The sequence below is a fragment of the Acinetobacter sp. 1125_18A genome (assembly GCF_052824985.1).
Genome location: NZ_VTDG01000001.1, coordinates 346,029 through 461,371 on the forward strand (window position 1 = coordinate 346,029; position 115,343 = coordinate 461,371).

89 protein-coding genes and 2 pseudogenes (2 of these 91 cut by a window edge) are annotated in these 115,343 nt (G+C 39.5%); 27 read left to right on the forward strand and 64 right to left on the reverse strand.

The window, feature by feature from the left end:
• Together FY049_RS01585 and FY049_RS01590 are read left to right on the forward strand one after the other, a co-directional pair.
• Positions 1 to 422, forward strand: partial view of a siderophore-interacting protein gene (locus FY049_RS01585; protein ID WP_446083021.1) — the final stretch only. The gene continues 496 nt to the left of window position 1, outside the view; only the last 422 of its 918 coding nucleotides appear in the window; the start codon falls outside the window, past its left edge; the stop codon is at positions 420 to 422.
• A 517-nt stretch (positions 423 to 939) separates the two neighbouring features.
• A complete protein-coding gene (locus tag FY049_RS01590) occupies positions 940 to 3,108 on the forward strand; it encodes a TonB-dependent siderophore receptor (RefSeq protein WP_228129008.1) in 2,169 nt (722 codons plus the stop codon).
• Positions 3,109 to 3,287: 179 nt separating this feature from the next.
• On the opposite strand, the gene FY049_RS01595 is transcribed toward FY049_RS01590, so the two are convergent.
• Complete coding sequence (locus FY049_RS01595; RefSeq protein ID WP_446083022.1) at positions 3,288 to 4,880, reverse strand: BCCT family transporter; 1,593 nt, start codon at positions 4,878 to 4,880, stop codon at positions 3,288 to 3,290.
• Between the two features lie 261 nt (positions 4,881 to 5,141).
• Between FY049_RS01595 and betI the strand changes: the two genes are divergently transcribed.
• The 6 genes from betI to FY049_RS01625 all read left to right on the forward strand — a co-directional run bounded on the left by betI (position 5,142) and on the right by FY049_RS01625 (position 12,467).
• Complete coding sequence (gene betI / locus FY049_RS01600) at positions 5,142 to 5,765, forward strand: transcriptional regulator BetI (RefSeq protein ID WP_004717575.1); 624 nt, start codon at positions 5,142 to 5,144, stop codon at positions 5,763 to 5,765.
• On the forward strand, positions 5,758 to 7,230 hold the full coding sequence (gene betB, locus FY049_RS01605; RefSeq protein ID WP_446083023.1) for a betaine-aldehyde dehydrogenase: 1,473 nt from the start codon (positions 5,758 to 5,760) through the stop codon (positions 7,228 to 7,230). Before betI ends, betB begins: the two co-directional genes overlap by 8 nt.
• Before the next feature lie 90 nt (positions 7,231 to 7,320).
• Entirely contained in the window at positions 7,321 to 9,015 is a 1,695-nt protein-coding gene (betA, locus tag FY049_RS01610) for a choline dehydrogenase (RefSeq protein WP_004717579.1), read from the forward strand.
• Between the two features lie 67 nt (positions 9,016 to 9,082).
• Entirely contained in the window at positions 9,083 to 9,877 is a 795-nt protein-coding gene (locus tag FY049_RS01615; protein WP_446083024.1) for a TorF family putative porin, read from the forward strand.
• Positions 9,878 to 10,477: 600 nt separating this feature from the next.
• Positions 10,478 to 11,065 carry a TetR/AcrR family transcriptional regulator gene (locus FY049_RS01620; protein WP_446083025.1) on the forward strand — a complete coding sequence of 196 codons (588 nt, stop codon included), beginning with the start codon at positions 10,478 to 10,480 and terminating at the stop codon, positions 11,063 to 11,065.
• Positions 11,066 to 11,258: 193 nt separating this feature from the next.
• Entirely contained in the window at positions 11,259 to 12,467 is a 1,209-nt protein-coding gene (locus FY049_RS01625) for an MFS transporter (RefSeq protein ID WP_419305534.1), read from the forward strand.
• A gap of 93 nt (positions 12,468 to 12,560) precedes the next feature.
• Here the strand turns inward: FY049_RS01625 and FY049_RS01630 are convergent, their stop codons facing one another.
• The 4 genes from FY049_RS01630 to FY049_RS01645 form a co-directional block, all read right to left on the reverse strand.
• Positions 12,561 to 13,472 carry an alpha/beta fold hydrolase gene (locus FY049_RS01630; protein ID WP_004717586.1) on the reverse strand — a complete coding sequence of 304 codons (912 nt, stop codon included), beginning with the start codon at positions 13,470 to 13,472 and terminating at the stop codon, positions 12,561 to 12,563.
• Positions 13,469 to 14,404, reverse strand: a complete 936-nt coding sequence (locus tag FY049_RS01635) for a metal-dependent hydrolase (protein WP_056513119.1) — start codon at positions 14,402 to 14,404, stop codon at positions 13,469 to 13,471. The genes FY049_RS01630 and FY049_RS01635 overlap by 4 nt, the downstream gene beginning before the upstream one ends.
• A gap of 16 nt (positions 14,405 to 14,420) precedes the next feature.
• A complete protein-coding gene (locus FY049_RS01640; protein ID WP_056513122.1) occupies positions 14,421 to 15,287 on the reverse strand; it encodes a metal-dependent hydrolase in 867 nt (288 codons plus the stop codon).
• Positions 15,288 to 15,648: 361 nt separating this feature from the next.
• Positions 15,649 to 16,797: a DUF1624 domain-containing protein gene (locus FY049_RS01645; protein WP_446083026.1), complete on the reverse strand. Its 1,149-nt coding sequence runs from the start codon at positions 16,795 to 16,797 to the stop codon at positions 15,649 to 15,651.
• A 191-nt stretch (positions 16,798 to 16,988) separates the two neighbouring features.
• Here FY049_RS01645 and FY049_RS01650 point away from each other — a divergent pair, with 191 nt between their 5' ends.
• A complete protein-coding gene (locus FY049_RS01650; RefSeq protein WP_004717594.1) occupies positions 16,989 to 17,372 on the forward strand; it encodes a hypothetical protein in 384 nt (127 codons plus the stop codon).
• Positions 17,373 to 17,612: 240 nt separating this feature from the next.
• Here the strand turns inward: FY049_RS01650 and FY049_RS01655 are convergent, their stop codons facing one another.
• Positions 17,613 to 19,940: a TonB-dependent receptor domain-containing protein gene (locus FY049_RS01655; RefSeq protein ID WP_446083027.1), complete on the reverse strand. Its 2,328-nt coding sequence runs from the start codon at positions 19,938 to 19,940 to the stop codon at positions 17,613 to 17,615.
• 146 nt (positions 19,941 to 20,086) lie between these two features.
• Complete coding sequence (pdxR, locus tag FY049_RS01660) at positions 20,087 to 21,565, reverse strand: MocR-like pyridoxine biosynthesis transcription factor PdxR (protein ID WP_446083028.1); 1,479 nt, start codon at positions 21,563 to 21,565, stop codon at positions 20,087 to 20,089.
• Positions 21,566 to 21,673: 108 nt separating this feature from the next.
• On the opposite strand from pdxR (FY049_RS01660), the gene FY049_RS01665 reads away from it, so the two are divergent.
• A complete protein-coding gene (locus tag FY049_RS01665; protein ID WP_056513136.1) occupies positions 21,674 to 22,129 on the forward strand; it encodes a GNAT family N-acetyltransferase in 456 nt (151 codons plus the stop codon).
• A 102-nt stretch (positions 22,130 to 22,231) separates the two neighbouring features.
• Here FY049_RS01665 and pdxR (FY049_RS01670) read toward each other — a convergent pair whose 3' ends face one another.
• On the reverse strand, positions 22,232 to 23,662 hold the full coding sequence (pdxR, locus tag FY049_RS01670; RefSeq protein ID WP_446083029.1) for a MocR-like pyridoxine biosynthesis transcription factor PdxR: 1,431 nt from the start codon (positions 23,660 to 23,662) through the stop codon (positions 22,232 to 22,234).
• 109 nt (positions 23,663 to 23,771) lie between these two features.
• Here pdxR (FY049_RS01670) and FY049_RS01675 point away from each other — a divergent pair, with 109 nt between their 5' ends.
• Both FY049_RS01675 and FY049_RS01680 read left to right on the forward strand, forming a co-directional pair.
• Positions 23,772 to 24,554, forward strand: a complete 783-nt coding sequence (locus tag FY049_RS01675) for an aldolase (RefSeq protein WP_004717605.1) — start codon at positions 23,772 to 23,774, stop codon at positions 24,552 to 24,554.
• Between the two features lie 5 nt (positions 24,555 to 24,559).
• Positions 24,560 to 25,444: a dihydrodipicolinate synthase family protein gene (locus tag FY049_RS01680; protein ID WP_446083030.1), complete on the forward strand. Its 885-nt coding sequence runs from the start codon at positions 24,560 to 24,562 to the stop codon at positions 25,442 to 25,444.
• 217 nt (positions 25,445 to 25,661) lie between these two features.
• Here the strand turns inward: FY049_RS01680 and FY049_RS01685 are convergent, their stop codons facing one another.
• The 14 genes from FY049_RS01685 to FY049_RS01750 form a co-directional block, all read right to left on the reverse strand.
• Positions 25,662 to 26,855, reverse strand: coding sequence for a hypothetical protein (locus tag FY049_RS01685; protein WP_446083031.1), 1,194 nt, complete (start codon positions 26,853 to 26,855; stop codon positions 25,662 to 25,664).
• A 144-nt stretch (positions 26,856 to 26,999) separates the two neighbouring features.
• Complete coding sequence (locus FY049_RS01690) at positions 27,000 to 28,640, reverse strand: thiamine pyrophosphate-binding protein (RefSeq protein WP_056513148.1); 1,641 nt, start codon at positions 28,638 to 28,640, stop codon at positions 27,000 to 27,002.
• A 38-nt stretch (positions 28,641 to 28,678) separates the two neighbouring features.
• Complete coding sequence (locus FY049_RS01695) at positions 28,679 to 30,145, reverse strand: aldehyde dehydrogenase (RefSeq protein WP_004717613.1); 1,467 nt, start codon at positions 30,143 to 30,145, stop codon at positions 28,679 to 28,681.
• A gap of 12 nt (positions 30,146 to 30,157) precedes the next feature.
• Positions 30,158 to 30,949 carry an aspartate dehydrogenase gene (locus FY049_RS01700; RefSeq protein WP_446083032.1) on the reverse strand — a complete coding sequence of 264 codons (792 nt, stop codon included), beginning with the start codon at positions 30,947 to 30,949 and terminating at the stop codon, positions 30,158 to 30,160.
• Between the two features lie 9 nt (positions 30,950 to 30,958).
• On the reverse strand, positions 30,959 to 31,753 hold the full coding sequence (locus tag FY049_RS01705) for an SDR family oxidoreductase (protein WP_327857564.1): 795 nt from the start codon (positions 31,751 to 31,753) through the stop codon (positions 30,959 to 30,961).
• A 20-nt stretch (positions 31,754 to 31,773) separates the two neighbouring features.
• Complete coding sequence (locus tag FY049_RS01710) at positions 31,774 to 32,586, reverse strand: alpha/beta fold hydrolase (protein WP_327857565.1); 813 nt, start codon at positions 32,584 to 32,586, stop codon at positions 31,774 to 31,776.
• Positions 32,587 to 32,628: 42 nt separating this feature from the next.
• Complete coding sequence (locus FY049_RS01715) at positions 32,629 to 33,150, reverse strand: cupin domain-containing protein (RefSeq protein WP_004717620.1); 522 nt, start codon at positions 33,148 to 33,150, stop codon at positions 32,629 to 32,631.
• A gap of 24 nt (positions 33,151 to 33,174) precedes the next feature.
• Positions 33,175 to 34,398: an MFS transporter gene (locus FY049_RS01720; protein WP_004717622.1), complete on the reverse strand. Its 1,224-nt coding sequence runs from the start codon at positions 34,396 to 34,398 to the stop codon at positions 33,175 to 33,177.
• Between the two features lie 40 nt (positions 34,399 to 34,438).
• Positions 34,439 to 35,650, reverse strand: a complete 1,212-nt coding sequence (locus tag FY049_RS01725; RefSeq protein ID WP_105713501.1) for an NAD(P)/FAD-dependent oxidoreductase — start codon at positions 35,648 to 35,650, stop codon at positions 34,439 to 34,441.
• A gap of 25 nt (positions 35,651 to 35,675) precedes the next feature.
• Positions 35,676 to 36,608, reverse strand: a complete 933-nt coding sequence (locus FY049_RS01730; RefSeq protein ID WP_004717628.1) for a VOC family protein — start codon at positions 36,606 to 36,608, stop codon at positions 35,676 to 35,678.
• A gap of 11 nt (positions 36,609 to 36,619) precedes the next feature.
• Positions 36,620 to 37,384: an SDR family oxidoreductase gene (locus FY049_RS01735; protein ID WP_056513162.1), complete on the reverse strand. Its 765-nt coding sequence runs from the start codon at positions 37,382 to 37,384 to the stop codon at positions 36,620 to 36,622.
• On the reverse strand, positions 37,377 to 38,444 hold the full coding sequence (locus FY049_RS01740; RefSeq protein WP_004717632.1) for an aromatic ring-hydroxylating oxygenase subunit alpha: 1,068 nt from the start codon (positions 38,442 to 38,444) through the stop codon (positions 37,377 to 37,379). Before FY049_RS01740 ends, FY049_RS01735 begins: the two co-directional genes overlap by 8 nt.
• A 17-nt stretch (positions 38,445 to 38,461) precedes the next feature.
• On the reverse strand, positions 38,462 to 38,761 hold the full coding sequence (locus FY049_RS01745; RefSeq protein WP_004823462.1) for a recombinase-like helix-turn-helix domain-containing protein: 300 nt from the start codon (positions 38,759 to 38,761) through the stop codon (positions 38,462 to 38,464).
• Positions 38,762 to 38,786: 25 nt separating this feature from the next.
• Positions 38,787 to 39,092: a non-heme iron oxygenase ferredoxin subunit gene (locus FY049_RS01750; protein ID WP_262780924.1), complete on the reverse strand. Its 306-nt coding sequence runs from the start codon at positions 39,090 to 39,092 to the stop codon at positions 38,787 to 38,789.
• 258 nt (positions 39,093 to 39,350) lie between these two features.
• On the opposite strand from FY049_RS01750, the gene FY049_RS01755 reads away from it, so the two are divergent.
• Positions 39,351 to 40,166 carry an IclR family transcriptional regulator gene (locus FY049_RS01755; protein ID WP_004717641.1) on the forward strand — a complete coding sequence of 272 codons (816 nt, stop codon included), beginning with the start codon at positions 39,351 to 39,353 and terminating at the stop codon, positions 40,164 to 40,166.
• Positions 40,167 to 40,406: 240 nt separating this feature from the next.
• On the opposite strand, the gene FY049_RS01760 is transcribed toward FY049_RS01755, so the two are convergent.
• From FY049_RS01760 to FY049_RS01775, 4 genes are all read right to left on the reverse strand, one after another.
• Positions 40,407 to 41,144 (reverse strand): PA1136 family autoinducer-binding transcriptional regulator, encoded by a 738-nt coding sequence (locus tag FY049_RS01760; protein WP_004823465.1) that lies wholly within the window; start codon positions 41,142 to 41,144, stop codon positions 40,407 to 40,409.
• A 128-nt stretch (positions 41,145 to 41,272) separates the two neighbouring features.
• A complete protein-coding gene (gene hchA, locus FY049_RS01765) occupies positions 41,273 to 42,142 on the reverse strand; it encodes a glyoxalase III HchA (RefSeq protein ID WP_446083033.1) in 870 nt (289 codons plus the stop codon).
• Between the two features lie 482 nt (positions 42,143 to 42,624).
• Complete coding sequence (locus FY049_RS01770) at positions 42,625 to 43,485, reverse strand: Vmh family MBL fold metallo-hydrolase (protein WP_446083034.1); 861 nt, start codon at positions 43,483 to 43,485, stop codon at positions 42,625 to 42,627.
• A 25-nt stretch (positions 43,486 to 43,510) separates the two neighbouring features.
• Positions 43,511 to 44,167: a DsbA family protein gene (locus FY049_RS01775; protein WP_224964089.1), complete on the reverse strand. Its 657-nt coding sequence runs from the start codon at positions 44,165 to 44,167 to the stop codon at positions 43,511 to 43,513.
• A 142-nt stretch (positions 44,168 to 44,309) separates the two neighbouring features.
• On the opposite strand from FY049_RS01775, the gene FY049_RS01780 reads away from it, so the two are divergent.
• The gene (locus FY049_RS01780; RefSeq protein ID WP_004717650.1) at positions 44,310 to 44,651 is read left to right on the forward strand and encodes a winged helix-turn-helix transcriptional regulator; all 342 of its coding nucleotides are present in this window, start codon (positions 44,310 to 44,312) and stop codon (positions 44,649 to 44,651) included.
• Positions 44,652 to 44,828: 177 nt separating this feature from the next.
• Here FY049_RS01780 and FY049_RS01785 read toward each other — a convergent pair whose 3' ends face one another.
• On the reverse strand, positions 44,829 to 45,368 hold the full coding sequence (locus FY049_RS01785) for an SUKH-3 domain-containing protein (RefSeq protein WP_151802862.1): 540 nt from the start codon (positions 45,366 to 45,368) through the stop codon (positions 44,829 to 44,831).
• A 435-nt stretch (positions 45,369 to 45,803) separates the two neighbouring features.
• Positions 45,804 to 46,199 (reverse strand): annotated as a pseudogene (locus FY049_RS01790) (RHS repeat domain-containing protein); the annotation flags it as partial.
• A gap of 135 nt (positions 46,200 to 46,334) precedes the next feature.
• On the opposite strand from FY049_RS01790, the pseudogene FY049_RS01795 reads away from it, so the two are divergent.
• Positions 46,335 to 46,499: pseudogene (locus FY049_RS01795) on the forward strand (tyrosine-type recombinase/integrase); the annotation flags it as partial.
• Positions 46,500 to 46,596: 97 nt separating this feature from the next.
• Here FY049_RS01795 and FY049_RS01800 read toward each other — a convergent pair.
• The 6 genes from FY049_RS01800 to soxR all read right to left on the reverse strand — a co-directional run bounded on the left by FY049_RS01800 (position 46,597) and on the right by soxR (position 57,459).
• The gene (locus FY049_RS01800) at positions 46,597 to 47,124 is read right to left on the reverse strand and encodes a hypothetical protein (protein WP_446083035.1); all 528 of its coding nucleotides are present in this window, start codon (positions 47,122 to 47,124) and stop codon (positions 46,597 to 46,599) included.
• 738 nt (positions 47,125 to 47,862) lie between these two features.
• Positions 47,863 to 48,057, reverse strand: a complete 195-nt coding sequence (locus FY049_RS01805) for a hypothetical protein (protein WP_446083036.1) — start codon at positions 48,055 to 48,057, stop codon at positions 47,863 to 47,865.
• 206 nt (positions 48,058 to 48,263) lie between these two features.
• On the reverse strand, positions 48,264 to 48,668 hold the full coding sequence (locus FY049_RS01810; protein ID WP_151803476.1) for a hypothetical protein: 405 nt from the start codon (positions 48,666 to 48,668) through the stop codon (positions 48,264 to 48,266).
• On the reverse strand, positions 48,665 to 53,539 hold the full coding sequence (locus FY049_RS01815) for an RHS repeat-associated core domain-containing protein (protein WP_446083037.1): 4,875 nt from the start codon (positions 53,537 to 53,539) through the stop codon (positions 48,665 to 48,667). The genes FY049_RS01810 and FY049_RS01815 overlap by 4 nt, the downstream gene beginning before the upstream one ends.
• A 15-nt stretch (positions 53,540 to 53,554) precedes the next feature.
• On the reverse strand, positions 53,555 to 56,725 hold the full coding sequence (locus tag FY049_RS01820; protein ID WP_224964094.1) for a type VI secretion system Vgr family protein: 3,171 nt from the start codon (positions 56,723 to 56,725) through the stop codon (positions 53,555 to 53,557).
• A 272-nt stretch (positions 56,726 to 56,997) separates the two neighbouring features.
• A complete protein-coding gene (gene soxR / locus FY049_RS01825) occupies positions 56,998 to 57,459 on the reverse strand; it encodes a redox-sensitive transcriptional activator SoxR (RefSeq protein ID WP_224964095.1) in 462 nt (153 codons plus the stop codon).
• 290 nt (positions 57,460 to 57,749) lie between these two features.
• Between soxR and FY049_RS01830 the strand changes: the two genes are divergently transcribed.
• Genes FY049_RS01830 through FY049_RS01840 form a run of 3 tightly spaced genes read left to right on the forward strand, consistent with a single transcriptional unit; the run spans position 57,750 to position 62,380 of the window.
• A complete protein-coding gene (locus FY049_RS01830; protein WP_224964096.1) occupies positions 57,750 to 58,178 on the forward strand; it encodes a DoxX family protein in 429 nt (142 codons plus the stop codon).
• On the forward strand, positions 58,175 to 59,278 hold the full coding sequence (locus FY049_RS01835) for an efflux RND transporter periplasmic adaptor subunit (RefSeq protein ID WP_446083038.1): 1,104 nt from the start codon (positions 58,175 to 58,177) through the stop codon (positions 59,276 to 59,278). The genes FY049_RS01830 and FY049_RS01835 overlap by 4 nt, the downstream gene beginning before the upstream one ends.
• 12 nt (positions 59,279 to 59,290) lie before the next feature.
• On the forward strand, positions 59,291 to 62,380 hold the full coding sequence (locus FY049_RS01840) for a MexW/MexI family multidrug efflux RND transporter permease subunit (RefSeq protein ID WP_446083039.1): 3,090 nt from the start codon (positions 59,291 to 59,293) through the stop codon (positions 62,378 to 62,380).
• Between the two features lie 220 nt (positions 62,381 to 62,600).
• Here the strand turns inward: FY049_RS01840 and FY049_RS01845 are convergent, their stop codons facing one another.
• The 8 genes from FY049_RS01845 to dsdC (FY049_RS01880) all read right to left on the reverse strand — a co-directional run bounded on the left by FY049_RS01845 (position 62,601) and on the right by dsdC (FY049_RS01880) (position 72,982).
• Positions 62,601 to 65,309 carry a TonB-dependent receptor domain-containing protein gene (locus tag FY049_RS01845; protein WP_446083040.1) on the reverse strand — a complete coding sequence of 903 codons (2,709 nt, stop codon included), beginning with the start codon at positions 65,307 to 65,309 and terminating at the stop codon, positions 62,601 to 62,603.
• Positions 65,310 to 65,387: 78 nt separating this feature from the next.
• The gene (locus tag FY049_RS01850) at positions 65,388 to 65,852 is read right to left on the reverse strand and encodes a YbaN family protein (RefSeq protein WP_166781962.1); all 465 of its coding nucleotides are present in this window, start codon (positions 65,850 to 65,852) and stop codon (positions 65,388 to 65,390) included.
• Positions 65,849 to 66,433: a biliverdin-producing heme oxygenase gene (locus FY049_RS01855; protein WP_262782865.1), complete on the reverse strand. Its 585-nt coding sequence runs from the start codon at positions 66,431 to 66,433 to the stop codon at positions 65,849 to 65,851. Before FY049_RS01855 ends, FY049_RS01850 begins: the two co-directional genes overlap by 4 nt.
• A gap of 67 nt (positions 66,434 to 66,500) precedes the next feature.
• Positions 66,501 to 67,481 carry a FecR domain-containing protein gene (locus FY049_RS01860; RefSeq protein WP_446083041.1) on the reverse strand — a complete coding sequence of 327 codons (981 nt, stop codon included), beginning with the start codon at positions 67,479 to 67,481 and terminating at the stop codon, positions 66,501 to 66,503.
• A 7-nt stretch (positions 67,482 to 67,488) separates the two neighbouring features.
• Positions 67,489 to 67,974, reverse strand: a complete 486-nt coding sequence (locus FY049_RS01865; RefSeq protein ID WP_004717675.1) for a sigma-70 family RNA polymerase sigma factor — start codon at positions 67,972 to 67,974, stop codon at positions 67,489 to 67,491.
• 269 nt (positions 67,975 to 68,243) lie between these two features.
• Positions 68,244 to 69,050 (reverse strand): hypothetical protein, encoded by an 807-nt coding sequence (locus tag FY049_RS01870; RefSeq protein ID WP_056513251.1) that lies wholly within the window; start codon positions 69,048 to 69,050, stop codon positions 68,244 to 68,246.
• 66 nt (positions 69,051 to 69,116) lie between these two features.
• Positions 69,117 to 71,417, reverse strand: coding sequence for a TonB-dependent receptor domain-containing protein (locus FY049_RS01875; RefSeq protein WP_446083042.1), 2,301 nt, complete (start codon positions 71,415 to 71,417; stop codon positions 69,117 to 69,119).
• Positions 71,418 to 72,049: 632 nt separating this feature from the next.
• A complete protein-coding gene (gene dsdC, locus FY049_RS01880; protein ID WP_004717679.1) occupies positions 72,050 to 72,982 on the reverse strand; it encodes a DNA-binding transcriptional regulator DsdC in 933 nt (310 codons plus the stop codon).
• A gap of 219 nt (positions 72,983 to 73,201) precedes the next feature.
• Between dsdC (FY049_RS01880) and dsdX the strand changes: the two genes are divergently transcribed.
• Positions 73,202 to 74,539 carry a D-serine transporter DsdX gene (gene dsdX, locus FY049_RS01885; RefSeq protein ID WP_446083043.1) on the forward strand — a complete coding sequence of 446 codons (1,338 nt, stop codon included), beginning with the start codon at positions 73,202 to 73,204 and terminating at the stop codon, positions 74,537 to 74,539.
• A 17-nt stretch (positions 74,540 to 74,556) separates the two neighbouring features.
• A complete protein-coding gene (locus tag FY049_RS01890) occupies positions 74,557 to 75,897 on the forward strand; it encodes a D-serine ammonia-lyase (RefSeq protein WP_056513262.1) in 1,341 nt (446 codons plus the stop codon).
• A gap of 124 nt (positions 75,898 to 76,021) precedes the next feature.
• On the opposite strand, the gene FY049_RS01895 is transcribed toward FY049_RS01890, so the two are convergent.
• Entirely contained in the window at positions 76,022 to 76,774 is a 753-nt protein-coding gene (locus FY049_RS01895; protein WP_056513265.1) for an SDR family oxidoreductase, read from the reverse strand.
• A gap of 123 nt (positions 76,775 to 76,897) precedes the next feature.
• Here FY049_RS01895 and FY049_RS01900 point away from each other — a divergent pair, with 123 nt between their 5' ends.
• The gene (locus tag FY049_RS01900) at positions 76,898 to 77,794 is read left to right on the forward strand and encodes a LysR substrate-binding domain-containing protein (RefSeq protein WP_446083044.1); all 897 of its coding nucleotides are present in this window, start codon (positions 76,898 to 76,900) and stop codon (positions 77,792 to 77,794) included.
• 68 nt (positions 77,795 to 77,862) lie between these two features.
• Here FY049_RS01900 and FY049_RS01905 read toward each other — a convergent pair whose 3' ends face one another.
• The 5 genes from FY049_RS01905 to FY049_RS01925 form a co-directional block, all read right to left on the reverse strand.
• The gene (locus FY049_RS01905) at positions 77,863 to 78,552 is read right to left on the reverse strand and encodes an oxidoreductase (RefSeq protein WP_335955192.1); all 690 of its coding nucleotides are present in this window, start codon (positions 78,550 to 78,552) and stop codon (positions 77,863 to 77,865) included.
• A gap of 1 nt (position 78,553) precedes the next feature.
• Positions 78,554 to 79,327: an SDR family NAD(P)-dependent oxidoreductase gene (locus tag FY049_RS01910; protein WP_004717691.1), complete on the reverse strand. Its 774-nt coding sequence runs from the start codon at positions 79,325 to 79,327 to the stop codon at positions 78,554 to 78,556.
• Positions 79,324 to 80,004: a glutathione S-transferase family protein gene (locus FY049_RS01915; protein WP_446083045.1), complete on the reverse strand. Its 681-nt coding sequence runs from the start codon at positions 80,002 to 80,004 to the stop codon at positions 79,324 to 79,326. The genes FY049_RS01910 and FY049_RS01915 overlap by 4 nt, the downstream gene beginning before the upstream one ends.
• 170 nt (positions 80,005 to 80,174) lie before the next feature.
• Positions 80,175 to 80,612, reverse strand: a complete 438-nt coding sequence (locus FY049_RS01920; protein WP_004717695.1) for a PaaI family thioesterase — start codon at positions 80,610 to 80,612, stop codon at positions 80,175 to 80,177.
• 30 nt (positions 80,613 to 80,642) lie between these two features.
• The gene (locus FY049_RS01925; RefSeq protein ID WP_327857581.1) at positions 80,643 to 81,509 is read right to left on the reverse strand and encodes a metal-dependent hydrolase; all 867 of its coding nucleotides are present in this window, start codon (positions 81,507 to 81,509) and stop codon (positions 80,643 to 80,645) included.
• Between the two features lie 370 nt (positions 81,510 to 81,879).
• Here FY049_RS01925 and FY049_RS01930 point away from each other — a divergent pair, with 370 nt between their 5' ends.
• The 3 genes from FY049_RS01930 to FY049_RS01940 all read left to right on the forward strand — a co-directional run bounded on the left by FY049_RS01930 (position 81,880) and on the right by FY049_RS01940 (position 85,525).
• Entirely contained in the window at positions 81,880 to 82,761 is an 882-nt protein-coding gene (locus tag FY049_RS01930; RefSeq protein WP_446083046.1) for a DUF4344 domain-containing metallopeptidase, read from the forward strand.
• Between the two features lie 362 nt (positions 82,762 to 83,123).
• Positions 83,124 to 83,270: a hypothetical protein gene (locus tag FY049_RS01935; RefSeq protein WP_166781954.1), complete on the forward strand. Its 147-nt coding sequence runs from the start codon at positions 83,124 to 83,126 to the stop codon at positions 83,268 to 83,270.
• Positions 83,271 to 83,296: 26 nt separating this feature from the next.
• A complete protein-coding gene (locus FY049_RS01940) occupies positions 83,297 to 85,525 on the forward strand; it encodes a phosphocholine-specific phospholipase C (protein WP_446083047.1) in 2,229 nt (742 codons plus the stop codon).
• Positions 85,526 to 85,640: 115 nt separating this feature from the next.
• Here FY049_RS01940 and FY049_RS01945 read toward each other — a convergent pair whose 3' ends face one another.
• The 6 genes from FY049_RS01945 to FY049_RS01970 form a co-directional block, all read right to left on the reverse strand.
• Positions 85,641 to 87,842, reverse strand: coding sequence for a TonB-dependent siderophore receptor (locus FY049_RS01945; protein ID WP_446083048.1), 2,202 nt, complete (start codon positions 87,840 to 87,842; stop codon positions 85,641 to 85,643).
• A 322-nt stretch (positions 87,843 to 88,164) separates the two neighbouring features.
• The gene (locus FY049_RS01950) at positions 88,165 to 88,896 is read right to left on the reverse strand and encodes a PqiC family protein (RefSeq protein ID WP_446083049.1); all 732 of its coding nucleotides are present in this window, start codon (positions 88,894 to 88,896) and stop codon (positions 88,165 to 88,167) included.
• Entirely contained in the window at positions 88,886 to 90,553 is a 1,668-nt protein-coding gene (locus FY049_RS01955) for a PqiB family protein (RefSeq protein WP_446083050.1), read from the reverse strand. The genes FY049_RS01950 and FY049_RS01955 overlap by 11 nt, the downstream gene beginning before the upstream one ends.
• An 11-nt stretch (positions 90,554 to 90,564) precedes the next feature.
• Entirely contained in the window at positions 90,565 to 91,371 is an 807-nt protein-coding gene (locus FY049_RS01960; RefSeq protein ID WP_446083051.1) for a paraquat-inducible protein A, read from the reverse strand.
• Complete coding sequence (locus FY049_RS01965) at positions 91,368 to 92,048, reverse strand: paraquat-inducible protein A (protein WP_446083052.1); 681 nt, start codon at positions 92,046 to 92,048, stop codon at positions 91,368 to 91,370. Before FY049_RS01965 ends, FY049_RS01960 begins: the two co-directional genes overlap by 4 nt.
• Positions 92,049 to 92,250: 202 nt before the next feature.
• On the reverse strand, positions 92,251 to 93,144 hold the full coding sequence (locus FY049_RS01970) for a LysR family transcriptional regulator (RefSeq protein WP_056513304.1): 894 nt from the start codon (positions 93,142 to 93,144) through the stop codon (positions 92,251 to 92,253).
• 100 nt (positions 93,145 to 93,244) lie between these two features.
• Between FY049_RS01970 and FY049_RS01975 the strand changes: the two genes are divergently transcribed.
• Together FY049_RS01975 and FY049_RS01980 are read left to right on the forward strand one after the other, a co-directional pair.
• Positions 93,245 to 94,585 (forward strand): MFS transporter, encoded by a 1,341-nt coding sequence (locus FY049_RS01975; RefSeq protein WP_446083053.1) that lies wholly within the window; start codon positions 93,245 to 93,247, stop codon positions 94,583 to 94,585.
• Positions 94,578 to 94,985, forward strand: coding sequence for a hypothetical protein (locus tag FY049_RS01980; RefSeq protein WP_056513311.1), 408 nt, complete (start codon positions 94,578 to 94,580; stop codon positions 94,983 to 94,985). Before FY049_RS01975 ends, FY049_RS01980 begins: the two co-directional genes overlap by 8 nt.
• A 234-nt stretch (positions 94,986 to 95,219) precedes the next feature.
• Here the strand turns inward: FY049_RS01980 and FY049_RS01985 are convergent, their stop codons facing one another.
• The 5 genes from FY049_RS01985 to FY049_RS02005 all read right to left on the reverse strand — a co-directional run bounded on the left by FY049_RS01985 (position 95,220) and on the right by FY049_RS02005 (position 107,810).
• The gene (locus FY049_RS01985) at positions 95,220 to 96,452 is read right to left on the reverse strand and encodes an HlyD family efflux transporter periplasmic adaptor subunit (protein ID WP_004817233.1); all 1,233 of its coding nucleotides are present in this window, start codon (positions 96,450 to 96,452) and stop codon (positions 95,220 to 95,222) included.
• Positions 96,453 to 96,531: 79 nt separating this feature from the next.
• Positions 96,532 to 98,715, reverse strand: a complete 2,184-nt coding sequence (locus FY049_RS01990; RefSeq protein ID WP_446083054.1) for a type I secretion system permease/ATPase — start codon at positions 98,713 to 98,715, stop codon at positions 96,532 to 96,534.
• 46 nt (positions 98,716 to 98,761) lie between these two features.
• Positions 98,762 to 99,970: a TolC family protein gene (locus tag FY049_RS01995; protein WP_335954611.1), complete on the reverse strand. Its 1,209-nt coding sequence runs from the start codon at positions 99,968 to 99,970 to the stop codon at positions 98,762 to 98,764.
• A 266-nt stretch (positions 99,971 to 100,236) separates the two neighbouring features.
• Positions 100,237 to 106,806 (reverse strand): Ig-like domain-containing protein, encoded by a 6,570-nt coding sequence (locus tag FY049_RS02000; RefSeq protein WP_446083055.1) that lies wholly within the window; start codon positions 106,804 to 106,806, stop codon positions 100,237 to 100,239.
• 74 nt (positions 106,807 to 106,880) lie between these two features.
• Positions 106,881 to 107,810, reverse strand: coding sequence for an OmpA family protein (locus tag FY049_RS02005; protein ID WP_446083056.1), 930 nt, complete (start codon positions 107,808 to 107,810; stop codon positions 106,881 to 106,883).
• 373 nt (positions 107,811 to 108,183) lie between these two features.
• Between FY049_RS02005 and dsdC (FY049_RS02010) the strand changes: the two genes are divergently transcribed.
• On the forward strand, positions 108,184 to 109,104 hold the full coding sequence (dsdC, locus tag FY049_RS02010) for a DNA-binding transcriptional regulator DsdC (protein ID WP_155860320.1): 921 nt from the start codon (positions 108,184 to 108,186) through the stop codon (positions 109,102 to 109,104).
• A 198-nt stretch (positions 109,105 to 109,302) separates the two neighbouring features.
• Here dsdC (FY049_RS02010) and FY049_RS02015 read toward each other — a convergent pair whose 3' ends face one another.
• The 5 genes from FY049_RS02015 to tgnC all read right to left on the reverse strand — a co-directional run.
• Positions 109,303 to 109,692 carry a carboxymuconolactone decarboxylase family protein gene (locus FY049_RS02015; RefSeq protein ID WP_096734946.1) on the reverse strand — a complete coding sequence of 130 codons (390 nt, stop codon included), beginning with the start codon at positions 109,690 to 109,692 and terminating at the stop codon, positions 109,303 to 109,305.
• Positions 109,689 to 111,146: an NAD-dependent succinate-semialdehyde dehydrogenase gene (locus FY049_RS02020; protein WP_446083057.1), complete on the reverse strand. Its 1,458-nt coding sequence runs from the start codon at positions 111,144 to 111,146 to the stop codon at positions 109,689 to 109,691. Before FY049_RS02020 ends, FY049_RS02015 begins: the two co-directional genes overlap by 4 nt.
• A gap of 146 nt (positions 111,147 to 111,292) precedes the next feature.
• Entirely contained in the window at positions 111,293 to 112,465 is a 1,173-nt protein-coding gene (locus tag FY049_RS02025; protein WP_446083058.1) for a hypothetical protein, read from the reverse strand.
• Positions 112,452 to 113,852: a purine-cytosine permease family protein gene (locus FY049_RS02030; protein WP_446083059.1), complete on the reverse strand. Its 1,401-nt coding sequence runs from the start codon at positions 113,850 to 113,852 to the stop codon at positions 112,452 to 112,454. Before FY049_RS02030 ends, FY049_RS02025 begins: the two co-directional genes overlap by 14 nt.
• A 308-nt stretch (positions 113,853 to 114,160) precedes the next feature.
• Positions 114,161 to 115,343, reverse strand: partial view of a (Z)-2-((N-methylformamido)methylene)-5-hydroxybutyrolactone dehydrogenase gene (tgnC, locus tag FY049_RS02035; RefSeq protein ID WP_446083060.1) — the 3' portion only. 287 nt of this gene lie beyond the right edge of the window; 1,183 of the gene's 1,470 nt are visible here — the last part of the coding sequence; its start codon lies off the right edge, out of view — the gene reads right to left on this strand; its stop codon occupies positions 114,161 to 114,163.

Genomic DNA, 115,343 nt, shown 5'->3' on the forward strand with positions numbered 1-115,343 from the left:
CCGTTTATTCAATTTTACAGCATTGGCAAACGGGGATTCAGGGAGAGATTTATATTGAAAGTTGTGAAGCCAATATTATTGATGATTTGCCAAAACATCATGGAGTAAATATGCATTTACTCCATCGGGAAAAACCACAGCAAGCGGGTAAATTGGGCATGCTACTTAAAGTTGCCGAGCAGTTTAAAGATCGTGAAGATATAAGCGTTTGGGCAGCCTGTGAACGTAATGAAGCAAGAGCGATACGTAAGCTGTTTACCCAACACAGTCATTTGAGTAAAGATGATATTCGTGTGGCGGGCTATTGGAATGTCGGCATGTCCAGCTCAACATTAGATTTGAGCCGAGTCGCATATTATCAAAAACATCTAGAACAAAGTAAAACGCTAGAAACATTTGATGATCTAGATATGCCTGTTTAAATCAAGCCATTACCCGATTTAAATAACCCCATCTCACTGTTCTTAAGACGGTTATTTCGGGGAAGTATTTGGAATGGAAATCAATCCTTGAGGTTGATGCTCTGGCTTTATTATGGCCTAACTCAATGATGATTGAACACAATTGACAGCAGCCGACTCGGATCTCGCGATCCGAGTCTTTTTTATTATTCATTGCTCAGGCTGTGTTGCATAGCTATACATCATGGTCTGCTTAAAGATCCAAAGCGAATCCACTACAACATTTTTTCATGATGACTAATTATAACTACCGCGAAAACATGGTGATATAATTGCTGAAAATAAGATTACCAAGGTTGTTTTTCTCTAGCCAAGTGCAAAACTTAAAACCAATCTACCCGCCTTAACAGATGAGCCAATGTTATCTCAAAATGACAGGGATAAATTTGTTTGATCCTTTTTTAAATCTCAAACGACATTATAAGCGTACTCCTCACATCTTATAAGGCCGCTTTCGATGTCATCAACAAGAATGCAAATGACAGACAAAAAATACCTGTCAAAAATGATTCAAATGATCATGTTAGGTCTCACTTCTGTAGCTGCTACTACCCTTTTGCATGCTGCTGAAGAGACGACTCAAAATAATGCAGAACCTCTCGCATTGCCAACACTCAAGTTTACAGCAAACCAATTGGGTGAAATTACAGAAAATAGTGGTGTCTATACTCCGGGTTCAATTGCCACAGCAACGCGTTTGGTTTTAAAACCCAAAGAAACCCCACAAACGATTAGTGTGATTACTCGCCAAGAAATGGATGATTTTAATCTCAACTCTATCGATGATGTTATGCGGCATACCCCGGGTGTTAGTGTGGTGACCTATGACAGTGAACGGACAGAATATTACTCCCGTGGTTTTGCAATACAAAACTTCCAGTACGATGGGATCCCGATGAATCGTGATTCGGCCTACTCAGCAGGAAATACCCTGAGTGATATGGCGATTTATGATCGTATCGAAGTTTTAAAAGGAGCAACGGGGCTTTTAACTGGGGTGGGTGATCCTGGTGCAACCATTAATCTCATTCGTAAAAAACCAACCAAAGATTTCCAAGGAAATGTTTCTCTTGGTCTAGGCACATGGAATAACTACCGCGGCCAAATTGATTTAAGTGGTCCACTTAACGAAACGGGCAGTATTCGTGCGCGTGGAGTTGCTGCATATCAAGACAAAGAATCTCAATTAGATCGCTATGAACGCAAAACCCCTGTGTTCTACGGCATATTAGAAGCAGATTTAACTGACAATACCCTACTGACTGTAGGCGCAGATTATCAAGACAATAAACCTAAGGGATCAACGTGGGGCGGTATCCCGATTTATAATTCGGCGGGCCAATTCAATAAAATGCCGCGTGGCTTTAACAATGGTGCAAATTGGAGTAATTGGGAGCAATATACCCGAACCATTTTCTCAACTTTAGAGCATAAGTTTGATAATGATTGGGTCGCAAAAATCCAGTTAAATCATCAAATCAATGGCTATGATGCACAATTAGGCGCAGCGGCTGGTGGTCATCCAAATCCATCGACTGGCACTGGTGTTTCAATGTGGGCTGGAAACTATAAAGGCGAAACCAAAAGTGATGCTGCAGACATCTATGCAACAGGTCCATTTCAACTTTTTGGCCGTGAACACGAGCTGGTTGTCGGTGCAAGCATTTCTGAAAGCACTTGGAAAAATAATGGTTATGGTACACCAACTGATTATAAAACCAGTGTAGATCAATATTATCAATGGAACGGGAATGTTGCAGAGCCTGATTGGCAAAGAGGTAATCATTGGTCAAACAATGAAACCACCAAGCAGAATGGATTTTATCTCACTTCCCGTTTGAATTTACATGATGATTTAAAAGTCATTTTGGGTGGACGTATTGCAAACTATAAGTCAGAAGAGACGAAAGAGTCAGGTATCTTTATACCTTATGTCGGTGCGGTTTATGATTTAAATGACCAATACTCAGTTTATGCAAGCTACAGCACCATATTTAAACCTCAATCTGCACAAAATCCAAACGGTAAAACACTTGATCCGCTTGAGGGAGAAAACTACGAAGCTGGAATCAAAGGTGAATTTTTTGATGGTCGCTTAAATGCTAGCTTGGCATATTATCAACTCAAACAAGACAATTTTGCGAAAGAGATTCCAAACGTCCTTACACCATCTGGTGGTGTCGCATCTGAAGCGCTACAAGGTGTCAAAACCAAAGGGGCTGAACTCGAAGTTACTGGTGAAATTCGCCCGGGTTGGAATTTACATGCTGGCTTTAATCATAAAATATCTAAACAAGATGGGATAAAGCAGAGCACTTTGACCCCTGAAAATGAATTTAGCCTTTATACCAGTTATAAGCTCAATCAATGGGTGGATGGTTTAACTATTGGTGGTGGTGCACGTTGGCAAGATAAGACTTGGGGCGATGTCACCAATCCACTGTATAAAGATCCTGTTAAACATGTGGTGTCTGATTATTGGCTATTTGATGCAATGGCAAACTATGAAGTCAATGATCAACTATCTGTTTCTTTTAATGTAAACAATCTTTTAGATGAAAAATATTATACGATTTTTAGCTGGTATAGCACGTATACATGGGGCGAAGGCCGTAACTATAATTTAGGACTTAAATATAAGTTTTAATCCGGTTTAACTGACTTCCTCTAGGCAATAAGCAAACTCCATACTGCCTAGAGGAATTTCTTCTATTTAACATGCGCAATCAACTTTTGCTATTGCGCCAAAATCACTGATCTCATTTCATCCTGCGCTAGCATCAACCTAATTGCGTATTAAATCCTCATGTTGATCTGTGGATCTTATTATTTGACGGGTTCAGAAGAATCAGTCGTTTTGTTGATGGCTTGTGGTGGTTGCGGGCTGGCTAAGTCCTGATTAATTGCTTTGGTTAAACCAAACATATACAGCAAAATAATCACCGAGAATGGTAAACCACATAGCACCACGGCACTTTGCATCGAATGAAAACTACCTGCTAACAGTAAACCAATACTGACAATCGTAATCACCACAGACCAGAAAATTCGCAACCAAATCGGTGAATCACTTTCATTGCTTCCGCCTTTTGTAGACAGATTTGCAATCATCAGCGTACCAGAACCCACTGGGGTCAAGAACAGTACAAAACAAATCACCACAACAATCCCAGCCACATAAGGATTAAAAGGTAAATATTCGAGCAACTTAAACAAAGACAAAGCTGGATCGGTAAGAACCATATCGCCCAAAACTTTTTGTTTTTGAGTCAAAATTAAATCAATTGCAGTATTTCCGAAAATGGAAATCCAAGCCAAAGTAAAGCCTAAAGGGATCAGACACACACCCAAGACCACTTCACGAATGGTGCGCCCTTTTGAAATACGTGCAATAAACATCCCAACGAAAGGTGCCCAAGCAATCCACCAAGCCCAATAAAACACCGTCCAAGAACCAAGCCAGCCTTTTGCTTGTGGATTGTATAAATACACATCAAAGCTTTTTGCAACAAAATGGTTGAGATAGTCACCCACATTCTGTACCAAACCATTCAGTAAATGATTGGTTGGCCCTGTTAAGAACACAAATAACAATAACGCATAGAGTAAACGTAAGTTAATCCGTGAAAGCCAAGCCAGTCCTTTTTCAATCCCCACCACCGTGGTGATTGTCGCAACAGACATCATCACCAATACCACTGCAATCAGGGTAACATTGTTGTCGGGAATGGCTGGGACTAAATAACTAATGCCCGAAACCAACACCAGTGCACCAATGCCTAGATTGGTGACCAAAGAAATCACCGTGGCTAAAATCCCAAAGCCATCCACAAAGTCGCCGATCAAACCATAGATCCGATCGCCAAAAATTGGATAAAGCGCAGAACGTAAAGCCAGAGGTAAATCTAAGCGAAAGGCAAAATAGCCCAAGGTGACACCCAATAAGGCATAGAGCACCCAGCCATGTATACCCCAATGTAAAAAGCTATACATCATGGCATCTCTGGCAGCTTGGATTGTGCCGCCCTCGCCTTCAGGTGGTCTTAAGAAATGATCGACAGGTTCAGCAACACCATAATACAGTAAGGCAATACCGATACCTGCTGAAAACAGCATAGACACCCAAGCCAAGTAACCAAACTCAGGTTTATCACCATCTTTTCCAAGTGGAAGTTGTCCAGCACGTGAAAAAGCCAACCATCCGACAAAACCCAGACATGCCACAATCACCAGCATGTAATACCAACCAAAGAGTTGATTGGCCTGCTCTTGCACATAGGTTAGCCAAAACTGACTTCTTTCTGGAAATAAAACAAACAATAGGCCAAGAATACCGATACTGATTGCAGAACTTCCAAACACAAATAAATTTAATCGAATCCGTTCGGATGAATATCCATTATGACTTTTTGACACCATGCTATTGCTCCTTGCAATCGGTGTATTTTCTTAAAAAATAATAGGATATGTACTATTTTTACTGAACATCCTGATGGATCAGAATGTTGATGTATACACTGACATTTCTTATTACTCATCAAAAAATTATTGATTTTTTTATAATACTTTTTATTGATTGAACGTTCAATCAATAAAAAGTATTATAAAAAAATGCTAAGATGTTCTACATTGAGTAATGTTAAATAAAAAGTGCCTTTTCAGCACTTTAAGTGGATATACATGACAAAACGTAGAGTCAAACCAGAGCATGTGCGACGTGAAGAAATTATTAACGCCGCATTTGATGTGATTTATGAAGTGGGCTTATCCAATATGACCATTGCACAAATCGCAAAGAAAGCCGAGCTATCCACAGGTATTGTGAGTCACTATTTTGGTGATAAACAGGGATTAATAAATACCTGCATGCAAGAAATGCTAAATGTTTTACGTCGCAAAACCGACCAAAATAAAACTGAAGCAGACGAGCACCCAGAAAGCCAACTTAAAGCGATTATTGACTCTAACTTTGATATTAGTCAGGTCAATAAACAAGCCATGCGCATCTGGTTAGACTTTTGGTCTGCAAGCATGCACCTACCCGAACTTGGGCGCTTGCAACAAATTAATGATCAACGCCTGTATTCAAACTTGAAGTTTCACTTTCTCAAGTTATTGGATAAAGAACAGGCAAGCATTGCCGCTCGTGGTTTAGCGGCATTGATTGACGGATTATGGTTACGTGGCAGTTTAAGCAGTCATGATGAATTTGACAGCCAGCTGGCACGTTCCATTGCTTACGATTATGTAAAAACGCAATTGCAATTTGCGAAAAAACCTTTGCAGGAGAGACAGAATGAGTGATTCACAAGTTCATCAATTGTACATCCATGGTCGCTATGTAGCAGCGACCAGTGGTAAGACCTTTACCAGTATTAACCCTGCCAACGGTGAAGTGATCGCAACCCTTCAACAAGCATCACAACAAGACATTGAAACGGCTGTTCAAAGCGCACAACAAGGTCAAAAAATTTGGGCCGCAATGACAGCGATGGAGCGTTCTCGTATTTTACGTCGCGCTGTCGACATCTTACGTGAGCGTAATGATGAACTCGCTCGCTTAGAAACCCTCGATACAGGTAAAGCCTATAGCGAAACATCGACCGTTGATATTGTCACCGGTGCTGATGTACTCGAATATTATGCAGGTCTCGCGACTGCAATTCAGGGAGAGCAAGTTCCGCTTCGTGAATCAAGCTTTTTCTATACCCGTCGTGAACCGCTTGGTGTTGTCGCGGGAATCGGTGCTTGGAACTATCCAATTCAAATCGCATTATGGAAATCTGCCCCTGCGCTAGCTGCTGGGAATGCCATGATCTTTAAACCAAGTGAAACCACACCGCTGAGCGTATTCAAACTTGCTGAAATCTATACTGAAGCTGGACTACCAGATGGCGTATTTAACGTGGTACAAGGTGCAGGCCGTGAGATTGGACAATGGTTAACTGAACATCCAATTATTGAAAAAATTTCTTTCACTGGTGGTGTTGAAACAGGCAAGAAAGTTATGGCAAGTGCCGCAGGTTCTACACTCAAAGAAGTGACCATGGAACTCGGCGGTAAATCCCCTTTAATTATTTGTGATGATGCTGACCTCAATCGTGCAGCAGACATTGCGGTGATGGCAAACTTCTTTAGTTCAGGTCAAGTATGTACCAATGGTACACGTGTCTTTGTTCCCAAAGCACTGTTAGCAGATTTTGAAGCCGCTATTGTAGAACGGGTAAAACGGATCCGTATCGGCGATCCAATGGCTGAGCAAACCAACTTTGGTCCACTCACCAGCTTCCCGCATATGGAAAAAGTCTTGTCTTTCATTGAGTCAGGCAAACAACAAGGTGCCAAACTGCTCATTGGCGGTGGCCGTGCGACAGAAGCTGAATTGGCGCAAGGTGCTTATGTGTTACCGACAGTTTTCAGTGACTGCCAAGATGATATGCGCATTGTAGAAGAAGAAATCTTTGGCCCTGTCATGAGCATTCTCAGTTATGAAACTGAAGAAGAAGTCATTCGTCGTGCCAATGACACCACTTTTGGTTTAGCAGCGGGTGTTGTGACACAAGACATCACCAAAGCACATCGTATTATTCATCAAATCGAAGCAGGTATTTGCTGGATCAACACATGGGGCGAATCCCCTGCTGAAATGCCAGTGGGTGGCTATAAGCAATCAGGCGTCGGTCGTGAAAATGGTTTAACCACACTTGGGCATTACACCCGTATCAAATCAGTTCAAGTTGAGTTAGGTGAGTATCAAAGCATTTTTTAATGCACTCACACTTTCTCCGTATATCAATCCTATGTGCCATGTCATCACCTGATTGCATTGGCACTTTTAAAAAATACAAAAAGGATAATTATGACTACTCAAGCATATGACTACATTATCATCGGCGCAGGATCTGCCGGAAATGTGCTCGCAACACGTTTAACTGAAGACAAAGACGTTACTGTTTTACTCTTGGAAGCAGGTGGCCCAGACTACCGTTTAGATTTCCGTACTCAAATGCCAGCAGCGTTGGCCTACCCACTACAAGGACGCCGTTACAACTGGGCATATCTCACTGATCCTGAACCACATATGAATAATCGCCGTATGGAATGCGGCCGTGGTAAAGGTTTAGGTGGTTCCTCATTGATTAACGGGATGTGTTATATCCGTGGTAATGCAATGGACTTAGATAACTGGTCGACGCTCAAAGGGCTAGAAGACTGGAGCTATGCAGACTGCTTACCATATTATAAAAAAGCTGAAACCCGTGATATTGGTGGCAATGACTACCACGGCGCCAATGGCCCTGTATCTGTGGCAACCCCTAAAAATGGCAATAATGTCTTGTTCCATGCCATGGTTGAAGCAGGTGTACAAGCAGGCTATCCACGTACAGATGACTTAAATGGTTATCAACAAGAAGGTTTCGGTCCAATGGATCGTACCGTGACACCAAAAGGCCGTCGCTCTAGTACCGCACGTGGTTATTTAGACATGGCAAAAGGTCGCCCTAATTTAACGATCGTGACCCATGCCACCACCAATAAAATTTTATTTAATCAAAAGCAAGCGATTGGTGTGGAATATATCATCGGTGCGGATAAAACCAATCTCACACAAGCACGTGCAAACCGTGAGGTCTTGCTTTGTGCGGGTGCTATCGCATCACCACAAATTTTGCAACGTTCGGGTGTTGGTGAAAGTAGCTTCCTTAAATCAATGGACATCGATGTTGTACATGATTTACCGGGTGTCGGTGAAAACTTACAAGACCATTTGGAAATGTACTTACAATACAAATGTAAGCAACCTGTTTCACTCTACCCCGCTTTAAAATGGTTTAACCAGCCTGCAATTGGTGCTGAATGGTTATTTAATGGGACTGGTATTGGCGCAAGCAACCAGTTTGAAGCAGGTGGTTTTATCCGCAGCTCAGATGAATTTGACTGGCCAAATATTCAATATCACTTCTTACCCGTTGCGATTAACTATAACGGCAGTAATGCAGTGAAAGAACACGGCTTCCAAGCGCATGTTGGTTCTATGCGCTCACCAGCACGTGGTCGAATTAAGCTGAAATCTAAAGATCCATTTGAACATCCAAGTATTCTGTTCAACTATATGTCGACTGAGCAAGACTGGCGTGAATTCCGTGATGCCATTCGTATCACCCGTGAAATCATGCAACAGCCTGCATTAGATGCATATCGTGGCGATGAAATCAGTCCTGGAAAACAGGTGCAAACTGATGCTGAACTGGATGATTTCGTGCGCAACCATGCTGAAACTGCTTACCATCCTTCATGTAGTTGTAAGATGGGTGAAGATGAAATGGCAGTGGTTGACGGTCAAGGTCGTGTACACGGTCTACAAGGCTTGCGCGTTGTTGATGCTTCGATTATGCCGCTGATCATTACTGGAAATTTAAATGCCACAACGATTATGATCGCTGAAAAAATCGCAGATCAAATTCGTGGCAAAAAATTGCCACGTTCTGAAGCGGGTTATTACAAAGCTGGCACAGCACCTGTGCGCAAAGCGCCTTTACGTCCGATCGTGTAAAAGTATTCATATTTTAGCGACACCTCAGTTTTGACTGAGTGTGTCGCATCTTTCAAGGACGAATAAAATGAGAAAAAAATTATTATTGACCATCCCTTTGAGTTTATTTTTTCAAACCCTACATGCCAATGAATCTGGTGTAGAAACGCCGTCTCCGTATAGTGCAAATTTGACAGTAGCCAGCCAATATATCTCACGTGGTTTTCAACAGACCTGGGGCAACCCTGCTGTACAAGGCGGATTTGATTATGCTCATCCCAATGGTTTTTATGTAGGAACTTGGGCTTCTACTGTGAGTGATGACTTCATCCGTGATGCCAATGTTGAATGGGATGTCTATACTGGTTATAGCCGTAGTTTCGGTCAGTTAAATCTGGGTACTAAAGTCGCTTATTACTACTATCCTGGGGCAAAAACCACTGCTGAAACAGGTCATACCCGTTTTGATTATGGTGAAATTATTCCAGAAATCAGCTATGGTCCGCTGAGTGTTAAATATGCAATTACCTATACTCAAGATTATTTTGGCAATAATTCTGACACTTTAGCAATTGGTTCCAATAAGCACTCTCGTGGTTCAGGCTATTTAGATGTGAATTGGTTACAACCCATCGCTCAAGGTTGGTCGCTGAATATGCATTATGGCAATCAACGTATAAAAAACTTTTCTGCCGCAAGCTTTCAAGATGCCAGTGTTGCCATTAACAAAGCGCTGCCTTATGGCTTATCTTCCAGTTTAAGTTATAGCAAAGCATGGGACAAAGACGGATATTATCAAAAATACAGCAATGGCAATCCCAATGCCAAAGTTTCAAATCCAATTGATTCCACCCTCACTTTGTCACTCACTAAAAAGTTTTAAGCTAAAGTTTAGATATTTAGTAACCTGTTATAGATCAACCAAAAACCATGCCCTCCAAGAGCGTGGTTTTTTAATGTCTATAGTCACCCCCCTAATTATTCATACAAGTGATTTCTATCAAGTCATTGATCAGAAATGAACTTATGTTTTTGTATGTGCTTTTAGAAACTGTTGGTTATCAATTCATTTTTTTTACTTTTGAATTATAGATGGTGATTCTACCGTGAGGCGACATGGATGTCGCCGTTGGGCGGGGGTACAGGACGTACCCCTCGCCGAATAGAAGATTTTTGTCACTTTTCATCTCTGAAAAGTGAGGCATCGCCTACGCAAAGCTATTTAAACTTTGAAGGTAAGGTGTGGCATTGCAAGCTTTTTATAATTAAATAATTTATTTTCTCATGCAATTGATTTAATTAAAAATATTCATTAAAAGAAATTATATTCTTGTGTCTGAGCTTTTTTGACAGGTTGACTTATATCTTGGCTTAATTCAATAAAGCAAACTCAAATCTCCCCATACTGTTGAATTATCATTAGACAGCCATTGATTGTTTGTATAAAGTATTAGGAACGATTGTTCCAATATAAATTAATATTATGCGTACTAAAGAGTTTGATCCTGAAGAAGTTGAAAATGCGGTTATGCAAGTTTTCTGGCGTAAAGGATTTGCAGCGACATCAATTCAAGATTTGGTTGAGGAAACTGGACTCTCACGCAGCAGTTTATATAGTTCCTTTAAAAATAAAGAGCAGCTATACCAACAAGCCTTATCTCGCTATCAACGCCTGATCAGTAAATCAAATATTGATTTGTTATCCAGTGATGGATCAGTCAAAAGTATCATCCAACAATTATTATCTCGTATCATTGAAGATGAATTAAATGATCCGCAACATCGGGGTTGCCTGATGGCCAATGCCTGTTTGGAGTTAGCAGGACACGATCAAAAGACTGCAGAATCTGTCACGTACAACTTTGAACGATTGCAGCACGCACTGGAACAGCTCATGATCAGAGGAAAGCAATCTGGTGAAATCACCCTACATAGTTCTCCGCAAGCCTTAGCACTTTTTTTCGTGAATACCATTCAAGGCATTCGCGTTTTAAGCAAAGGCTGTAGCGCAGAAAATCGTCAGCAATATCTAGAGAATGTTGCTGAAATCGCACTGAATACCTTGTATTAATTTTTAGTTTCCCCCCTTAGCAGACTGGCTAATTTGCAATGCTGAGGGTTTTATTTACCTCAAAATGGAACGATCATTCCAATATAAATAACAACATGGAGTCTACAATGAATATTGATGTTCAAAATTTTGTGATGCCTATATTCCTTAAACGAGATGAACTTTCTGTCAATCATACACAGAGGTATAGCGCATGAATCAGTTCAACAACAGATCAGAGCAGAACCGATCTGCGCCCAGCTTACCGATATGGAAATTATTGGCATTTACGGTTGCAGGTTTTATTACCATTATGACGGAAATCATACCTGCGGGCTTATTGGCATTGATCAGTCATGACTTAGAGGTGTCTGAAGCTTTAGCAGGGCAAATGATTTCAGTTTATGCCCTAGGATCGGTCATTGCGGCGATCCCTGTGGTTGCTGCAACACGGAGTTGGTCAAGAAAACCTTTATTGTTATTGGCAATCACAGGCTTGTTTGTCTTCAATAGTCTAACAGCGCTATCTTCCAGCTATATTGTCATCCTGATTTCACGATTTATTGCGGGAATGTCAGCTGGAATTATCTGGGGTATCTTGGCGGGTTATGCTCGAAGTCTAGTTCCTGCCCATCTACAAGGCAGAGCGATGGCAATCGTTGGGGTTGGCCAACCCATCGCATTATGTATGGGTGTGCCTTTAGCTATTGGATTGGGCAATCTGTTTGGCTGGCGTGGGGTTTTCTGGGTGATTTCAGGACTTGCTTTAATCCTGATCATCTGGATAAAAATAAGCCTCCCTCATTTGGCAGGACAACCCGCGAGCAAACAACAATCTATTCTCAAGGTCTTGATACACCCCGGTATAGGCGCAATTTTGGCGGTTATTTTTGTTTGGATTTTGGCACATAACATACTTTATACCTTTATTTCGCCTTATTTGTCTGCTGTACAGCTGAGTGAGCATATTGATCTTATTCTTCTTATTTTTGGTCTTTCTTCAATATTCGGCATTTGGATTACAGGGATTTGGATCGATAGATCATTACGCAAATTAACCCTGATCAGTTTAACAGGCTTTGCCATCGCTGCTCTTTTCATGGGCTTGAGCGGTCATCACATCTGGCTTGTGATGCTAGGTATCGTACTTTGGGGAATGACTTTTGGCGGTGCACCAACTCTACTACAAACTGCGCTGGCAGATGTCGCAGATGAAAATGTGGATATTGCCCAATCAATGCTGGTGACGGTGTTTAATCTTGCTGTTGCAGGGGGCGGTATTTTAGGTGGCATCCTACTACAAAATGTAGGAATAGACTCATTCTTTGTTTGTATCATCGCATTATCATTATTGGGGTTATCTATTGTATTTTTTGCGCATGAAAATGGTTTTAAATCAGGACATCGTTTAGGCAGCAAATAAATTTAAAGCTGTCATTTAACAACATGCTTCGATGACAACATCTATTGGATCAAACAGCACCATCATCGTTGATTGGGCTATTTGATCCGTCTCTTAAACGATAGCTATGGCTTTATTGACTAAAAACAGTTGCACAAATTGCTGAATCTTATCCGCCACTGCCTGTGGTTGACTTAAAATCCCCCAATGCCCTGCCGAAACTTCGCTATAGCGAATATCATCCCCCCACTCTTCCATCCCACGGCTTAAAGCAAGCGGTACAAATGGATCTTGATTCATCAATAACATTTGCACAGGAATGGTTGTGGTTCGACCTGTCGGCTTGAATAATGCTTTGGTTAAATTTTGACGATATAGACCTAAACCACTGATGGCATTGCGAAGTTGGGTCGGGCTCTTATCAACTGAGGTTTTTTCTAAATACCCCACCAGTTTTGGCCATACTTTGCCAAGACCTAAACGCCAAGTCAGTTCAGGAAGTACAGGGATTTGTAACATTGCCATATAACTTGATGCTGACACTCGCTTAATCACGTTGAAATAGCCTTGTAAGTTACCTTGGGCCAACTGGCGATGAAACCACCACCCTACATGATCTGTACTTGGCGCCAATGCAGTATAAGACGCAATTTGAGACTTTAATCGGTCAGCCAATACCGCTTCCCAACCTTGTAAAGCGCCCCAATCATGTCCAACCAAATGGACCGATTGATGTGGGCTCACTGCTTTAATCACTTGGGATAAATCTTCGATCAAATGTTCAAAAGCATAATCTGCTGTTGTTTTTGGAATATCAGATAATCCTGTACCACGTACATCATAAGCAACCACATTAAAATGAGGGGCTAAATATTGTGCCACCGCGTGCCAGACTTCAGCAGAATCTGGATAACCATGTATCAATACAATAGTATCTTGATCAACATCTAAGCTGCCCCAATGGTAAGCAGCCAAACAGATATTTCCTGAATGAACATATAGCTTGGTCTTATCAAAATGCTTCATGAAACCACCCGCGGAACAGTTTCAGTTTTTTGCTGATATGCAAGTACCCCTGCTGACTGTGCCAAGTAGGCTTGAGCAAGTTCAGTTGAAGCTTCGTAATAGGGATGATAGTTGGGCTTAAAAAACCGTAAACTGGTCTTAAAAAACCACACTGGTCCTGGTATATAGCCATTTAAATCAGAACGATGCCAAGCTTTCCAAAAAGCGGGTTGCCATAAGCTTTTTTGGTTTTGTGGAATAGCAGGATCATCTTGAGCCAGTTGTACAGTACCAGCCGCCATGAGATAGGTAAAAATAGGAGCGGTCACAGCCATCACCGCAACACGTAATAAATAACTCCCTGAAATATGCTGATAAACATCATAAGCAACCGTACGATGCTCAACTTCCTCAGCACTATGCCAAGTAAACAAGTCACTTACCACAGGATCTCCACCACGTGCCTGCCAATCTGAACGGGTTAATACATATTGACCAATTGCTGCAGTAAAATGTTCAGCCGCGGCCACTAACCCAACTCGCGCATTTAACCAAGGTCGCTGCCAGACTTTAGGTAAGTTAAAACCCAAAGGTTTGTCCGCGAGTAACCGATCAAATAAGCCAACAACTCGTTTATATTGGTTCTCCACATCCACCCCATAACGTAGCAAATATTCTTCGATTGAATCCTTGTGCGCTTGTGAATGAATGGCTTCTTGTCGAATGAAAATTTTGGCATCTTGCTTAAGTTTTTCATCATGAATAAAAGGTAAAGCTTTATTGAACATTCGACAGAAAAAATACTCTCCTCGAACCAAGGTAAAACTAAAATGATTGACACCATGACTTGCCAATGGGTCTTGTGGTATCCAGTGTAAAGGCGAGTGCTCCCATTCAAATTTAACCTGTCGAGGAATCATTGCCCAACTTGCTTTTGATGCTTCAGATCGCATAATTCTTTCCTCAGAGTTATGATGGTAAATGATGAGGCGTTTCAGATAGGCCTATTTTTACTTTGGTTTTTGCCACGATTTCAGACTCATCCGTATCATTGGGATGGAAATTAAAACGGTAGTAATCTATAAATTTAGGAATAAAAACTTTATATTTTTCCACACCATGCTGAGCAAATTTGCGCCATGATTTTAGATTTAATAATTGGCGATCGCGTTTTAACAGCACAACTTGATAAACACTCGACAATGCAGTAATCAAAACCAGACTAAACGTGAAAATCGCAACGCGAGGAATATAAGCAGCTAAGCCCTTTCCATATAAGTATTCATACATGTCATAAGCCACAGCCTTATGTTCGGTTTCTTCAACACTGTGCCATAACCATAAATTACGAATGCTTTCATCCGTCATCAATTCATTGACATCTTTCATCATCTCCACCACCAACACTGCGGTGTAATGTTCCAGACCCACAGTCACCAAGAGATTCCACTTTTTAGGAAAAGTACGTTCAATTGCTTTTAATATGATCCCTGTGACTTTTTCTAAAGATTCCGGATCTAAACCATATTGTTGTGCACTGACATGAAAAGCATGATGTTCTTTAGAGTGCATGGCTTCTTGTCCAATAAAGGCTCCAATATCACGGTCTAATTGTGGATTATTTTTAATTTTTTTACGTAAGGCTCGCACTGAACGGACAAAGTACGATTCACCTTCTGGAAAAAGTGTTGATAGACCTGTGAAGTAATGAGTAAAGGTTGGTTCGTCATTACACCAATACTTGGGCATATCCTGAAACTCATAATCCATACGACGTACTGGAAATGATGCAGGTGTTTTTTGCTTTGATTTTTCTTTCACCGCTGATATAGACATGGTTCACCTCAAGAATTTATCTCAAAATAACAAGTTCCAAAAAGGAACTAATAAAATCAAAATAATGATCCATGCTGATCTTGTCAATCAAGTGAATATGCTTTGGCTCAAGGTTGTCCTTAAATGACAGTATCATTCCTATAAAGACATCTCGATAAAGACAGGCTATAAATATAAGGTGAAAAATAAATTAAAATATTGAAGATGAAATAGCTTTAATACAGTCCAAGTCGTCTTTAGGCTGTTCAGCACTAGGTTAAGCATTCAAAAATATTAAAAAAATAGTGATATCCATCATTACTGGACATCACTATTTTAGATGCTAGATATGCTTTTAAATTAAAACTATACTTAACTTATCTTATAAGTATTTAAGAATAGCGATATGTTTGTTTTTATGTTTGTAATCAGAAAATTTAACCATTAAAGGATATAAAATTATGCTGAGAATAATCGCAATCCACCACAATGTAGACACCGAATCGACACCAAAATAATCTCCATGATTTTTCCCCAAAAAGGCAACCACGAGCAAATATAAAGCCTTTAAAACATATAAGTGAACAATATAAAAAAACATTGGTACAGAACCAAATATGATCAAGGGTTTGATCCAAGGTTTTGTTTCGATTTTTTGCAAACAGACCAAAAGAACCAGTCCAACACCAACGTTCCATAAAATGAAAAATAAAGATGGTGGATATTTGGTTAGATTCATAAAACTCATGAATGTTTCAGTCCATGTCGGCATGACCGTCCAAGCATGATCTCCATATACATTGATCGCTCTTAAAAGCAAAAATAAAGCAATACTGGAAAAACCAAAAATGAGTAATTTTGTATTTCTAGATTGGTTTTGTTGAGATGAAGCAAAAACACTTGAACCAATACAATATCCTAAAGTAATCACACCAATCCAAGGTAAAACAGGATAAGAGGTTCGAATACGAATCAGATTGCCAAACTCAATCCAGCCCCGTTCATGCAAAATGAACCATAAATTCTGTATGAAAGGTACATTTTCAAAAGACACTTGATCAAGCACATTGTGCCCAAAAATAATCACAATGCTGATTATCCATAATAATTTTTGTGGCAATCCAATTAAAGCTGCCAACGCCAGCATACTTAAACCAATCGCCCAAATCACTTGTAGATAAATCACATCAGGTGGGAACTTGCCAGTCCATGCAAAATTGATCACCACCAACTCAAGAAAGATCAGAAATAATCCGCGTTTAATCAAAAACTCACGTGTCATCGCTAGACTATTATTTTTAGCTTGATAGAGATAGGCGGATAAGCCTGTCAAAACAATAAATACTGGAGCGCATAAATGGGCCAATATTCGGCTAAAGAAAAGTGACGTTTCTGTGCCTGGAATCAGCATTGGATCTGGAACTTGATGATGGAGGTAAAAAGTTTCTCTGACATGATCAACCATCATAATCAAAATCACCAAGCCTCGTAATGCATCAATCGCTTGTAAGCGTTGCGAAGGAATAGACATAGAAAAAACAACAAATTAAACGTTATGATATAATATAACAATTAATTTCATTATTTTAAAACCATCTCATTAAAAAACATCAATTTGTACCGTTATTTCACAGCAACACTTAAAAAATTTACCAATTATCACATAGACTTTTTGCAAAATTTAATTGATAATGATTATCAATTTCATTATATGAAAAATTGGTGAACACTTTGGAACAGCCTACTTTAGCGACTGAAGCGATTCGAGCATTTTTTACCTTACAATGCTGCTGGTTAAACAGTGAAGAAATTTATCTTGAACAAGGTTGTTTGCATTGTGGTTCGGCAGCAACTTATTTAATTTATTTTACCCATGCCCCTATTCAAAAATTAATGCTTGATTTTATTCAAAAATATAACTGCCATAACAGCAAAAAATCAGACTTACTCGACTTATTAGACTTTGAACAGAATTATAATGATTTTTTACAAGTGCTTGAAAGTGCAGTAAACAGTTATGCTCGACAATATCAAAACCATGCTTGTCATTTGGCATTTGAAAGTGTTGAATCTATTTTTGAACGTGAAGCAGCTATTGCATGTTAAAAAATTGATGCTGCAATAAATCAAACTGTAATGATTAAATCGAATAGACTATTTTTAACAGCTATTTTTTAAATTAATTTTAGGGTCTGTTGACATCAATTTTTCATTCTCAATCTATCAAAATAAAAGGGGCCAACTCGTTGCTTGAAGTCTTCTCAACAACAGCAACTTATTGACCCCGATAATAAATCTTAAGTTAAGACCCAACATATAAAAACTTAACCAACAAAAGTTAAGCGATTAAATTTTCATACTTATACCCAGCTGTACCCCACGCCCAGGAAGTGGTGCAATGTATTTTAATGGCGAGTTCTGTGGTCGTGCATCTTCATTTAACAAATTAGATCCATTGAGGAAAACATCAAAATTGGCATTTTGTAATTTGAAGTGTTTCTGAATTTGTAGATCCAGCAAGTTATAAGACGGCAATGGAATTTCTTTAGACACATTTTTGCCTAAATACTGAGCTTGATCATAGTAAATATTGGATAAGCGTGCTGACCAATCATTTTTATTCCATTCAAGGTTTAGCCCATAACGGTTCGTTGGCATGTTGGGTAAGTAATTTCCATCATTTGCCAAACTGGTTTTGTTTGGATTAAGGTTTTTATTTTTCACCAAGTCAGCAAAAGCAGAGATCAAAAGATTACCATACTGATTGAGTTCAAACTTTTGTTTTAAATCAATTTCAAATCCAGTAATTTCAGCATCTGTCTGGGTCCAATATTTAAGTGGCAAGCGATTACGCATTTGTGCCCCTGAATGGGTCAAATACAAATACTTGTCATATTTCATCTTATATATAGTCGCTTCAAAATTAAAATTTTTATAATTGAACAGACCTGTTAACTCAAGATTTTTGGATTTTTCTTCTTTGAGTTTTTGGTTACCTTCTTCTTGTAACATAATTGAATAATGTGGATGGCTGGCATAAAGTTCATTAATTTCAGGCGCTCTATCTGACACTGAATAACGCAACTTTAAACCCAATAGATCATTATATTTTAGGTATGAACCGAAACTGTAGCTTTCAAGATTAAATTTTGTATCGGTGAGTTTTGTATTCGGTGAATTTCTGGATGGTACAAAATCACTTTTTTGAATTTTATGTTCAACCTTTTCGTTACGATAACCAGCATCGAGTTCTAGCCAATCAAAGTCTAATTTTTCCTTGATAAACACGGCTTGTGTTTGCGTATTGATATTCGGTAAATAACGTAAATTTCCATGTCCTACCACTTTACGATCAATCTGATTAAAGCCAATAAAACCATTCCAAAATTCAACAGGTCTATGCTTCAGTAATAATTCAGCCTGTTGGGTATCAAATTTATAGTTATTGGCCATTTTTGATCCTAAATATTCCCCTGATGTATTAACGCTCTTACTCACATCAAATTGTATTTGTTTCAATAACAACGGGCTAAAATTAAACTCGCTGTCTAAGGCATATCTTCGCTGATCTGTTTTCACCCCGACTGGTATGCTGTCACTAGTAGATTGAAAAGATTTATTTTCAAGAGAAAATCCGGGTACCCCATATTCACTTTTTTTTGAATCAGCACTGAGCCCAATACGTCCATTGTTGAGAAAATAAGTGCTTCCAATCGCAAAGTGTTGATTGTCTAAATAGCTATTGCCCAGCTTGTTCTTATAGTTGGGTGTGACATCTTTATTAATTTTGTTTTCAGTATATTGCTGGGTATTGGGTACATATTTAGGGTTTACTGGATTGGTATAGGTTTTTCCACTCCAAACTGAGGTAGGTTTATCTGTATAGAAGGAAAATGAACCATCTGCCCAATCGGGATTTTCCGTCATAAATTGGTCAATATAAGGCTGTGATGCAGTATTATAATTTTTTTGAATGCGTGCTTCTTTTTGGCAAGCATCTGCCAATGCTGTATTTACCCCACCCGTCGCTGGAAATACACCACTATTACATACGCTCGCTTTACCCTCTCCCGGAATTTTATAAGCTGACATATCTTGGCTAGAAAACAATAAATTGGTAGAAAAGTTACTTTGGTTATTGAGATTGAGTTTAAAACCTTTGGCATCAAAATCATTCCAGCCCTTTTTCGCTACAAGCTCTAATTGAGAACTTTTATTCGGCATCGCTGTATCGATTAGACCAGAATCAATATTCACACTTCCGCCAATGGCATTACCACCATAACGCACACTGTCTGAAGATTTATTGACAGTAACAGATTGAGTGAATAAAGGATCAAAAGGGATATTAATATTGCCGCTGATACTATTCATTCCATAAATAGACTGACCATTTTCCAAAATCTGCACCCGGTTTCCACTTAAACTGCGAATCACAGGCGCACCTGAATTGGGACCAAAAGCGCTGCTTTGTATCCCTGAAAGATGCTTTAAAGCATCACCTAAAGTTTTATTGTCTGCATTTCTATTTTCTACAATGATACTTTGATTGATAAATGGATCATTTTCGGCATTTACTCGAATCACTGGAAGTACAGTCAGCTGTTTATTTTCAATCGCATATGCAGGAAAGACCGGTAAAGAAATAGCGATTGCTAAAGTATGGTGACGCATCATGGATTCCGAATTGTAATTTATTGTTATGTTATAACATTACATAAACAGATGTACAACAATTATCATCAGTGCTTATACAGCTAGACCAGCTAGCGATTTATATAGGAAATGAAGAAATATAGAAGATGAAACTGGAATCCGTGTTACTTGTGCTTGATCTGTTGCGCCAGCTTCTGAATATTCATGCCAATCTCATCTGGAGTATGCGCTGCATAGCCAAACAATACCGCAGCTTTTTCATAAGGCTGTTGACAGTAGCGAGATAAAGGCTGAACAGCCAGATTAATAGCAAGACACTGATCAATAAAGCTTTGCTCAGTCCATGGGGCTTTTAGCCAACAAATCAGATGAATCCCTGAGTCGGTTGGCTGAACAGTCAATACATCTGCAAGAAACTGTTGAATCGCAGCAATTAATGCCTGTTGACGTTCTTGGCAAGCTTTACGCACTTTACGTACATGGCGTGCATAATGCCCCTCTTTGATAAACAAAGCCAAAGCCGCTTGTTCTAAATAAGCACTCCGCGTATCGGTATAATATTTTGCCAGACTCAATGTTTCTATCAGCGATTCTGGAACCACCATAAATCCAAGTCGAAACTCAGGAAACATCATTTTAGAAAAAGTACCTGAATAGATCACTCTTTGCTGTTGGTCTAAGCCCTGTAAGGCTTGAATTGGATGAGTTCCATATCTAAACTCACTATTATAATCATCTTCAAAAATCCATTTTTGCTGACTCGCTGCCCATTCCAATAGGGCCAATCGTCGACTTAAACTGAGTGTTCCACCTAAAGGGAACTGATGAGAGGGTGCGGTATAGATGAATTTACTTTTGGAATAATGCTGAATAATCTCAGCAATTTTCATCCCTTCGTGATCACTTGATACAGGATGAACTTGGATGCCAAAACTCCGAAAAATATTTAAAGCGGCATCATAGCCAGGCTCATCTAAACAGATCTGATCCAAAGGTTGTAATAATGCATAAGCTGCAAGGTGAATCGCTTGTTGGGTACCATTTACAATCAAAATTTGTTGTACATCGCATTTTAGCCCCCGCGTAGAACGAACATAATCACAAATAGCCTGACGTAAAGGCAAATAGCCACGACAATCATGAAACTGACCCAATTGCTGATGAGACTGACGCCAAGCACGCCCCAATAATTTTCCCCAAAGCGAATGTGGAAATAAATCGGTACAGCCAACACCAACATGAAATATTTTTTCACCCTGCCCAGATACATTTTGTTTCTGCCAAGCAGGTAATAAATTTGCGATATGCGGATTAATATTTAGCTTATGACAGACGTCAAATGCAGATTCTGTCGCTATCTCTTGTATAGAAATTAATTGGTCAGGAATCAGCTCTGCGACATAAGTACCAGAGCTTGGCTTAGTCACAACATAGCCTTCATCCAGTAAACGATCCATTGCAGCCAAGACTGAATTTCTAGAAATCGACATCATTTCCGCCAAGACACGACTAGAGGGCAGTTTGGTTCCAGAAGCCAGTCGACCATCTAAAATTGCATCACGTAAAACACTATATAAACCCTCTTTAATCACCCCTTTAGGCAAGATCAAATGGGGGAAATAAGCCGATGCTGCTGTCGCCATAAGTAAAACTGGTACTATTAAAAATACTTAAAGTGTATCTTATTTCAATACCACAATCACACTTAAACTCATTTCTCCTCTTTCTTTCCCGACGACTGGAGAATACCTGTGGAAAATTTAGTGGTTCAAATTGTGCCTGTTGCACAACAAGACTATAAACAATGGGTAGAGTATTGGCTGGCTTATCAAGACTTTTACAAAGTGGCTTTATCCAACACTGTTACGCAAACCACTTGGCAACGTTTTTTTGATGATCAAGAACCGATATATTGTGCTGTTGCTAAACAAGCTGAGCATGTTCTCGGCTTTGTACATTATGTTATCCATCGCTCGACATGGGCCGAGACCAACTTTTGCTATCTAGAAGACTTATATGTTTCTCCACAGGCAAGAGGTCAACATGTAGGCAAGCGTCTGATTGAATATGTACAACAGCAAGCGATTGTTCAACCCTGCGCGCGCTTGTATTGGCACACTCAACAAAGCAATCAAACTGCACAAAAACTCTATGACTGGATTGCTGAAAAACCAGGGGTCATTGAATATCGTATGGCTTTAAATTAATCCATAAAAAAACCAGAAACACAATGCTTCTGGTTTTTGCTTAAACCCTTCTAAAGTCAGTTCAACAAGATTCAAAATACTTTCTAAGTTTCTTGAGCATCATCAGCTCACAAAAACCTGATACAACTTTTCAACAGTTTGACGGATTTCCAATTCGGTCAGGGCTGCAAAACCAAAACGAATATAGAAGCTGTGATCGGAATGATGCCATTCCGAACCAAAATCATATTCAGAATCAATATGTAATTGTTTTAAAACCGTTAAAAACTGCTGTTGAAAAGGCAATTTAAACTTTACCCACAACGCCATGCCGCCTGCAGGTGGCGCTATTTCAACCCACTCTTTAAAAGTTTGCTGAAAAGCCCTCACAGCAAAATCTCTACGTTGCTGATAAATCTTACGCATTTTACGGATATGCCGCTTAATTTCACCCTGCTGCATCAGTTCAGCCATTGCCAATTCAGTAATCGCATTGCCCTGTTTATCGATCAGCAAAATGTCTTGTTTCATCGCCTGAATAATCTGTACATTGGTCACCACATAACCGATTCTTAAAGTGGGCGCAAACACTTTAGACAAAGAGCCGATATGAATCACTTTGTCTGCTGCCGGTAAGCTGATTAACGGCGGAATGGGTCGACTGTCATAATGAAATTCATGGTCATAATCATCTTCAATAATATAAAAATCAAAGGCTTTAGACAGCTCTAACAGCTTTAATCTTCGATCCATAGACATCGTCACTGTCGTTGGATATTGGTGATGAGGTGTGGTGTATACCGCAGCAACTGCATGGCTGGACAAAATTTCAGTTAAATGATCGGTATCTAGACCATGCTTATCCAAACGCACGCGAATAATTTGATAATGATTAGACAGGAATGTTTCCACTGCAGGTGGATAAGCCCATTGCTCTACCACAATAATATGACGCTGAGACTGATGTTGAGCCAGAACCCGCGCAGCTAGAAAAATTCCCATTTGACTGCCACGAACCACACAAATGTTTTCCATAGAAGTCTGTATAAAACGCTCCATAGACAACATCTTTAATAAGGCTTGACGAAGTTCTAAACTGCCCTGCGGATCTCCATATCCCATGGTTTGATGACGTGTTACTTGGATCAATGCATGCCGATAAGCCCGAGAAAACAATTCATACGGGATCAACCGATTATCTGGCACACCATCATTTTTGATCAGCACCTGAGTTGGCAAAACTGCTGTGATATCGACCTGTTCGAGTGTAGGCGATGACTGCGCTTTTAAGTCAGGTAAATTCTCAGAGACAAAGGTGCCTTGCCTAGCTTTTGAAACCAGCCAACCCTGTGCCTCCAAATCTTCATATACCGATTGTACGGTTTTTCGGTTAATCCCGAGTTCATCCGCCAGTGTACGTGAACCTGGCAAGCGTGTTGCCTGAGTAATTCTGCCAGATAAAATCTCTTGAATAATCTGATTTGCCAACTTTAAAAAAAGGGTCTTTTCTTCACGATCTTCTAAATGTAGCCGAATTTTCCAAGGCTGACGCATAACTCTCTGGCCCATATAAGTTTTAGAAACTGGATATTTTAATCCATCCACAGAATTTTTATTCTGTACTTAGGCGATGTGAAAATCAACTCAGCGAGAGGTTTTATTTATGCAAACGGCACAACTAGATAAACAGCAATTGATGCAAAATGCGCAGCAAAATATGCAGCAATTTATTCAAGATTCAAACTACACAGATCGACAAAAGTTGGCATTAACCTGCCGTATTTTATTTGACCACGGCCATGATGCTGGCTTAGCGGGACAAATCACTTGTCGTACCACGCAAGGCAATAGCTTTATCACCCAGCGTTTTGGTCTCGGCTTTGATGAAATTACCGCGCAAAACTTATTGGAAGTTGATGAAGATCTAAAGCCACTTGATCAACAAGGCATGGCAAATCCTGCAAATCGCTTTCATACATGGATTTATAAACAACATCCTGAAGTGAATTGCATTATCCATACCCATCCAACACATATTGCAGCGTTGTCGATGCTCCGTGTGCCCTTAGCGATCGCACAAATGGATACCTGCGCTTTATATGAAGACTGTTCTTTTGTGGAAGAGTGGCCGGGAGTCCCCGTCGGCAATGAAGAAGGTATTTTTATTTCAGAAGCCTTAGGTAAAAACCGCGCTGTACTGCTGTCACATCATGGTCAGCTGGTGGCAGGTAAAACCATTGAAGAGGCTTGCAACTTAGCCATTTTAATTGAACGCGCTGCCCGACTTCAGCTTTTGGCAATGGCTGCTGGACAAATTCAACCTATCCCACATGAACTGGCAAAAGAAGCTCATGACTGGGTCTCTACCAACAAGCGTAATAATGTCAATTTTGCCTACTATGCGCGTAAAGCTTTAAAAAATCATGCGGACTGTATCGAGGAGTAATGAAAATGAAATTAGAAGGCATTATTGCATACCCAATCACACCATTTCACCCAGACACACAAGCTGTCGATGTGGATGCACTGACCATCACATTAAATGCTCTGCTGGAACAACAATGTAATGCGATTGTGCCATTGGGCAGTGCTGGTGAAAGTGCTTATTTATCTTGGCAAGAATGGCAACAAGTCGCACAAAAAAGTATCGAAGTCGTTAATCACCGTGTCCCGGTCATGTTGGGAATTTCTGAACTCACAACGGCGATGGCAATTCAAAAAGCCCAAAAAGCCGAGGAGCTTGGCGCTGATCTAATTATGGTGATCCCAGTATCTTACTGGAAACTCAATGATCAAGAAATCTATGATTATTATCAGCAAATTGCCGCATCGACCAAACTGCCGATCATGGTCTATAACAACCCAGCAACCAGTGGCGTAGATATGTCACCAGAATTGATCGTGAAAATGTTTCAAGAAATTGAGAATATTTGCATGGTTAAAGACAGTACGGGTGATATTCAGCGCATGCATAAATTTCATGAATTATCTCAAGGACAGTTGCCCTTTTATAATGGCTGTAATCCTTTAGCACTTGAGGCATTTTGTGCAGGGGCAAGTGGTTGGTGTACTGTGGCGCCAAATCTACTCGGTCAGCTACCAAGTCAGTTATATCAGGCAATCAAAGATGGTGATTTAGACCACGCCAAAGCCTTGTTTTATCGTCAATTGCCTTTGTTGCGCTTTATTGTACAAGGCGGCCTACCGAAAACAGTCAAAGCAGGTTTAAATGAATTAGGTTTTTCTGTAGGTGAACCAAGAAAGCCATTACAACATGCCACCCCACTGGAAGTTCAGCAATTGAAGTCGTTGATGGCCTTAGCAAAACAAACGTAAACGATCGTCGTATGCGCTTGTGAAGTTATAAAATTGATCCGATAAACATGCTTTGTTGCATACATAGCCGATCCGCTGCTTTGACAGATACTCATTTGACAAATACTCAAATAATAAGTAAATGTCATCCAGCAGTGTTTAAATCTAAGTGCAACAAAGCAGTTATTGCCATAGCAAATATCGGCATAACAAACAGATCAATTCCCAAATCTGCTTTCTAAAAACTAAATCCAAGGTTTAAATTGATACGATACAACCATTGGTCACTATAGGGTGAAACGGTCGAGCTAAAACCGGTTGAATTCATTGCACCGCCAATAATATTGGCATTTTTCCCCCAAGTATAATCGGCCCACACCATAAAGGGTGACGCAATAAACATCATCCCAGTGTTATTCATTTGAGAATCCGACCAATCATCACGTTTCTTATCCATATAACTATAATCATTGTAGAATCGGATCGCTTTGAGTTTGCCCATATTTTGCATAGGTAAGGTATAGGCAAGATTTAAACTGGCAACTGTCGCTTCAGAGGCAATAAAATAAGCAGGGGTAAATCCATTATTCCCCATTAAAGTCATATCATTATTGACCCCGTCAGGGTTCTTTGCATCATATTGATAATGAATCACAGAGCTTTGTAAATTAAAGCGTTTGTAATTGTTATCGCTATGCACACCCACTGCATAATATTGGCCATTTTTATCGGTGGTTTTATTATGCAATTGCGCAATTGCCCCAGATACCCCGACTTCCTGCTTACCCACCTTGGTGTCTAACTTGCGCACAATCCGCGTATTGAATTGATGGCGCTTTTCATTTTGATAGGCTTTTTGACTTGGAAATGCATTGTCGGCAAGATCATCATAAGTGGCACTTTCGGGCGAATAGCGCAGATTGGTTGCCAGCATTTCAGGGTAATAGCCCAGTTTTACATCCCAGTCCTGATTATGAAAATTCCAGTTCAAACCTGGCGCAATGTTATTGCCATAGCCCAAAAAGAATGGGATATGGTAAGTCCAACCATTTTGCGGATAAGGATAAATCGCAAAAGGTTTATATACAAAGCCGGCTTCTAAACTATTCTGTTGATCTAAATTATAGCCCACGTAGGCTTTTTCGATCGAGCGTTTCTCTTGGTCTTGAAACAAGTAGCTTGCATTAAAATAGGCATCGTCAAATTTACCTTTGACATCGACTCTAAAAATATCAAAATAGAGTTTGCCAAAGCCATCATTAGGTCCTTCCCAATTTTCATAGCGTTGGTTTAATCGCACCACGCCACCCAATTTTATAGAGTCCGTCTCATCTTCACTTTTCCATTCTAATGCTGAGCTTTGCGCCAAAACATTGGATGTGGTACCCAAATACAATGCTGCAAGTAGCATCGCGATAGCTGTCTTTTTCATAATTGCTTCCTTCCCTTGTGTTCCAACGATCCTGTTGGACTTTTGTTTTACCTATAAAACATAGTTTTTATTGTATTTTGAGCAAAAAAAATTGCTGGTGAATTTACTGAACATCCGATGCCAACATCGAATGTTCAACTGGGTTTAATAGAGTTTTTTCTGCGGCGGTCCTGCAAAGTTCAGTGGTCCAATCGAATTCATATCCAATTCGATCACACTTGGCCCTTGAAAATCGACTGCTTGTTGAATCACGCTTTTAAACTCATCTGCACTGCCCACTTTCCAGCTTTTCACTCCCATTGCTTCCCCTAAGACTTTATAATCTGGGGTATGCAATTCGTTGAAATATTGACGCCCACCAAAGTAATTCTTTTGAATACCACGCATTACGCCATAACCGCCATCGTTCATGATCATCAGCACCATGTTGGTATTTTCTTGTGCCATGGTGGCAATCTCACCGATACCGAGCATCAAACCACCATCGCCCACGAGACCAATCACTTTTTTATCTGGATTGGCAATAGAAGCGCCAATTGCCGTGGCTAAACCAAGACCAATTGCCCCAGCAAGTGAGTGAATATTTTGATTCGGTGCTTGTACTGGAAATAGTCGGCTGCCCCAAGTACTGCCTGACATGGTAATGTCACGTACAAAGATACCGTCTTGTGGCAGTGCCGCACGTAAGTGATCACAGATCAGTGCATATTGATCCAGCTGAGTACGCAGTGCCTCAATAGCGGACTGTTTTGCTGCAACAACCGCTGCATCATAATCTGCATCAACTTTTGAGATACCGCTTAGCCCTGTGAGCACACGTTGTAATACATCTTTGGCATCAGCACAAATGAAGTTACGAACTTTATAATTACGTTGCTGCGCCACTGGATTGGCATCAATCTGAATCAGATTATCAGGGAACTGTACCGAATAGGTTTTGGTTTCATTGCTGCGTAAACGCGAGCCCACCACCACCAATAAGTCAGCCTGTTTTAACAGTTGCTCAACCCCTGCTGAGTTATGGAATGCACCTAAACTGCGTGGATGCTCATCTGCTAACACACCACGGGCATGGGTCGAAGAAACAACAGGAATCCCAAGATCTGCAATGGCTTTCACCTCATCAACACTATTTAACGTGCCACCACCAATCCAAAAGATGGGGCGTTTGGCTTTTTTAACTTCTTCAACAATTAAATCAATTTCAACTTGCTCAGCCTGCGGTAATTCAAGCGCTTTGACAGGACCTAAATTCAATGGCAAGTCAATTTCTGCAGCTTGCACATCAATCGGGAGCTCAACGCTTACAGGCCCCATCGGTACTGTGGTTGCAACACGAATTGCTTCACGAATTACACCCACTGCATTGTCTGGGCTGGTAATACGAAATGCAGCTTTGCTTGAAGCACGTAAGAAGGTCAGTTGATCTTTGGTTTCATGGATAAAGCTAGCATCACGATCAAGATATTCACGTTCAACTTGCCCAGTTAAATGCAACACAGGACTCCCAGCATTCATCGCTTCAATCAATGAACCTACTGCATTGCCTGCCCCTGCACCGGTACTGGTCAAAGCAACCCCTAAACCTTTAAAGCGTGAGTGACCATCTGCCATCGTGACTGCACCTGCTTCGCCACGCGCTGCCACAAAACGAATTTTTTCACGACGCCCTACAGCATCTGCAATTGGTAGGTTATGAATTGAAATCACCCCATAGATACTTTCCACTTGGTGTGCTTCTAAAACACGCGCGATTGCTTCGCCTACATTTACACGTTCTGTCATTGTTTATTCCTCGAAAACTTTTTCATTCCATGAATTTATTATTCACACCAAGGATTTGGCTGTTCGCTTAATCCCATATAAATACTTTTTTGCTGCATATAAGACAAAATACCTAAACGCCCTTTTTCACGCCCGATACCACTTTCTTTAAAGCCACCAAACGGTGCCGAAATAGAGAATTTTTTATAGGTATTAATCCAGACTGTACCGACTTCCAAAGCACGTGCAATTTGCCAAGCTTTACGGTAGTTTTCAGTCCAGATTCCTGCTGCAAGCCCAAAACAACTGTCGTTGGCTTGAGTGATTAAATCGGCTTCATCGTGATACTTCATCACCACCAAGACTGGACCAAAAATCTCTTCTTGACAGGTTTGTGCAGTATTATTTAAGCCTGTGATGATGGTCGGTAAGTAGTAACTTCCTTTCGCCAAATCACCATCCGTCAGCGCTTGACCACCCACTACAACTTGACCACCTTCTTGCTTGGCCAATTGCACATAGGCATCGACAGAAGCCAAATGCTTTGGATTAATTAAAGAGCCCAAATGTACACCCGCTGTTTCTGGATGTCCCACTCGTAAAGCTTTGGTAATTTCAACCAAACGCTTAAGGAACTGATCGTAAATACTGTGATGCACGAAGAGTCGTGAACCTGCAATACAGGCTTGTCCTGCGGAACTAAAGATCCCATAAGCCACACCTTTAGCAGCCAATTCAATATCTGCATCAGGCATAACAATCGTAGGGGATTTTCCACCAAGCTCTAATGAGGTGGTAATCAATTTATCTGCGGCAAGATGAGCCAAATGACGCCCTGTAGTGGTTCCGCCAGTAAATGAAATTTTGCGGACCAAAGGATGCTTTACGATGGCATCACCAATTACAGAACCACGCCCCACTAAAACACTGAGTAAGCCTTTTGGCAGTCCTGCTTGTTCAAAGATTTTGGCGAGTTCCAAGGCAATTAAAGACGTTGCCTCTGCCGGTTTAAGAATCACCGCATTTCCAGCAGCAATCGCAGGGGCAAGTTTTTGAACTTCACTGGCAATCGGTGAATTCCACGGTGTAATCGCGGCCACCACACCGACAGGTTCATGCACACTCATGGTCATAAAGTCAGCCGCACGTTGTGTGGTGAGTTCATCATTCAGCGTTTCACATGCTGCGGCAACATAGCGTGCTGTAGCGGCTGCACTCATCACTAAACCACGTGTTTCAGCCAGTGGCTTACCATTATCACGGGTTTGTAATTTTGCAAGCTCATCTACACGCGCTTCAATAATCTCTGCCACTTTATACAAAATACGCGCACGTTCATGTGGCATGCTATTGCGCCAGCCTGCTTGTCGCCATGCCAAATCTGCTTTTTCAATTGCTTCATTGACATCATCTAAACTCGCTGTAGAAATTTCAGCATTTACAGATTGATCTGCTGGAAACAGACTTTGAATCGTATTGCCTTTACCTAATCGCCATTCACCTGCGATATAAATTTCCTTTACCATGATCAAATCCTTTTAAATCTGAATTGCTTCAACGCTATTGCGACATGCACGAATCACGCTAAGCGCAGCCAAAGTTGAGGTTTTGGGATTGCTTGCCAAAGGCACACCCACCAATTCAATGGTCATTTCACCAAACACGCCTTCTGCCACAATGGTGTGCTTGTTCTTATTGGTTTTTGGATCAACCGTAAGCTCAACCACGGTTTCATCCATGCCTAAACCTGCGAGTGCTATGGTTGCTGCAACATTGGCATTGGCTGGAAACTTCAGTGCTGCTTCTCTGGCTGTACCACGAAAAAAAACCATAGCTTCACTGACCTGATCGAGATCAACCAATTGTTCAGCATAACTGCCACGCCAACTCTTGGGACTTTTACAGCCTTTATAGGTGACCTTTTCCAAACCACCTTCTTTTGCCGCAGAGATACCATCGATCCCCGCAATCGCACCCGCTAAAAGATGTAAATGGGCATCGTGTTGTTCCGCAGTCTGTTTCAGTTGAGAGAAAAATTCGCTATCGGCTAAGGTTCCCACTGAAATCAGACCAATGGTCCAACCTTTCTCTAACACCTTTTGGGCATGTTCTTTTACCGCCGCTTGGCCTGCCACTTCAATCACATAATCAGGCGTGCCAAGGCATTGATCAATCGAACTAATTACCTGTACCTGAGCGGATACTTGTGCCTGTACTTTTTCAACACTGCGTGCAGGCACCACAATCCATTTAAGCTGTAAATCTTGTGGCATATGTGCGTACACTTCTGCTGCCATTGCACCGAAACCAATCATCATCAACTGTTTCATGGGCACACCTTATAAATGTTTGTTAAATCCACCAGAGACATCCAAGGCTGAACCAGTGGTATAGGATGCCAATGGTGAAGCCAAGAACACCAAAGCGTGTGCTGGTTCTTCAGGTTTACCTAGACGTTGCATTGGAATACCACGGTTTTTTGCAATATTGCCTGTCCACTGTTCCCATGACGCTTGGCTATCTGAACGTGTTTCAAAACGGCGTTTCCACTGTGCTGACTCCACCATGCCCAATAAAATTGAATTCACCCGAATCCCATATTGGCTAAATTCATGTGCTAAGGAATGAGTTAAATTCAGCAAAGCGGCGCGTGCCGATGAAGTCGCGATCATGTGTGGTTCAGGTTGCAAGGCCAGTAAGGAATTGACATTGGTGATTGACCCACACGCCGAATTTTTTAAATCATCTAAAAATGCACGGACAGGATGCAAGACACTGAAATACTTCAATTCAATTTCTTTCATCCAATCTTCATCTTGGGTGTCTTCAAAATTGGATACACGCCCTTGACCTGCGTTATTGATCAACATGTCGACATTGCCTAAATTTTGATTGACCTGTTGTGCAAAGTGTTTTACATCTTGTTTGTCTAAAACATTGCAGGCTTGAGTAAAAATTTGGGCTTGCGGATACTTTTCCAAAATATAATTTTTTGATTCTGCTAGACGCTGTTCATCCCGACCACACCATGCCACTTTGGCACCTTCTGCAACTAAAATTTCGACAGCAGCCAAACCAATGCCTGACGAGCCACCTGTTACTACTGCTACTTTTCCTTCAACTTGGAAGCTCATATTTTTCTCTCGTTTGAGTCTTAACATGCCGATAAAATAATGTCGTTAAACTGTTGTGGTTGATCGACATAACTCAGATGACCTGCATCTGTAATCAGATGACATCGGCTCAATTGCATTTCTGCGGCAAGGTCTTGAATACCTTGTGCAGGTGTAATTTGGTCCTGATCGCCTGCAATCACGACGCAAGGAACACGAATATCTGTTAAATAATTTCTAATTTCGTCATAGGCCAACAAATACGATGCATGGGTAAAACCGTCTAAGGTCAAATCCTGCATCACCGCTGTGACCAAAGCCAAAGTTTGAGCATCTTGTTTATAAATTAAATGCGGTCCACGACTTGCCGCCATGCCTGCATGACCTAAGCTTTTCAACAGCATTGGTCGTTTTTGATAAACCTGTGATTTGCTTTCCTCATCTGAACGTTGATAACCTTGTGCCACATTGGCAATCAGCAAAGTCTGTACACGTTCAGGATAAAGATGAGCAAAAGCACTGGCCTGTAAAGCCCCAAGAGAATGACCAACCAGAATGGCTTGCGAAATTGCCAAAGCATCGATTAAACCCAACAAACGTTGTGCATAATCTTCTGCATTCGGTTGCGCTGTATTTAAACCTTCTGATAAGCCATAACCCGGTGCATCCCAAGCAATCACACGAAAAGACTGACGCAGTACATCGAGCTGGTTGATCCATGAAGCAGAACCCGAACTAATCCCATGTAGCAAAATCAATGGCTGGCCTTGACCCGCCTCACGATAGGCGTGTACTTGACCATCCACTACAATGGTTTTGACTGGATATTTGGCTAATCGATCAAGCAATGTCATGGCTGGATTCCTTTGCTGTAGAGCTGGGCTTTGTCGATTCAATCAACGTTTGATTTGCGACAATGGATGTTCTGGTGGATAGTTCGGAATAGTCGGTTTACCCGCACCTAACATCACACACATCAAGGCATCTTCCTGACCCGGATTAAACAAGCCACGGTAAATTCCAGGTGGAATTGAAATCAGATCACGCTCTTTAAGTTTGGTTTGAAATTTTTCGCCGTTATGTTCGATAAATAGGTCAATCTCACCACGCAACATAAAAAATACTTCCTCAACATCATGATGAATATGCAAAGGCCCTTCGCACTGCGGAGGTAAAACCATGGTTGAAAAAGTGAAGTTTTCTGCTGGAACGGTGTTGCCATCATTGACTACGCCTGTTGCACCTGTGCCCATATAACGCATTTGGGCACGGCGATATTTGGGGTCATAGTCCGCTTGGAACTTCAAGGCATCAAAATCATATTTACGTGTTTCAAAACGTGCGATACGGGTATTTAACCAATCTTGTAAGCTTGTACCTTCAGGCTGTGACCATGATTCGAATTGTTGAGTAGTCATGTTTTAACTCCTAGATATCTTGAATTAATAACGTTTTAGTAAAGGAACTAAGAAGAACGATCCAATCACAGCAACTGCTGCTAAGAAGGTAATTCCTAAATTAAAACTGTGGGTTTGCATCACGATGTAACCGATCAGAACGGGTGCAATTGCACTGGCAAAATTACCCAGTCCATTAAAAATCCCACCCGCTGTCGCGCCCACATCAGCAGTGGTCACACGAGCAAGTAGTGCAAATATTGCTGCGACACCAAAGCCCCAAGCCATTGCGCTGAGAGACATTGCAACAATCACTAAAATTGGATCTGTCATAATGACCATGACATACATAAAGATGCCGGCCACCAATAAGCCACTAAAAACTTGAATGGCACGACGACCTAACTTGTCAGAAAGAAATGCACCAATCACTTCACCAATCAACATGGCGATAAATGGGAAACTTGAATAAATACCAAACTCTTTAAGGTTAAAGCCCTTGTCTTGAATCAGGTAGGATGGAACCCAACTGTTTAATCCCCACAGATAAGTCATCAGTGCAATATTAAAAATACACACCAACCAAAATGAACCGTTCTGTAATAGCACTTTGGTGTTATGGATATGCCCTTTAAAATTGACACGTTTACTGGTCGATTCCAGCTCAATGGTTTTCTTGAGTTGTAAATTACGTAAGCCAAACACAATCGCAATTAGTGCAATTACAGTTAAACCAGCCATCACAAAGAAGGTGGTATGCCAATCATGGTTTGCGAGAACAGCCGCGGTAATTGGAAAACCCAAGAAGGCACCGATCGGTGTACCCAACAAAAACATGGTGGAAGCACGTGCTTGCTGACGATCTGTATAGGTTTGTTTCACGATGGTATAAGCCAAGGCAAATAATGGGCCTTCAGCTAATCCAAGCAGAACGCGGAGAATCAACATCCCTGTATAGTTGGTGGTAAAACCCATACAGAACATGAGTATCCCCCAAGATAAGACGCTCCAAAACAGCATTTTTTTAGGGCTAAAAATATCGCCTAAGAAGCTTAAAAACACAGAGGAAAAACCATAAGCCAATAAAAAGCTGGTCATTAACCATCCAAGCTTTGCTTTGTCTTGGGCAATCCCCATCGCGCCCTGAAAGTGCGGGTCCGCAAATAAGACTGCGATACTAATTTTGTCGAAAAATGCCAGAACGACACAGATCATCAGGACAAAAGCAGGAACCCAATGCTTCAATCCACTTTTCTCTTCATTACTCATATTTCATTCCTTCGATTGAGTCATGAACCGGATTTAATGTTTACGGTTTTAATTTCATTACATTAAATTCAGGGTCTGCTAATAATTTGGGGTCTAACACGGTATTGGATTGCATCCAGCGCTTTGCCAGTTTGACCAGTTTTGAGTCATTGATCGCAATCATGTTGATCAAACAGTTTTGCTCATCCAGATAAAGATAACTGCACTGATCTGCTGCGTTTTGACGTAGCACAATCTGCTTGGTTTTTTCAGGTTGGTAAGTCCCTAAAATCTGAATATTGTAGTGATACTGGTCTGACCATAACCAAGGAATATCCAGATATTCCGTATCCATACCTAACATTGACTTTGCCGTGGCAATGGCTTGATTTTGCGCATTGGCCCAAGACTGAATGCAATAGCCCAAACTTGGATGTATCGCCACATCACCTGCGGCATAAATGTCTTGGTCTGAAGTTTGTCCAAAACCATTGACAACAATGCCATCCTTAACGTCTAAACCCGCACTCACACCCAGCTCTTTGGCAATATCTGCACCCGCACCCACCACCACACAATCAAACAGTTCACTGGCATTTGGATGATTCACCACTTCAACTTGATGTTGACCTGCTTCAATCAAATGCACATTTTTACTATTTAAATGGATCTGAGTACCTTGTTGTTGATGCATATTTTGCAAAAATTCAGATACATCCGGACTAACACTACGTGCACAAAGTCGATCACCGTATTCAAAAACATGCACTTGTTTGCCTTGTTTCCGTGCCGTTGCTGCAATTTCTAAGCCGATCCAACCACCACCAATTACTGCTAACTTTTGCGTATGTTGTAAGATTTCGGCTAAACGTTCACAGTCTTGTACATTACGTAAAGTCACTACATTGGGAATAAACTGCCATGTATTCACTGGCACACGTGCTCGGCTTCCTGTTGCAATCAATAATTTGTCATAAGGCAAAACTTGACCGCTTTCTAAAACCACATGTTTTTGTTGGCGATCCACTTGTGTTGCCACAGCGGGTTTGTGCCACTCAATGTTAAAATCTTGCATCTGTTCAGCAGAGAACAGATGCAAACTGTCATAACTGGCTTCTTTGGAGAGGACTTGTTTTGACAGGGGTGGGCGTTCGTAAAATACCCGTTCCTCATTAGATACCACATGAATTTCACCTAGAAATCCATGTTGACGGAGTGTGCTTACTGCCCAACCCGCAGCTTGTCCTGCGCCAACAATGACAATTCTTTGCATAGCTTAATCTCCCTGTTCCAACTGCTTATACAGGTTTGACTTGGCGACGAGTATGGTCATCTAAACCACCTTCAACCGCCCACTCAGTAAAGAGTTCTAAACAATGTTCTTCAACACGTGGTTGCCATTCTTCCGTCAAATAATCATCATTGGTGTAGTATTCAAATGCACCACCCAAAGGTGAGTTGACATACCAGAAGTAAGCCGAAGAAATTGGATGACGACCCGGACCAATAAAAGTAGACCATTCAGAACGGTTCATGTTTAAGCCACCGCCAATCACTTCATGAATATCACGCACCACAAAGGCCACATGATTGAGTCCAGCAGGTTTATTGGGTACCGAAAGCAAAAACAAATCATGGTGATAGCCTTTGCCACGACAACGTAAAAAAGCACCACGATTACGATAAGCATCCGATAAGAAGAAACCGAGCTTTTCGATATAGAAAGATTCTGTTTTTTCTAAATCTGGGGTAAAGAACACCACATGTCCAATCGCAACAGGTTGCCCTTTTTCATACACTGGACTGGCTGCATTGACACGAGTGATACTGCCGTATTGATTAATCCCTTCTGTTTTTAACGCAGGTAGCTCTTGGGTAAAGCTGGCTTGAAAGCGAATGGTCATCCCATTTGGGTCTAAGCATTGCAGCATGTCAGCCGTGGCTTGATAACCATCTACATCTTTCAGGCGAGTCGCTAAATCAGCCAAATCCTGTGCTGCATCATCCAAGCCCCAAGTCACTTCACGTAAAGTTGAGCCTGACTCGATGGCCTGTGGTAGACGCGGATCATCACAATCAAATAAATAAATTTTACTGCCGTTCTGGGTTTGATAAAGATCCGTACCCTCAATATCTGATTGGCTTGGCTTTAAACCAAAATCTGCCAAAAATTTATTTGAAGCAGCCCGATCCTCAACGCCAAACTTTAAAATCTCAATCCCTGTAATCATGAAACAATTCCTTAATTAAAGACAAAACCACCATTTACAGGAATATTCTGTCCAGTCACAAATGAGGACAAATCCGAAAGTAAATAAAGTGCTGTTCCGTTCAGATCCTGTGGTAACTGCTGACGTTGAATCGCACGACCATTTACATATAAATCATGACGATCTTGCGGTACATATTCTGTTGCTTCAACCAGCGTCAATCCTGGAGAAAGCGTATTGATACAAATATTAAATGGCCCTAACTCTCTTGCCATCGAACGGGTCATTGCCAGCAAAGCACCTTTACTTGCAACATAAGCCATCAAGTTAGGTGCGCCCCATAAAGCCGTATCCGATGCCACATTAATTACCTTGCCTGCATCGGACTGCTTGAGATATGGCACACATGCTTTGGTGACTAACCACGTCCCTTTGACATTGATGTTCATGACCCGGTCCCATAGCTCGGCGTCATAATCCATCAAGCTTTTACCACCCACATTGGTCGCAAGTGCAGCGCAATTCACCAAACCATCTATTCCAGCTAAATGTTCAGCTGCTTGCTGAACAGCCTGTTGAATCGAATCAGCATCAGCCAAGTCAATTGTGACCGCAGTCACCTGTAAACCCTGTGCCTGCAATACTGCTGCTTCTTGTTGCACAAGATCTGTCAAGATATCCGCCATGACCACTTGAGCACCTGCTTCGGCAATGGCCTGTGCAAAGTCTCGTCCCAAGCCTCTTGCTGCGCCTGTAACAAAGACTTTCTTGCCCTGCAACAATGCGACATTAACCATGAACTTGTTCCTGCATTTCAATACGGTTTGAGCTATTCAAGCTCGCAATTTTCTTTAACTGCTTTTCCGCTTCTTTTTTCATTAAACGGCGTAAGCGCGATAAACCGACATCATGTTGATAGAGGAATTCATGTTGACGTGCGTTTGGCGCAAGATTTTCTAAAATAATTCGATCTTGTTCCAAGACATCCCAATGCAGTTTTTCTAAATGATTGCGATAAAGAAAACGCCAAACATTACGTTGCCAACCACTGACTTTACGACAACGCCAGAAAAAAACACGGGTATTTTGAGCATCAATCGGTGTGGCATAACCCACAATCCAAAACTCACCGCCTGGACCAAAATCTTTACGATAAGGAATCGAAAGACGCAACCAACTTGCACCAGTATTGGCATATTCAACCCAGTCAAAATTGACCCCTGTTTGCCCTTCTTTTTCAAAGACAAAACCATTTTCAGTTGAGCGGTGTTTCATTTCTGCAGTACGCTCACCGTCCGCCATTGAGTGCGAGGTACAATGCAAATAGGTGCCATGCATTGGATCCATTACATTATCAATCGCATATTGATGATTGACCTTCCAATCTGCTTGGCATAGAAATGAACTCCACTCCCCACTCGCCAATTGCTCAGGAAAATCAAGTGGTTTAGCGACTTCATTTGGATCAATGCCAAACCACAGGAAAATTGCACCATGTTGCTCAATCACTGGGTAGCTTTTCACACAGGTTGTGCCTTTCATTGGGCATTCATGTACTGCGGGTACATCTTCAACCTTGCCATCATGGCGAACTTCAACGCCGTGATACCAACATGCCACGCGATTACCTAAGTTCCAGCCTAAAGAAAGACGCGCACCACGGTGCGGACAACGATCTTCTAAAGCATGCACCTGACCTTGGTCATCACGCCAAACCACGATATTTTCACCTAAACGGGTAATACCCACAGGATTGGCTGCGACTTCCCAACTTGCCAGTACCGGATGCCATTGATCACGTAAACCTAAATCTAAATACTCCTCAACACTCGGAGTCACTGTTACTGCTGCATTCATCACTGTTCTTCCTTGAATCAATAACCTAAACGTTGCATTTCTTCAGAAAATGTTTCAGAAGTCCAAAGTTCACCAGACTCGCAACGAAAACCTTGTTGATTTAAAGATTGAACTAAATCGGTAAGTTCTGTTACGCCTGAAGAAAAGGCTTGAATTAAATGTTGAACAAAATCCTGCTCATAGACTGTTGGCACTTTATAACGTGTTTGCCAAACCAAAAGCTCTGGCTGTCCCGGTATTTGAATATTGTTGATCCCTGCTTCGGTCGCTGGCGTGGCATGAATCCAGTTCGCTAGCTTCTCATTAAATGTTTTCATGAGATTCCATCCTTATAAATAAGACTTATAGTTGAATTTGAACGTCCTGCCCTTCAACACGTACGGGATAAGTACACAAATCACGACATCCCGGTCCACTCTTTAGCTCACCTGTTTGAATATCAAAAATTGCCTCATGTAATGGGCATTCCACGGTTTGATCTTCAATAAAACCTTCTGTTAGTAACGCAAAGGCATGTGGGCAAACATTCTCGATCGCAAAATAATTGTCATCGATTAAAAAAACACCAATTTTCTTACCCTCGACTTCTATGGCTTTCGGCTCGTCTTCGGTAATGTCATCTTGCTGACAAACTGAGATCCAACTCATTTTTGCATCCTTATTTGTTTTATATATAAAACTTAATTTAGCATTTAAAACATAATGAATAGCATAAGCTTTGATCATTTTGCTTGTCAAATACTATATTTTTATGTTTTTCAATGAATTAATAAAAAGTTATATTTTTAGATGTTTCTTAATCAAAAAAATGTTTTATATATAAACATTGAGATTAGAAAAATTGATGATTACTATAGTGGTATTCCATGTGCAGGAATTGCAAAATAAACATAGGGCAACTTGGCAATGAACTTAATAAATGATGCTCTCTTGGAGCAAAATGCTGAACCCAATAATGATGAACGTTATTTAGTACCGGGTTTGGTGCGTGGCTTAGCCATTTTAAAATTATTTGATCAACAGCATCAGGAAATGACCATTTCTGAAATCGCAGAAAAATTAGATGTAAACCGTTCGAGTGCTTTTCGTTTAATCCACACCTTAGAGTTTTGTGGTTATTTAAGAAAAATGTCGCAAAAGACTTATGCGCTGAACAGCAACGTGATGGAACTTGGTTTTAACAGCTTATCCAAATCATCGCTGACTGATCTGGCTAGCCCCATCATGCGTGAATTACGCGATAAAATTAAAATTGCTGTGCATCTTTCGATTTTAGAAGGCACCGATATTGTCTTTATCAGCAATGCCCAATCTATTGGTTCATTTACCAGTAATGTGCATATTGGTACACGTTGGCATGCCCATGCCACCGTAATTGGACAATTAATTTTATCTCGCCTTTCCGAGGCTGAAGTGGTTAAGCGTTATGAACATTTTACCGATTGGAAAGTCTATTCTGATCGTACACCACGTGATTTGGCGAGTTTATTAGAACGTTTAAACTATGTCCGCAGTCAGGATTTTATGATCAGTTGGGGGCACTTTAATACCGATATGGCTGCCAGTGCTGCACCTATTTATAGTCAGGCAACTCAAGAAATCGCTGCCGTATTATCTGTAAGCTGCCCATTGAGCACCTATACAGAAGATTTATTTAGAGGTGAAATTTCTCAAAATGTGGTTGAGTATGCTGATAAAATTTCAAAATTTATTTATTTTTAAGCATCGATAAATCTAATTACTTCAATTTAGGCATAGTGAAGACTAACCAAATTTTCTACACATACACGCCAAATAAGAAGTCCTTCTGGTTTTTTATTTGGTGATCATTATTATTTTATTTCTTTTCTTCTTTTTTTGAGGGGGGGCTTAAAATCTCAATGCTCACGCTATGCTTCTTAAAAGAATCGCTGCGCTTTTGGCTAAACCTGAATGTTTAAAAGTCGCAAACATTGGGCTGCTTTATAATTCAATTTCTCTACTGATGATGGCAGAAGCAATTGCTTGAGCAGTAGATTTTACTCCTAAGCGCTTTCTTATACTGCGTAAATGATTTTCAACAGTTCTCTCTGAAATTTTTAAAATGTCGGCAATCTCAAAATGCTTTTGACCCACTGCTGCCCATTTTAAAACTTCTTTTTCACGTTTGGTCAGTATTTTTTTATGCGCAATTCTATGCTTTTGTTTATGTAAAATTTCACCAAAAGCAATATTACAAACCATCTGTACTGTGAGTTTAAAATCAGCACCCATATCCGAAATTTCACCCGCAAATGAAATTGCCCCTTCTAAACCTGTTCGACCAAATACGGGCACTTGTATTCCATTGACCTCACCAAGATGCAGAGGGCTTTTGATAATCCGATAGGTTTCTTTTGCAGTTTTTTTATGCGAGCTCTTTGCCCAAAAAAAGGCTTCATCATATTCAAAAATATGCTTGGTGATTGGGCAGCGGCGTAAATAAACTTCACGCTCTTCGATATTGCTGCGATCAACCCAGTTACCATGCACAAAGAAAACCTCATCAATCCATTCATGTTGGTTTTGAGGTGAAACACTACATACAATAATCCGATCAAAATTTAGCTGAGCGGCAAATCCCACCAGAATTTTAAATAGACTTTCGAGGTCACGCGCTTGTCTCAATTGGTGAACGGTCTGAAACAATAAATCGGCCAGTTGATTGCTTGCAAGTCTCATAAAGCAGTCTTCTCACTAAACTGAACACTTAAAACTAAAATATTGGAGATCAGTAGCAGATCGCCTCTAGATCTCCAATATTGAGATAAAAAATTGCGTCTAAATAGAAACAACGTCTTGATTGATGCTTATACCAATTCAGGATCAGCCAATAAGGTTTCAGCGGCTAACTTACCTAAATTATGCGATGCCAAAGGACTATCTCCAGTCAGAAGTTTTCGGTCTTTATGGACCTGCCCTGTAATACCTTTATTTAGGATTTTAACGCCTAATTTATCGAGATTTTCACCCACCAACCATTGTAATGGCCCAGGCATATAACCAATTTCAATATTTGCGCCTTTATCTAAAAAGTCAGGAAATACACAAATTTCATAATCTTTGAATATATAGTTTTCTGGTTTTTCATCGACGGCTGCGGCAAGTAAAGCTGCGGGTCCATGACACAGTGTAATCACATATTTATCGTTGTTTATCGCCCATTCTAAAACTTTTTTAACACTTTTACTTTCAGGAATTTTCGCGAGTACACCATGACCACCGGGAATGAAAACCCCTGCATATGGCGAGTTTCCAGCAATGATCTCGTCCAAAATATCATCAAGCTTTAACGGGTTTTTAAGTTTTTCAGCATACTTTGCATAAGTATCTAAAACCACCTTATCTTCATTCGGCATCGCCCACATTTCCAACTTGGCAGGATTGCCTGAGAGCGTTGCAATATCAAACTCAAAGCCTGCATTGTCTAAATGAAATACTGGAAGTAACATTTCAACGGGATGATTTCCTGTAGAAAAGAATTTACCGTTTTGCATCAGGATATAGCGCTCATCCGTTGCAATCATCAGAATTTTTTTGTCGCCACGATATGGGTTGGAATAAGTCGTACCGTCATAATCTGTTTTCGATGCGGTGTACTGGCTTAAAGAATAAGGGGATGGAAAAAATGCATTATCTTCAGCAGTATCTGGTGTAGGTATTTTACTTAGTTCAGTCATTTTTTACTCCAAGCGTTCTTATAGAGGATATATTTAGAGGATATATTCAACATGCACAGTATATTCTGCCCTAAAAAGATTTTTGAATGAGGGAAAACCCCTATTTCTACAATTTTAAAACATATGCTGAATTCAATTTTTATCAGGCTGTCGCTGCCAATAAACCCTGCTTTCTTTAACATTAAGTATATGATTTTTAATTAATTATATTTTAAGAAAGTTTTATATTTTCTACGATCAATACTCACGCTCGATACAGAAATACAACGTAGCGATGAAATGAAATACTGTGAGAGATTTTTTAAATGTTGATTGTGTATTGAGCTTTGAAACTCAAAATGCCACTTAGAAAAAATCAATGGCTTCAATGATGAAACTTAACCGTGATCTTAGATTAAGTTTCACCTGATTAGATCAACCCATTATCCTCGTTCACAAGCAATGACGAAGTTCATGAATGTAAAACAACAGGTCATCGTTAATTATTTCCACTCCATCTCACCCGTCAACACTTTAGAGCTTAACTCCAAAGAACTTTCTTCAGCCAAGTTCGGGTATTTTTCTTTTAAAGCAGCAATCACTGATGCTGAATCTTTATGATCTTTTAAAACTTGATCAACATCCACAAGGTATTGATAAGTAAAGTCGATTGCTTGAGTTCCTGTTGGAATATCACCAATATAATGTCCAGGAATCACTGCACGTGGATTTAAACGATTTATTTGTTTTAGCGTTTTTCGCCACTCGTTACGCTCTTTTTCAGTTTGTGCATCTGCTGTCCACAGATGAATCCCTGAAGATAGCCCTACACCACCTAGAATTGTACGATTGCTTGGAACCCAAAGATAAGATGCGTATTTACCCGGTGATTTGATCTCAATTTTTTCACCTTCTAGCACAATGGTTTTATCTTCACTAGCACTCGGTACAATCACTTGAGATGGCGCACCATTTTTTAAGATAGGCCCCCAATAAGCAAACTTGCCTTCTTTGGTTGCTTCAATATGTTTAACAACTTCAGGGGTTGCAATCACTTTTGCATCTGGAAATGCTTGAACCAGTGGCTCTAAACCAAAATAAAAATCTGGATCACCCGCTGTAATCACAATATATTTAAGGTTTTTACCGCTGTCTTGAATGATTTTAACCAAGTTCTTTGCATCGTTAACACTGAATTGCGCATCGACCAGCACTGCATCTTTTTCACCCGAAATAAGTGTAGATGTAACTGGAAAAATGCCTTGTGCTTGTGGGTTATAAACTTTATAGCTTAACTCTGCTGCAAATGCAGAAGCACTCAACATCACTGAACTTGCAAGAAGTGATTTTAAAAATAATTTCATATTGTTGGCTCTCTTTAGAATTAAATTAAGATTTAAGTAGTTGTTGCTCTAAAAAACGTACAAAATCCTCTGATTTATTATAAAAACCATGAAGCGGTATTTTGCCCATTTCACCATGTTGATTTTCATACACCAATGTTGGAAAACCTTGTCCTCGAACATGGGATAATAATTGGCGTGCATGTTGAATATATTCATCTTGTTGATCTTGATCGATCTCAACTAAATATTTTAACCATTGGTCATTATTCAGTCCTAACTCGACAGCAAATTGCGCCAGCACACTATATTGTGTGACATTTAGACCTTTTTGATAGTAGCCCTGTTGTATTAAATTTAATAACGATATCATCGCGCTATGCCCTACCCCCTGCTGAATACTCAGTAAAGCATGAGTTGCAGGGATAGAGTTCATGATCAGTGTGCTGTCTTTAAGCAAACCATTTTTATAATCATCACCAAAATCAACACCTGTGAGTTGATGGATTTGTTCATCATAGTGAATGATCTGTGTTCGCATTGCTGCTGTCATTTGTGGTTGATGATCTTCACTATAAAGTCCACCAAAATGTAGACGTTGTAGATTTGGAAATTTTTCTTCGACTGCATTAATTAAAGGCAGTGCACCATAACTCCAGCCGCAGATCGGGTCGATAATCCAGTGTAGAATTGGAGAAGCCATAAATTAACTCTCATCTATAAATATATGATTCAAAATATGTGAAAAGCCACACAGTTTTGCTGATATTTGTTATAGTAAATAATAAGCTTACTTTTTGTAAGTACTTACTAAAAAGTAAGTGTTTTTTAGTCGTGGAAAGTTTATGAATACTGATGAATCTTGTTTAGCCGCAAATGTGTTGTCAAAGAATTGCCCCTCTCGGGTTAAGCTTATGCATTTAACCAATCGTTGGGGCGTTTTGGTAATGTTCTGTTTAAGAAGAGGAACACACCGTTTTAGTGAGTTAAGACGTAGAATTGATGGCATCAGTGAAAAAATGTTGACTCAAACTTTACGTGATTTGGAAAATGATGGTTTTGTGATTCGTAAGGAATACCCAATTATTCCGCCACATGTAGAATATTCTTTATCTGAAAATAAAGGGGTTGAAGTCGCTGAAAAAATTTATGATTTGGTTCAATGGATTGAACAAAATGAAAATTAACTAGGAATTGTTATAAGTTGTGTCTTTAAGGTTCTTTATTTTTGGGGGAAAGGCTTATTCATTTATAAATAATATTACTGAATAAGCCTTTAATGATAGCTTTTATGCAACAAAGCCATTCAGTTAGTATTTTTAAAACAGACAAAAATATATTTTTAGGTCTATTGTCAAAAACAATTAAATATCATTAATATGATATTTTTCTTGTGTTTTTTCATTAAGGAAAATACCATTTCCTAATGCTATATAACTTACCCCTTGATTATATATGAGATTATAAAGCCCTTCATAAAAACTTCCACCTAAATAATAAAGATCTCCAGAATCAGGTACTTCATAGATTCGCCCATCTATATCAATTAAAACATCACGCCCAGCTTTCGTACAAAAACATACTAATTTTTTATTACCACCTAATAACTCTATATATTCACCATTAAACTCATCACTGCAATCATAATTAGCTAGTTTTGTACTTATTTCACCAAATATATAATACGTATTTTGTAAGTCTATATCATCTAATGGCTTATTAAAATAGAACTTTTTCTTTACAAAAGTAATATACCATAGCGACCTTAAAAATAATTCAACATTAGGCTCAAATTCTTTCAAGTCAAATGGTAAGCTATCTAATAATATATCTCTTTCTGGATACCACCCTGCAAAATATAATAACTCATAAAATTCAGAACTAATTTGATGTGGAAACTTCATTTAAAACCTCAATCTACCATTTGATTTCACAGCATCTAGAACTTCAAAACTTGTTAACGCTCCAGAACATGACCCACAGGCAGGAATATACTGACCATTATCAACACGCATCGCTACTGAGACTGCCTGTTTCAGTCTTTTTTTGGAATTTAGCCCTTGCCCTAGAGAACAGACTTCAGCACAATTCCCATGCCCTTTTCCTCTGTCCCCTAACTCAACATCATCATAAGCTTTTTTAACAGAATTTGGAGCTTTATCTAATAAAGTATACCCTGTTACATTCGTTCTATTATTGATACCTGTTAAAACATTACCATCTTCAGTTACGATTGCATTTACTACTCGTGCTCGTTGTGAAGCTGGTTTAGCTAATTCCTGAGCTCTAAGCCTATTAGCTGCTAATACTGCTCTGTCCTGCTGTTGACTTAATGTTAATTTTTTATTTAAACCTAAACTATCTATCCATGCTACAGGGTTAGGTGCATACGCATAAGAATTATTCCCCCCTAACAATCCAATCGGATCTTTACTTACAAACCGCCCCACATAAGGTGAATAATACCGATAACGGTTATAATGCAAACCTGTTTCTTCATCAAAATACTGACCTTGGAAACGAATATTATTGCTGATGATTTCTGAGTTTTCAAAGAAACTAGATTTAGCTTTTTCAGTTTTACACTCACCCCAAGCTTTATATTCAGCTTTCCAAATGATCGCACCAGAGTGATCACTCATTTCCTGAGGTGTACCAAGATGATCACAGTGATAGAACCATACTTCATCAAAGCCTTTGCTTTGTTTCGTAGTTTTGCATAAAGGATCATGATATTAAATTAGAGGTGCAGCATGACCGATAAAACTCTTTTTAGTTATTATCAATTGGTCAACATTGAACTTAACAATCGCATTGTAATGGCTCCACTAACACACAATCATGCAGAAAAGGGACCTGTTCCAAGTAGTTTTGCTGCGGATAAAACCGATTACCCACGTGAGGTCTGTGAGCATGTATTAGCTCATAAACTACCAGATGTGGTAGATGCTGCTTACCTACGTGGAGCTTATCTTGAGAAACGTAAAGCATTAATGGCGAATTGGGCTGAGTTTTGTAAAATATATATGGCATAAAATTTATGCTTCTATCCTTTTAGATAAAAGCATTGTTGAGTTTATTGCATTTATAAATAGCTAAACTAAAGCAAATAGACTTACACCTGTGATAATCTTATTCATAAAAAAACTCTATAAAATATTCTATATCTTCAACAGCCGCTTGTATTTCTAAATTCGCCCTAACTTCTTTAATAAATCCTTCAACATACCCACCATTCTCTTTTCTAGGATTTAAATTATATTTGTTAATAATTAGCTCTTGAATTAAATTAATTGCCTTTAAGAAACTATATATATCTTTTGAAACAATATAAAGTGTGTCACCTGAAATGCATGCTCCAACTTTTCCAGAATCATTATCAATATAAACAATATTAGTATCATGCTGTGTTAAAAACACTGTACTATCTCTATCAAATATATCACTAAACATATACTGAATTTCTTGAACAGAATCACTTCCTAGAAAATCATTAATATTTCCTCCAATATCAATATTGAAATCACATTCGGGAATAGAATTTTTATAAATTAAAAATTGATCATTATCTAGCTCACTTTTCTTAATCAAAAATGATGATTCACCGTATATCTTTTGATTATTTATACTAATTTTTTCCAATAAGTTAATAAGATTCATATCTATTCCTAAAAATTAAATTTTACAGCCTTTGTTAAACTGATTAATCATCGTTTCGCGATCAATTAGTCTTCCACACATCCATTTTTCTTTAGCTCCATTAAATTGCTGACCTTCTAAGCCAAAAAAATTATTTTTCTTTATTTTATATTTAATCCTATCACTCCATTAAAAACGCTCAGGAAAAGCATTTATTGAATCAGTTATTGTTTCCCACTCGTCAAAATAATCAAAACTATCATTATTCGCATAATCAATAATCTTATAATCATTTTCAGTATTGAATTTACTGCTATAAAAATTACCCTTTCCAAAAAACTATAAACTCTATAGCACTTTCTAACACTTGATCCCAAATCTTCATTTATTTTCCTCTCTCATGGTTTTCCATAATAAATCACCCCAATATAAAAAAAAGCTCAATAACTTATCACTGAACTTTGTATAATTTAAAAAATATTGGTTCGGTCTTACAATTTATTCATTTGAAAATACTATTAAACGGCCTTCGGGATATTTCCCCTCCCATCCACATGGCCAGCCTCCTGCTAAGTACACTGCAAGTACTTCATTAAAAGAATTATTATCTAGTTTTGTATAATCATTAAAAATAATTTTTGTAAAATCATCATAAATGCTACCAATTAAGTAGGGGATAGCTTCATTTAACTTCGGATCATGAATAACTCTTTCATTAATTTTTTTCTAACAAAGTTAAAAATTTTAGTTGTTAAACCATCAATAATCATTATGTTTCTCCATATACAACTCATCCATATTTACAATTTCATCTGATCTAACCATATTCCACTCTTGAAGCTCTACTTGCCCATAGCTTTCTATTCGAAAATTAAAAATATTATCCGCTAATATCGGATCATTAATCTTGAGATATCCGAAGTTTAATTTTGATTCATTTAATGGATTTTTCAAAAAACCACCATTTCCTAAAAAATTTAGAATTAATGAATTAACATTTTCTTCTAATTGCTTACTTATTTAGAATTACACTTAACTTTTTTTACCGATCTTAACTAATTTTCATTACAGCCCATTATCACTTTAAAAAAGATAAAATTAAAAACACTTAGCCGAAAAAAATTATTTTCTAATAATACTCTTACGTCATAAATAAAAGATTAACTATGAAGTAACTCTACTTTTATCTTATCTAAGTTTTCGCATGGAATTACTACTTTAAAACTACCTACAACTTTGAAAATTTTTTTAAATTTACTTTCTCTTAAACCGTAAGCACAGCAATTTCCTTCTCTCATTTCATACATAAAATCACCAAAATCTGTGGCTGGAATATAGACTCCATTTTTTATACCTAACTGACTCTCTATATCTTCAATTGATAAAAAACATATACCATCACTTTTACTTGAAAAACTATTAAAAAAATTTTCAAAAGGGAAAGTTAATCGAATAGTCTTCCCAAGATATTCATGAGCTATGATTAAACTTACTTCGTTTTCATCACAGCTCAAACTCAATAATTTTGAATCATCGCTATTTTCAATAATTTCTAATACATTCATGGGCAACCTTGAGCCTTTTTATATTTACCATAAAAATCATCAACCATACCTGCATTCTCTATTTTATCTTTCATAAATAAGTGACCTTTCTTTCCTCCTACATCATAGTTCAAATGTGGGAAAGTAGAAGTACCTACACCTTTCCCCCAATCACCATGATTCCAATATACTGACTCTCCTTTAGAATTCTTCCAACCATTCCACTGACCTTTTTCATTATAAGTTTTAACAGCCCCAGGTCCTAACATTTTGGCTCCAGCATTCATCGCATCATTTTTATTATTATACAAATAGTCATCTTTTCTAGCATCATCTGCACTAACTTTTTTACCAGATGCCCCAATACAATTTATTAATTTTTTTGTATTTTTACTTTTTGCATTAACAGGTAAAGTCTTAGTTCTACTCCTTAAGCCTAAAGGATCTATCCATTCTATGGTATTAGGCGCATATACGTATAAATTATAGCCTCCGTCTAGGCTTATAGGATCTTTACTTACAAATCTTCCAACATAAGGCGAGTAATAACGATGCCTATTGTAATGCAGCCCTGTTTCTTGATCAAAATACTGCCCCTGAAAGCGTATGTTATTACTGATGATTTCTGAATTTTCAAAGAAATTTGATTTAGCCTTCTCAGTCTTACACTCACCCCAAGCTTTATATTCAGCTTTCCAAATGATCGAACCTGTATGGTCTGTCATTTCCTGCGGTGTACCCAAATGGTCACAGTGATAGAACCATACATCATCAAAGCCTTTGCTTTGCTTGGTAGTTTTCCATAGTGGGTCACGATGTACACTATACGGCTTGTCTGACCAATCAGGTGTTTGATGTAGTTCTATAGGGCTTTGATAGACGGCTTGCAGCATCGGCACAAAGCTGTCTTTTTCGTAAATATAGTGTTTAGTTGCTTGCTCTGTTGATTCATAGGCAAGTGTGTCGCCATCCCATCCATAGATGATGTTATGTTCATCCCCTGTATGATGCTGCTTACTACGTTTTTGGATACGGCGACCTAACGCATCATAGCGATACTCTGCAGTAAATTGGCTATTTCGACTCTTGATCATTCGTCCGTAAACATCCCACTCAAGATTTAAATCACCTTGCGTTGATTTTTGTCGGACCAATTGTCCGTATGCATCATATTGGTATTGTTGATCAAGGTATTCTTTGACCACGTTATTGACTAGACGATTGTAGCCATAGCCTTTTTCTTCTGCTGTTTGTTTATGGCTTTTGGCTTTGCCATCGTTGTAACGATCAACAATATTGCTGGCAGGGTCAAAACTAAAGGTTTCTTTACCGAGTTTACTACTGGCTTCAAGTAAGCGTCCAACAGGGTCATATTTATATGCAATGTTGCCACGACGTGTATCTTTGATCGCTGTCAGCTCACCTGTTTTATCATATTGATATAGTCGTTGTACCAATTGGCTAGTTTGTTGTAGTGCATTGTTCTTTTCTTGGTTTGGGACTTTGTATTGGTTTTGGTAACCATTGTCATGCTCATTGAGCATGACTTGGCTGTGTAATCGCCCTGCTAAGTCAAACTGTTGCTCTTGGCTAACCCCATTAGCATAGTGGCGAACAACTTCACGATGTAGGTCATCTCGCTCAAAACTCACCAAATCCTGTCCATTGACAATCAGGCTTTGTACATGACCTGTACCATAGGTAAGCCAATCTATATTTTGTCCATCAGGGCGTATGGTTTTGATTCGATCATTGATTTCATCATAACTATGCTTCCATACCGCTGTCTTATGCGTCTTATAATCCTGTTGATGTTCTTTGATTACATTGCCAGCGGCATCATAGAACCATTGTAGATTGCTCTCCTGATTTCTGGCATTCAAGATTCTTCCCATATAGTCGTAGGCAAATTCTTCGGTTTGTTTTGCTTCAAGTTCTAATAAACCGTAATGACCGTAACCAGCTGTACGTTGTTCTAAACGCCCCATACTGTCAAAAATAAATTGTTGAATTCGATCTTTCGGTACTGCACGATCTTTCAGATCTTGCCCATAGGCAGATGCAACTTCAATACTTGTAGTCAAACGACCATTCAATTCATCGTATTGATAAAGAGTTTCTTTAGCATCAAAATCAATTTCTTTAACTAAGCGCCCGCCTGCATCATAAATGAATTCGTAGTTTGCACCATTTTCATTGGTTAATCGTTTTAAACGGCTTAAACGATCCCATTGATATTTTAAAGTATGATTTAAAGCATCCGTGCGTTTGCTAATTAATCCAGCTGCATCATATTCATATTTGGTGATGTATTGCTTCGGATCTACATGAGCAAGCAATCGTCCTTCAGCATCATGCACAAAATGTTCTATAGAACCATCAGGATGCTTGATCTTTTCCAACTGACCAAAGGCGTTCAATGGCAAACCTTTGATTATCGGCTCACCCTGCCCTGTAGTAATTTCTGTATAAAAATATTCATTTTTTTGTTTTAAGGCATTTTCAACAGACTTAACTCGTCCTCGCTCATCATACTGCCATTTAGTTTCTTTACCAGAGCAGTCGGTATAACTAAGTAAATTTCCCTGATCATCGTATTTAAGGGCTTTATTACCCCCTTTGGCATCGGTGATTGAAGTCACCAAGCCCATGCTATTGTAGGCATAACCAGTTTCATGTTTCAGCGGATCAATTTCTTTAATCAGGTTGCCTGAACCGTCGTATTGTTTAAACCAGCGACCTTGCTCTGCATCCACCATACCAATCAATTGGTCTTGTTCATCATATTCAAAGTAAGTTGTTGCACCATCTGCTTGCGTTGTCGTGAGAACATTGCCTCGTTCATCATAGCTATAAACTGTTTCTGTGCCATCTGTAGCCACATGTGAAGTAATATTTTTTGCATCATCCCTAAAAAACCATTCCTGTAAATTATCAGGATAAATAATACGATAGGTATAGCCTGTAATGCCGTAGTAATGTTCCGTCACATTACCATCTATATCAGTTACGGTAGTAACACGTACATTCTCATCCCACTCAAGTTTTCTTGCCGAACTATAATCATCAGCCCACTCTTCAATCGCCTTTGAGCTTGGTAATTTTCCATTCCATTTCAAATTCATACCACGTTTTGTCAAGTCTGTATAACGTGTAAGAAGATGATGCTGGTAGGTATATTGGTAAGAAGCACCAAATTCGTTGGTTGCTTGGATCAGATCAGCTTGATCATTGTATACATATGCAGATAACTGACGTTTTAATTGCCCATCCTTCACCAACCATATTTCATCAACCAATTTGTTTTGATTCAGCTTTAAAGCAAGGTGCGCTAAGATATTTTGGTCTTGTTTAAATATAATATCGGATAAATAGCTTTCATCATCAATGCGGTGATCATAACGTAAACCTACACTAAACCCATTTTGGCGCTCTATAGAAACTAGTCTAAATTCATTTTTATATTTTTGGTAATAACGAGATTCATTTGAACCAAATGTAATTGCACGAATATCATCAGAAACTACAGTGTAGGTAAAAGTTTCAATTTCATCGTAAAAGCTTTGCCCAGCCTTTAATTCACGTAGCTTGATAGGACGACCATCTATACCAATATATTCCCAACCTTTCAGTTCAATGTTTTCTTTTGGATTTTTTTCATTATATTGACTACGTTGTACAATTTTACTGCTAAATGGCGTTGTCCAACGTGCGCCAAATATGGATTGGTCATACTGATATAGATTCGAAATATAAGAACGAGCCAAGGGCTCAACCATTAATGGATGAATCAGTGCATCATCATGCGTTAAAAACTCGGTCCCCATTGCAAATGAGATAGAACCGCTTGTTCCACCTTTACAGTTCTTACATTGATTGGCATTGTTAGTCGCAGGATGTTCATCCCTAGATTTTTCTAATTTATTATTGTTCTTTGCATTTTTTGCCTGCGTTGTCTGTGTGGCTTTCACTTGAGCTGACTTGGTCTTTCTAAATCGAGAAGCACCTAATCTCAAGACCTCAAATAACCATCCTATTGTTTGTGGTTCAGCTTTATTTCCTAGTTTTCTGATTTTGGCATTTGCCGTCACACCTACTTTACTGATTGTTGCACCCACATTTAAAACAGGTTGTTTTAAATGTTGCGGAACAAGCATTGAAACGACTTTAGCATTGTTATTTACATTAGTTTTAAACAGGGCTTTACCCCAGTTTTCAGTCATATAAACTATATTTTTACCAGCACGTACAAGATCTCCACTTTTTAATCCCTTAGCAATTCCTGCTGCTTGTTGTTGTGCCCGTGTTGCATTTGCACCTGCATTAGTAAACACTTTCCCCTGTGTCACCACACGAACAATTCCTCCATTGATTTCAGTAGTTGCACCTTGAATGGTATTTCCGCATGATCCTAAAATAGAGTTGAGTTGCGTCAAGCCCGATGCACAAAATTTTTCAATATTACCCGCAACTTGATCATTTAGATGTTTACCAATAACAGTAATTACTGCTTCAGCTAACGCAGCTTTTCCAACCCTCTTTACTTCCTGACGTACTAGAAATAATGCAGGTCGAGCTGAGGTACGAATAGCTGTTGTACCTGGTACGGGAGCAACACCTATTAAATCAATACCTACAGTTGTCCAATCAAAGACATCGGCATTCTGATAACCTTTTTCATAAATTTGGAAAATGTCTGTAACTACATCAATTGCAGCCATAACATTCCCAATAATCGGTACAGTTCCTAATACACTGCTAACTAAGTTCAAACCAACGAGTTGGTGAGTATGGTCTAGTAACCACTTATCAATTTTTTGCTTTGAATTGTTGATGTCTTTAATAGACACTTCATTGAGTGGTTTTACAACTTCTGTTTTTGGTTGAGCCATTGTATTTCTTCTCTATTAGTTCTTATCAAATGGGCTTTTTAAATATTGCGGTAAAACATTTGTTGTTATACCACTGATATTTGAAAGATTAACTTCACTTTTTTGCGAAGCAACAAATCCCCCGCCTAAATTAGCCAGACTACCATTTGATTTTGTATTCGGTAATAAACTTGAAATTTTCTCTGATACCACACCCTGTACTTGATTATTGAGCATTGGTAGCAAAGTTTTAGCACCATCAGATTTAATTTTTTGTGCTAATTGAATATTCTTCATTAAGGTTTTAGGGTCTGTAAGTTGTTTGGTAAAATCGCCTAATGCTGTTTGTGCTTTTTTACTCACATTTGCCAGAAGTGATTCAGATTGTTCTAAATCCTCATCATTTTTATTAGGCCACTCAACTTCACGCTTGAAGTCACTAGACTCATCCCAAGGATCACGTTGATCATCTTCAAAATTAATTTTGACTGCACCTGCTGCTAATCCTGAAACTCTAGCAAAACCTTTATCATCTAATTTACCTGTTACTACTTTGCCTAATACATCGGTGACACTATATTCACCACCTTTTACAAAATTTCCATGCGCATAATCATGCAACAACTCTAAAACGCCTGAAGCACGTTTCGGTGGTGGTGGTAGGCTAGACTTAGCACTTACACTTGCCCCACCCTGAAACACATGCTGCCCAGCATTCACCTCAAACTTCCCACCTGTTTTTGGGAAAATTCCTGAATTATTCAGTGCAATTTGCGATGAACCACCTGTAATCACAACCTCTTTAGGACTACTAATCACAACTTTGTCATCAGTAGATGAAATGGTAATACCCAGCTTGGCAAATACATCTAAAGCATCGGACTGTGCTTGAATTTCAACTTTACTTTGTGCTGCAATGGCTTTAATGCCACCTTGAGCAGCAAATAAACTGAGTTTGTTTTGCGCGTGTGCAATCAAATTCTTTTGCGTACTCAAGTTGATGCTATCGCCTGCAATTTGATTGATCTGCGAATCTGCGGAGATATGAATATCTTCAGGGGTACTTAAGGCAATCCCATCTTGTGAGCTTAATAAAAGCAAGGCTTTATTGAATTTAGCAATTTTTTGCTCAAGCTGTTCTGTAAATTCTTTCAGTTGCTCAATTGATTCAATTTCATCCGTCTTTTGGTTCTTGGCAATATCGCTTAAGGCTTTACTGTTGGTCTGGCTGCCTTCAAGTTGCTTTTTGGCAAGCTCTGAATCAAGGTGATCACCTTTGGCTTGGTCTTGTTTATAGGTTGAAAGCAGTAAACCTTGCCCTGCACGTACTGCTCCCCATTGGTCAGTACGAAGTTCAAAGCCTTCACCACGATCATCACTTTCCGCTTTGTCTTTAGGATGACTCAGTTTGCCCAAGTTGAGTTGGCTGGCGGCATGACTACTTTGTAACTGGCTGCTGATTTGGCCAGTAGTATCATCAAACCTCAGTTGATTGTAACCACTGCCTTGATACTCTCGACTTTTTATTCCTGCCAGTTTCTTGGTATCAGGCAGTTTACCTTTGTCATCAAACTTGCTTGGATGGCGTTGCGCTTCATGGATGCGCCCAACCACAAATGGACGGTCAATGTTGCCATCAAAGAAATCAATCACAACAATTTCACCGATTCTCGGTAAGAATCGCGCACCATAGCCTTCACCTGCCCATGGAGTTAGGACATCGACCCAAGCTGAATCTGTGTCATTGTCATTGGAACCCGCACCGCCATCATGGGTGTTGTCTTCATTACGGCTAAACAGGAAACGAACTTTGATACGCCCCCATTCATCAACATGGATTTCTTCTCCGCTTGGCCCCACCACTTTGGCCCGTTGCGGTGATGCAATCGGTCGGTGTTGTAATGGGTTATAGGCTGGAACCGTGCTGATGTTACGACGTTGAATGGTTAAATTACTGGCTTGACGTTCATCACTCGTGTTGCTGGTGATTTGGGTGGCTTGCCAATTGCTTTGTTGAACTAAAGCGGTGACTTGATCAGTGAGATCTTTGGGTAAGTTATTTTGGTTATAAAAGCTTTTAGCCGTGATTAAAAATTCTTTGTCTGCACCTGAGTGTTGATCTATCTCAGGGTGTTCATTCAGTTCAAACCAATAGCCAACATGTGCATCGCGCACTGTTGACGTTGCTGTAAATTGTTTGGCTTGTGAATCGTAGTAGTTACTGAGGTTTTGGTTAAATTTTTCAATCTGACTGTTGCCCGATGGCGTTGCGCCATCTTCACCATTAAGGTCTTGAATCCATGCAGGGCTAAAGTGCCATGCTTGTTCTAAAGCTAGACTGGCATTGTCATAATTTTCACTATGGCTGTGCTTACTTTGGACACTACCAGCGCCTTCATCAATATCCAATACATCAGCTTGCCAACGTTGGATATACACTGAAGTCGGTTGAATGGAACGCTGACCAATAAAATTGGTAATTGAATCAGTTTTTTCTACGGCGCTGCTTCTATGGAAGCGAATATTGCGGCGTTCTAAGGCACTAAATTGCGAATTGTCATCAATTAAACGAAGCTTTTGTGCTTGGATTTGTTCTGTTGAGCTCGACACTTTAAGTTGTGCTTCATCGATCAGCCAGTTAATCCCTTCACTTCTCATCAAACGGGTCAGGAAGTCAAAGTCACTTTCAGATGCCTGCATAATGAATGGACGCACATCATAGTCTTTGCTTAAGCCACTCTTATCTAAACTTAAGCTTGAGGCAAATAGTGGGCTGCGTTGTGTCCATTCTTGGAATACGGTTTGGATCACATCCACAACCGACTTATTCATAAATACTCGAGAGTTTCTACGGTGTTTCCAAAGTGCTGTTGGGTCTTCTACAGTCAAACGATAGATAGTAAGAGAACCATCAGATGCGCCAATATCGGCTTGGGTCACAATCCCTGAAATACGGGTTAATTCGGATTTATCTGTGACGATATCAATTGCAGCTTGAGTTCCAATAAAGCTTTTTAAAGGGATAGTTGCTGACGTTGCAAGACAGATGAGTTGGAGCCGAACACCCTCATTGATTTGATGTGTTCCATCGATACGTTGTAGGAACACCTGTTGGCTCAACGCCGAATTAGAAAATTGTACGTGAATCGCACGTTTTTGTGCTGATAAGCCAAGCTGCTCCAAAGCAGCGTAAATATTGTTAGACATGCATTATTATTTAATTTTAAATTGTGATGTATTCTACTAAAAAGTTAGGCGGACTGTCTATACAGACCTGTCTATTTATTACTGGTTATTTACACAACACTGACTTGGTTTTGAATATGCCCGTTTTAGCTCAATATCATTATTGATAATGGTCATTTGTACTGATTAAAAGCTTGAAAGTGTGCTTAGAGTTTTTTCACCAAACATAAGTGATCAACAGCTCAAGATAAAAAGCTAAAATATCAATCACATAAAATATTAATATTGGATTCTTATTCACGCTCTAAAATACGGGGACCGGATCCTTCGTGTCTTAATATATCTTCTGGATTACGTAAAGGACATTGCTTTAGAGATAAACAACCACAACCAATACACCAATCCATTTCATCTCTTAAACGTGTTAGTTTTTGAATACGCTCATCTAAATCCTTACGCCAATGCGATGATAACACTGACCATTGTTCTGCGGTTAATTTGCTTCCCATAGGGTAAACACTTAATGCATTTTTAATTTCCTCCAGAGAAATTCCTACTTTTTGTGCAACCTTAATAATTCCAATATAACGTAAGACAATTGATGGAAAACGACGCTGATTTCCATTTGTTCTAATACTTTTAATTAGCCCTTTCGACTCATAAAAATGCAAGGTTGAAACGGCTACACCACTCCGTTTAGCCACCTCTCCTACCGTCATCATTCGATTAAAATCAATTTTTTCTTCTGTCTGCATTTTGATATTTCTCAATATTACTTGAGGTTTTATAATTCAGCAAAGTACATTTGTCAATTGATCTTAGCTGCCATGGCTTTTCATCATTACAACTCAAAATACAAAAAACGCTATCGCCAATTTAAGCCATTGTAAAAATCTTATCCCTCTACAAATTTTCTGATCAAAGCCCATTGACCTAAATATAACTTGAGGTTTTAGACTGCTTGCCACAGCTATTATGAATAACAACAAGCTATTCATTTTAAAGGTTTTAATTATCCAGTCTTATTTCTTCAGGAAATATTCTCATGCCATATTTCATTAAATTAAGTTTAGAAAGCCAATGGCTGTGGGCCATCAGCAGATGTTGTCTTGCGCTTCTATTTCTAAGTTCAGGACTTAGTAAAATTCTTGCTGTTGAAACAGGATTTTTGGAAATGCAGGCGGCTGGTCTAGAGCCTGCGTGGTTATTTAATTATGCTTCTGCGTTGATTCTACTTGTGGGCGCCTATTGTATTTTATTTGAGCGGCATATGTGGTCCGGCACACTGATTCTTTCTGTATTTTTAGCACTGACAATTGTGATTGTGCATCACTTTTGGAACATGTCTGGTATCCAAGCCAATATCGCCTTTTACTTTGCACTTGAACATATTTCAGTGATTGGCGGTCTTTTAGCGCTGACCATTGCCAGTCATTTTCGACAACAACTCCGCAACCTTGGAGTTGTCGCATGAAAAACAACAAATGGCTTTTTCTAATCGCGATCACTTTAATTCTCGTGGGTGTCGCAATCTATTTTTATTTAAATTCTCGTTCAAGTGAAACGCATCAATCTGGCGCTTACCCTCCAGTCAAAGTGGCCTTGAGTACAGTGGTCGAACAAAATATTCCACAAGTGCTTTCCAGTATTGGTGAGTTGGAAGCAATCCGACAAGTCAAAGTGTCAACAGAAACAACAGGTATAATCAAACAGATTTATTTCCAATCTGGACAAGCTGTTCAACAAGGTCAAATACTGATTCAACTCAATACCGATGTTGAACAAGCTCAATTAGGTCGCTTGCAAGCCAAATTGAAACAAGCCGAAATGGCCTATCACCGCACCAAACTCCTGATTGATAGTCATGCGATTTCAAAGGCAGAAATGGATACAGCATTGGCTGATCGAGATATGACGCGTGCAGAAATCCAACAGCTACAAGCCAGCATAAAACAGAAAGCAATTCGTGCCCCCTTTTCTGGTCTCATGGGAATACGCCAAGTGCATCAAGGGCAATATTTAGAGGCAGGCACTGGTATTGCTAATCTGGTCGACTTTCGACAAATTCTTGCCAATTTCACATTGGATGAACAATTGGCATCGAGGTTAAAAATCGGACAATCTGTACAACTCAAAATTGATGCATTTCCTGAAAAGTCCTTTACAGCTGTGGTAAGTGCAATCGAACCGCTGATCACAACATCGCGAACTGTGCAAGGGCAAGCAATTTTAAATAACCATGATCAACAGTTAAAACCGGGCATGTATACCAAATTAGACATCCAAGAATCTGAACGCCCAAGCTTGGTCGTTCCTGAAACTGCAATTACCTATACGGTTTATGGCAATACTGTCTTCCTTGCAAAACAAGACCATAACAAGCTGATTGTGCAACGTGTGGCGGTAGTGCTCGGTGAGCGCCATCAAGCCAAAGTTGTAGTCAAATCTGGGCTCAAAGCAGGTGATCAAGTTGTTGTATCAGGGCAACTTAAATTAAGTGATGGTATGCAAGTTGAGCCGACCGTAAATACACTTGAGCATCCCCAATCTTCCTCGATCAAGCCCAAAGTCTAGGGAGATAAGCGAATGAAATTTACTGACCTTTTTGTAAAACGCCCTGTATTGGCCTTGGTCGTCAGCACCTTGATCTTGCTGGCAGGCTTGTTTTCCCTAAATAAACTGCCTATCCGACAGTATCCTTTACTTGAAACTTCAACGATAAGTATCAATACAGAATATCCCGGTGCATCTGCTGAACTTATGCAAGGTTTTGTCACCCAACCCATTGCTCAAGCAGTGTCTTCGGTAGAGGGCATCGACTATCTCAGTTCTTATACTGTACAGGGTCGCAGTGCTGTAACGTTACGCATGCAATTAAATCGTGACTCGACCCAAGCATTAACAGAGGTGATGGCAAAGGTTAATCAAGTCCGTTACAAATTACCAGAACAGGCATTTGATCCAGTCATTGAACGTTCTTCAGGTGAATCTACCGATGTTGCCTATATCGGATTTTCCAGCGAACAACTATCCTTGGCTGAATTAACCGATTATTTGTCTAGGGTGGTAGAGCCCATGCTGTCTACAATTGATGGCGTTGCCAAGGTACAGACCTATGGCAGTCAGCGTTTGGCTATGCGGATTTGGTTGGATGCCGATCGTTTGGCCAGTCGTGGGGTAACTGCCGCCGATGTCGCCAATGCGATCCGTCAAAATAACTATCAAGCCGCACCGGGTCAGGTCAAAGGCGAATTGGTGGTTTCAAATGTCAATGTTTCCACAGATCTCACCAGTATTCAGGACTTTAAAAATCTGGTGATACGCAATGATGCTCAAAATCTAATTCGTCTACAAGATGTGGCAACAGTTGAACTTGGCGCTGCTTCGACAGAAACAAGTGCCTCTATGGATGGTAAACCTGCAATTTTTGTCGGTCTACAAGCGACGCCTACAGGCAACCCCTTGGTGATCGTACAGGGAATTAAAGATAAATTGCCTGAGATCCAAAAAACCTTACCGCCGGGGGTTACAGTTAATCTTGCCTATGAAACAGCCCGTTTTATTGATGCCTCTATTGATGAAGTTTTACATACTTTTATCGAAGCGCTGATTATTGTTATTGCGGTGATCTATCTGTGTTTAGGTTCTTTACGTAGTGTCTTGATCCCTGTAGTGACAATTCCACTGTCAATGTTAGGTGCCTTGGGTTTAATGCTGTTATGTGGCTTTAGCATCAATTTACTCACGCTTTTAGCCATGGTACTCGCCATAGGCTTGGTTGTAGATGATGCAATCGTGGTGGTTGAAAATGTCCATCGACATATTGAAGAAGGTGCATCCCCTGTTGCAGCAGCTCTGATCGGGGCACGAGAAGTCGCAGGCCCTGTAATTGCAATGACCATTACACTGGCCGCAGTGTATGCTCCGATTGGTTTAATGGGTGGATTAACTGGTTCCTTATTCAAAGAATTTGCTTTTACTTTAGCGGGCGCAGTTTTGGTTTCAGGGATTATTGCCTTAACCCTATCTCCTGTTATGAGTTCATTTCTACTTCAATCCAAACAGCAGGAAGGTAAAATGGCAAAAGCAGCCGAATGGTTCTTTGAACATTTGACCCAGCTTTACAGTAAATTGCTCAATTTTTCCTTACATCATCGTTGGATCACTGTGGTTTTTGCGATCGCTATTTTTATTAGCCTTCCATTGCTTTACCAACTTCCTCAAAAAGAATTGGCGCCCAATGAAGATCAGGCCAGTGTATTGGCAGCCATCAAAGCACCACAACATGCCAATCTCAATTATGCTGAACACTTTAATCAAAAACTTGATGAAATCTTCTGGACTTTCCCCGAAACCAGTACCACGTGGATTATTAATGGTACAGATGGGCCTGCATCAAGTTTTGGTGGAACAACCCTTTCCACATGGTCTGAGCGAGTGCATTCTGCGGATGAAATTCAACAGCAACTTCAAGCCAAAGTTGGTGATGTAGAAGGCAGCAGTATTTTTGTATTCCAAAATCCTGCGCTTCCCGGTTCAACAGGTGGTTTACCCGTACAAATGGTGTTACGTAGTGCACAAGACTATTCAACCATTTATCAGGCGATGCAGAGCATCAAGCAAAAAGCCCGTGAAAGTGGCCTTTTTGTGGTGGTCGACAGTGATCTCGACTTTAATAACCCCGTGATTCGAATCGAGGTTGACCGGGCCAAAGCCAATAGTCTGGGTATTCGTATGCAAGATATCGGTGAAGCCTTGGCGACATTGGTTGGTGAGAATTATATCAATCGTTTTAGTATGCAAGGTCGTGCCTATGATGTGATTCCTCAAAGCATCAATACACAACGTTTGACAGCTCAAGCACTGACACGACAGTTTATTCGTACCGACCAAGGTACACTGATTCCCTTATCGACTGTGGTCAGTCTAAGTGAACAGGTAGAACCCAATAAACTCACTCAATTTAATCAACAAAATGCTGCAACTTTTCAGGCAATCCCCGCCGCTGGGGTTTCCTTAGGTCAAGCTTTAAGTTTTCTGGAACAGGCTGCATCTGAATTACCGACTGGATTTAGTTATGACTGGCAAGCCGATGCACGTCAGTATGTACAGGAAGGTAACGCTTTGCTGTTTGCATTTTTAGCAGCGCTGATTGTGATTTATCTGGTTTTAGCCGCTCAATATGAAAGCCTAATGGATCCATTTATTATTTTAATTACGGTTCCGCTGTCGATCTGTGGCGCATTAATTCCCTTAGCTTTTGGACTTGCCACAGTCAATATCTACACTCAGATTGGTTTAGTCACGCTGATAGGGCTGATTAGTAAGCATGGTATTTTAATGGTTGAGTTTGCCAATGAATTACAAGTTCATGAAGGTTTAGATCGGCGAGCGGCTATTCTAAAAGCTGCTCAAATTCGTTTACGTCCAATTCTGATGACCACAGCGGCAATGGTGTTTGGGCTGATTCCACTCCTTTTTGCCACAGGCGCTGGTGCACATAGTTGTTTTGGCTTAGGGCTTGTGATTGTCTGCGGTATGTTGATCGGGACCTTCTTTACGCTTTTTGTCTTACCTACCATTTACAGTCTGTTGGCTCGTCAACACAATCAAGACCTTCACTCTAGCCGTTTACAAGAGCTACAACAGATTGACCAACAGGCGCAAAAATCATGACGTTGAGTGGGCTGAACGGCCAGCATGCTGCTGTCTAAGCTTCTGTGTATGATCAGTTCGCTTGAATATAATTTTTTGATGATAAAGTTCTATACCTATAGAACTTTATCAATTTTTTAATACGTGATTCTAACCACTGATTTAGAGCGACTGATTTTTAACTACATGGTTCACTCATATTTTTACAGTTGGGTTTTGCCGATTTGATTGTTTTATGATTCTAGAATCTCATTTCGAACCCTGCTTTGATGGTACGGCCAGGAATCGGCATACCGATCACTGTACCAGGATCAAAGTTATAACGATTGGTTAAGTTATCAACATTAAACGAGAGATTTAGATTTGGATTCAGTTTATAGCTCGCAAAAATATCAACTAAGGTTTCCGAAGAAATTTCAGTCACCGCACGCCCACTCACCCCTGTACCCTGTAACCAACCTTTAGGATTTTTCTTTTCAGAATGATATCTGGCACGTACCCCCACATTAAGTTTATTTTCAAACAAACTCTTGCCTAAGCTAATATTAAAAAGTTTACGTGGTGGCAAGCGTGTTGAAATCAGACTCCAAGAATCTCCGACCTCATTACAATCATCTTTCGTCGCTGGGCATACTTTCGGTGCTTGATATAAAGTTCCATTCATGTTCACAAAGAAACTCGGATGCTGATAAGCAAGATTAAACTCTAAACCTTTCAATACAACTTGCTCATAATTTAGGAAAGTATATGAGGTGGTATAAGGCAAAATAAAATCAGGCGTAATCTCATTAACAATATCTTTACGTTGGACCCCTTGGGTAAGGAAATTTTGGGTTTGATTACGGAAATAATTGATATTGAATTTTAACTGATCTGCTTCAGTGAAAACGTTATCGTTGTGCCCAATGAAACCAAACTCAACAAGACGAGAATTCTCTGATTTAATCGGCAGATCTGGATCATAACTAAAGGTTTGTTTGGAAACCGTCGATTCAAACAAACTTGGACTGCGGTACATATTGGAGAGTTTTGCATAGACATCAATACCATTCAGCAACTGATAATTCAGCTGCGCCATCCAGTCGATCTTTCCGTCATAATCTCGAAGCGCATAGCCTTTGTCATTTAAATCGGAATTGGCGACTGGTCTCATTGCAACATACTGGTCTCCATAATCCTTAACTTTTGCCTTATGCCATTTACTGCCTAAACTCAGGGTAAAATCTTTAAAGATATAATCGCCATTGAGAAATAGAGAGGACTCTTGACGTAATCCATCACGTGCGATTTCAGTATCAATAAGATTTTGTGGCTTCATCCGTTGCTCGTCATATGTCAGACCATAATTCAAGGTTAAAGCATCAATTTTACTGGTGTTTTCTAAATTAATCCCACTACGATAGTCCTGAAAACTTCCCCAGTATTGGTCGCCATAATGAGAATTGGCTATGCCAAGCATGCCATTGTGCTGGCGATATTTGGCATTGGTATGCCAAACCCCTAACTCTAAATCAAACCACTGATTATTCTTGGGCTTATAGGTATAGTTGGCACTGAATGCATTAATCGCTGCGGTTCCAAGGGACCATTGTGGCATGGTATATGCGCCCTCTATATATTTGGGTAGAACATAATCACCATCGATATATCCCCAAGGTGGAGAGTTGGGATCAATCACTTGCGATCTATTCCAATAAAAAGCCATGACCTCACCCGCTTTTTGCATATGGCGGCGCATATTCACTTCAACACGATGTTCGTCTGTAATATTCATACCCGCTTTGATGATGCCTGAATCACTTTTATAACTGGTGTTTACCACCTCTTGACCGGGTCCAACATCAACAATATCTCGCGCTTCATAATAATCAATGCCATGTTTTCCAGCATAGTAATTACCGACTTCGCGTTTACTATAAGCAGCGACCAGATCGAATACATCATTCCGATAAGCAGCAGCGATTGTGCCAGCGCCATTTTGAAAATTATTCGAGGACAGTTTATTACGAAGCAGATAAGACATCTGTTCACGCTCATTATCTGAGGTCTGTGGTGCTTTGTTATTGTTATAAAAACTGCCTTTTAGCATGACACCTGATTGACGATTAGGCAGCAAAATATCGTTTGCACTGAGTGTACGCATTTTCACGATTCCGCCAATACCGCCCACACTAAATTTCGCTCGCGATGCGCCTTTTTCGACTTCAATCTGACTAATCAAATCCATATCGATATAAGTTCGGTCACTCTCTCCTTGATAGCCTCGAAAGGTATGACTGGATTGTAGGCTACCATCAATAATTACAGGGACACGTCCCTCACCTTGTACTCCACGGATACCAATATCTATTGCACCCGCTTCGTTACGCAGGCTATTGACTTGTACACCAGCGATATCAGAAAACACATCACCATTCCCCGTGCCTCTAAATCGGCTAATGTGTTCACGATTCAGCTGTGTTGTATTGACCTTTTGTTTTTGTTGTACAGCATTGACTTTAATCTGAGGAAGCGTAACAACATCACTGTCCATATTATTGAAAAGCGAAGGGTTATTTAACGGAGTGCTTGTATTTCCAGTCGCAGTGTTTTTCTCTGTATTCGGTTTAGCTGAGCCAGATTTAGCAATTAAGACATAAGTCGAACCTTGCTGCTCTACCCGAAAAGGGTGATCTGTAAGCAAATAATCGAAGCCTTGCTTTACACTATAATGCCCGGTAATTCCTTTACTTTTCAGCCCTTTTAAAATATTTGCATCATAACTTAAGGCAATACCCGACTGTGCTGCAAAACTTGATAACACATAGCCCAACTGATTCTCTGAAATTTGATAATATTTTTCTGGCGCTTTTTTCGCTGCCATTGAAACATTGGGAGTAATTTGTGCATAAACACCACTGATACAAAAGCACTGTATTAACATGGCTAGAGTTTGTTTTTTAAACTTCATAGGAACGCCCACACTTGTGAATGATTTTCATTTTCAATAATCATTACCCAGTGAATTGTTAAAACATGACATGAAAATTTATATTTTTTCTGGTCTGGTCCAAATCCAGATCAACCCAATCAGCAAAATGACCAACAGGCTAAGTTTTAAGTGCAGATGCAGTGAAGACACCATTAACATTGTCGTACCGAATAAAATACTCAATGTCATCATCCATTTACGTGAACGCGAAATCTGTTTAAAACCGCCACGATACTGTGCGAGCAACATTGCAATATAACGATTTTGATGTAACCAACGATGCAAGCGTGCTGAACCTTTTGAGGCAAAAATCGTTGCTAAAAAGAGGAAATCAAAAGTTGGGATCCCCGGCAATAAAATCCCCACCACAGCGAGAACAAGACACAAAATTGCCAAGATGATGCAGATCACACGCACCACTGAGGATGAATGTAAATTTGCAGATGGCGTTACCGGCAAAGACGCTAACAGCGTTAAGTCTTTGCCTTGTGTGTGATTGCTGACAGAAGACGCTTTCTTCATGTTGAATGAATGTCTTTTAATAATGCGCCAAAATAATCAAAGGCTTGTTGAGCAGCGTAAATGACGCGATCTTGCTCATCTTGAGTAAAGTCAGCCTGATCAAGTTCCTCAATAAAGTGTTTCCAGACTTTGGCCCGCCCTTCTGGATAGGCAGCTAAATTTCTCGCAGCAAAATCTGCGGAAAACCCCAAACTTTGTTGCGCTTGTTTAAATAAGAATGCTGCACCCAGCGTAGAACCTTCAGATACATAGATCCAACCCAGCGCTTCAGGAAAGCCGATCTTTTCAATAACCAAGGCCAACGATTCTGGTTCGATCTGAAGGTCTTGTAGATCTAAGTAAGCTGCTTGCGAACGCCCACGAATATCTAAATCAGAAATCAAGTCTGCAACCTTGGGATGTTGAAATAAATATTCGACATTTTTTTGAAAATAATACTGTGACAAAGTAAATTTTGCATAATGTGCGACGTCTTTAAATACTTGGGCTTTTTCCATTAATTGATGCATATATTCATGTTGACTGGCTGTTTCTGTTTTTAAACGAGATGCAAGGCGGTTGAGTGTGAATGAGGTGCTCATCAATTTTCTCCAGTTTGTTTGGTTTAACTGTATTACCCGCCTTGTCTGTAAAAACTGACATCATTTCTTAATTATTTTTACTTTTCTGATTTTCAGCTTTAGGCTGAATACTCAACACACGATCCCCGAAATAACGTTCTACTTTGATTGGATAGCTGAATTGCAATGCTGTTTGTAAGGTGCCAAAGTCATTGACTGGATATGAACCTGAAACTTTTAACGACTTCAATTGAGGGGCAATATCTATATATTGGTGTTGATAGCGCCCAATCTCTTGAAGCAATTTTTCCAACGGCATTTCAAAAGCCATGACCATATGGTTTTTCCATGCCAATATATTCGGATCTAAACTTTGTAATGCTTTAAAATTGCGATCATCAAAGCAGAGTTGCTCACCAGCATGGACAATTTTAGTGTGTTTGGACTGGTTCAAACTGACTTTCACTGCGCTTTCTATGACGCCTAGACAGGTTTGCTTTTCACTGTTGTTGAAATACTGAACATTAAATACAGTGCCAAGCGCTTGCAGATTTGCCGATTCAGTTTCGACCAAGAATGGGCGATAAGCATGATTTTTTTCTTTGGCCGTACGTATTTGTATTTCGCCATAATGTAATTTTACAATACGTTGTTGCGCTGTATAACGCACGTCCAAAGCCGTATGGGTACTTAATTGAAGTTGTGTCCCATCTTCCAGCTCAACCTGTTTCTGCTGACCCACCGCAGTACGATAATCCGATAACCATATATAGCGATAATCCGAGTTCCATAGCATGACACTGCCAAAACACAGTAAACAGGCAAGCACCAGTTGTTTGTTTAAATTAAATTGGGCATTTTTCTTGCCTTGCTGAATCAGCTGCTGCCCATCTTCGGGAAATTCCTTAAGGCTATACAATAAGCGTTCGGCTTTAGACCATGCAGCTTGGTGTTGGGAACTTTGCTGTTTCCATTGTTCAAATTCAAGCTGTTCAGTTTCATTCAATGGTGCGTGTTGGATTTTAATGATCCATTGCGCTGTTTCTTGATAAATTTGATCATGCAACATGCAGGCATTAATCCATAACAGCTAAACATTGACTCAGTACTGAAACCAGATCACGCATCACGGTTCGGGTAGAAATATTTAAGCGTGTTGCAATTTCCTGTTGAGTCAGCCCTTCTAATTGTGACCAAATAAAGACCTGTTGCTGGCGCTCAGGCAATTGATTGAGTAATTGATTAATCAAACATAAAGATTCAATTGCCGATATTTTTTGCTCAGGTGTAATTTCATCATATTCAGGTCTGCTTGAAAGCGCCTCTAAATAGGCTTTTTCAATCGATTTACGTTGATACCAATTAATCAAAATTCCCTTGGCAACAGTGGTCAAAATTGCACGCGGCTGATCAAAATACAATTCATCTTTACGCTTTAAGATACGCAGAAAAGTATCATGGGCTAAATCAGCGGCATCTTCACTATGGTTGAGGCGACGTTTTAACCATTGATATAACCAAGAATGGTGATGACGATATAGCGTGCTAATAGGATCAGACATGTTTAAAGAGAATGAGAATTATTAGCAATATCTTAGCAAAAAAATAAAGAAAATGAGAGCTCAGTTTGCCCTTTTAATTGAATTTTTTAATGTATCCAACTCATTTATAAGACTACACAACATACTCGAATGGGATATATGGTAAATCTTAAACAAAATTCAATTAAAAATTATTATAATTTTATCAAAAGCTTATCGCTTTTAAATAAAAAATTTCTCGATCATCCTCAAGATGACCGAGAAACTGTTTATCACTTATTGGCGATAATTTATTGACTGATCGCTTGATCCATATTTTTAGCAAATTGTTGAATATCACTGGCTTGAATTGTTGTTTTACCTTTGCCAATCACTTGAAATTGTTGTGCTGCCGTTTCCTGCATTTTGACTTTACCTGTTGCGATATTGGCATCAAAACGTTGCATAAACTCATCCACATATTCCTTCTCAGTGACAATATGATCACCATTCACATCGGTTGCAAAATATTGTTTGTCACGCGTTGTTAGATAATCTCCAAGCGTTACATAGTTTTTCCCTTGACCATATTGGCTAATAAATTCGTTGATGTTACTTGGCATCGGCATTGAAATGGGTAGTTTCACACGGAATCCATCATGCGTTGCATTACTATTGCCCGCTAATTTGGCATCTTCTGCATTTACTAAACCATCCAAGTTTTTATCAAACTCATTAAAGGTTTTTAAACCCGTCTCCTGAAATTCCTTTAGGGTCAGTTTCTGATCTTTATTATTATCGAGAATGCCATAACGTACATGCGCCTGTTTTTCTGACATTTCACGGCGCTGTTTAAGTAATGGCTCTAAACGTGCTTGCTCGTATTGAACAAACTGCACTTGATTGACTTTTTTATTCGCCTTAAACAATTCTGCATAGTCCTGAGTATATTGCTTAATTAAAGTGCTACTGTTCTGCTCTTTATTATTAGGATGGTAAAGCACATATAATGCATATGCCTGTTGATAAGCATTGGATTGATCGACTGTAGCAGCAATCGCTGATCCAGCAGTTGCCATTGCAGTTAAACTGGTCATCCATAGCGCCAATTTTTTCATGTTCGTTTCCTTGGAGGTGAATATTTGTTGAATTAAAAAATTCTTTCCATTTTGCTATTTAAAAAATCAATATTTAAATTCGATACTTGCCACAACATTACGTCCTGGTTCAGCAGCACGATCGATTACACTAGCCTGATTCGCCCCTGTAATTGTTCCCACAGCAGCATAATCCCAATAGGTCTTATCAAAGATGTTATTCAATGCCACGTTCAGCTTGGCAAACTTGGTCACATTCCAATATGCGGATAAGTCAAATACGGTATAACCTGCCACATTCTGATATTTGATATCATCCTGATAAGAACTGACATCTCGCGTTGCCATCCTTCCACCAACAGCAGTTGCAGTCATACCTAAACCAAAGACTTTATTTGGATCATCATAAGCAAAGGTAAAGCTGCCTTTTTCTGGCTGAACAGAATTTACGCCACTTTTTTCTGGCTGAACAGAATTTACGCCACTTTTTACGCCATTTTTATTTTTTGCCGAGCCTTTGGTTTTACCTGCAACAAGTGCAAGACTATAGCCATCTGAGTTTGGAATAAACTGACCTAAGTCAATTCGTGTTGAAAGCTCTCCACCCCAGATCTGTGCATTAGCTAAGTTTTCTGCGCGATAGTAGCCAAAAGGATATTGAGGCGTATTGCCATAGTTAAAGTAGTCGATAAAATCTTTATATTTGCTGTAGAAACCTGTCAAATCAAATTTAATCCCTTCAATTGAGGTGTTTCTTAAACCCACTTCAAAAGCATCACTGGTTTCTTTTTTTAAGTTCGAATTACCAACCACAATATAAGCAGGATTAGCTAACATTGTTTGATAAATCCCGCCAATTTCAGTTGGCGATGGAATACGATTACCTCTTGAATATTTTAAATAGCTATAATTATCTGGGGTAAACTGATAACTTGCAGAAAAACTTGGCGAAACATAATTATAGTCTTTGGCTTGTATATCACTATAAGAGGTAATTTCAGGTCTAAACTCCTGTCGTTCAAAACGAACCGCTGGAGTTAGAGTTAAATCTCGTCCCAATACGTCCAATCGGATATCATCAGCAACATAAGCAGAGTAACGTTTTAATTCAGAATTTAATAAATAACTACCTTGATATATGCTTGTAATTGGAACGCCATTACGAAGATCTAATTTAGTACTTGCGTAATCTTTCTTGTCTGCTGTAATGCCATATTTAAGCTTTTGGTTTGTAAGTTCTTTGCTTGCTTCAATTTTTATACCAGTATTTTTCTCTTTATAAGTGGTTGAAAAATCACGTGCAACTGTCGCACTATTCATAAATGAAGTATCAGTATCATTGTTCGATTCCTGATACCATATTTTACTGTTTAATTTATTAAAGAGCACAAAGTCATTCGGCCGATAAATATGATCAATACTCAATTGTGTTCGATCTATATCTTGGTGTTGTTTTGCATCGCTCTTAAAATTAGAGAATAAATCGGCTGCAATATTATCTGTGTCAGACTTTTTCTTATAATAATCCGCAGTAAAATTTAGTTGGTGTTGGTCAGATACATTCCACAATAATCGGGTAAGCACTGCATCCGAGGTCCAATCCGCTGGAAAAGCTGCCGTTTTTGAATTTGGTTTGGTTTCACTTCCCTCACGATGCGCATAAGCCACAAGTGCTTTGAGATCATCATTGCCGACAGCACCTGTCACAGAACTTAACCATGCGCTGTCCGCAGAGCTATAACCTGCTTTTAATGTTCCAGCGACTGTTTTGCCATCAACTAAATAATCTTCTGGTGATTTGTTTTTAAAAGAAACCCGACCACCAATACCATCTGTCGATACATCAGTAGTTCCTGAAACAATATCGACACTGGTAAACATCTCTGGTTCGATATAATCCCGACCAGCACCGCGCTTGCTCATACTTTTAGGTGGGACATAAGTACTTACTGTTGCCTCGGCTAAATCTACCCCATCTACATCTAAGCCAATTCGATTTGCATCTATACCACGGATGTTATAACTACTGGTGCCAGTACCATCAAAAAATGTTCCACTCCCTCCAACGGAAAACGGCGCATTGACCAAAGGCAAATATTTCACAATACCTGCCATATCGGTTACACCCGTCTTATCCATGTTTTCTCGGTTGATTGAAGTTCGAGAAACAGGCGCATCATTTTTATATTCGGCATAGACCGTAATCGTCGTCAAAGAATTCTCATTCTTTTCCAATTTACGCTTTTCGGAATTATTCTCTTCTGCATAGCCTACCGTAGTGATGCTTGCTGTCATTAACGCAAGTAAACATAATGACAAATAACGTGGTTTTAAAACCGCAGTATCAGACTTGGCTATATTATATAGCGCAACAGGGTTTAAATTCATGAGGGAGAAACCTTATTAAATGATATTAATCATCATTAAATGTGTATATTTCGACTCATCCAGTATGTTCAAATCGGGAGTGAAAACATGGATTACAAAGATACACATACAACCTATCAAATGAGAATAATAATCAATAACAATATCATTTACAATAACAATGTTTCTAGATGTACTTTTTAACATCAAAAAAACCAATCAAGATATTGAAAAATAATAAATATTTACAATTTAACTTCACTTTTTATAAAAGTTTGAATATGATTTTTTGGGGGTAGTATGTATTTTTGGATGATCTTACTGTCTTAAAATTCGTATATTTTGTTGTTGTTTGTATTTTTACAATGTCGTTTTCAGTTTAGATTTCCTCACCCCAATTGCCCTATTTTTAATATAAAAACTTATTGCATCTTTCCTTTTTATTTCTCTTTAATTTCTCGTTATATTTAGGTTTGTTCAATTTTATTCTAATTGGCGTTATTAAAATATAAACACTCAAATATTAACCATAATAATCAAGTATTATAAAAATTTTAACAGCAAAAAATATTAATTTTTAGGTTTTAGCATAAAATTGATTTTGTTATTTTTTATTCAAGGCTTGCGAAGCTTTTTCTAGAGTTTAGGGTTTTTCATTGATGCCCTATTTCTGAGTTTGCTCGTGCTTTTATCCAGTCACTAAATGCTTTAACTTTAGGTAATTCATTATTTTTCAATGATGTAATATAGTAGTGCTGATCACATTTTAAATACATGTTTTTAAATGGCATTACTAGCTCACCACTTTCCAAGTCTTTTTCTACTAGTTTTTTACGTCCCATGGTAATACCCAAGTGATTTTTAGCAGCAATCAAAGCCAGATCAGATCGGTCAAAACTCATCTCTGAAGAATGATCCATATTTACATTAAAATGCTGCGTCCAACTGTTCCATTCATCTGCGCCTGTGCCGTTACTCCATGCTTGGCAGTCATGCAGCAATGTGCAGTTTTTTAAGTTGTCTAGATGATCGTAGAGGTTAAATTTTTCAGCATATGCCGGACTACATACGGGGATAATATATTCGTCCATTAAATACTGATAATTCAACTGAAAAGACGGTTGATTGTCAAAATAAAGTGCAATATCAATTCCACTACGTTGAAAATTTACATCCTCATTACCCGTTAAAACTGAGAGTTGGATCAATGGATAGCGTTGAATGAAATCAGGCAATTGGGGCACTAACCAACACTGAGCAATCGATGGTCTTGCATAAATCGTGAGTGAGCCAACAAGTTGCTGATTTTGCAGTGCCTTAATTTCAACGTTTAACGAGTCTAATGAAAATTGTAAAGCAGCTAAAATCCGCTGTCCCTCAGTGGTTAACTTTACTTTACGATGCAAACGTAAAAACAGTTTGATATTAAGTTCTTTTTCTAACAAATTAATTTGGTGACTTACCGCACTGGGGGTTAAAGACAGTTCTTCAGCAGCGAGTGCAAAAGATTCATGTCTTGCCGCAACTTCAAATGTATACAGTTTTGAGAGCTGAAAACCGGTTAGATTTTTATGTGCGTTGGTCATGCGTTTTCCTTTTTGCTGAAACAAAATGATTGATCACATGCTTCTTGCTGTCCTATGCCCATATAAATAACGTATAAATCATTTAAAAATCAAAATTTATTTAGGATTTATTTTTCAAGTGAATTATTTTAACCCGTAGATCAAATATCATCGTTTGACGGATTTCTCTGGTTTAACTTCAATAGACAAAGAACAAATTTTGTCACAGAGATATATGGTATGGAAACCAATTTCGTGGATGTCGGTATATTATTAACCAGTATCGGGTTAATTATTTTCACTATTTTAAAATTTAAACTGCATCCCTTTTTAGCTTTGCTTCTGGCAAGCTTCTTTGTCGGTGTAGCAATGAAAATGCCATTACTGGATATGGTCAATGCAATTGAAAATGGGATTGGAAGCACCTTGGGTTTCCTTGCTACAGTCATTGCACTGGGTACCATTCTCGGCAAAATGATGGAAATCTCTGGCGCCGCTGAACGTATCGCACTGTCTTTGCAGCGATGTCACTGGATATCCAGTGATGTGATCATGGTGTTGATTGGGCTATTTTGTGGCATCACTTTATTTGTAGAAGTTGGTGTGGTTTTATTAATTCCCTTGGCTTTTTCTATAGCGCAGCATACCAAAACCTCTTTGTTTAAATTGGCTATTCCATTATGCACAGCATTAATGGCTGTACATTGTGTGGTACCGCCACACCCTGCCGCACTTTATGTCACCAATAAACTAGGGGCTGATGTCGGTACCGTGATTATTTTTGGCTTAATGGTGGGTTTAGCAGCCGCACTGGTTGGTGGCCCACTGTTTTTAAAATTAGTTGGTCAACGTTTACCGTTTAAAGCAGTACCTGTCGAGTTTTCAAAGCTCGCCCTGAAAGAAGAACATAGCTTACCCTCTTTAAAAATCACCTTATTTACGGTATTTCTTCCAATCGGATTAATGTTAATCAAAACTGTGGCTGAATTAAATAGTCATACATCCACTCAGCTTTCACACATTTTAGGCTTTATCGGCAATCCGATCACCGCCATGTTTATTGCGGTATTTGTTGCCTACTACACCCTTGGTCTACGTCGTAATATGCAGATGGGAAGCTTATTAAAAGCCACAGAAGACTCATTTTCTTCAATTGCCAACATCTTATTTATCATTGGGGCTGGTGGTGCATTTAACAGTATTTTAAAAGCCAGTGGTTTAGCTGACTCAATGGCTGTTACGCTTTCCCACTTGCATATGCATCCAATTTTACTTGCTTGGTTGGTTGCGCTGATTTTACATGCAGCTGTAGGCTCTGCCACTGTTGCAATGATGGGTGCAACTGCAATCGTTGCGCCAATGTTACCGCTCTATCCGGATATTAGTCCTGAAATCATGGCGATTGCGATTGGTTCAGGTGCCATCGGTTTTACCATTGTGACCGACTCTCTATTTTGGTTAGTCAAACAATACTGTGGTGCTACATTAAACGAAACCTTTAAATACTATACCTCTGCAACTTTCCTTGCCTCCCTCACCGCATTGGGCTGCACCTTCCTGCTTTCTCATTTTATTTAAGCCTTTAGGAGTATTTTATGAACGCTCAACAGATTAATCAGCTTATTGCCCAATATCCAATTGTTAAAGACCTTATCGCACTCAAAGAAGTGGCGTGGTTTAATCCCAATTTTACCTCACTGGTAGAAGGGCTGCCCTATGTCGGGTTGGACCAAAAAGATATTGATGATGCCAGTGCACGTTTGACACGCTTTGCACCCTATTTGATGAAAGCCTTTCCAGAAACAGCGGCATCTCAAGGTATTATAGAATCCGAACTGGCAGCGATTCCTCAAATGCAGCAACAGTTGGAACAGTATTTTGGACAATCGATCCATGGTCAATTATGGCTTAAAAAAGACAGCCATCTTCCAATATCGGGTTCAATTAAAGCGCGTGGTGGTATCTATGAAGTGCTTTGTCATGCTGAAAAACTTGCGATTCAAGCACAACGCCTAAACATTGAGGATGATTATGCAAAACTGGATAGTCCAGAGTTTAAACAGTTTTTTAGTCAATACAGTATTGCGGTCGGTTCTACAGGCAATTTAGGCCTTTCTATTGGCATTATGAGTGCAAAATTAGGCTTTGATGTGACTGTGCATATGTCAGCAGATGCGCGTCAATGGAAGAAAGATAAGTTACGTGCGCACAATGTTACAGTAGTTGAATATGCTGAAGATTATGGTGTTGCCGTAGAACAAGGCAGAAAGGCAGCATTAGAAAATCCAAACTGCTTTTTTATCGATGATGAAAACTCACAAACCTTATTCTTAGGTTATGCAGTTGCTGGGCAGCGTTTAAAACAACAATTAGAACAAAAAAATATTTTGGTTGATCAACAACATCCTTTATTTGTTTATTTACCTTGTGGTGTTGGCGGAGGCCCCGGTGGCGTTGCATTTGGCTTAAAAATGGCCTTTGGTGATCATGTACATTGTATTTTTGCCGAGCCGACCCATTCACCTTGTATGTTACTCGGTGTTGCAACAGGTTTACATGATGAAATTTCAGTTCAAGATCTGGGTATAGACAATATCACCGCTGCTGATGGCCTCGCTGTTGGGCGAGCATCTGGCTTTGTTGGTCGAGCCATGCAAAGGTTATTAGACGGTTTTTATACATTAACGGATGAAACCATGTATGTACTCTTGGGCATGCTCAATGATGCAGAACAGCTTAAATTAGAACCTTCTGCGTTGGCGGGTATGCTTGGACCAATTTTGACCAATCAACATCAAGACTATGCCGCGCTACATCACTTTAACCAACAGCAATTGGAAAATGCTAATCATATTGTCTGGGGGACTGGAGGAGGAATGGTTCCAGATGAAGAAATGGAAAAATATTTAACCCAAGCGAAAGCCTATAAAAAATAATTTGTATAGCCTTGATTCTCACAGACCTTGATCTCATCAGAATCTGGGGCGATAGCAGATAAATAAAGTGATTATTCTCTATCGCCCCCAATTAAAGACTTGAGTCAGGATTTTCCATCTGGAATTAAACGATCCCACCATTGACTCGAAGGACTTGGGCGTTGACCCAATTACTCGCTTCATTTACGGCGAAATCCAACACTGCGGCAATATCTTCTACAGTGCCTAAACGCTCTAAAGGTGCAGCTTTGCTTAACTGAGCAATCAATTCATCACTTTTGCCTTCAAGAAAAAGTTCAGTTGCCGTAGGCCCAGGTGCAATTGCGTTTACCGTAATATTTTTTCCTCTTAACTCTTTGGCTAAAATAGCTGTTAAGGATTCAATAGCAGCTTTTGAGGCAGTATAAACACCATAAGTTTCGAGCTTCATTCCCACCACACTGCTGGATAAATTAATAATTTTACCGCCCTTTTGCAGTCGCTTAGCAGCTTCACGCATGGTATATAAAGGGCCTTTAATATTAATTGCTAAAACTTGATCAATACTTTCATCGTCTAATTGTTCAATCTTACTTAATTTCAAAATCCCTGCATTGTTGATCAGCACGTCCAATCGACCATAGGTTTGAATTGCATAATTAAATAATGCAGTCACTTCATTAGAATGGCTGATGTTGGCTTTAAATAGACTCGCTGTTCCGCCTAACGCTTGAATGCTGCTCAAGACATGCTCCGCCTCTTTATCATTACTGGCATAATTGATAATGATCTTATGGCCTTGCTGTGCCAATAAGCTGGCAGTAAATGCACCAATTCCGCGAGAAGCGCCTGTAATTAAAATCACTTTTTCTTGCTGTGTATGACCTGTTGTATGCATCGTGATGACCTCATGGAATAAAATATACCTCTAATCGCTTCTATGATACTGTTCAGATAAAACCAGATAATCTAGTTAAACCTGACATCTTTATCCGAATAAATCGAACAATTGGAATGGCGTATGGATAAACTCAATGCAATGTCTGCTTTCGTCAATGTGGTTGAACAACAAAGTTTTACCAAAGCAGCACAGATCTTAAATTTGCCACGCTCAACCCTGACCGATGCAATTAAACAATTAGAATTCCAACTCAATACGCGCTTATTGTTGCGTACCACTCGTCAGGTAAAAGCAACCGATGAAGGCCATATTTATTATGAGCGCTGCAAATATATCTTGGGTTATATCAATGAGTCTGATCATGATTTTCTTGATGCAAAACCTCAAGGGCCTTTAAAAATCGCAGTTCATGGTATTTTTGCTGCGCATTTTATTCTGCCAAAATTAGATGATTTTTTAACTGAGTTTCCACAGATACAGTTGCAACTCACCGAAAGCGACCGTTATGTAGATCTGATAAAAGAAGGCATTGATTGTGTCATTCGTATAGGTCAGCTCAATAATAGTGAGTTAATTGTCAGGCATCTGGGCGATATTCAACAAGTGACATTAGCCAGTCCAAAATACTTAGAAAAATATGGCACACCACAACGCTTAGACGATCTGAAATCACATTTTATGGTCGGATTTTATTCTTCCGCTCGACAAAAGCCACTGCCGCTTGAGTTTCTGACAGGCAAGAAAACACAGTTTTTTGAGTTGCCGTTAAAGATTCAAGTCAATGGTGCAAATACCTATGCAGCAGCAGCCAAACAGCATTTTGGCATCATCCAAGCACCACGTTATGGTTATTTATCTGAGCTAGAGCAAGGCACACTTTGTCAAATTTTAACTGACTATCCTGTTCCATCCCTGCCTATTTCTTTACTTTATCCATCAAAAACACTGGTTTCACCACGACAAAAAGTTTTTATCGAATGGATTGTACGATTGTTTCAGGATAATCCATTGCTTTGAAGTTTGAATCACGCTGCTTGGGATGGATATGATTAACTAGCGCTCTCTCGCATTAATCCCCATAGCATTTATACACCAACACTCAATTCCTGACTCCAAGTTGAATCAGGTTGTTGATAAAGATGCCAACACATATTTTTAACCGAATCCATCAAGGCAACATTCTGACTATCCCAACTTTCCAACATACAATAGGTAATATGGATGCCTTTAGGATGAAACTCTCTTGCCAAAGATTGTGCCAATGCCCGAATACTGGCAAACATACTCTGAGTTAAGCCATTGTTTTCAGCGATCAGGTTGGGCTGTGTTCCTAGAAAGATCAAAGTTCCTTGTGACTTTATCAGCATCTTTCGAATAATCGCTTGGGCAATATTTACCGCAGCCAAACCAGTATTTTGCCAAAGCTGTTCGATCTGTTGGGCTGAAGCATCGGAATTCGACAATGATTTTGAAAAATCAGCTTGGAAAACACACAGTTCAATTGAATGCCCTGTTCGTTGAATATAGCCAACTAAATTTTTTAAAGCAGTCGGATTGATCAGATTCAAACGAACCCGTTTTAGACCTGAATCTTGTTGCTCAATCTTTAGATTGGTTTGGGTAGGATCATGCTGAACTTGATATACAGGCATTGTACTGTTGTGTGCTTGATGCACAAAAAGCTGGCTGAGCGAGTGAGTTTCATTGCCAATAACAACGATACAGCCCTGTAGTTTGGATTTTTTTCTCAGCAATGGAGGAATTAAATTGTACATATTAGAATTTCTCCTGATAAGGACGTAAATCCAGCTCATGGGTCCATAAATCACGCTTTTGTTGATAAAGCATCCAATAATTTTCAGCAATCGCTTCGATATTTAATCCGCCTGTGCCTCGTGTAAGTCTCAGTAAGCGTCCTAAACCAAATACAGCTTTATTAACACGATCACCATCGACCATGCCATCAACAATAATATGTGCAACATGGATGTTTTGAGGCTTATATATCTGGGCGAGATGCATCGCATAATTACGTAATGCGGATTTGCCCATGGTAAATGCCGCAAAAAAAGGTTTACCACGAAGAGATGCACTTGCCCCGGTAAAAATCAGCGTGCCATATTGCTGTTGTTCAAAGATTTTTAAGGCTTGTTGCGACACTAAAAAAGCCGATAAAAAAGTAGAACGCCACATTTGAGTAAAAAATTGAAGAGAGGTCTTTAAAAAAATTGAGGGAATATTGCCCCCCACATTGTGAATAACAGCGACGAGATGCTCCTTTTGCGCATTCCTCTCCGCAAAAAAAGTCTGCACTTGTTGTTCATTTTCAGCATCCAAAGCATGTGCTACGGCGTGTCCACCTTGCGCATTGATTGAATCAGCCACGGCTTGCACTTTCGCTAAAGTACGCCCCACAACATGTACTTTTAATTTTTCTTGAGCAAAACGACGACAAACTGCTGCTCCAATTCCTTGTTCAGCACCTACGCCCATAACAACCACACATGGAAGTGTTGCTATATTTTGAGATGTTGCATTCTGCGTATTCATAGCAAGTCTAACCATTGAGCAATAGAAGGATAAGCTTTAATTTTAGCGCCCCAAATTTTACTGGTGCGGACAATCTCTAAAAGCTGCGAACCTACTGCAATATCAGCCAGTGTTTTAACCTCGCCAACCAGCCATCCTGTTTGCGCCAACACCAATTCGATACGCTCTAAATGACGAGTAAATTCCGCTTCAATATCCTGCTTAGCCATACGACCTGTACCCTGCATTTTAAGTTGCAGGTTTAATGTTGCTTTGAGCAAGGGTTTTAACAGATATATTTCATGTTTGGGGCGACCTTTTGCACTCATTTCAACCGCATGATCTAAAGCATCAGCATCACTGACACGAAAGTGCACCTCATAGAAATATAACAACTCGTCTGACCAATCTTCCCAAAGCTCAACATAGGCCTTTTGTAAAGGATCTTCAGGATATAAACGTGGTAAGTCTGGGTAAGCATCATAAAGATAACGTGCAATACGGGTACTGTCCTGAATACGTTGACCATCAATATCTAGAACAGGAACCTTGCCTGCTTTACTGAGCATTGGCACTTTTGCGCCCAGTACACCGTTATAATCCACAGTCTGATAAGCAATCCCTTTAAATTGCAACATCCTGGCAACTTTTTGGCAAAAAGGTGAGATTTCCCATTGATGTAATACAACTGAATTCATTTTATATTCTCAGCTTAACTTTGAGTCGATTGATATTCGATGAACTACATCACAGGATCAGCACTTAATACTTCAAAGGCCTGATTCAAAGGCGATAAATCAAAAAATCTGAATTAAAAGCCCTGATCCAAAAATTCTAGTTCAAAACCATGATGCAGAAATAGAATCTTTCAACGACGGATGATCATATTGGTTGCTGTTGCATGTGCATACAATTTTCCTTCTTCATCTCGAAGATAGCCTTCTGAAATGACTAAGTTTTTCCCTACGTTGATGACTTTACCTTCAGCAATTAACTTTTTATTAAACGGCATCGGACGGCACATTTTTATCGCAAGATCAGTAGTTCCATAGCCCTCACCCGCAGCCAAGACGGTATGTGTAGCACACCCTGTTACTGAATCCAATATCGTTGCGGCAAAACCACCATGTACCCCACCCAATGGATTGCTATGACGTTCATCCGCAATGGCCATAAATACAATGCGACCATATTCAACGTCTCCGACTTCCTCCATCCCCATGGTTTTTGCAATACCAGGCGCTGGCACCAGTCCTTTTTGGAATGCTTGCATAATTTCTAGGCCAGTCATATTGAGTGGATTCATCACTATTTCCTATTTTGATAAATAAAATATTTATTGGATAAAGCTTGATTGCTCAGGGGATAAACCAATTTTTACTTTAGTTTGCGCGACAATTTCGGATTCATCAGTATCATTCGGATGAAAATCAAACTGATAATAAGAGAAAAATTGCGGTACCAGCTTACGATAGGCTTGTACTGTAAACCCAGCAAACTTAGTCCAAGACTTAAGGTTTAATAATTGTTTATCTCTCGACATCAACACCACTTGATATACATTAGAAAATAGCGTGATCAGCACAAGACTAAATGTAAAAATTGCCACGCGAGGAATGTAGGCATCTAAGCCCTTGCCATATAAGTATTCATACATGTCATAAGCCACAGCCTTATGTTCGGTTTCTTCAACGCTGTGCCATAACCATAAATTACGAATAGTAGTATCGGTCATTAACTCATTGACATTTTTCATCATCTCCACCACCAACACGGCGGTGTAATGTTCCAGACCCACTGTGACCAAGAGATTCCATTTTTTAGGAAAAGTACGTTCTACCGCTTTTAATATGATCCCTGTGACTTTTTCTAAGGATTCAGGATCTAAACCATATCGCTGTGCACTGACATGAAAAGCATGATGTTCTTTAGAGTGCATGGCTTCTTGTCCAATAAAGGCACCAATATCACGATCTAACTGTGGGTTGTTTTTAATTTTTTCACGTAAAGCGCGCACTGAACGGACAAAGTACGATTCACCTTCAGGAAAAAGCGTCGATAGACCTGTGAAGTAATGGGTAAAGGTTGGTTCGTCATTACACCAATACTTGGGCATATCCTGAAATTGATAATCCATACGACGTACTGGAAATGATGCAGGTGTTTTTTGCTTTGATTTTTCTTTCACCGCTGATATAGACATGGTTCACCTCAAGAATTTATCTTAAAATAACAAGTTCCAAAAAAGAACTTGTTGAGTTAAAATAATGATCCATGCTGATCTTGTCAATGGTCTGAATACGCTAAAGCTTCAGGTTGTCCTTAAATGACAGTATCATTCCTATAAAGACAAAAGATAAAACCAAGCTGTCAAAATAACATGATGATGAAATAATAAAGTAATAAGTTAAGGGCTGAACACCTTGAAATGAATGATTTAATTGCATGAATTTCACCTATTTCAGCCTACCTTAGAACTTTACTGATGATCTTAAATGTATGTAGACAATCAGCATTTTCAACACATGCATTCGCACATAAAAACACTTCATACTTTTGTTTTGAGAAAACAGATGAACAGAAAGATCCCTCTTACTTTAAAAAGTTGTTTGATCAGTTTAGTACTTATTAGCATAGTCGGTTGTGGGACTAGCGCTGATTCCTCAAATAATCAATCTGAAATCAATCAACAGAAACAGACTCCCTCATCATCAAATCAGCATAAAAAGCATGCGGCTAAAGATCAAACAGGAAAATTTATTGCGATTTACCAACCCGCTAGAAATGCCCAAACCAAGATCGAAGAAAAATTCTGGCGCTCGAATTATTTATTAGAAGACTTTGCGGAATATATGAACAGCTATATCAATATACCGCAGGATATCAAGGTGATTGGCAAAGAATGTGGTGAAGTGAATGCATTCTATGATGCTGATACTTCCACAATAGAGATGTGTTATGAATTAGGTGAAGAACAAAGAGAGCTATTTTCTCAAGCAGGTGCTAAAGGTACCGAACTTGAAGATGAGCTGTTTCAAAGCGCTCTTGGTACTTTGTATCATGAGGCAGGCCATGCCTTGATAGATACACTTGCATTGGATATCCCCTATAAATTCGAAGAGGATTATGCTGATCAAGTCGCTGCTTATATCCTAACAACTTATGATGAAGATAAAGATTATTTAATTTCTATTTCAGACTCTTATGGGCTAGAGCAACAAGGGCCAGCCGTTTCAAGAAAACTTACACCAGAGGGGCACTCACCTGAATGGGTAAGAGCAGAAAATTTCTTATGTTATGTTTATGGGTCTGACTCGCAAAAATATGCGTATCTGGTCAAAGAAAAATACTTACCCAAAAGCAGAGCACTGGGCTGTAAAACTGAATATTCAGCATTGGTTCAAAGATGGGATGCTTTGCTTAAAAAAACATTTAAAATAAACGGCCGTCAATAAATGCAGGAACCATTCATTCCTGCAATATCCTGCATGCTCAGCTATAAATTTAAATGCTGTTCTGACTCTTCGCATTTTCACACGTTGCGTGATCGTTCATCCTATAAAAATATGACTAATAAAATTAATCTTTTAAAAGCAAGATGCTTAGTTGATATCTTAGATCTCAGCAACAATTCAAATTAAAGTTAAACGTCACACCTAATCTCTCCATCAAAACCGCTTAAATTCTCTCCAGTTTTATCTGGATTTTTGCCTCGATTTCTAGCGCTATTACCATGTCAATGATTTGTCATAAAGGTGACACCTTGCTGTCACAAGCGCTGTCTAATGTGTGGGCATCTTTATTATGGACGAAGCACATGTTAAAAAAACCGAAACGATGGTTATCGTACATTTATATTTTCCCAATTTTACTGGCACTCACCGCTTGTAATGATTCAAATGATGATCAGGCCACTACACAGCCTGATGGATCTAAAAAACCATTAATGCGTTGTGCACCATAAACATAAAAATACCAAAGGGAAATATTGTGATTAATCGTCGTCAATTTTTAGCAAATACACTTAAAACAAGTTTTGGTGCTGCTGCCTTATCTACATTTCCAGCCAGCATTCAAAAGGCATTGGCTATTCCTGCAAATAATAAAACAGGAACCATTCAGGATGTCGAACATGTGGTTATCCTTATGCAGGAAAACCGCTCATTTGACCATTATTTTGGTACATTAAAAGGCGTTCGTGGTTTTGCCGACCGCCTAACCATTCCTTTGCAAAATGATCGTACTGTATGGCAACAACAACGAAGTAACGGTGCCTTATTAACGCCTTTTCATTTAGATGGATCAAGTAATAATGCACAACGTGCACCCAGTACAAACCATACTTGGGTGGATAGCCAAAAAGCTTGGGACAACGGCCGTATGTCAAACTGGCCAACCCATAAAACTGATTATGCAATGGGTTATTTTAAAGAGCAGGAAATCCCTTATCAGTTTGCTTTAGCCAATGCTTTTACCATTTGCGATGCGTATCACTGTTCAATGCACACAGGTACAGATGCCAACCGCTCATTTCATTTAACGGGCACCAATGGCGCAGTACCGACCAGTACTGCGTTTGTGAATAATGAATGGGACTGGATTGATGGCGATCCCCAAAACGTTGATGTCGGCTACACATGGAAAACCTATGCTGAACGTTTAGAAGAAGCAGGTGTTAACTGGATTTGCTATCAAAATATGCCGGATGAATGGGGCGATAACATGCTCGGTGCATTCCGTACCTTTAAAAAAGCCAATATTGCTTCAGGCTATCCAGTTTCAAGTGGTGGTGCGCCAAATAGTCCATACAATAAAGCAGCGCAACCATTGCCTTATAAAGCTTATGATGCCACAACCGATAATGCTAAAAATCCACTGTATAAAGGTATCGCAAACACCCTGCCCGGCAATAAACCCGAAGAGTTTTTAGATGCTTTTAAAAATGATATCAAAACAGGCAAACTCCCCCAAGTGTCTTGGATCAATGCACCTTCTATCTATTGTGAACATCCAGGTCCATCAAGCCCAGTACAAGGTTCTTGGTTTATTCAAGAAATCTTAGATGCTTTAACAGCAGTGCCAGAGGTTTGGAGTAAAACCGTTTTCTTGATCAATTTTGATGAAAATGATGGTTATTTTGATCATGTTCCCTCTCCATCTGCACCAACCTTACAAGCAGACAATACTTATGCGGGTAAATCTACACTCAGCCAAGCTGATATGCAGCATGAATATTATCTACATGACGCACCACTAGGCAGCAGCAGCCAGCCTAAAAAAGACAATGGTGTTTATGGACCGGGCCCACGGGTACCACTCTTTGTAATTTCACCATGGAGTCGTGGTGGTGTGGTTAACTCTCAAGTGTTTGATCATACGTCAGTATTAATGTTTTTAGAACAACGCTTTGGGGTAAAAGAAACGAATATCAGTCCTTATCGTCGTGCGATTTGTGGTGATTTAACCTCAGCATTTAATTTTAAAACCCCAAATGAAGATGTACTGCCAGAATTAAATGGTAAACAAACCCGTGAGCAAGCAGATCAACTTCGTTCAGCTCAGCAAAAGTTGCCCAATGTTCCGATTCCAACCAATTTACAACTTCCAATTCAAGCCAGTGGTATTCGCCCATCTAAAGCATTGCCTTATGAATTACATACCAGCGCACGTTGTCAAAATGATGGAACAGTTAAACTCTTGTTCTCGAATACAGGGACTCAAGGCGCAGTTTTTCATGTCTATGACAAGTTAAATCTCAGTCGTGTTCCGCGTCGTTACATTGTAGAAGCGGGTAAAACACTGGATGATGTTTGGAATGTGAAAAAGGATAATCAAGGCTTATACGATCTTTGGGTAATGGGACCAAATGGTTTTCATCGCCACTTCAAAGGTGATTTAAATCGTAATCAGACCCTGCAAATCAATCCTGAAATTCGAGTGTGTTATGATATTGCCAATGGTAATGTTTATTTAGACCTGACCAACACGGGCACAAAAGATGTTGAACTGGTCATTAGCCCAGTCGTCTATCGTAGTGACGCAGCGTTAAAAATCAGTGTAAAAGCAGGTCAAACATCAACACGACATTGGGAACTGAAAGATACATGGCAATGGTATGATTTTGCCGTAACTTGTACTCAGGACACTAAGTTTTATCGACGCTTTGCAGGACGCGTTGAAACAGGTGCAGATTCTGTCAGTGATCCAGCGATGGTTTAATATTTAAAGAATTTTGAATATTCAAGTTTTTAGATTATTAACACTGAATCAAATTTAACAGCACCCCAGCTTTATTTGAAACTGGGGTGCTGTTATCTATCAACAATAAAATCTATTAAAATTTATAATTTAAGGCAACAACTGCTGATCTTCCATCCCCCATATAACCTGTCTTATAACTGGCAATAATACGTGTATAATATTGCTCATCAAATAGATTATTGATATTCAATGAAATATTAGTTTTCTTATTAATATCATAAGCACCATATAAGCTGGTCACAACATAATTTTTTTGTTCAGCTTTAATTAAATGAGGCGTAGTCCGTGTTCCCATATTAATGTAGTCATAACTTGAACCATACCAATTTAGACTGCCTCCCACCCTTAATCCCACTAAATCACCTTTAAATTGGTAGCTTGTATTTAGCTTTGCAGTTTGTTTAGGATTTGCTGTATTTACTTTATTCCCTGCTGCATCTTCAGTCTCGTTATAAGCATAACCTAAAGAAAGTGTCCACGCGTCATTTAGCTGCCCCAATGCTTCTATTTCAAAACCTTTTGTTTCCGCCCCTTTTACTGCTCTATAACGTGCGTCAATGCCATTCACACCAGTCCCTGCAATTTGTTCAGCAACATTGTCTTTTTTTGCATAATAAATCGCCGTATTCAGATCTAACCGATCATTGAACAAGCTATTTTTTAAACCTAATTCAGTATTACTACCCGTTACAGGGTCTAAAAAATTACCATTAATATCAAGATTGGACTGAGGTTTAAAAATTTCTGTATAGCTTGCATACACTGTTGAATTTGAAAAAATATCATATGTGGCAGCAATATAAGGAATAAGGATACTTGATTGTTGTTGTTTTGAAGTAATATTGGTCAATTGACCATTTTTGTAATTCTTCGTTTGAGTATCCCAATCGGATAAACGTACCCCTGTAAACAGTTTCAAAGGATCTGTAAGATTCCAACGCGCATTGACAAAACTACCTAACATTTTCGTTTCAGTACTTTTATCGCTACCTGTTCTTTGAGGTTTAAAATCTGGAGAAGTATTTCCATAGAAACTTGCCAAATCATTAATTGTATTTGTTGCAGAATAAGCTGGATAACTCAGTCCATATTCATTTGCCTCTCGATCCCAACCATTCAAACCAAAAACAATCTGATGTTCGCGGTTAAATAAGCTAAACAAACCATTGACAGTGATGTCATAAGTATTTTGATTTAGATCACCTTCTGATGCCCAATGAGAATAACTTAAACCTGTACCATTTGAGTTTAAGTTTCCATTATAGGCATATGATGTTTTGGCAAATGCATCTAAATCTTGTCGACTAAAAGATACTCTAGTTTTCCAATGGTCATTCAAACTATGATCTAAATAGATATAACTATTTTGCAATTCCCGTTGCCATCTTACCCAATCCATAGAACCAAAGTTATCTTCTGATGAAAATTTCGTTTTAGTTCCATCACTATAGAAAATTGGCACACCACCACCTAAACCTTTAGGATCATCATCTTGATAATCGATCCCTAATGTTAAGTGCGTTTGCTCAGTAATTTTTGATGTTAATGACCCTGAAATCGTTTTTGTATCTTTATCATAATTATTTTTACCTGTCCCCCCTTGTGAATTTGTGATAATCAAGCGAGCATTCAATTTATCATCGGCCAAAATGCCTCCGGTGATATCTCCTGTAAATCTACGACCATCAAAGCTATCGTAACTTGCCCCTACTTGCGCTTTAAATGCCTGCTCTGGTCTTTTATGCACCATATTAATTGATGCAGAAGGTTCTCCCAATCCGGTATTTAGACCATTTACACCTTTTAATACTTCAATATGATCATAAACAGCTGTGTCAAAAACAGGCATCGCAATAACAGAGCCACTAACGCCTGAGTAGGAAGAAGCAATTCCGTCAATTTGAATATTGTCTACTGCAAATCCTCGAACATTATAATTGGGCCGTTCACTATCGTTATACCCGATACTTACCCCAGGTACTTGTTGCATAACTTCTGCAATGGTGTTTAGTCCCTGATCTCGCATTCTTTGTTGAGTCACGACAGTCACGGTTTGAGGGGTTTCTTTTAGCGCTAAATTCATTTTAGTTGCTTGTGATGATTTATCTTTTTTATATTTTTTAGAATGTTCCGTTATATCATCATTCATCTCTGCTTGAACAATAATTGGTTCTAATGCTGCTGTTGGCTCATCTACAGCAGCATAGATATGAGTGCTCAATAATGGTGTTGATATAATAACTTGCCATACTTTATTTGGAGGGAAACACTTCATGATAATCAATAACATTTGCAAATGATAATGATTATATATTAGTTTAATTTCAATTACATTGATTCTACTGCTGTTTTTTTAATCCATCCTCTAATTGAGCACAAATGTATAAACAAAAACCTAGAGAATCACATAATACAAGTAGCATTGATAATCGAACAAAACCCTGTGACTAAAATGAAAGCTTTGCTCAACTACTTGCATTATTTCGCGACCAGACGAACGACTCTTTCAATATCTTAAAAATTGAAGAAGTTTAAATAACGATGAAACTTAAGTTTTCCTATATTTAGTTTTACAGTTGACGGACTCTCACATCAACCTAAGCACAGATCACCCCTTCCATCACCACAGCTTTATTGGCTTCTGTCGCAACAACAGAAGCGGCAATCGCTTCGACAACCTTACTCAATGACTGTCGTGAAACACTGACTATATCAACAATTTTATTGCCATCTGCACCAACTGCATCGGTAAATGCCATTCGACAACTGAGTTGTCGGTTAGGCAAAACTGCATTTTGTACACCTGTTGGCTGATTTAAGGGTCTGGCTGGATCATCACGTTTAATAATCCAAGCAACTGCCACCTCAATATCCCGATTTAACGAACGTGTGTTGGAGTGTTCGATAATATCAAAGCGAGAAAAGTCGGTTGCAATACGGTAAGAGACTTTACCACCCGTCATACCACTGCTGTAACGATCGACAGCACCTAATTTCTGTTGCAAACCCGCAGACAAACCATCACGTAACTCTGCCCCCAACGTGGACGTCCAGCGTTCATTATCCAATACATTAGATTTACCACTGCTGTCCTGTAAGACTAAGGGGGCCCTGTTTAAACGGTCGGGTAATCCCACTGGCAGTACTTCAATCACCCGTACATTTGAACTCACCAACGGTTTAACCGTTGGCGTCAAGCTATAGTAGTTTGGTGTAGGCGAACTGGAACAGCCCGTTAAACCCACAACGGCCAATAATAGAGCACAACCTGCTAGACTAGACTGCGGCAAATAGGACAGAAAATGTGAGCTATTTTTTTTATTTAGCATTCTTAACCTCAGGCGTTTTCCCACGAATGAGTGATTCTGGGTGTTGTTCAATATAGTCAGCCATTAGCTGTAAAGATGCGGCAGCACGTGTCATTTGCTGTAAAGCACGGCGTACATCCTGTTGCATTGGCGCATCACTGGATAGAATGGTTTCAGTAGAGCGCATGGTTTTACGTACATCATCCAAAGTCGCCTGTAGTCCTGGCGCAACTTTGCCATCCAACTGTTTCACCAATTTATCTGTAGAGCTAATCGCTGAATTCATATTATTGAGGGTTTTACGTACATCCTGCCCAATTTCCACCAATGGGAATTTATTCAGTTTATCCGCAATTTGCGATACTTGTGCTTGTAATCCCTTCAACTCGGTTGGTGTGGTTGGAACCTCAATCACACCATTTGATCTGATGATTAAGTTTGCTGGTTTTGCTTTAGGGAATAGATCAAAGGCGATATAGTTCTGCCCTGTCAGTAGATTTCCGGTGCGCATCTGAGCACGCCAGCCTCTTTCGATAAAGCGTTTAAAAATCACACCATCAGGATCAAGTTCTTTGCCATTGGCTAAACGAGATGGATAAATGACCCCCTCAGCCCGCATCCGAATCTGAGTATAATTTGCATCAAACTCCGCATTAATCGACTGAATATTACCAATTTCAATCCCCATAAAGTCAATCGGTGCACCTGCCGACAAGCCACGTAAAGACTGATCAAAATACATGATGATACGGTGTGGATTGCCATCTGGCTCTTTCAAAGCTTCAGTACGAGAATCCCATAAATTAAAACGACTTTGATCCGAAGCAACAGCAGCATGTGAATTCTCAGGATAACCGAAAGCAATCCCGCCAGCGATAATACTCACCAGAGACTGGGTATCTAGCTTAAATCCTGATGCACTTAAGCTGACATCGACACCACTGGCCTGCCAAAAACGCGCATCTGTGGTCACAAACTTATCATAAGGTGCTTGAATAAAGGTCTGTACCTCAACACTCTTACCATCTTTGGCCAACTGATAAGCCGTGATTTGACCCACATTGATCTGACGATAATAAATAGGAGAACCGATATCCAGTGAGCCTAGGTTATTGGCTTTGAGGAAAAAGATTTTACCCGGTACATCTGATGAGATGACTGGAGGAACTTCTAAGCCAGTGAACTCATCCTGTTTTTGTTCTGCCTTACCGCCATCAACCTCAATATAAGCACCCGACAATAAGGTATCAATTCCGGAGACACCACTGGCACCGATGCGGGGGCGAACCACCCAGAAGCGTGAGTCTTTTGCAGCAAAATTACTGGCATCCTTACGCAGTTCAATTTTGGCAATGACATGTGAATGATCATCGGCAAGATCAATTTGGCGAACAAGACCGATATCCACTTGTTTAAAACGCACAGTCGTCTTACCTGCAACCAGCCCTTCAGCCGTTCTAAAAGCAACATTAATGGTCGGGCCAGTATCTAATACCGCTTTGACTGCCAACGACAGACCTATAAGCAAGGCAATAAACGGAATCAGCCAGATCAACGATGGTCGCCAGCGTCCTTTATTTTTCTCAGGTTCAGGCAAAATCTGCTGCGTTTCATCTACAGCATGAGGATCCTGATGATCTGAGCTTTCGTTATTGGTTTTATTTTCAGACATACACACCCATCATTGTTTTATTGACTGGAATTGGATAAATCATGATTCAAGGGAGGATGATCCACGTGAATCACATCTGAGCCTTGCAGGGAAAGCCCGTTCTTGTTGTGCGTATTCTGAGCAGCAGAATAATTATCCCAAATAATACGCGGGTCAAAACTCAGTGAAGCAAACATGGTTAAAACCACCACTGCACCAAAAGCAACCGCGCCCGGCCCAGCGAGAATAGTTGCCAGTGATTGAATCTGAATCAAGGCGGTCAATAAAGCCACCACAAAAACATCAATCATCGACCATCGACCGATAAACTCAACAATCCGATAAAGCATTGAGCAATGCTCAGGTGAAAAGTGCAATCGTTTAGAAGACTGCATTTTTACTGCAATCAACAGAAAACACAGAATTAAAAGTTTTAACATGGGAATAAAAATACTGGCCATAAAAATAACAGCAGAAACCAAATAATCCCCATTCTGCCAAAAATAGATCACACCACTCATGATCGTATCTTGCTGACTGCCTAACAAAGAATCTGTGACAGTCATCGGAAGTACATTGGCTGGAATATATAAAATACTCGCCGCAATCACCAAAGCAAGGGTTCTGTCTAAGCTCTTTGGTTTACGTTGATGCAGCACACTATGACATTTCAAGCAATGTGAAGCATGTTTTTCTTCAACCTCTGGAACCTGTTTATTGAGTGTTCCACAGCAATGACAAAGCACCAAAGACAAATCTTTGGCTCTTGGATATTGCAACGAATTTTTATTGTCTGTATTCGCTGAGTATTTTGAAAAATTAGCCTGAGACTGTTCAGTTTTCATGAGAGTCTCCTGTCGATCTCATCCCAAAGATCTTTGACTTTTACTGAGGCAATATAAACCAGCAATACACTCAGTATGGAGAATCCCCATAATGCAACGCCCGGAATCACCACAACCATACCCACCAGTTTAACCAAGGTGACCAATACCCCGATCAAAAATACTTCAACCATTCCCCATGTTCTAAATAAAAACAGGGTACGAAATGCTGCAACTAAATAACGAGGCCGAACTTTAAAAAAATGAACTGATGAAATGACATAGAACAGCAGCAATAAATCTAATAAAGGCACCACGAAAGTCGTGATAAGAATCAACACACCTACGGGCCCTTGCCCGGCATGAAACATTGCCCATGCAGCACCCAGTAGTGTTGTCTGTGAATCATTACCCTGCAATTCCACCTTAACAATCGGGAAACTATTGGCAATCACAAATACGATCAGTGCTGTTGTTACCATTGCCAGTAAGACACTAAACGGCTTGCTTTGCCGATAAAGCTCAGCACCACAACAGAGACAATAAGCACGCTCACCTTGAGTCAGCTGAATTCGATGATAGAGCGTGTCACATTCCTCACAGGCAACCAGTGTTTGCGGTGCAATATCACCATTTTGAATCAATGCTTGCTGATTCAAGGGCACAGAAACTGGCGGACAGGAGGACGGCTCACGCATAGAACATCAACACCATTTTATAAATTCTTTTTAGACCGAAGCTCATCTTGCTATATTTTACTGAGATGTATACAGATGAGTTGTGATATTTTTTGATGATATCCTGTTGGTTTTATATAAACAATTGATCTGGCGAAATCTAGTCTAACAATTGACCATGCATTTTATCTATACGCAATAGCAAGCGCCTATTTTGACATGATTAAAGACACAGTCGTTGCACCAAAAAATCGATAAAGACACGAGTTTTTGCAGGTAATGTTCCCGTATTCGGATAGAGCAATTGAACATTTTGCACAGGTAAATCAAAATCAGCTAACACCCGAGTTAAACGATTTTGCTGAATATCTTCATCGACCAACCAAGCTGGCGATATCGCAACACCCAATGAAGCAAGTGTCATCTGGTGTATCGCTTCTGCCGAATTAGATTCATACTGACTTCTAACAAAAGGCAATGTATGTTTTTCACCTTGATCATTTTGTAAAACATATTGCGCATCCTGCCAATTCAATAAGCGATGACCAATCCAAGGAACATGTGCTAAATCAGCAATGCTATTGATTGGATAACGTTTTAAAAATTCAGGGCTGGCAACCAAATAAATCGGATATTCAGCAATTTTTCGTGTCCGCATGGATGAGTCTTTTAAGTTTCCCAACCGAATGACCAAATCTAATTTTTCAGTGACTAAATCATCTAAGGAAGAATTAAATGAATATTGTAGCTGTAATTGAGGATATTGGCGGCAAAACTCACCCAGCAAAGGTAAGATGAATTTCCGTCCAAATTCATTGGTCGATGAAAAACGCAATATCCCTGTGATACTTGTGGCTAAGTTTTGACTGCGCTCAAAAGCTTCTTCGATTTGCAATTGAATGTGTTTGAAATCCTCATAAAAGCTTTTGCCTATTTCAGTCAGTGCGATATTACGCGTATTACGAATCAGCAAACTCACATTTAAATGCTGTTCTAAATGCTTGATATCAATACTCACCATCGATCGACTTAACCCCAAAATCTCCGCTGCCTTGGTAAATGATCCTGAATCAACCACTTGCAAAAAACTTATAATCTGTTTTAGGTTTTTTTGCATAATCACACTGATTGTTTGAAATTATTAAACAATGATTTTACTTCGCATGCATCGACAATAAAAGGCCTGAATCGTACCCTCCTGCATCTTGGAGGTCGCTATGTCATATCGCTATAAAATAGCAACAGTGTTTTTACTTGGGTTCTTTATTGATTGCATCAATATTTTCATGTCTGCAATTGCCTTACCCGATATAGCAACAGCTTTCTCAGTCAGCCCATCGATGGTTGCATGGGTAAGCAATGCTTATATTTTGGGTTTGGTTTTAATCATGCCCATGAGCTTATGGTTAGCAAGCGTATTGGGTGATCGGAAATTGCTGTGTTATTCAATGCTGCTTTTTTCCGTCAGCGTTTGGTTGATTGGCATGAGTGAATCAATCCATAGTTTAATTTTTTGGAGATTTGTTCAGGGTGTGGCTGGCGGATTATTAATCCCTGTCGGTCAAGCATTGGTATTTGCACTGTTTCCAAACCATGAACGGCAACGTATCTCCACAATGATTATGGCAATTGCATTAATTGCACCAGCCTTTTCACCAACGATTGGCGGCATGATTATTGATGCTTTATCTTGGCGTTGGTTGTTTTTCGCCAATATCCCCTTTACCGTGATCACTGCTTTTTTAGCATGGCGATGGATCAAAGAAAATAAAGCTAAAACGTCCGGGAAACCTGACTTTTTAGGACTGTTTATGGTCAATGTCAGCCTGTTGTGTTTGTTACTCTCTTTCTCATTATTTAACGATTACCATAGTGTTGTACTCGCGATCAGTAGCTTTCTACTTTCCATCACAATGCTTCTGATTTATCTCAAATACGCAAAAGGATCTGCTCATCCGATTCTTAATTTGCAATTGTTAAAAAATTATAATTTACGCAATGCATTTATCGTTTATTACGCAGTACCCGGTATTTTTACTGGTGTGAATTTACTGAATATCTTTAATTTACAACGTAACCTTGGGTTTAATGCAAAACAGACTGGCTTATTTATGCTGCTCTATGCAGTAGGTGCATTGGTATCGATGACCAGTGGTGGACTTCTCTATCGCCATCTCGGTAAAAAGCAGCTTTTTATAATCGGTATTACGCTACATAGTTTAGGAATTTCACTGTTGTTCTGGGTCTCAAATGCCAATGATTTAAGTACCTTGATGGTTGCTTATCTACTGATGGGAATGGGTGGTGGTCTAAGTGCCAATACTGCCCAAATCAGTGCCCTCATCGATTTTAACGGCCAAGACTTATTACAAGGCAGTGTGCTGTGGAACATTAATCGACAAGTTGCTTTCAGTTTAGGTACAGTTGTCCTTATTTCAATCTTTAATCTGTTACCTGCTGCAAATGACTTAATACGTTATCAGCATACTTTTTTGCTTGCAGCACTGCTCTGCCTCTTATCATTAATTTCCATTTTTAAGGAGAAAACCCATGTCTAATCCTATGGACAATGCATTACAACATGTCATCGATTTACATATTTTGATTGAAAATGTATTTACTGGTCAAAATGCAAAAGAAAGCCTAAATCAACTCTTAGCCAGTTTTGACCCAAATTTTAAAATGATTACGACGCAAGGCAATGTCATTGGTTTACCCGAAATAAATGCCTTGTTTAGTCAAAATATAGGTAATAAACCTGCGTTAAAAATTAAAATCTTAAATACGCGTGCTTTATTTGAAGCAGACAACCACTGCTGGATTCAATATCAAGAACATCAACAAAGCCATGAACCTGATACATTACGGATATCGACGGCTTGTATCAAAGTTGAATCAGGTCAATATTATTGGGTTTATCTACATGAAACATTGGTCAATTTGGCCTCATCGAGTTAGCTGAATTAACCGCCATTGGTTTAGCTCGAAATAATTTTATTGAATAAACTTACACTGGATTAAGGCTAATTGAACGCGATAACTCAGTATTAAACAATGATCTATTGTTCTACATAAGTTTTTACTTTAGCAAAAATCACCTCCCCCAATCTTGACCTATCAACGACAAGGTCATATTTGGGGGATAGATCAAAACATGAAATGACTCTAACTTAACCGTTTAAGTAAGTGGCTTTATCTCTCTTGTAAAGCTTGTTTCATCCGCGTAATCGGTTTAATCAAGTATTGAAATACGGTCTTTTCACCGGTCTTTACATCAACAGTGGTCACCATGCCGGGAATAATCGGAAGCTTTTTCCCTTGTTTATCCACTAAACTATTTGCATCGGTTTTGACCAAGATACGATAGTAGACTTCATTTTGGTTTAATTTCAATTCACTATTACGTTTGTCATTACTCAGAGTATCGGGACTAATCAGTGTCACCACCCCCTCTAAGCCACCATAAATCGAATAATCATAGGCACTTATTTTAACAACAGCAGGCAATCCGGGACGAAGAAAAGCCACATCCTGTGGGCGTATATAAGCTTCAACCAAAAGTTTGTCATCTAAAGGAACAATTTCTAAAATATCTTGTCCTGCATTGACCACACCGCCCACTGTATTAATTTTAATATTTTTCACAATACCGCGAAGCGGTGCTTGAATAAATGAACGATCAACAGGATCCGCACGCATCGCCATATTTTCTCGAGCCTGTGCCAACTCAGCTTCTGTTTTTACCAACTCATTATTCGCATCGGTTAAATAGCGATTTTTCCGATCTAAAATTTGCGCACCCAGATCTGCCGATTGTCGTTGCATACGCAATACTTCCACATTTGAAACCAATCCCTGCTGTGCCAGCGGTTGGGTAATCGAAATCTCATGATCCAAGAAACTTTTACTGGCTTTTAATGCTTCGATCGCATCGACCATCGACTGCCGTCTTACCGTATAAGCCTGATATTCTCTTTGCTTTAATTCACTTGAAATCTCTTGAGGAAATATCGGCTTAGTCTCTGTAGTTTCCGCTTTCAATCGTGCTGCAATTGCGGTTAAATTTTCAACCTTAGCCTCGCTCTCTCTTAAAATAGCAGAACTGCGAGTATCATCCAGTTTGAGTAGAATTTGATTTTTTTCAACAACATCCCCTTCTTTCACTCTCATTTCCATGATAATTCCGGGGTCTAAGCTTTGAATAATTTGCTCACGACTACTAGAGATAATACTTCCTTGGCCTCGCGTCACCTCTTCTAAGGTACTGTTATACGCCCAAATTAAAAATACGACGATTAAGACGAATAGCAAAACAATCACCGCAAAATAGCCATAGTGTTTTTCTTGCTGTAAAGCGCCATTCAAATCGTTTAACAGCTTCAAATCAGATTGGCTGATTGGTGGCTGTTTAGTTTGTTTTTTCATTTCTTTCACTTACTTAATCTGCATAATCATAACAACATCATTTCTCATCCGACCAAATCTTGACGTTCAAAGCATCAGGTTATTTACGGATCCGAGCACTTACACTCACTCGATGAACTCTGGGTTTTGCAGGAGGAATATTTTGGGGCTGTTGTTGAACTAATTTGGCAAGAATCTCTTCTTTAGGACCATCCATCGCAATGGCGCCATTTTCCATCACAATAATACGATCAACCAATGCAAGGACTTGGGGACGATGGGTAACCACCAATAATGTTCTTTGTTTTGCCCAGTTTTGAAGCGCATCTAAGGCAGATAATTCTGTTTCTTGATCTAATCCAGTGGTGGGTTCATCAAGCAGTACAACTTGTGGGTCACGTAAGGTTAATCTTGCTAAAGCAATGAGTTGCTTTTGCCCGCCAGATAAACCTAAGCCGTTTTCACCGAGTTGCATGTCTAAGCCTTGCGGATGCTGATTGATCACCTTATCGAGGCTAAACTGATGTAAGACATGCATTAACTGTTGATCAGTTGAAAAATGATCAGTTCTTGCCAATTCTAGATTGTCCCTAAGCGTACCCAAAAATAAGCGAGGACTTTGGCTAAGTAAACTGACTTTGCTTCGTAAATCACTTGGGTCGATTTGACGTATATCAATATTGTCTAAAGTAACATGACCTGCATTGGCCTCATAAAGACCACTTGCGAGTTTTAACAAGGTACTTTTTCCACTCCCAATATGTCCCAAAATGGCAACTTTTTCACCTGGGTTAATATTTAGGGTTATGTCTTTGACTGCTGGTGCTGCATCTCGTTGATATTGAAATTGGATATGCTCAAAAGTAATCTGACCTTCGACCGATGCTAAACTGATATATTGACGGCTAGGATCCCGCTCAATAGGTCTTGCAACAATATTATTAATCCCTTGTAAGGCCAATTTGGCTGACTGAAATTTAATCGCTAAACTGGCTATTTGCGATAATGGCGCAAGTGCTCGACCAGATAAAATCACCGAAGCAATCAATGCCCCCATAGTAATTTTATAATCGGGATTACTGCTGTGAATTAAATAAGTCCCGAATACCACCAAGAAGACAGTATTTAACTGCTGCATACTTGCGGCAAAATTCACCACCAAATTACTTAAATTTCGAACTTTAATCGAAGATACAGAAGTTTTTGCAGTGAAATTATCCCAACGTTGTTGCGCCCAATTTGTGGCATTATTGGTTTTTAACGTCTCAATTCCATCAATTGCTTCAACTGCCAAGCCTTGCCTTTGAGATGACTCCTTCATAGACTCATTGATATAGCGAGCCAATGGTCTTTGCACAAAGAAGCCCACTGCAATCATAATTGGGATTAAGGCCAAGGGCACAAAGGCCAGCTTGCCACCGACTAATCCAATCACACTGATAAATAAAAATAGAAAAGGCAAATCAACAATGGTCAGTAAACTCGCACTGGTCATAAACTCGCGAACCGCTTCAAACTCACGAAGATTATTGGCATAAGCCCCAGCCGAACTTGGACGATCGACCAAACGTAACTGCATAACACGTCTAAAGAGTGACGAGCTAATAATTAAATCTGCTTTTTTACCTGCAATATCAGTTAAATAAGAACGAATTAATTTAGAAATAAACTCAAAACTAATCGCGATGATCACACCGATACTTAACACCCATAATGTTTCAAAAGCTTGGTTTGGAATAACACGGTCATATACGTTCATAACGTATAATGAACTTAATAAAGCTAAAAAATTAATCATCAATGTTGCCAATACAACTTGATAATAATATTTTCTAAATCGCCAAATCACCTTCCAAAACCAAGCTTTAGGCAAATGATATTCAGGTAAATCAGAACGTAAATCTGATTGAACTTTTGGCTTAATAAACCAACAAAATCCTAAGTACAATTGTTCCAACTGCATCGCAGTGATGACTTTGGTCATCCCATCTGTTTGCAATAAATGATAAGTCCGTTCGTCAGCATGATATGTAACTTCGGTAATCACCGCAGCTTCTTCATTTTTTAATAAGATCGTAGCAGGTAAAGCAAGTGTTGGAATATCTTGTAAAGATCGCTTCGACAATTGGTTATCAAAACCATAACTCCGTAAAACCTCTGTGAGCGTGCCATAATCAATCTTTAAGTCTTGATCACGCCCAACCCGAGCCAATAAAGCAGCTTCACTAATCGGACTACCTAATAATTTAGTCGTTAATGCGATATGTGAAATAATAGATTTCATGTTGTTCTACTTAAATAAATACTTTGAAAATAATCGGGAAACCAAGTTAGTTTGTGACACCAGCCCACTGACTGATTTTGGCTTGAGCCAATAAATACTCTAAAGTTGCAGCTCTAAAATCATTACGAGCTTCTACTTCTGTTGCTTCAATATTTGCAAGCTCGTTATAAGCATCGAGTACATCAATTAATGTCCGACGAGAGATTTTGAATTGTTGTTCATAAGCCCAAACGACTTTTTGTTGAACATCAATATATTGATTCACTAATTTTACGCGTTGTTCATTTTGAGACATATCAAACATGGCTGTTCGACTACGTTCAATGGTATCGCGTAAGCTTTGTTGCATACGCGACGCTACAGCGATCTTGGTTTGATTTTTCTGAGAGATCTTATGCTTTGAACCTTGGTTAAAGATGTCCCATGACATTCTTAAATAGATTTCTTTATTATCTGGACTTGCCGTCCCTTCTAAATTAATACTCGGCATTTGAGCCGCTTTAGACACTTTAATATCTTCAAGTGCACTTTCATGTTCTGCTTTTTGTGCTAAATAGCTGGGTATTTGATCAACTTCAGCACGATGGTATTGGGTAATAAAATCTTGAGATGTCATTCCATAAAAAGGATCAACAATCGTATCTGGTGCTAAAAAATCTTGCGTATAGACTTCTAATCGACTCACAGTTAAACCTAACGTACGTCGTAATTCAGCAATAGCTGTTTCTACTTTTAGTCGACGTGCCTGAGCTTGAGCCAACTCACTGAGCCGACCTGAATCATGTTGCACAATAATATTTAAATCATGCAGCATTTTATCGTGACGTTTTAAATTTCGTTCTGCAACACCCAAAGACTCTTTGGTTCTTAATGCGGTTAAATACAATGTACTGATTTTATAACCAAGGTCTTCTCTGGTTTGTTCAGCAGTATATTGATAATAAGCTTCTTTTTTCTTATCTCGATCAACGGCTGCTTCGATCCCGCCCCAAGCATAAACATTGACTGTCGCGCGTAGACCAGGAGCAAAATGCGTTTCTCGTGCATTGCTTTCATATTTATGTTGTTGACCGAGTACCTGAGTCCCTATAGCACTGACAATCGGATAATGTTCAGCCTTAGTCGTCTGCATCGTACTATGTGCAAAAGACACATTTGCCTGAGCCTCCTGTATCACAGGATCATTGACCAGCGCTTGTTTGAGTATCTCTTTTAACGTCGCTGCATGTAGCAATGGGCCATGTATTGCCAACATCCCTATAAAACACAGAGATATTGACCGTGTCAGTTTTCTATTCATTTGCATTGATGAGTTCTATCGGCTACCAGAAATACAATCAATGGCTATAAACATAACCATTTGTTTTAACTGTATTTTTAATAAATTTGCATTGAAGTATTATTTAAATGTGGTATAGCACCATCACGTGCATGCCAAACCACACTAAAAAACCCAGATAAATATACAAAAAGCATTCACTACAGAATGTAGAAAATGCTTTTTGTGCAGCTTAATTAGACTTAAATTAAGTTAGGCTGCTCAACACTGAGTTGCTCTAAATGTTGTGAGACATTGATATGGTTTGTATTCACAGCTTCGGCTGGATTTGGCGTATTGGCAAAGCCATCTAAAGTATGACCAACTGCATTAAAAACCTCTAAATGATCCAACTGATTACTCATACTCAGTGCTGTTTTACTGGCACTTGCCTCAGGAATTAATTGAATATCAATGAGCAATTTATCACTAGATTTATCGCCATCTTTATCGACAAGCGTAAATGTAAATTCTTCTTGGGTTTTACCTACAGGACGAGTCGAAGCTGGGTTATAGCTAAAGTCACCAAACTTATCTGCTGACATATTTAATTTAAAGCTACCACCGATCTCTGTTTTCACCATCAGTACACCATTACCAGCATCTTGCCAAATATCCGCATTGCTATTGCTACTGGTGATTTGGTTTGTTGCATAGTCATAAGTATAGTCATACCCATCAATCTGAATGATTAACTGACCAGCACCATCGGCACCGAAAGATGAAACAATATTGCCCACATCATCCGTACGAATAGAACCCTGAGTATCCGTAGCTTCTGGAACCAACTCAGACATAATACCGCCGAGATCAGACATATCTTTCAAAATAATAATGTCACTCGAACCATCTTTGTTGATGCCTTTTTCGCCATCGAAAGCAATTGGTTTTAAGAAATCTGCACCCTCATCCATTTGAGGACCAATACCAATCGCAATAGATTTTATGTTTTGTTCTTTTAAGAACGCTGTCCACTTATCTTCACCGATATCGATATTTTGATTGCCTGGTTCATAATTTGATGGTGACGTTGGTTGGATACCACGTACTCCATCAGTGCCATTACCAAAGTTTGGAATACCATCACTGACAAAGAGCAAACTATTGTTCACCTTCGCGCCGTCCACACCGACAACTGGACCAGCACCTTGATTATTCAAATAACTATGAATAACTTCTTGTAAAGCCGCATCGTAGTTGGTATCTACACCAATATCTTTTGGTCGAGTGCCAAAATTATATAATCCTTTCACTATTTTCTTGGCATCGTCTAATGACACCCATGTATCTGTTTGACCAGGTAGCGAAAGATGCTTGGCTAATTTTGAGAAGCCAATAATATTCACTTTCACGTCTCCATTACCTGGGGCTACACTGTCAAGTTGCTCCTGATACTTATCTAGCATCGTTTCAATCGCTTCGACAGCTGCGTTCATACGCATTTTCTCGCCACCATTTACCGGATCTGGAATACCACTATCTCTTGCACCCATACTGCTAGAGAGATCCAGACTAATGATCACGTTCGCATAAAAAGTCGTCTCACCATCTGCAACTACAGATATTGGCGCTGCTACTGATTTATCATCTTCCACAGTAATAATGAGGTTAGCATCGCCAATATTGGTATTGATACCAAAATCAAGATCTAAACGTTCACTGTTCTCACCAACATGATCCACTGGCGCTTTAAGACCAATTTCATAAGGAATTGTGGTTTTACCATTGCTGGTCACTGGTGTACCCAAAGTAATCGACATCACTTCTTGACCGCTTGGCGTGGTTCCAACTAAGCCGCCATTTGCTGTTTGAATCCAGTTTATTGTCTCACCACCAGAAGTAACATCCACTGTTGGCAATGTCATTAAGATATCGCTAATGTCAGCATTGCTTGGGTTATCTAAACTCAATTCACCATTTACAACAGCGGCTGTTGAACCATCTCCTAAATCAGCTTCTTTGAGTATCTCGGTTAAGGTACCTGTAGGACTTATATCTAAAGTTACATGAGCTGGATCAGACACATTCCCAGCTTTATCTTTGACTGTATATTCAAATTCATCTGGACCGACATAACCCTTGTTTGGGGTATAAGTCACTTCGCCTGTAATTGGATCAACACTAACAGTACCATGCTGTGGTTGTTTGCTAATCACCACCGTGCTTGGATCTAAGTCACCATCTTTATCAGTGTCATTTGAAGTCACATCAATAATGATTGGCGTGTTTTCTTTGGTTTCGGCACTGTCATCAACTGCAACAGGATTGGCACTCACCTCAATCACTACAGTTGCAGGATCAGATACATTCCCAGCTTTGTCTTTCACTGTATATTCAAATGCATCAGGACCAACATAACCCTTGTTTGGGGTATAAGTCACTTCACCTGTGATTGGATCAACGCTGACTGTACCATGCTGCGGTTGTTTCGTGATCACTACCGTACTTGGATCTAAGTCACCATCTTTATCGGTATCATTTGAAGTGACATCAATAATGATTGGCGTGTTTTCTTTGGTTTCGGCACTGTCATCAACTGCAACAGGATTGGCACTCACCTCAATCACTACAGTTGCAGGATCAGATACATTGCCAGCCTTGTCTTTGACTGTATATTCAAATGCATCTGGACCAACATAACCCTTGTTTGGCGTATAAGTCACTTCGCCTGTGATTGGATCAACACTAACAGTACCGTTCTGAGGCTGTTTCGTGATCACCACTGTACTTGGATCTAAGTCACCATCTTTGTCAGTGTCATTTGAAGTCACATCAATAATGATTGGGGTGTCTCCTTTAGTTTCAGCGCTATCATCAACCGCAACTGGATTGGCGGTGATATCAATCACCACATTCGCTGGATCAGATACATTGCCAGCTTTGTCTTTGACTGTGTATTCAAATGCATCTGGACCGACATAACCCTTGTTTGGGGTATAAGTTACTTCACCTGTGATTGGATCAACACTAACAGTACCATGTTGTGGCTGTTTCGTGATCACCACAGTGCTTGGATCTAAATCACCATCTTTGTCAGTGTCATTTGAAGTGACATCAATAATGATTGGGGTGTCTTCTTTAGTTTCAGCGCTATCATCAACCGCAACTGGATTAGCGGTGATATCAATTACCACAGTCGCTGGATCAGACACATTCCCAGCCTTGTCTTTGACGGTATATTCAAATGCATCTGGACCAACATAACCCTTGTTTGGCGTATAAGTCACTTCGCCTGTGATTGGATCAACGCTGACCGTACCATGTTGTGGCTGTTTACTGATCACCACCGTACTTGGATCTAAATCACCATCTTTGTCACTATCATTTGAAGTCACATCAATAATGATTGGCGTGTCTTCTTTAGTTTCAGCGCTATCATCAACCGCAACTGGATTGGCGGTGATATCAATTACCACAGTCGCTGGATCAGAAACATTGCCCGCTTTGTCTTTGACGGTATATTCAAATGCATCTGGACCAACATACCCCTTATTTGGGGTATAACTCACTTCGCCTGTGATTGGATCAACGCTGACCGTACCATGTTGTGGCTGTTTACTGATCACCACCGTACTTGGATCTAAATCACCATCTTTGTCAGTGTCATTTGAAGTCACATCAATAATGATTGGCGTGTCTTCTTTAGTTTCAGCGCTATCATCAACTGCAACTGGATTGGCGGTGATATCAATTACCACAGTTGCTGGATCAGATACATTCCCCGCTTTGTCTTTGACGGTATATTCAAATGCATCTGGACCGACATAACCCTTGTTTGGGGTATAAGTTACTTCACCTGTGATTGGATCAATACTAACAGTACCATGCTGCGGTTGTTTGCTAATCACCACTGTACTTGGATCTAAGTCACCATCTTTATCAGTGTCATTTGAAGTCACATCAATAATAATTGGAGTGTCTTCTTTGGTGTTAGCACTATCATCAACCGCAACCGGATTAGCGGTGATATCAACCACTACAGCTGCAGGATCAGAAACATTGCCAGCTTTGTCTTTGACTGTATATTCAAATGCATCTGGACCAACATAACCCTTGTTTGGCGTATAAGTTACTTCACCTGTGATTGGATCAACGCTGACCGTACCGTTCTGAGGTTGTTTAGTGATCACTACCGTACTTGGATCTAAATCACCATCTTTGTCACTATCATTTGAAGTCACATCAATAATGATTGGCGTGTCTTCTTTAGTTTCAGCACTGTCATCAACTGCGACTGGATTTGCACTCACTTCAACCACTACAGTTGCAGGATCAGATACATTCCCCGCTTTGTCTTTGACGGTATATTCAAATGCATCTGGACCAACATAACCCTTGTTTGGGGTATAAGTTACTTCACCTGTGATTGGATCAACACTAACAGTACCATGTTGTGGCTGTTTCGTGATCACCACAGTGCTTGGATCTAAATCACCATCTTTGTCAGTGTCATTTGAAGTGACATCAATAATGATTGGGGTGTCTTCTTTAGTTTCAGCGCTATCATCAACCGCAACTGGATTAGCGGTGATATCAATTACCACAGTCGCTGGATCAGACACATTCCCAGCCTTGTCTTTGACGGTATATTCAAATGCATCTGGACCAACATAACCCTTGTTTGGCGTATAAGTCACTTCGCCTGTGATTGGATCAACGCTGACCGTACCATGTTGTGGCTGTTTACTGATCACCACCGTACTTGGATCTAAATCACCATCTTTGTCACTATCATTTGAAGTCACATCAATAATGATTGGCGTGTCTTCTTTAGTTTCAGCGCTATCATCAACCGCAACTGGATTGGCGGTGATATCAATTACCACAGTCGCTGGATCAGAAACATTGCCCGCTTTGTCTTTGACGGTATATTCAAATGCATCTGGACCAACATACCCCTTATTTGGGGTATAACTCACTTCGCCTGTGATTGGATCAACGCTGACCGTACCATGTTGTGGCTGTTTACTGATCACCACCGTACTTGGATCTAAATCACCATCTTTGTCAGTGTCATTTGAAGTCACATCAATAATGATTGGCGTGTCTTCTTTAGTTTCAGCACTGTCATCAACTGCGACTGGATTTGCACTCACTTCAACCACTGCAGTTGCAGGATCAGATACATTCCCCGCTTTGTCTTTGACGGTATATTCAAATGCATCTGGACCGACATAACCCTTGTTTGGGGTATAAGTCACTTCACCTGTGATTGGATCAACACTGACAGTACCGTTCTGAGACTGTTTCGTAATCACCACCGTGCTTGGATCTAAGTCACCATCTTTATCGGTATCATTCGAAGTCACATCAATGATGATTGGCGTGTCTTCTTTGGTTTCAGCACTATCATCAACCGCAACTGGATTAGCTGTGATATCAATTACCACAGTCGCTGGATCCGATACATTGCCAGCCTTATCTTTGACCGTATATTCAAATGTATCTGGACCGACATAACCTTTGTTTGGGATATAGGTCACTTCGCCTGTAATTGGATCAACGCTGACAGTACCATGCTGAGGTTGTTTCGTGATCACCACCGTACTTGGATCTAAATCACCATCTTTATCAGTGTCATTTGAAGTCACATCAATAATGATTGGGGTGTCTTCTTTAGTTTCAGCGCTATCATCAACTGCAACTGGATTGGCACTTACCTCAATCACTACAGTTGCAGGATCAGAGATATTGCCAGCTTTGTCTTTGACTGTATATTCAAATGCATCTGGACCGACATAACCCTTGTTTGGGGTATAAGTTACTTCACCTGTGATTGGATCAACACTAACAGTACCATGCTGCGGTTGTTTGCTAATCACCACCGTACTTGGATCTAAATCACCATCTTTGTCAGTGTCATTTGAAGTCACATCAATAATGATTGGGGTATCTTCTTTGGTGTTAGCACTGTCATCAACTGCAACTGGATTGGCACTTACCTCAATCACTACAGTCGCTGGATCAGAAACATTGCCTGCCTTGTCTTTGACTGTATATTCAAATGCATCTGGACCAACATAACCCTTGTTTGGCGTATAAGTCACTTCGCCTGTGATTGGATCAACACTAACAGTACCGTTCTGAGGCTGTTTGCTAATCACCACCGTACTTGGATCTAAGTCACCATCTTTATCGGTATCATTTGAAGTCACATCAATGATCACAGGTGTGTTTTCTTTGGTGTCAGCACTGTCTTTTTCTGCGATAGGAACATGCTGAGGATGTTCAATTACAGGAGATTTTTTATTGTTATCATGACCTTGACCAATAGCCACTGCCGCTATCGGAACCAAAGCCAATAACCAAAATGGATTAAAAGCCCAAAATGCTGTAACTTCTTCACCACCTAAAGCCTGACCAACCTCAACTTGATCCGCAAGCAAACTCACGGCATCACTTTTTTCTGCACTTTCTGGGACATAAGGGTAATATTTGCCATTTTCATGCTGACCGATCAGTAAGTTAGACTCCCCTTCTGAATAGCCCAACTCACCATTTGCAGCATAATAGTTTTCAATAATTAGATCTGGCTGATCAACATCCCCACCTTCGAAACTAATCCACAAATCCTTATCATGGCGTTTAGTCGCAATATTTTCTGGACCAAATGAAGTCTCTTTATCAGTAAACTCATAATGAACATTTGCTTTTGCAGCAATTTTTAATGGTTTACCTTGAGAACCACGACCAAACTCACCACCTTCAATATTCAAGGTATCGAGTGTTGATTTTTTAGCATTAATTTTGAGAACAATATTCTTTACAGTCACGTTTATTTCCTTAATTTCAATAATTAAGCATTAATTAATAGAATCAAAATACTAAGTTTTGAAATGAAGCGTAATTACGGCTGAGTACCATAAAGAAGGATCTCAACTCGACGATTGGGCTGATTACATGCCAAACGCGCAGTACGATTTTGAGTGTGTTTTTCAGAACAATCTGTGATCAATAAATTTGTTTTACCACGGCCTTCGGCAGCAATTAAATCAGCAGATAAACCATAATTTACCATCATATTTTTTACACTTTGCGCACGATGTGCTGACAACACTTGGTTATAACTTTCCGTACCGTCTGGATCTGTATAACCAATAACATCTATATGGCTTATCCCGGCTGTTTCACTACGAATGGCATCTGCAACATCCTTAATTTCTTGTTTACCCTGAGTTAACATATTTGCTTCATCTGATTTATCAAACTGAAACAAAGCGCCAGCTTGTAATGTAAATTTCTTCAACATTTTAACGGTAGGCTTACACTTTAAATCGCGATCAACACGTGGCAAGGTGTGGACTTGTTCTTTTAAATGCTGCTGAGCTTTTTTAATTTCATCCTCATTCATTGCTAAGAAATAAGTCTGCCCATTCTGATCCAGACTCACACGTAAATAGGTCGTTTTTTCGAGAGGTAAATTATAGTATTGCCCGCCTTTTTCTTTGCTTGCATAGCGATCTTTGACATCCGTCTCAATTGCAACCAACTTTTGGTTATCAGGACAAACTTCAAGCTCTTTATAAGCATTGGGTAACAATGAAGCCAAATATTCTCCACCTACAAAAATATTTACCGCTTTTCCCTCAATTTTCTCATCACGAACGAAAACAACATTTGCTTTATTCTTATTTACTTTTTCATTGATTTTTTGATTTTCAAAGTTATGCCACTTTTCAACAGCCGTACCATTACTACCACCTTTTACAGCACATCCAGACAAGATTGAGCTGAGGAGTAGTGTTGTGACCAACAAGCCTTTATTTGTGACCATCATTAAAATTTGTTCCTTACAGAATTTAAAAGTAAAAAACCTCTATAACGAAACGTTTAAGCTTCGTAGAGGTTGCACATAAAAACCTTTTAGACAGCGAGACCAATATTTTAAATTTCAGTAAGGCTGCTTAAAAACACGTTTTTTCGTGACATATTTCACGGTTTAATATTTAAGGTACGCAAAAATAATGAATTAGGATTAATACGTCAAATGATAAAAATTTGCTTTTGGGTTAAAATAATTCATCTGAAAAAACATAAGGTTAAATATTGATCTTTAAATATATTTTGATTTAGATAGCAGTATCTATTTTAAAATTTTTATTTAATATTTCACATGAATTATAAAATATATGACAGCGAGCAATAAAGTGATGAACTTAGATAAGTCATTAACAGGTTTTCAATTATCTAAACTTCATACATTTGAAGTAGCTGCAAGGCATGAGTCTTTTTCATTAGCGGCAAAAGAGTTATGTTTAACGCCAAGTGCTGTTAGCCACCAAATCAATTTATTAGAGAAAGAACTCAATATAAAACTTTTTTTACGCTTACACCGTAAAGTTGAACTCACTGCTGAAGGTAAGCACATTTTTTGGGCATTGCAATCGTCTTTAGACCATCTCAATACTGAAATTAAGGCCATCCAAAATCAAACTTTATCTGGGCCACTCACGATTTATGCTAGGCCATCGATTACACAAAATTGGTTGGTTCCCAAACTATCTGACTTTATACAGCGCTATCCTTTTATTGAATTATCAATTTTGACTGGCAATGAAAATGTTAATTTACAACGAGAAGGGATAGATTTAGCGCTTTATTTTGATAATCAACCCTGCCCGCAATTGAATTATCAATACTTAATGGATGAACATATTTTACCTGTATGTAGTCCTGAGTATGCTAAAAAATTCAACCTTGTAGACAATTGGGAGAATTTAAACCAGTGTACTTTACTTCACGACAGTCATGCATGGTGTAATAAGACAGGAACGGGTGAATGGGACAGTTGGGCCGCACATTTTAATATCAATATTGATACCCCTTCAGCGCTTTACTTCAATCGCTCAGATCTCGCCTCAATTGCTGCCAAAAATAACCTTGGAGTGACAATGGGAAGAAAACGATTGGTTGAAAAAGCCATTAAAAATGGCGAACTAATCACACCATTCCCCGATCAGTTTTTACTCTGCGAGCAACATTACTATATCACTTCATTGAAAGATCGCCACTGGCCAAAAATTGAGGCCTTTAGTCTATGGCTCAAAAATCAAACCATGAGTCACGACTAAAATGACTGGCCGATAAAATCATGATCAAATCAATGTTGTACTCATTTATAAATCGAGTACCTTCTGCTTTTAAATGGTTTTATATTCACATACTTAAAAATCGTCAGAAAGATATCGTTGATCCACTCTGACGAAACATAGAATTTTTATACAAATAACATTCACTGAGAAGAGGACATTTGCATAACCGATAACGTTTTATTCATTACGTTCTTGTTCATATTCTAAAATTGCCTCTTTTGCAATACGAAAACTATCGACTGCAGCAGGTACACCACAGTAAATGGCAACTTGTAAAAGCACTTCACGAATTTGAGTTTTAGATAAACCATTTCTCAATGCACCTTTAACATGTAGTTTCAACTCATGTGGGCGATTAAGTGCAGAAATCATCGCAAGATTAATTAAACTGCGTTCAGGCTTACTCAGTTCGTCACGTCCCCAAACAGCACCCCAGCAATATTCCGTAACCAGCTCTTGTAAAGGTAAATTGAAATCATCGGCATTATTGATGGAGTGATTTACATAGGCCTCGCCCAACACTTGTTTACGAATTGCGAGGCCTTTTTCAAATTTGTCATTGCTCATGTATTTAATCCTCCGAATAAGGTGTATTTAATTTCAAGATAATCTTCAATTCCATATTTAGATCCCTCACGGCCTAAACCTGACTGCTTCATTCCGCCAAAAGGAGCAACTTCATTTGAGATGAGCCCCTTATTGATTCCAACCATGCCATATTCAAGCTGTTCACTCATGCGCCAAGCCCGTCCTAAATCTTTGGTATAGCAATATGCAGCTAAACCAAATTCCGTGGCATTTGCCATATCTATGGCTTGTTGTTCGGTTTCAAATTTAAATACGGCGGCAAGAGGACCAAATGTTTCTTGTGTAGCAACATCCATGTCTGCATTTACATCAGCGATAATGGTGGGTTGATAAAACAATTCGCCTGCATGATGTCGCTTACCGCCTGTAACCAAACGCGCCGATTTGGCTAATGCATCTGCAACATGCGCTTCGACTTTTTTAACAGCATTGGCATTAATTAAAGGACCAATTTCAACGCCTACATCTAAACCATTGCCAATTTTTAAAGCGTTTACTTTTTCACTTAATGCAGCAATAAATTTGTGGTAAATCCCAGCTTGTACCAGAAAACGATTGACACAAACACAGGTTTGACCTGCATTGCGATATTTTGCAATCAATGCACCTTCGACCGCAGCATCTAAATCTGTATCATCAAAAATAATAAATGGCGCATTACCACCTAACTCCAAAGATACTTTCTTTAAGGTCTGTGCTGAACGCTGATAAAGCAGTTTCCCCACTGGCGTAGAACCCGTAAAAGTAAACTTTCGAACCAGATCGCTTTCAAAAATTGCATCGCCAATACTTACTGCATCACCAGTAATCACACTGAAAATATCAGCTGGCACTCCCGCCTGAACTGCCAAATCCACCAAAGCTAAAGCTGTAAATGGTGTTTCAGGTGCAGGCTTAACAATACACGGACAACCCGCTGCCAATGCTGGTGCAACTTTACGGGTAATCATTGCTGCTGGGAAATTCCAAGGCGTAATTGCCGCAACAACACCAATTGCTTGTTTCTGCACAACAATACGTGCATCGGTGTAAGGGCTTGGAATAACATCTCCATACACACGCTTCGCTTCTTCAGCAAACCACTCGACAAAACTGGCGGCATATAAAATTTCTCCTCTTGCCTCAGCTAAAGGTTTGCCTTGTTCACTGGTTAAAATAAATGCCAGCTCATCCACCTTTTCAATCATCAAGTCAAACCATTTTTTTAAAATGATTGAACGATCTTTTGCGGTCTTGTTTTTCCATGCAGCCCAACCTGTAACAGCAGCTTTAATCGCCCGCTCAGCTTCTGCCTTACCCATATATGGCACGCTTCCAATTATTTCTTGTGTTGCTGGGTTATAAATATCAGCGCTTTGATGGCTATCGGCATCACACCATTGCCCAGCAACGAAAGCCTGTTGATGGAAAAGTGGCATTGTATTAAGTTGCATACAAATTATCCTTGTTAAACTCTGGTATGCGGAAATAGATCATCAAATCAGTCGATCAATGATCTACTTCCTATCATCCTGTATGATGGCATACCAAAAGAATCGTGAAAAAATTTTTCGGTTGCCCGAATGTGATTTCCTGTGTTTTAGAAATAATAGAATAAACTCAAATTCAACAACTTATTCCATTTGTTATCATCACCCTGCGCCAATGATGAAAAATTACCGCCAATAAATGGATCATTTTTACTCACGATATATTCAGCAAGCAAAGAAAGCTGTTTATGATCAATCGAGACACCTAAAATATTACGCGTAGAATCTTGCGATCCTGACAGATCTTTGTTGTAGCGGCTGTGCATAAAATAAGGAGTAATATTGCCAATTTGTTGAACATCTTTAAAGGTATATCCAAGGTCAGCAGTATAATAAGTTGCTTTATTGGCAACAGCATATTCACTGTCATACGATCCCATCAGCGAAGTATCTGGATGATTCAGATCTTTATTGCTGATGTCATTTTCACCTCCTGTTAATGTCAGCCCTAAAGCACCATAATTGAGTTTGCTAAATACTGACCACGCTTTACGACGACCTGTTTGATTGGTCTTTTTATTGTCAATTTCTGAGATCCAGTATGATGCACCGATCTGCGTATCCAACCCCTCAACAGCTAAAGGTATATCCTGCGTAATACGCCCAACCCACATATTTTTTTCCTGTAAATTGGTTTGTGACTCATCATCTGAACGCACATAATTCGCAGTATAACGCCCTGAATTAGGTGTATATGTTCCTGAATAATGACCACCATCTACAGCAAAATAACCTAAATCAAACTTGGTTGCTGTCGGCAATTCAGCATGATAATTCACACCAACATTATGCACATCTTCCAACCCAGCAGTGGTATTGATACTACCAAATAGACTATTGCCCCAGAAACGTCCTGGACCAAATGGAATCGGTTGCATCCCAACTACAAGCTGATCGGTTTTATTGAGACGGTATCCCACATAAGCATCAATCATGGTCGAAAAGTCACACAGCCGTTCATATTGATAACATCTATACTCAGCATGCCCAAACAGATCACCACGCGCATAATCTAGTTTGAGTTGTGCTGCATCAAAACGAATTTTTTGATCATCGGCATTTTCACCATACTGCTTAAGTTGGTAATTACCTCGCACATAACCCGATACTGTGAGCTGACCTGTTTCACTATTACGATCACCAAAACTGATTCCTGCATAACTTGGCGAAATGAAAGTAGCGAGAATTGAAGCAACAACAAGTTGTAAATTATTTTTTTTCATCGTGAAGATTCCTTTCTAATCCCCCTTTAATCTTTCCAAGATTAAATAGGTAATACACAACAAAACTAACCACTAAACCAATCACCCATGACACATCAACATCTGGAATGACGTTGGCAAAAGGTCCTGTAAAAAATGCATTGGTGAGGAACGGGATTTGAATTGCAATCCCAATAAAATAAGCGATTAAAGCCTTTGCATTAAACTTTCCGTAAATGCCACCATCTTGAGCAAAAATAGATCGAATATCATAAGATTTCTTATTCACCACATAGAAATCCAATAGGTTAATCGATACCCAAGGCACCAAGATAAACAACAAGGCAAAAACCACATTGAGGAAGAAGCTAATAAAGTTACTGGATGCCCAAAGTGCGGTAAATGTGGAAAGAATAAGTACGGCAATAGATAAAGCCACACGAATATTTTTACTCGGTATCCATTGACCTGCAAAGGTTTGAATCGATGTAATACAAGATAGGACCGCACCATATAAATTCATGGCATTGTGACCAATAATATTACAGAGGAATAAAATCATCAGTGCATAGCCAAACAATCCTGTCCCCGATTTGACCGCTTCCATTGCATCTGTAGTAGAACCGATACTGACTGCCACTGTGCCAAATACCATGGCAAAAATCGTTCCAAGAGATGCGCCCCAATAGGTAAAAATAAAAGGCTTAAAAATCCCAATACTTTTAGGTAAATATCTTGAATAATCCGAGGTATAGGGTGAAAAACTAATTTGCCAAACAGCGCATAAACCAAACATAGCAAACCAGCCTTTCATATTAAAAGCACCTTTTGCCAAGACATCTGCATTGATATGTGGAAGCATAATCATCAGACCAATTAATAATGCGCCACCCATAAACCAAGTGCCAATCTTATTGAACTTATGAATAAGGTGATAACCCACAATACCAATCGTCGTTGCAGCAATTGCACCAATCACCGTGGCCATCGGCACAGGTATTGCGGGTACAACGGTATGTAAAGTTTTGCCAGATAAAATAATATTTGAAATAAAGAAACCCAGATAAATCAGGGTGGTAAATAATACAACCAACAATGCACCATAACGCCCAAACTGTGCGCGGCTCTGGATCATTTGCGGAATACCCACTTGTGGTCCTTGAGCTGAAGTCAATGCTAAAATCGCAGCACCAAAGAAATGCCCAGCACAAATTGCAATTAAAGCGCTGACCAAACTCAGATTAAACGTCAACATTGACATTGCGCCAGTAATCACTGCCAAAGGCGCAATATTGGTACAAAACCATAGGGTAAAAAGATCCCGAACTTTTCCATGACGTTCTGATGGATCGACATAGTCAATTGAGTGGCTTTCTATCGCAAAAGCATTTTTTTCATTTTGATTCATATCCTTAATCTCTATTTGAGGAATTCATTTTCCTCAATATCAATTTATTTGTGAGCTTAAACCTAGGTTTCACAACCTGCCTTGTCAGCGCCATAGCGAGATGACCTGACCTTTATTGCTCTTATTCTGTACGCTGATTTTCAGCAGTTTTAATCAATCATTAAAAAAAGATAAAAGCGCTCCAGTTGAGGCTTTTTAAAAGCTCAACAAAAGGTATTTTTAAACCACAGTAAAATTTATGGGATTTCAGTGTTGTGCATATATTTTCATCCTTGAAGTTAAAATTTCTAAATCAGACCTTTTAAGATTTATCTCATCACAAAAGGATCATCTATAGGTTCATCTGAAGTACGTAACCAAACGGTTTTTGTCGTGGTGTAATCGAATACCGCCTCAAAACCACCTTCACGACCATGACCAGATAAACCATGACCACCAAAAGGTGCGAGTGGTGAAACTGCCCGATAGGTATTCAACCAAACAATGCCTGACCGAATCGCTTTGGTCATCCGATGAGCACGACTTAAGTTATGGGTAAATATCCCCGCGGCAAGTCCATACGCAGTATGATTGGCTGTTTGGATTGCTTCCGCCTCAGTACAAAAACTGACCACTGACAATACAGGGCCAAACAATTCAGTCATGACGCAATCAGCCTGCGGAGCATCACTACAATCTAGAATCGTAGGTGGATAGTAATAGCCTGCACGATCAATTGCTTGCCCACCTGTGAGTAGTTTTGCACCCTGCTGAATTGAACTTGCCACCACTTGCTCAATCTTCTGGCGTTGACCTAAAGTACACAGTGGACCAAATTCCGTTGCCATATCATCCGGCAAACCAATTTTGATCCGTTCAACCCGCTCAACCAAACGTTGAAGAAACTCATCTTTAATACTTTCTTCGATCAGTAAGCGTGAACCTGCAACACAACTTTGCCCCGTTGCGGCAAAAATCGCAGTGACTTGTGCATTTACAGCACTTTGTAAATCGGCATCCGCAAAAACAATAAATGGTGATTTTCCACCCAGTTCAAGCGATACTTTGGCAAGGTTTTCGGCGGAATGACGTACGATATGTCGTGCTGTTTCAGGACCACCAGTAAATGCAACATGCGCAACCTCAGGATGACGCGTTAAAACCGCTCCACATTCAGTTGCAAATCCCGTAATGACATTTACGACACCTGCTGGAAAACCAGCTTCCTGAACCAAGCGAGCAAATGCGAGTAATGGTGCAGGCCCTTGCTCTGAGGCTTTTAACACAACCGTACAGCCTGCCGCTAAAGCAGGACCGACTTTGACAGCGGATAAAAATAATTGACTGTTCCACGGCACGATCGCAGCGACAACCCCCACAGGTTCACGAATAGTCCAAGCTTGCATGTCTTGCTTATCAATCGGTAAATAGCGACCTTCTAGCTTGTCTGCAATACCTGCATAATAACGATAATACTCAGCCACATAAGCAATTTGGCTTGAGGTTTCACGA

What these genes read in the sequence shown, in the direction of transcription:
- FY049_RS01590 (WP_228129008.1), top strand. Translation starts at nt 940, where the DNA reads ATGACAGACAAAAAATACCTGTCAAAAATGATTCAAATGATCATGTTA.
- FY049_RS01595 (WP_446083022.1), bottom strand. Translation starts at nt 4,880, where the DNA reads ATGGTGTCAAAAAGTCATAATGGATATTCATCCGAACGGATTCGATTA.
- betI (WP_004717575.1), top strand. Translation starts at nt 5,142, where the DNA reads ATGACAAAACGTAGAGTCAAACCAGAGCATGTGCGACGTGAAGAAATT.
- betB (WP_446083023.1), top strand. Translation starts at nt 5,758, where the DNA reads ATGAGTGATTCACAAGTTCATCAATTGTACATCCATGGTCGCTATGTA.
- betA (WP_004717579.1), top strand. Translation starts at nt 7,321, where the DNA reads ATGACTACTCAAGCATATGACTACATTATCATCGGCGCAGGATCTGCC.
- FY049_RS01615 (WP_446083024.1), top strand. Translation starts at nt 9,083, where the DNA reads ATGAGAAAAAAATTATTATTGACCATCCCTTTGAGTTTATTTTTTCAA.
- FY049_RS01620 (WP_446083025.1), top strand. Translation starts at nt 10,478, where the DNA reads ATGCGTACTAAAGAGTTTGATCCTGAAGAAGTTGAAAATGCGGTTATG.
- FY049_RS01625 (WP_419305534.1), top strand. Translation starts at nt 11,259, where the DNA reads ATGAATCAGTTCAACAACAGATCAGAGCAGAACCGATCTGCGCCCAGC.
- FY049_RS01630 (WP_004717586.1), bottom strand. Translation starts at nt 13,472, where the DNA reads ATGAAGCATTTTGATAAGACCAAGCTATATGTTCATTCAGGAAATATC.
- FY049_RS01635 (WP_056513119.1), bottom strand. Translation starts at nt 14,404, where the DNA reads ATGCGATCTGAAGCATCAAAAGCAAGTTGGGCAATGATTCCTCGACAG.
- FY049_RS01640 (WP_056513122.1), bottom strand. Translation starts at nt 15,287, where the DNA reads ATGTCTATATCAGCGGTGAAAGAAAAATCAAAGCAAAAAACACCTGCA.
- FY049_RS01645 (WP_446083026.1), bottom strand. Translation starts at nt 16,797, where the DNA reads ATGTCTATTCCTTCGCAACGCTTACAAGCGATTGATGCATTACGAGGC.
- FY049_RS01655 (WP_446083027.1), bottom strand. Translation starts at nt 19,940, where the DNA reads ATGCGTCACCATACTTTAGCAATCGCTATTTCTTTACCGGTCTTTCCT.
- pdxR (WP_446083028.1), bottom strand. Translation starts at nt 21,565, where the DNA reads ATGGCGACAGCAGCATCGGCTTATTTCCCCCATTTGATCTTGCCTAAA.
- pdxR (WP_446083029.1), bottom strand. Translation starts at nt 23,662, where the DNA reads ATGCGTCAGCCTTGGAAAATTCGGCTACATTTAGAAGATCGTGAAGAA.
- FY049_RS01675 (WP_004717605.1), top strand. Translation starts at nt 23,772, where the DNA reads ATGCAAACGGCACAACTAGATAAACAGCAATTGATGCAAAATGCGCAG.
- FY049_RS01680 (WP_446083030.1), top strand. Translation starts at nt 24,560, where the DNA reads ATGAAATTAGAAGGCATTATTGCATACCCAATCACACCATTTCACCCA.
- FY049_RS01685 (WP_446083031.1), bottom strand. Translation starts at nt 26,855, where the DNA reads ATGAAAAAGACAGCTATCGCGATGCTACTTGCAGCATTGTATTTGGGT.
- FY049_RS01690 (WP_056513148.1), bottom strand. Translation starts at nt 28,640, where the DNA reads ATGACAGAACGTGTAAATGTAGGCGAAGCAATCGCGCGTGTTTTAGAA.
- FY049_RS01695 (WP_004717613.1), bottom strand. Translation starts at nt 30,145, where the DNA reads ATGGTAAAGGAAATTTATATCGCAGGTGAATGGCGATTAGGTAAAGGC.
- FY049_RS01700 (WP_446083032.1), bottom strand. Translation starts at nt 30,949, where the DNA reads ATGAAACAGTTGATGATGATTGGTTTCGGTGCAATGGCAGCAGAAGTG.
- FY049_RS01705 (WP_327857564.1), bottom strand. Translation starts at nt 31,753, where the DNA reads ATGAGCTTCCAAGTTGAAGGAAAAGTAGCAGTAGTAACAGGTGGCTCG.
- FY049_RS01710 (WP_327857565.1), bottom strand. Translation starts at nt 32,586, where the DNA reads ATGACATTGCTTGATCGATTAGCCAAATATCCAGTCAAAACCATTGTA.
- FY049_RS01715 (WP_004717620.1), bottom strand. Translation starts at nt 33,150, where the DNA reads ATGACTACTCAACAATTCGAATCATGGTCACAGCCTGAAGGTACAAGC.
- FY049_RS01720 (WP_004717622.1), bottom strand. Translation starts at nt 34,398, where the DNA reads ATGAGTAATGAAGAGAAAAGTGGATTGAAGCATTGGGTTCCTGCTTTT.
- FY049_RS01725 (WP_105713501.1), bottom strand. Translation starts at nt 35,650, where the DNA reads ATGCAAAGAATTGTCATTGTTGGCGCAGGACAAGCTGCGGGTTGGGCA.
- FY049_RS01730 (WP_004717628.1), bottom strand. Translation starts at nt 36,608, where the DNA reads ATGATTACAGGGATTGAGATTTTAAAGTTTGGCGTTGAGGATCGGGCT.
- FY049_RS01735 (WP_056513162.1), bottom strand. Translation starts at nt 37,384, where the DNA reads ATGGTTAATGTCGCATTGTTGCAGGGCAAGAAAGTCTTTGTTACAGGC.
- FY049_RS01740 (WP_004717632.1), bottom strand. Translation starts at nt 38,444, where the DNA reads ATGAATGCAGCAGTAACAGTGACTCCGAGTGTTGAGGAGTATTTAGAT.
- FY049_RS01745 (WP_004823462.1), bottom strand. Translation starts at nt 38,761, where the DNA reads ATGAAAACATTTAATGAGAAGCTAGCGAACTGGATTCATGCCACGCCA.
- FY049_RS01750 (WP_262780924.1), bottom strand. Translation starts at nt 39,092, where the DNA reads ATGAGTTGGATCTCAGTTTGTCAGCAAGATGACATTACCGAAGACGAG.
- FY049_RS01755 (WP_004717641.1), top strand. Translation starts at nt 39,351, where the DNA reads ATGAACTTAATAAATGATGCTCTCTTGGAGCAAAATGCTGAACCCAAT.
- FY049_RS01760 (WP_004823465.1), bottom strand. Translation starts at nt 41,144, where the DNA reads ATGAGACTTGCAAGCAATCAACTGGCCGATTTATTGTTTCAGACCGTT.
- hchA (WP_446083033.1), bottom strand. Translation starts at nt 42,142, where the DNA reads ATGACTGAACTAAGTAAAATACCTACACCAGATACTGCTGAAGATAAT.
- FY049_RS01770 (WP_446083034.1), bottom strand. Translation starts at nt 43,485, where the DNA reads ATGAAATTATTTTTAAAATCACTTCTTGCAAGTTCAGTGATGTTGAGT.
- FY049_RS01775 (WP_224964089.1), bottom strand. Translation starts at nt 44,167, where the DNA reads ATGGCTTCTCCAATTCTACACTGGATTATCGACCCGATCTGCGGCTGG.
- FY049_RS01780 (WP_004717650.1), top strand. Translation starts at nt 44,310, where the DNA reads ATGAATACTGATGAATCTTGTTTAGCCGCAAATGTGTTGTCAAAGAAT.
- FY049_RS01785 (WP_151802862.1), bottom strand. Translation starts at nt 45,368, where the DNA reads ATGAAGTTTCCACATCAAATTAGTTCTGAATTTTATGAGTTATTATAT.
- FY049_RS01800 (WP_446083035.1), bottom strand. Translation starts at nt 47,124, where the DNA reads ATGAATCTTATTAACTTATTGGAAAAAATTAGTATAAATAATCAAAAG.
- FY049_RS01810 (WP_151803476.1), bottom strand. Translation starts at nt 48,668, where the DNA reads ATGAATGTATTAGAAATTATTGAAAATAGCGATGATTCAAAATTATTG.
- FY049_RS01815 (WP_446083037.1), bottom strand. Translation starts at nt 53,539, where the DNA reads ATGGCTCAACCAAAAACAGAAGTTGTAAAACCACTCAATGAAGTGTCT.
- FY049_RS01820 (WP_224964094.1), bottom strand. Translation starts at nt 56,725, where the DNA reads ATGTCTAACAATATTTACGCTGCTTTGGAGCAGCTTGGCTTATCAGCA.
- soxR (WP_224964095.1), bottom strand. Translation starts at nt 57,459, where the DNA reads ATGCAGACAGAAGAAAAAATTGATTTTAATCGAATGATGACGGTAGGA.
- FY049_RS01830 (WP_224964096.1), top strand. Translation starts at nt 57,750, where the DNA reads ATGCCATATTTCATTAAATTAAGTTTAGAAAGCCAATGGCTGTGGGCC.
- FY049_RS01835 (WP_446083038.1), top strand. Translation starts at nt 58,175, where the DNA reads ATGAAAAACAACAAATGGCTTTTTCTAATCGCGATCACTTTAATTCTC.
- FY049_RS01840 (WP_446083039.1), top strand. Translation starts at nt 59,291, where the DNA reads ATGAAATTTACTGACCTTTTTGTAAAACGCCCTGTATTGGCCTTGGTC.
- FY049_RS01845 (WP_446083040.1), bottom strand. Translation starts at nt 65,309, where the DNA reads ATGAAGTTTAAAAAACAAACTCTAGCCATGTTAATACAGTGCTTTTGT.
- FY049_RS01850 (WP_166781962.1), bottom strand. Translation starts at nt 65,852, where the DNA reads ATGAAGAAAGCGTCTTCTGTCAGCAATCACACACAAGGCAAAGACTTA.
- FY049_RS01855 (WP_262782865.1), bottom strand. Translation starts at nt 66,433, where the DNA reads ATGAGCACCTCATTCACACTCAACCGCCTTGCATCTCGTTTAAAAACA.
- FY049_RS01860 (WP_446083041.1), bottom strand. Translation starts at nt 67,481, where the DNA reads ATGTTGCATGATCAAATTTATCAAGAAACAGCGCAATGGATCATTAAA.
- FY049_RS01865 (WP_004717675.1), bottom strand. Translation starts at nt 67,974, where the DNA reads ATGTCTGATCCTATTAGCACGCTATATCGTCATCACCATTCTTGGTTA.
- FY049_RS01870 (WP_056513251.1), bottom strand. Translation starts at nt 69,050, where the DNA reads ATGAAAAAATTGGCGCTATGGATGACCAGTTTAACTGCAATGGCAACT.
- FY049_RS01875 (WP_446083042.1), bottom strand. Translation starts at nt 71,417, where the DNA reads ATGAATTTAAACCCTGTTGCGCTATATAATATAGCCAAGTCTGATACT.
- dsdC (WP_004717679.1), bottom strand. Translation starts at nt 72,982, where the DNA reads ATGACCAACGCACATAAAAATCTAACCGGTTTTCAGCTCTCAAAACTG.
- dsdX (WP_446083043.1), top strand. Translation starts at nt 73,202, where the DNA reads ATGGAAACCAATTTCGTGGATGTCGGTATATTATTAACCAGTATCGGG.
- FY049_RS01890 (WP_056513262.1), top strand. Translation starts at nt 74,557, where the DNA reads ATGAACGCTCAACAGATTAATCAGCTTATTGCCCAATATCCAATTGTT.
- FY049_RS01895 (WP_056513265.1), bottom strand. Translation starts at nt 76,774, where the DNA reads ATGCATACAACAGGTCATACACAGCAAGAAAAAGTGATTTTAATTACA.
- FY049_RS01900 (WP_446083044.1), top strand. Translation starts at nt 76,898, where the DNA reads ATGGATAAACTCAATGCAATGTCTGCTTTCGTCAATGTGGTTGAACAA.
- FY049_RS01905 (WP_335955192.1), bottom strand. Translation starts at nt 78,552, where the DNA reads ATGTACAATTTAATTCCTCCATTGCTGAGAAAAAAATCCAAACTACAG.
- FY049_RS01910 (WP_004717691.1), bottom strand. Translation starts at nt 79,327, where the DNA reads ATGAATACGCAGAATGCAACATCTCAAAATATAGCAACACTTCCATGT.
- FY049_RS01915 (WP_446083045.1), bottom strand. Translation starts at nt 80,004, where the DNA reads ATGAATTCAGTTGTATTACATCAATGGGAAATCTCACCTTTTTGCCAA.
- FY049_RS01920 (WP_004717695.1), bottom strand. Translation starts at nt 80,612, where the DNA reads ATGAATCCACTCAATATGACTGGCCTAGAAATTATGCAAGCATTCCAA.
- FY049_RS01925 (WP_327857581.1), bottom strand. Translation starts at nt 81,509, where the DNA reads ATGTCTATATCAGCGGTGAAAGAAAAATCAAAGCAAAAAACACCTGCA.
- FY049_RS01930 (WP_446083046.1), top strand. Translation starts at nt 81,880, where the DNA reads ATGAACAGAAAGATCCCTCTTACTTTAAAAAGTTGTTTGATCAGTTTA.
- FY049_RS01935 (WP_166781954.1), top strand. Translation starts at nt 83,124, where the DNA reads ATGTTAAAAAAACCGAAACGATGGTTATCGTACATTTATATTTTCCCA.
- FY049_RS01945 (WP_446083048.1), bottom strand. Translation starts at nt 87,842, where the DNA reads ATGAAGTGTTTCCCTCCAAATAAAGTATGGCAAGTTATTATATCAACA.
- FY049_RS01950 (WP_446083049.1), bottom strand. Translation starts at nt 88,896, where the DNA reads ATGCTAAATAAAAAAAATAGCTCACATTTTCTGTCCTATTTGCCGCAG.
- FY049_RS01960 (WP_446083051.1), bottom strand. Translation starts at nt 91,371, where the DNA reads ATGAAAACTGAACAGTCTCAGGCTAATTTTTCAAAATACTCAGCGAAT.
- FY049_RS01965 (WP_446083052.1), bottom strand. Translation starts at nt 92,048, where the DNA reads ATGCGTGAGCCGTCCTCCTGTCCGCCAGTTTCTGTGCCCTTGAATCAG.
- FY049_RS01970 (WP_056513304.1), bottom strand. Translation starts at nt 93,144, where the DNA reads ATGCAAAAAAACCTAAAACAGATTATAAGTTTTTTGCAAGTGGTTGAT.
- FY049_RS01975 (WP_446083053.1), top strand. Translation starts at nt 93,245, where the DNA reads ATGTCATATCGCTATAAAATAGCAACAGTGTTTTTACTTGGGTTCTTT.
- FY049_RS01980 (WP_056513311.1), top strand. Translation starts at nt 94,578, where the DNA reads ATGTCTAATCCTATGGACAATGCATTACAACATGTCATCGATTTACAT.
- FY049_RS01985 (WP_004817233.1), bottom strand. Translation starts at nt 96,452, where the DNA reads ATGAAAAAACAAACTAAACAGCCACCAATCAGCCAATCTGATTTGAAG.
- FY049_RS01990 (WP_446083054.1), bottom strand. Translation starts at nt 98,715, where the DNA reads ATGAAATCTATTATTTCACATATCGCATTAACGACTAAATTATTAGGT.
- FY049_RS01995 (WP_335954611.1), bottom strand. Translation starts at nt 99,970, where the DNA reads ATGTTGGCAATACATGGCCCATTGCTACATGCAGCGACGTTAAAAGAG.
- FY049_RS02005 (WP_446083056.1), bottom strand. Translation starts at nt 107,810, where the DNA reads ATGATGGTCACAAATAAAGGCTTGTTGGTCACAACACTACTCCTCAGC.
- dsdC (WP_155860320.1), top strand. Translation starts at nt 108,184, where the DNA reads ATGAACTTAGATAAGTCATTAACAGGTTTTCAATTATCTAAACTTCAT.
- FY049_RS02015 (WP_096734946.1), bottom strand. Translation starts at nt 109,692, where the DNA reads ATGAGCAATGACAAATTTGAAAAAGGCCTCGCAATTCGTAAACAAGTG.
- FY049_RS02020 (WP_446083057.1), bottom strand. Translation starts at nt 111,146, where the DNA reads ATGCAACTTAATACAATGCCACTTTTCCATCAACAGGCTTTCGTTGCT.
- FY049_RS02025 (WP_446083058.1), bottom strand. Translation starts at nt 112,465, where the DNA reads ATGAAAAAAAATAATTTACAACTTGTTGTTGCTTCAATTCTCGCTACT.
- FY049_RS02030 (WP_446083059.1), bottom strand. Translation starts at nt 113,852, where the DNA reads ATGAATCAAAATGAAAAAAATGCTTTTGCGATAGAAAGCCACTCAATT.